General features: G+C 64.4%; 110 protein-coding genes (2 of these 110 cut by a window edge). 52 read left to right on the forward strand and 58 right to left on the reverse strand.

The genetic code is table 11. The annotated features are described in order from the left end of the window. On the forward strand, positions 1–75 hold the 3' end of the coding sequence (locus IE071_RS08490) for a TonB family protein (protein WP_189440653.1). It extends 1164 nt beyond the left edge of the window; the window shows 75 of its 1239 coding nt (coding positions 1165–1239); its start codon lies beyond the left edge, outside the window; the stop codon is at positions 73–75. Positions 76–141: 66 nt separating this feature from the next. Next, entirely contained in the window at positions 142–711 is a 570-nt protein-coding gene (locus IE071_RS08495; RefSeq protein ID WP_189440960.1) for a C40 family peptidase, read from the forward strand. Positions 712–787: 76 nt separating this feature from the next. Here the strand turns inward: IE071_RS08495 and IE071_RS08500 are convergent, their stop codons facing one another. Further along, on the reverse strand, positions 788–1273 hold the full coding sequence (locus IE071_RS08500; RefSeq protein WP_189440654.1) for an FKBP-type peptidyl-prolyl cis-trans isomerase: 486 nt from the start codon (positions 1271–1273) through the stop codon (positions 788–790). 67 nt (positions 1274–1340) lie between these two features. Continuing rightward, positions 1341–2573 (reverse strand): MFS transporter, encoded by a 1233-nt coding sequence (locus IE071_RS08505; RefSeq protein WP_189440655.1) that lies wholly within the window; start codon positions 2571–2573, stop codon positions 1341–1343. A gap of 127 nt (positions 2574–2700) precedes the next feature. On the opposite strand from IE071_RS08505, the gene IE071_RS08510 reads away from it, so the two are divergent. Continuing rightward, positions 2701–3357: a class I SAM-dependent methyltransferase gene (locus tag IE071_RS08510; RefSeq protein ID WP_189440656.1), complete on the forward strand. Its 657-nt coding sequence runs from the start codon at positions 2701–2703 to the stop codon at positions 3355–3357. A 165-nt stretch (positions 3358–3522) separates the two neighbouring features. Then, positions 3523–4860 (forward strand): DEAD/DEAH box helicase, encoded by a 1338-nt coding sequence (locus IE071_RS08515; protein WP_189440657.1) that lies wholly within the window; start codon positions 3523–3525, stop codon positions 4858–4860. A gap of 114 nt (positions 4861–4974) precedes the next feature. On the opposite strand, the gene fghA is transcribed toward IE071_RS08515, so the two are convergent. After that, positions 4975–5823 carry an S-formylglutathione hydrolase gene (gene fghA, locus IE071_RS08520; protein ID WP_189440658.1) on the reverse strand — a complete coding sequence of 283 codons (849 nt, stop codon included), beginning with the start codon at positions 5821–5823 and terminating at the stop codon, positions 4975–4977. Positions 5824–5970: 147 nt separating this feature from the next. Here fghA and IE071_RS08525 point away from each other — a divergent pair, with 147 nt between their 5' ends. The 3 genes from IE071_RS08525 to IE071_RS08535 all read left to right on the forward strand — a co-directional run bounded on the left by IE071_RS08525 (position 5971) and on the right by IE071_RS08535 (position 10618). Next, positions 5971–7905, forward strand: a complete 1935-nt coding sequence (locus IE071_RS08525; RefSeq protein ID WP_189440659.1) for a DEAD/DEAH box helicase — start codon at positions 5971–5973, stop codon at positions 7903–7905. Between the two features lie 164 nt (positions 7906–8069). Continuing rightward, positions 8070–9683 (forward strand): sulfotransferase, encoded by a 1614-nt coding sequence (locus tag IE071_RS08530; protein WP_189440660.1) that lies wholly within the window; start codon positions 8070–8072, stop codon positions 9681–9683. A gap of 110 nt (positions 9684–9793) precedes the next feature. Then, positions 9794–10618 carry a dioxygenase family protein gene (locus IE071_RS08535; protein ID WP_189440661.1) on the forward strand — a complete coding sequence of 275 codons (825 nt, stop codon included), beginning with the start codon at positions 9794–9796 and terminating at the stop codon, positions 10616–10618. Here IE071_RS08535 and IE071_RS08540 read toward each other — a convergent pair. Then, positions 10605–10907, reverse strand: coding sequence for a cupredoxin domain-containing protein (locus IE071_RS08540; RefSeq protein ID WP_189440662.1), 303 nt, complete (start codon positions 10905–10907; stop codon positions 10605–10607). The two genes, IE071_RS08535 and IE071_RS08540, sit on opposite strands and share 14 nt — an antisense overlap. An 89-nt stretch (positions 10908–10996) precedes the next feature. Further along, positions 10997–11941, reverse strand: a complete 945-nt coding sequence (locus IE071_RS08545) for a metallophosphoesterase family protein (RefSeq protein ID WP_189440663.1) — start codon at positions 11939–11941, stop codon at positions 10997–10999. Between the two features lie 163 nt (positions 11942–12104). Here IE071_RS08545 and IE071_RS08550 point away from each other — a divergent pair, with 163 nt between their 5' ends. Both IE071_RS08550 and IE071_RS08555 read left to right on the forward strand, forming a co-directional pair. After that, positions 12105–12674: a sigma-70 family RNA polymerase sigma factor gene (locus IE071_RS08550; protein WP_189440664.1), complete on the forward strand. Its 570-nt coding sequence runs from the start codon at positions 12105–12107 to the stop codon at positions 12672–12674. Then, entirely contained in the window at positions 12664–13458 is a 795-nt protein-coding gene (locus IE071_RS08555; protein ID WP_189440665.1) for an anti-sigma factor family protein, read from the forward strand. Before IE071_RS08550 ends, IE071_RS08555 begins: the two co-directional genes overlap by 11 nt. Positions 13459–13461: 3 nt before the next feature. Here the strand turns inward: IE071_RS08555 and IE071_RS08560 are convergent, their stop codons facing one another. Beyond that, positions 13462–13848, reverse strand: a complete 387-nt coding sequence (locus IE071_RS08560) for a YkgJ family cysteine cluster protein (RefSeq protein WP_189440666.1) — start codon at positions 13846–13848, stop codon at positions 13462–13464. 102 nt (positions 13849–13950) lie between these two features. Next, on the reverse strand, positions 13951–14826 hold the full coding sequence (gene ypfJ, locus IE071_RS08565) for a KPN_02809 family neutral zinc metallopeptidase (RefSeq protein ID WP_189440667.1): 876 nt from the start codon (positions 14824–14826) through the stop codon (positions 13951–13953). Between the two features lie 119 nt (positions 14827–14945). Between ypfJ and IE071_RS08570 the strand changes: the two genes are divergently transcribed. Then, positions 14946–15338: an MAPEG family protein gene (locus tag IE071_RS08570; RefSeq protein ID WP_189440668.1), complete on the forward strand. Its 393-nt coding sequence runs from the start codon at positions 14946–14948 to the stop codon at positions 15336–15338. A gap of 48 nt (positions 15339–15386) precedes the next feature. Next, complete coding sequence (locus IE071_RS08575) at positions 15387–16217, forward strand: CPBP family intramembrane glutamic endopeptidase (protein WP_189440669.1); 831 nt, start codon at positions 15387–15389, stop codon at positions 16215–16217. Positions 16218–16223: 6 nt separating this feature from the next. Here IE071_RS08575 and IE071_RS08580 read toward each other — a convergent pair whose 3' ends face one another. From IE071_RS08580 to IE071_RS08615, 8 genes are all read right to left on the reverse strand, one after another. After that, on the reverse strand, positions 16224–16796 hold the full coding sequence (locus tag IE071_RS08580) for a Maf family protein (protein WP_308427767.1): 573 nt from the start codon (positions 16794–16796) through the stop codon (positions 16224–16226). Positions 16797–16835: 39 nt separating this feature from the next. After that, on the reverse strand, positions 16836–17285 hold the full coding sequence (locus IE071_RS08585; RefSeq protein WP_189440670.1) for a GNAT family N-acetyltransferase: 450 nt from the start codon (positions 17283–17285) through the stop codon (positions 16836–16838). Positions 17286–17311: 26 nt separating this feature from the next. Continuing rightward, positions 17312–17782, reverse strand: coding sequence for a 23S rRNA (pseudouridine(1915)-N(3))-methyltransferase RlmH (gene rlmH, locus IE071_RS08590; protein ID WP_189440671.1), 471 nt, complete (start codon positions 17780–17782; stop codon positions 17312–17314). A gap of 112 nt (positions 17783–17894) precedes the next feature. Then, the gene (gene rsfS, locus IE071_RS08595; RefSeq protein ID WP_189440672.1) at positions 17895–18281 is read right to left on the reverse strand and encodes a ribosome silencing factor; all 387 of its coding nucleotides are present in this window, start codon (positions 18279–18281) and stop codon (positions 17895–17897) included. 85 nt (positions 18282–18366) lie between these two features. Beyond that, positions 18367–19449, reverse strand: a complete 1083-nt coding sequence (locus IE071_RS08600; protein ID WP_189440673.1) for an NAD(P)H-dependent flavin oxidoreductase — start codon at positions 19447–19449, stop codon at positions 18367–18369. A gap of 107 nt (positions 19450–19556) precedes the next feature. Then, positions 19557–19844: a pentapeptide MXKDX repeat protein gene (locus IE071_RS08605; protein ID WP_189440674.1), complete on the reverse strand. Its 288-nt coding sequence runs from the start codon at positions 19842–19844 to the stop codon at positions 19557–19559. 104 nt (positions 19845–19948) lie between these two features. Continuing rightward, positions 19949–20554, reverse strand: coding sequence for a DUF1345 domain-containing protein (locus tag IE071_RS08610; RefSeq protein ID WP_229792804.1), 606 nt, complete (start codon positions 20552–20554; stop codon positions 19949–19951). Between the two features lie 140 nt (positions 20555–20694). Next, entirely contained in the window at positions 20695–20970 is a 276-nt protein-coding gene (locus IE071_RS08615) for a GNAT family N-acetyltransferase (RefSeq protein ID WP_189440676.1), read from the reverse strand. 149 nt (positions 20971–21119) lie between these two features. On the opposite strand from IE071_RS08615, the gene IE071_RS08620 reads away from it, so the two are divergent. The 5 genes from IE071_RS08620 to IE071_RS08640 all read left to right on the forward strand — a co-directional run bounded on the left by IE071_RS08620 (position 21120) and on the right by IE071_RS08640 (position 26342). Continuing rightward, positions 21120–21545, forward strand: coding sequence for an OsmC family protein (locus IE071_RS08620; protein WP_189440677.1), 426 nt, complete (start codon positions 21120–21122; stop codon positions 21543–21545). Between the two features lie 46 nt (positions 21546–21591). Further along, the gene (locus tag IE071_RS08625; protein WP_189440678.1) at positions 21592–22536 is read left to right on the forward strand and encodes an oxygenase MpaB family protein; all 945 of its coding nucleotides are present in this window, start codon (positions 21592–21594) and stop codon (positions 22534–22536) included. A 78-nt stretch (positions 22537–22614) separates the two neighbouring features. Continuing rightward, positions 22615–24486, forward strand: a complete 1872-nt coding sequence (locus IE071_RS08630) for a 3'-5' exonuclease (protein WP_229792805.1) — start codon at positions 22615–22617, stop codon at positions 24484–24486. A gap of 13 nt (positions 24487–24499) precedes the next feature. Next, entirely contained in the window at positions 24500–24724 is a 225-nt protein-coding gene (locus IE071_RS08635; RefSeq protein WP_189440679.1) for a hypothetical protein, read from the forward strand. A 40-nt stretch (positions 24725–24764) separates the two neighbouring features. After that, positions 24765–26342 (forward strand): FAD-dependent monooxygenase, encoded by a 1578-nt coding sequence (locus tag IE071_RS08640; RefSeq protein WP_189440680.1) that lies wholly within the window; start codon positions 24765–24767, stop codon positions 26340–26342. On the opposite strand, the gene nadD is transcribed toward IE071_RS08640, so the two are convergent. The 8 genes from nadD to IE071_RS08680 all read right to left on the reverse strand — a co-directional run bounded on the left by nadD (position 26276) and on the right by IE071_RS08680 (position 34839). Further along, entirely contained in the window at positions 26276–26914 is a 639-nt protein-coding gene (gene nadD / locus IE071_RS08645) for a nicotinate-nucleotide adenylyltransferase (protein ID WP_189440681.1), read from the reverse strand. The two genes, IE071_RS08640 and nadD, sit on opposite strands and share 67 nt — an antisense overlap. After that, entirely contained in the window at positions 26911–27951 is a 1041-nt protein-coding gene (holA, locus tag IE071_RS08650) for a DNA polymerase III subunit delta (protein WP_189440682.1), read from the reverse strand. Before holA ends, nadD begins: the two co-directional genes overlap by 4 nt. Continuing rightward, positions 27951–28499 (reverse strand): LPS-assembly lipoprotein LptE, encoded by a 549-nt coding sequence (locus tag IE071_RS08655; protein WP_189440683.1) that lies wholly within the window; start codon positions 28497–28499, stop codon positions 27951–27953. Before IE071_RS08655 ends, holA begins: the two co-directional genes overlap by 1 nt. Positions 28500–28504: 5 nt before the next feature. Next, positions 28505–31183 carry a leucine--tRNA ligase gene (gene leuS, locus IE071_RS08660; RefSeq protein WP_229792806.1) on the reverse strand — a complete coding sequence of 893 codons (2679 nt, stop codon included), beginning with the start codon at positions 31181–31183 and terminating at the stop codon, positions 28505–28507. 102 nt (positions 31184–31285) lie between these two features. Next, entirely contained in the window at positions 31286–31900 is a 615-nt protein-coding gene (locus IE071_RS08665; RefSeq protein WP_189440684.1) for a PqiC family protein, read from the reverse strand. Further along, on the reverse strand, positions 31897–33591 hold the full coding sequence (locus tag IE071_RS08670) for a PqiB family protein (protein ID WP_189440685.1): 1695 nt from the start codon (positions 33589–33591) through the stop codon (positions 31897–31899). Before IE071_RS08670 ends, IE071_RS08665 begins: the two co-directional genes overlap by 4 nt. Then, positions 33584–34225, reverse strand: coding sequence for a paraquat-inducible protein A (locus tag IE071_RS08675; RefSeq protein ID WP_189440686.1), 642 nt, complete (start codon positions 34223–34225; stop codon positions 33584–33586). Before IE071_RS08675 ends, IE071_RS08670 begins: the two co-directional genes overlap by 8 nt. Further along, complete coding sequence (locus IE071_RS08680; RefSeq protein WP_189440687.1) at positions 34222–34839, reverse strand: paraquat-inducible protein A; 618 nt, start codon at positions 34837–34839, stop codon at positions 34222–34224. The genes IE071_RS08675 and IE071_RS08680 overlap by 4 nt, the downstream gene beginning before the upstream one ends. Positions 34840–34980: 141 nt before the next feature. Between IE071_RS08680 and trxA the strand changes: the two genes are divergently transcribed. Then, positions 34981–35850: a thioredoxin gene (gene trxA, locus IE071_RS08685; RefSeq protein ID WP_189440688.1), complete on the forward strand. Its 870-nt coding sequence runs from the start codon at positions 34981–34983 to the stop codon at positions 35848–35850. 13 nt (positions 35851–35863) lie between these two features. Further along, on the forward strand, positions 35864–36316 hold the full coding sequence (locus tag IE071_RS08690) for a DUF4442 domain-containing protein (protein WP_189440689.1): 453 nt from the start codon (positions 35864–35866) through the stop codon (positions 36314–36316). Positions 36317–36322: 6 nt separating this feature from the next. Here the strand turns inward: IE071_RS08690 and IE071_RS08695 are convergent, their stop codons facing one another. After that, positions 36323–36988 carry a hypothetical protein gene (locus IE071_RS08695; protein ID WP_189440690.1) on the reverse strand — a complete coding sequence of 222 codons (666 nt, stop codon included), beginning with the start codon at positions 36986–36988 and terminating at the stop codon, positions 36323–36325. Positions 36989–36990: 2 nt separating this feature from the next. Then, a complete protein-coding gene (locus tag IE071_RS08700; RefSeq protein WP_189440691.1) occupies positions 36991–37515 on the reverse strand; it encodes an RNA polymerase sigma factor in 525 nt (174 codons plus the stop codon). A 196-nt stretch (positions 37516–37711) separates the two neighbouring features. Between IE071_RS08700 and IE071_RS08705 the strand changes: the two genes are divergently transcribed. The 6 genes from IE071_RS08705 to rapA all read left to right on the forward strand — a co-directional run bounded on the left by IE071_RS08705 (position 37712) and on the right by rapA (position 48888). Then, positions 37712–38389, forward strand: coding sequence for a DUF502 domain-containing protein (locus IE071_RS08705; protein ID WP_189440692.1), 678 nt, complete (start codon positions 37712–37714; stop codon positions 38387–38389). After that, positions 38386–40218 carry a M14 family metallopeptidase gene (locus IE071_RS08710; protein WP_229792807.1) on the forward strand — a complete coding sequence of 611 codons (1833 nt, stop codon included), beginning with the start codon at positions 38386–38388 and terminating at the stop codon, positions 40216–40218. The genes IE071_RS08705 and IE071_RS08710 overlap by 4 nt, the downstream gene beginning before the upstream one ends. Positions 40219–40357: 139 nt before the next feature. After that, positions 40358–42487, forward strand: coding sequence for a M13 family metallopeptidase (locus IE071_RS08715; RefSeq protein WP_189440693.1), 2130 nt, complete (start codon positions 40358–40360; stop codon positions 42485–42487). A gap of 386 nt (positions 42488–42873) precedes the next feature. After that, entirely contained in the window at positions 42874–45213 is a 2340-nt protein-coding gene (locus IE071_RS08720) for a catecholate siderophore receptor Fiu (RefSeq protein WP_189440694.1), read from the forward strand. Between the two features lie 53 nt (positions 45214–45266). Further along, positions 45267–45947, forward strand: coding sequence for a Fe2+-dependent dioxygenase (locus tag IE071_RS08725; RefSeq protein ID WP_189440695.1), 681 nt, complete (start codon positions 45267–45269; stop codon positions 45945–45947). 100 nt (positions 45948–46047) lie between these two features. Further along, positions 46048–48888, forward strand: a complete 2841-nt coding sequence (gene rapA / locus IE071_RS08730; protein WP_189440696.1) for an RNA polymerase-associated protein RapA — start codon at positions 46048–46050, stop codon at positions 48886–48888. A gap of 60 nt (positions 48889–48948) precedes the next feature. Here the strand turns inward: rapA and IE071_RS08735 are convergent, their stop codons facing one another. The 5 genes from IE071_RS08735 to IE071_RS08755 form a co-directional block, all read right to left on the reverse strand. Beyond that, positions 48949–50319 (reverse strand): amino acid permease, encoded by a 1371-nt coding sequence (locus IE071_RS08735; protein WP_189440697.1) that lies wholly within the window; start codon positions 50317–50319, stop codon positions 48949–48951. A 25-nt stretch (positions 50320–50344) separates the two neighbouring features. After that, positions 50345–51010 carry a rhomboid family intramembrane serine protease gene (locus IE071_RS08740; protein ID WP_189440698.1) on the reverse strand — a complete coding sequence of 222 codons (666 nt, stop codon included), beginning with the start codon at positions 51008–51010 and terminating at the stop codon, positions 50345–50347. Positions 51011–51199: 189 nt separating this feature from the next. After that, complete coding sequence (locus tag IE071_RS08745) at positions 51200–51862, reverse strand: C40 family peptidase (protein WP_189440965.1); 663 nt, start codon at positions 51860–51862, stop codon at positions 51200–51202. Positions 51863–52378: 516 nt separating this feature from the next. Then, positions 52379–53116, reverse strand: a complete 738-nt coding sequence (locus IE071_RS08750; RefSeq protein WP_189440699.1) for a YggS family pyridoxal phosphate-dependent enzyme — start codon at positions 53114–53116, stop codon at positions 52379–52381. A gap of 14 nt (positions 53117–53130) precedes the next feature. Further along, a complete protein-coding gene (locus IE071_RS08755) occupies positions 53131–54555 on the reverse strand; it encodes a M20 family metallopeptidase (protein WP_189440700.1) in 1425 nt (474 codons plus the stop codon). A 223-nt stretch (positions 54556–54778) separates the two neighbouring features. On the opposite strand from IE071_RS08755, the gene IE071_RS08760 reads away from it, so the two are divergent. From IE071_RS08760 to IE071_RS08770, 3 genes are all read left to right on the forward strand, one after another. Beyond that, positions 54779–55141 carry a ComEA family DNA-binding protein gene (locus IE071_RS08760; protein ID WP_189440701.1) on the forward strand — a complete coding sequence of 121 codons (363 nt, stop codon included), beginning with the start codon at positions 54779–54781 and terminating at the stop codon, positions 55139–55141. Positions 55142–55243: 102 nt separating this feature from the next. Then, entirely contained in the window at positions 55244–55717 is a 474-nt protein-coding gene (locus tag IE071_RS08765) for an SET domain-containing protein-lysine N-methyltransferase (protein ID WP_189440702.1), read from the forward strand. 5 nt (positions 55718–55722) lie between these two features. Beyond that, the gene (locus tag IE071_RS08770) at positions 55723–56262 is read left to right on the forward strand and encodes a GNAT family N-acetyltransferase (RefSeq protein ID WP_189440703.1); all 540 of its coding nucleotides are present in this window, start codon (positions 55723–55725) and stop codon (positions 56260–56262) included. A 53-nt stretch (positions 56263–56315) separates the two neighbouring features. Here IE071_RS08770 and IE071_RS08775 read toward each other — a convergent pair whose 3' ends face one another. Both IE071_RS08775 and IE071_RS08780 read right to left on the reverse strand, forming a co-directional pair. Beyond that, positions 56316–57191, reverse strand: coding sequence for a hypothetical protein (locus IE071_RS08775; protein WP_308427768.1), 876 nt, complete (start codon positions 57189–57191; stop codon positions 56316–56318). Between the two features lie 44 nt (positions 57192–57235). Beyond that, on the reverse strand, positions 57236–59449 hold the full coding sequence (locus IE071_RS08780) for a M1 family metallopeptidase (RefSeq protein WP_229792808.1): 2214 nt from the start codon (positions 59447–59449) through the stop codon (positions 57236–57238). Between the two features lie 345 nt (positions 59450–59794). Between IE071_RS08780 and IE071_RS08785 the strand changes: the two genes are divergently transcribed. From IE071_RS08785 to IE071_RS08830, 10 genes are all read left to right on the forward strand, one after another. Then, the gene (locus tag IE071_RS08785; protein ID WP_189440966.1) at positions 59795–60484 is read left to right on the forward strand and encodes a response regulator; all 690 of its coding nucleotides are present in this window, start codon (positions 59795–59797) and stop codon (positions 60482–60484) included. Further along, positions 60481–61896 carry a sensor histidine kinase gene (locus IE071_RS08790; RefSeq protein ID WP_189440706.1) on the forward strand — a complete coding sequence of 472 codons (1416 nt, stop codon included), beginning with the start codon at positions 60481–60483 and terminating at the stop codon, positions 61894–61896. The genes IE071_RS08785 and IE071_RS08790 overlap by 4 nt, the downstream gene beginning before the upstream one ends. Positions 61897–62074: 178 nt before the next feature. Next, complete coding sequence (locus IE071_RS08795) at positions 62075–63520, forward strand: TolC family protein (protein ID WP_229792809.1); 1446 nt, start codon at positions 62075–62077, stop codon at positions 63518–63520. Next, entirely contained in the window at positions 63520–64650 is a 1131-nt protein-coding gene (locus IE071_RS08800; RefSeq protein WP_189440707.1) for an ABC transporter permease, read from the forward strand. The genes IE071_RS08795 and IE071_RS08800 overlap by 1 nt, the downstream gene beginning before the upstream one ends. Positions 64651–64682: 32 nt before the next feature. Next, positions 64683–65408, forward strand: a complete 726-nt coding sequence (locus IE071_RS08805; RefSeq protein ID WP_189440708.1) for an ABC transporter ATP-binding protein — start codon at positions 64683–64685, stop codon at positions 65406–65408. After that, positions 65405–66391: an efflux RND transporter periplasmic adaptor subunit gene (locus IE071_RS08810; RefSeq protein ID WP_229792810.1), complete on the forward strand. Its 987-nt coding sequence runs from the start codon at positions 65405–65407 to the stop codon at positions 66389–66391. Before IE071_RS08805 ends, IE071_RS08810 begins: the two co-directional genes overlap by 4 nt. Before the next feature lie 82 nt (positions 66392–66473). After that, positions 66474–67310, forward strand: coding sequence for an alpha/beta hydrolase (locus IE071_RS08815; protein ID WP_189440709.1), 837 nt, complete (start codon positions 66474–66476; stop codon positions 67308–67310). Continuing rightward, the gene (locus IE071_RS08820) at positions 67310–67690 is read left to right on the forward strand and encodes an EamA family transporter (RefSeq protein WP_189440710.1); all 381 of its coding nucleotides are present in this window, start codon (positions 67310–67312) and stop codon (positions 67688–67690) included. The genes IE071_RS08815 and IE071_RS08820 overlap by 1 nt, the downstream gene beginning before the upstream one ends. Beyond that, on the forward strand, positions 67687–68082 hold the full coding sequence (locus tag IE071_RS08825) for a DMT family transporter (protein WP_189440711.1): 396 nt from the start codon (positions 67687–67689) through the stop codon (positions 68080–68082). Before IE071_RS08820 ends, IE071_RS08825 begins: the two co-directional genes overlap by 4 nt. Before the next feature lie 20 nt (positions 68083–68102). Beyond that, positions 68103–69314, forward strand: coding sequence for a DegT/DnrJ/EryC1/StrS family aminotransferase (locus tag IE071_RS08830; RefSeq protein WP_189440712.1), 1212 nt, complete (start codon positions 68103–68105; stop codon positions 69312–69314). Between the two features lies 1 nt (position 69315). Here IE071_RS08830 and IE071_RS08835 read toward each other — a convergent pair whose 3' ends face one another. Beyond that, on the reverse strand, positions 69316–70197 hold the full coding sequence (locus IE071_RS08835) for an arginase family protein (protein WP_189440713.1): 882 nt from the start codon (positions 70195–70197) through the stop codon (positions 69316–69318). After that, positions 70190–71260: a GNAT family N-acetyltransferase gene (locus IE071_RS08840; RefSeq protein WP_189440714.1), complete on the reverse strand. Its 1071-nt coding sequence runs from the start codon at positions 71258–71260 to the stop codon at positions 70190–70192. Before IE071_RS08840 ends, IE071_RS08835 begins: the two co-directional genes overlap by 8 nt. A 68-nt stretch (positions 71261–71328) precedes the next feature. Between IE071_RS08840 and IE071_RS08845 the strand changes: the two genes are divergently transcribed. Together IE071_RS08845 and IE071_RS08850 are read left to right on the forward strand one after the other, a co-directional pair. Then, a complete protein-coding gene (locus IE071_RS08845) occupies positions 71329–71601 on the forward strand; it encodes an acyl carrier protein (protein ID WP_189440715.1) in 273 nt (90 codons plus the stop codon). Continuing rightward, positions 71601–72833, forward strand: coding sequence for a beta-ketoacyl-[acyl-carrier-protein] synthase family protein (locus tag IE071_RS08850; protein ID WP_189440716.1), 1233 nt, complete (start codon positions 71601–71603; stop codon positions 72831–72833). Before IE071_RS08845 ends, IE071_RS08850 begins: the two co-directional genes overlap by 1 nt. Positions 72834–72934: 101 nt before the next feature. On the opposite strand, the gene IE071_RS08855 is transcribed toward IE071_RS08850, so the two are convergent. Continuing rightward, a complete protein-coding gene (locus IE071_RS08855) occupies positions 72935–74335 on the reverse strand; it encodes an aspartate aminotransferase family protein (protein WP_189440717.1) in 1401 nt (466 codons plus the stop codon). Positions 74336–74390: 55 nt separating this feature from the next. Next, complete coding sequence (locus IE071_RS08860) at positions 74391–75092, reverse strand: MtnX-like HAD-IB family phosphatase (RefSeq protein WP_189440718.1); 702 nt, start codon at positions 75090–75092, stop codon at positions 74391–74393. 190 nt (positions 75093–75282) lie between these two features. On the opposite strand from IE071_RS08860, the gene IE071_RS08865 reads away from it, so the two are divergent. From IE071_RS08865 to IE071_RS08885, 5 genes are all read left to right on the forward strand, one after another. Then, complete coding sequence (locus IE071_RS08865; protein WP_189440719.1) at positions 75283–75909, forward strand: phosphatase PAP2 family protein; 627 nt, start codon at positions 75283–75285, stop codon at positions 75907–75909. Between the two features lie 260 nt (positions 75910–76169). Then, the gene (locus IE071_RS08870) at positions 76170–77438 is read left to right on the forward strand and encodes a TolC family protein (RefSeq protein WP_308427772.1); all 1269 of its coding nucleotides are present in this window, start codon (positions 76170–76172) and stop codon (positions 77436–77438) included. Then, positions 77435–78499: an efflux RND transporter periplasmic adaptor subunit gene (locus tag IE071_RS08875; RefSeq protein ID WP_189440721.1), complete on the forward strand. Its 1065-nt coding sequence runs from the start codon at positions 77435–77437 to the stop codon at positions 78497–78499. Before IE071_RS08870 ends, IE071_RS08875 begins: the two co-directional genes overlap by 4 nt. Further along, the gene (locus IE071_RS08880) at positions 78496–81546 is read left to right on the forward strand and encodes an efflux RND transporter permease subunit (RefSeq protein ID WP_189440722.1); all 3051 of its coding nucleotides are present in this window, start codon (positions 78496–78498) and stop codon (positions 81544–81546) included. The genes IE071_RS08875 and IE071_RS08880 overlap by 4 nt, the downstream gene beginning before the upstream one ends. A 68-nt stretch (positions 81547–81614) precedes the next feature. Further along, entirely contained in the window at positions 81615–82649 is a 1035-nt protein-coding gene (locus IE071_RS08885) for a YncE family protein (protein WP_189440723.1), read from the forward strand. 47 nt (positions 82650–82696) lie between these two features. On the opposite strand, the gene IE071_RS08890 is transcribed toward IE071_RS08885, so the two are convergent. Beyond that, on the reverse strand, positions 82697–84094 hold the full coding sequence (locus IE071_RS08890) for a sensor histidine kinase (protein ID WP_189440724.1): 1398 nt from the start codon (positions 84092–84094) through the stop codon (positions 82697–82699). After that, a complete protein-coding gene (locus tag IE071_RS08895; protein WP_189440725.1) occupies positions 84091–84756 on the reverse strand; it encodes a response regulator in 666 nt (221 codons plus the stop codon). The genes IE071_RS08890 and IE071_RS08895 overlap by 4 nt, the downstream gene beginning before the upstream one ends. Positions 84757–84924: 168 nt before the next feature. Between IE071_RS08895 and IE071_RS08900 the strand changes: the two genes are divergently transcribed. Beyond that, positions 84925–85539, forward strand: coding sequence for a hypothetical protein (locus IE071_RS08900; RefSeq protein ID WP_189440726.1), 615 nt, complete (start codon positions 84925–84927; stop codon positions 85537–85539). Beyond that, positions 85518–86063, forward strand: coding sequence for a hypothetical protein (locus IE071_RS08905; RefSeq protein ID WP_189440727.1), 546 nt, complete (start codon positions 85518–85520; stop codon positions 86061–86063). Before IE071_RS08900 ends, IE071_RS08905 begins: the two co-directional genes overlap by 22 nt. 31 nt (positions 86064–86094) lie before the next feature. Here IE071_RS08905 and IE071_RS08910 read toward each other — a convergent pair whose 3' ends face one another. Both IE071_RS08910 and IE071_RS08915 read right to left on the reverse strand, forming a co-directional pair. Then, positions 86095–86409 (reverse strand): non-heme iron oxygenase ferredoxin subunit, encoded by a 315-nt coding sequence (locus IE071_RS08910; RefSeq protein ID WP_189440728.1) that lies wholly within the window; start codon positions 86407–86409, stop codon positions 86095–86097. Further along, positions 86406–86954, reverse strand: a complete 549-nt coding sequence (locus IE071_RS08915; protein ID WP_189440729.1) for a GNAT family N-acetyltransferase — start codon at positions 86952–86954, stop codon at positions 86406–86408. Before IE071_RS08915 ends, IE071_RS08910 begins: the two co-directional genes overlap by 4 nt. A gap of 173 nt (positions 86955–87127) precedes the next feature. Here IE071_RS08915 and IE071_RS08920 point away from each other — a divergent pair, with 173 nt between their 5' ends. Further along, the gene (locus IE071_RS08920) at positions 87128–89164 is read left to right on the forward strand and encodes a M13 family metallopeptidase (RefSeq protein WP_189440730.1); all 2037 of its coding nucleotides are present in this window, start codon (positions 87128–87130) and stop codon (positions 89162–89164) included. A gap of 92 nt (positions 89165–89256) precedes the next feature. Here the strand turns inward: IE071_RS08920 and panE are convergent, their stop codons facing one another. From panE to IE071_RS08965, 9 genes are all read right to left on the reverse strand, one after another. After that, positions 89257–90192, reverse strand: coding sequence for a 2-dehydropantoate 2-reductase (panE, locus tag IE071_RS08925; RefSeq protein WP_189440731.1), 936 nt, complete (start codon positions 90190–90192; stop codon positions 89257–89259). Between the two features lie 3 nt (positions 90193–90195). Continuing rightward, positions 90196–91110 (reverse strand): acyltransferase, encoded by a 915-nt coding sequence (locus IE071_RS08930; protein ID WP_189440732.1) that lies wholly within the window; start codon positions 91108–91110, stop codon positions 90196–90198. A gap of 116 nt (positions 91111–91226) precedes the next feature. Next, the gene (locus IE071_RS08935; RefSeq protein ID WP_189440733.1) at positions 91227–92438 is read right to left on the reverse strand and encodes a PDZ domain-containing protein; all 1212 of its coding nucleotides are present in this window, start codon (positions 92436–92438) and stop codon (positions 91227–91229) included. A 74-nt stretch (positions 92439–92512) separates the two neighbouring features. Then, positions 92513–93757: a cysteine desulfurase gene (locus tag IE071_RS08940; RefSeq protein WP_189440734.1), complete on the reverse strand. Its 1245-nt coding sequence runs from the start codon at positions 93755–93757 to the stop codon at positions 92513–92515. A 131-nt stretch (positions 93758–93888) separates the two neighbouring features. Continuing rightward, positions 93889–95208 carry a Fe-S cluster assembly protein SufD gene (gene sufD, locus IE071_RS08945; RefSeq protein ID WP_189440735.1) on the reverse strand — a complete coding sequence of 440 codons (1320 nt, stop codon included), beginning with the start codon at positions 95206–95208 and terminating at the stop codon, positions 93889–93891. Next, positions 95205–95957 carry a Fe-S cluster assembly ATPase SufC gene (sufC, locus tag IE071_RS08950; protein ID WP_189440969.1) on the reverse strand — a complete coding sequence of 251 codons (753 nt, stop codon included), beginning with the start codon at positions 95955–95957 and terminating at the stop codon, positions 95205–95207. The genes sufD and sufC overlap by 4 nt, the downstream gene beginning before the upstream one ends. Positions 95958–95959: 2 nt before the next feature. Next, entirely contained in the window at positions 95960–96433 is a 474-nt protein-coding gene (locus IE071_RS08955; protein ID WP_189440736.1) for a transthyretin-like family protein, read from the reverse strand. A 29-nt stretch (positions 96434–96462) separates the two neighbouring features. Then, positions 96463–97929, reverse strand: a complete 1467-nt coding sequence (gene sufB / locus IE071_RS08960) for a Fe-S cluster assembly protein SufB (RefSeq protein ID WP_189440737.1) — start codon at positions 97927–97929, stop codon at positions 96463–96465. Positions 97930–97937: 8 nt separating this feature from the next. Then, complete coding sequence (locus tag IE071_RS08965) at positions 97938–98411, reverse strand: SUF system Fe-S cluster assembly regulator (RefSeq protein ID WP_189440738.1); 474 nt, start codon at positions 98409–98411, stop codon at positions 97938–97940. A gap of 241 nt (positions 98412–98652) precedes the next feature. On the opposite strand from IE071_RS08965, the gene IE071_RS08970 reads away from it, so the two are divergent. The 4 genes from IE071_RS08970 (at position 98653) to murU (ending at position 102107) form a co-directional block, all read left to right on the forward strand. Beyond that, complete coding sequence (locus tag IE071_RS08970; RefSeq protein ID WP_077445118.1) at positions 98653–98991, forward strand: P-II family nitrogen regulator; 339 nt, start codon at positions 98653–98655, stop codon at positions 98989–98991. Beyond that, positions 98981–100306 (forward strand): ammonium transporter, encoded by a 1326-nt coding sequence (locus IE071_RS08975; protein ID WP_229792812.1) that lies wholly within the window; start codon positions 98981–98983, stop codon positions 100304–100306. Before IE071_RS08970 ends, IE071_RS08975 begins: the two co-directional genes overlap by 11 nt. Positions 100307–100392: 86 nt before the next feature. Next, on the forward strand, positions 100393–101406 hold the full coding sequence (locus tag IE071_RS08980) for an aminoglycoside phosphotransferase family protein (RefSeq protein WP_189440740.1): 1014 nt from the start codon (positions 100393–100395) through the stop codon (positions 101404–101406). Next, complete coding sequence (gene murU / locus IE071_RS08985; RefSeq protein ID WP_189440741.1) at positions 101403–102107, forward strand: N-acetylmuramate alpha-1-phosphate uridylyltransferase MurU; 705 nt, start codon at positions 101403–101405, stop codon at positions 102105–102107. The genes IE071_RS08980 and murU overlap by 4 nt, the downstream gene beginning before the upstream one ends. A gap of 70 nt (positions 102108–102177) precedes the next feature. Here the strand turns inward: murU and secF are convergent, their stop codons facing one another. The 9 genes from secF to IE071_RS09030 all read right to left on the reverse strand — a co-directional run bounded on the left by secF (position 102178) and on the right by IE071_RS09030 (position 111605). Continuing rightward, positions 102178–103140: a protein translocase subunit SecF gene (secF, locus tag IE071_RS08990; protein ID WP_189440742.1), complete on the reverse strand. Its 963-nt coding sequence runs from the start codon at positions 103138–103140 to the stop codon at positions 102178–102180. Between the two features lie 9 nt (positions 103141–103149). Then, a complete protein-coding gene (secD, locus tag IE071_RS08995; RefSeq protein WP_189440743.1) occupies positions 103150–105033 on the reverse strand; it encodes a protein translocase subunit SecD in 1884 nt (627 codons plus the stop codon). 103 nt (positions 105034–105136) lie between these two features. Then, the gene (gene yajC / locus IE071_RS09000; protein WP_189440744.1) at positions 105137–105472 is read right to left on the reverse strand and encodes a preprotein translocase subunit YajC; all 336 of its coding nucleotides are present in this window, start codon (positions 105470–105472) and stop codon (positions 105137–105139) included. Between the two features lie 209 nt (positions 105473–105681). Beyond that, complete coding sequence (gene tgt / locus IE071_RS09005; RefSeq protein ID WP_189440745.1) at positions 105682–106809, reverse strand: tRNA guanosine(34) transglycosylase Tgt; 1128 nt, start codon at positions 106807–106809, stop codon at positions 105682–105684. 26 nt (positions 106810–106835) lie between these two features. Beyond that, the gene (gene queA / locus IE071_RS09010; protein WP_189440746.1) at positions 106836–107900 is read right to left on the reverse strand and encodes a tRNA preQ1(34) S-adenosylmethionine ribosyltransferase-isomerase QueA; all 1065 of its coding nucleotides are present in this window, start codon (positions 107898–107900) and stop codon (positions 106836–106838) included. A 33-nt stretch (positions 107901–107933) separates the two neighbouring features. Next, positions 107934–108536, reverse strand: a complete 603-nt coding sequence (locus IE071_RS09015; protein ID WP_189440747.1) for a response regulator transcription factor — start codon at positions 108534–108536, stop codon at positions 107934–107936. A gap of 75 nt (positions 108537–108611) precedes the next feature. Next, positions 108612–109841: a sensor histidine kinase gene (locus IE071_RS09020; protein WP_189440748.1), complete on the reverse strand. Its 1230-nt coding sequence runs from the start codon at positions 109839–109841 to the stop codon at positions 108612–108614. 44 nt (positions 109842–109885) lie between these two features. Continuing rightward, positions 109886–110674 carry an ABC transporter permease gene (locus IE071_RS09025; RefSeq protein ID WP_189440749.1) on the reverse strand — a complete coding sequence of 263 codons (789 nt, stop codon included), beginning with the start codon at positions 110672–110674 and terminating at the stop codon, positions 109886–109888. Between the two features lies 1 nt (position 110675). After that, positions 110676–111605, reverse strand: coding sequence for an ABC transporter ATP-binding protein (locus IE071_RS09030; RefSeq protein ID WP_189440750.1), 930 nt, complete (start codon positions 111603–111605; stop codon positions 110676–110678). 289 nt (positions 111606–111894) lie between these two features. Here IE071_RS09030 and IE071_RS09035 point away from each other — a divergent pair, with 289 nt between their 5' ends. Further along, positions 111895–113106: the 5' portion of an aminotransferase class III-fold pyridoxal phosphate-dependent enzyme gene (locus tag IE071_RS09035; RefSeq protein WP_189440751.1), read on the forward strand. It continues 285 nt past the right edge of the window; only the first 1212 of its 1497 coding nucleotides appear in the window; it begins with the start codon at positions 111895–111897; its stop codon lies off the right edge, out of view.

Below are 113106 nucleotides of genomic sequence, written 5' to 3' on the forward strand. Positions count from 1 at the left end.
AGCCTGGATCCGATGCCTGTGGCGCCGTCTCCCGCAGTTGCGCCCGCCTCGCCTTCAAATTCGACCAGTTCCTGAGAACTTCCTTCCAAGTCATTGATTTGATAACCTCGGCTCGACTCAAGCCGAGGTTGTTTCATGCGTATGGACCCTGCCGCCCGATCGACGTCCACGTCATGGTCAGCGCACGCTGCACGCCAGCTATTGCTCGGTACGCTGATTCTGCTGCTGGCCGCCTGCGCCAGCGGTCCGCATCGACGGCAGCCCACCTTCAAGACCTCGCACTCGGCCCTGGCTGATCTGCCACCACTCGCACCCTCAGCCGCCAGCGCTGGTGCCGCGAACGACATCCTGTTTCGCGCGATCGGCTTGGTCGGCACCCCGTACCGCTGGGGTGGCAACACGCCGGCGGGCGGCTTCGACTGCAGCGGACTGGTCGACTACATCTATCGCACCGCCGCCCGCATCAAGCTGCCACGCACGTCGCACGACATGGCAGCGATGGACGGCCGCAAGGTGCGCCAGATGACCCAACTGGCCAGTGGCGACCTGGTGTTCTTCGACATCGACGGCGCGATCAGCCATGTCGGCGTGTATGTCGGCAAGGGGCGTTTCGTGCATGCACCGAACAGTGGTGGCACGGTGCGGCTGGACGACATCGACGGGCCGTACTGGGGCGGCCATTTTGCCTACGGCAAGCGTGTGCTGGACTGATACGCCGGATTGGCAGGTCGCATTAAAAACAACGGCGCCGAAGGGCGCCGTTGTCGTCTAAAGGATGCCGCCAGGCTCAGTGTGCGTCAGCACCCGGCGCATGCGCGTGGCCGTGCTGGATCTCTTCCTCTGTGGCATCGCGCACTTCGTTGATGGCCACGTCGAAATGCAGGGCCTTGCCGGCCATCGGGTGGTTAAGATCCACATCGATCGCGCTCATGCCGACCTTGTGCACGGTCACGGCGCGTTGGCCGCCATCTTTCAGTTTCAGTACGGTGACCATGCCTGGCTTGAGTCGGTTGGCCTGCGGGAAATACTTCTTCGACATGCGCTGGATCTGGTCTTCCTGGCGTTCGCCGTAACCGTCGGCTGCAGCCACGTCCACCGACAGCGTATCGCCGGCCTCATGGCCCTCGATCGCCGTCTCCAGACCCGGAATCAGCTGGCCATGGCCGAGCAGGATCCACAGTTGCTCGTTGTGATCGTGCGAGCTCTCAACCTTTTCACCGTCCACTGTTAGCGTGTAGTGGATCGCGATGACCTTGTCCTTGCCAGCCTTCATTGCCTGTCTCGTCGATGGGATCAAACGACGGATTCTAGCAGCAGCCGGCCAGCGGCCAGCATCGACATCACGACTCCGCTCGACCGAAACCCACCCCGCGCGCCTCCGGCCCCAGCCACAACAGCACAGCCAGCAACAAGGCCACCAACACCATCCACAACGACATCGCGAACGCGAAATCACCGCCATGCCGCTGGGCCAACCAGGTTTGCGCGGTAGCAGTGACCGCCGCCAGCAGGTTGCCCATCTGATAGGCAAACCCCGGCAAGGTGCCGCGCACCGCCGCAGGCGACAACTCGTTCAGATGGGTCGGCACCACGCCCCAGGCGCCCTGCACCATCATCTGGATCAAGAACGCGCCGATGCCCAGCAGGATCAGCGAGCCGCCATACATCCACAGTGGAATCACCGGTATCGCCAGCAAGGCGGCGATCATCATCGCCTTGCGCCGACCGATGCGTTCTGAGAGCGCACCGAAATACAGGCCGCCAACCAAGGCCCCGAGATTCAACAACGCCACCAGCACGAAGGCCATCGCCGAGCCGGTGGGTAGATGCAGGTTGGTTTCTTCGAAGGTGTGATACATGTCCTGCGAGCCGTGGCTGAACATGTTGAACGCCATCATCAGCAGCATCAGGTAGATCGCCAACTTCCAATGACCACGCATCGCTTCCAGCAAGCCGGGGCGTTTCGAGGCCTGCTGCCCCGCTTGCCATACCGCCGACTCCGGCACCTTGCGCCGGATGTACAGCACCAGCAGGGCCGGGATCGCACCGACCACGAACAACCCGCGCCAGCCGATATGGTCGACCAGTAGCCAGTTCGCCAATGCCGCCAGAAAGAAGCCGCACGGATAGCCGCTCTGCAGCAGACCGGACACCGCGCCGCGCGCCTTCGCCGGGATCGATTCCATCGCCAGCGACGCACCGATGCCCCACTCGCCACCCATCGCCACGCCGAACAGGAAGCGCAGCACCAGCAGCATGGTGAGCGACGTCGAGAACGCGGTGGCCAGTTCGAACACCGAAAACAGGATCACATCGAGCATCAGGATCGGCCGCCGCCCGAAACGATCGGCCAGCCGTCCGAACAGCAATGCGCCCAGCGGCCGCGCGGCGAGGGTCAGGAACAGCGCGTAGGTGATTTGCGCCGTGCCCACCTCGAACTCCTTTGCCACCGTGACGATGACGAAGGTCAGCAGGAAGTAATCGAACGCATCCAGCGTCCAGCCGAGGAAACTTGCCAGCACGGTATGCCGCTGGCTGGAATCGAGTTCACGCAGGGGCGCAAGCAGCGACATCAGACTTCTCTCGGATCGGCAGATGGCCGCTATCGTATGCCCGGGATGGCCGAAAACGCGACGTCGACATGGCACACGTGCACGCGATGACCTAGATTGAGGCAATCGACGCAAGGACTGGACACGCATGGATCGTCGCACCCGGCATCGCATCGCCAGTCTGTATGACTCCCATCTGCAACGCTGTTACGTCAGGAGCAAACTGGCCAGCGATCCGGTCTATGCCGCCACCGCGGCGCTGATTACCGGCAGCCCGCTGCCCCTGCTCGACATCGGCTGTGGCATCGGCCTGCTTGGGCAGTATCTGCACGCGCAAGGGCACCGACAGCCGTATCTCGGACTCGATCATGATCTGCGCAAGATCGCTGCGGGACGGATTGCCGCGCAGCGCGCCGGACTCGACACCATGATGAGCCTGCAACATGCCGACGTGGCCGAACTTCCGCCGATGCATGGCCACGTCGCCCTGCTCGACGTGCTGCACTATCTGCCTGCCGAACGTCAGCCCGCGCTGTTGCAAGCGGCCATCCGGCATCTGGCACCGCAAGGCTGCCTGATCATCCGCAATGTGCTGCGCGAACCGAACTGGCGTTTCCACGCTACCCGGATCGAGGAGTTTTTTCTGCGTGCGTCCGGCTGGATTCCCGGTGGGGCGCAACACTATCCGACCGCCGATGAACTGCGTGCCCCGCTGGAAAACGCCGGGCTCGATGTGCGTATCGAACCACTGCGCGGACATACTCCGTTCAACAGCTACTTGATCGTGGCACGGCCGCACTACTGAGGCCGTCTCGCCGTTCCATTCAGTTTGGCGGCCACCGCGCAAGCACGGTGCTGATGAATCAGCTATACTTGGCGGCGCAGTCACTCTGACTGCTGCGGCAATGCCGCCCTCTTCCCCCAAGTCTGCAACACGGTATGAACACTCCGGGTTGCTCAGGAGTGTTACATGTCCTTCGATTCGCTGGGCCTTGCGCCCGCGTTGTTGCGTGCGCTTGCCGATTACGGCTACACCCAGGCCACCCCGATCCAGACCGCCGCGATTCCGCCGGCACTGGCAGGCCATGACCTGCTCGCCGCTGCCCAGACCGGCACCGGCAAGACTGCTGCGTTCGCGCTGCCGCTGCTGCAGAAACTGTCGACCAGCGGTCAGACCATGACCCGTCGCCCGCGCGCACTGATACTCACCCCGACTCGCGAACTGGCCGCCCAGGTGCATGAAAACCTGCGCGACTACAGCAAGCACATGCAGGTCAGCGCCACCACCATCTTCGGCGGCGTCAGCATGGGCCCGCAGATCAATGCACTGCGTCGCGGCGTCGACATCGTCATCGCCACCCCGGGTCGATTGATCGACCACATGCAGCAGCGCACGCTCGATCTGTCGGCCGTGGAAACGCTGATCCTCGATGAAGCGGACCGCATGCTGGACATGGGCTTCCTGCCGGCACTGAAGCGCATCCTGCAGTCGGTGCCGAAGAAGCGCCAGACGCTGCTGTTCTCCGCCACGTTTGCGCCGGCGATCAAGACGCTGGCGATGGAGTTCATGCACAACCCGAAAGAGATCTCGGTTTCGGCGCCGAACACCGTCACCACCCTGGTCAGCCATCAGGTGCACCCGGTCGATGCCTCACGCAAGCGCGACCTGCTGCTGCACCTGCTGTCGGCGGACAGCCGCCGGCAGTCGCTGGTGTTCAGCCGCACCAAGCACGGCGCCGACAAGCTGGTGACGTTCCTCAACGCCTCCGGCCTGCGCAGCGCCGCGATCCACGGCAACAAGAGCCAGAATGCCCGTACCCGCGCGCTCAGCGACTTCAAGAGCGGCCGCATCACCGTGATGGTGGCTACCGATATCGCCGCGCGAGGCATCGACATCGAGCAGCTGCCGATCGTGATCAATTTCGACCTGCCCTCGGTCGCCGAAGACTATGTGCATCGCATCGGTCGTACTGGTCGTGCCGGCATGGAAGGCCTGGCAGTGTCGCTGGTCAGCCACGACGAGTCCGGTCTGTTGCACGACATCCGCAAGCTGCTGAAGCAGGACATTGCGATCACGCCGATCGTTGGTTACGAGCCTTCCGCGCCGCTGCGGCTGGATGCCGGTGCACCGCGCCCGAAACAGGGTGGCGGCGGTGGTGGTGGTGGACAACGTCAATCGCGCGCGCCACGCCAGGGCAAGCCCGCTGGCTCGGCCCGCCCGAACGGCTATGCGCCGCAGGGTCGTGGCGATCACGCCGCCGGCAACCAGCGCCGTCGTTCGAACTCGCGCCCGGCCGCCAAGGCCTGAGCGATCGCTTGAATGACACCGAATGTGGCGGCCTGAGGGCCGCCACATTCGTATGCGGAACCCGGAATCCTTCGTCGCGTTGCACTCAAACGCCGTGATGGATCGCCGCGATGCTCAGAGCAGCCCTAATGCCACAGCATGATGACGTATGTGATCGTCGATAAAGCTGGTGATGAACCAGTAACTGTGGTCGTAACCGGGGTGCCGGCGCAACAGCAAGCTCTGCCCAGCTTCCGCACAGGCCTGGTCGAACAGTTCGGGTTTCAGCTGGGCTTCGAGGAACTGGTCGGCCTCGCCCTGATCGATCAGGATCGTGCCGGGAATGGTCTGCCGCCGCACCAGCTCGCAGGCGTCGTAGTCGGCCCAGGTTTTCGGGTCGACGCCGAGATAACGCGGCAAGGCCTTCCTGCCCCACGGCACTTGGCTGGGCGCCACGATCGGCGCGAAGGCCGACACCGAGCGGTAGCGCGTCGGATGCGTCAAGGCGATGGTCAACGCGCCATGGCCACCCATCGAATGACCACAGATGCCGCTGCGCTCGACGTCCACCGGAAAGTGTGCGGCGATAAGCGCCGGCAGCTCATCGGCCACGTAGCTGCGCATGCGGAAATGCGCCGACCATGGCGCCACGCTGGCATCGACGTAGAAACCCGCGCCTTCGCCGAACTCCCAGTCGCCGGTGGCGCCGTCGATGCCGGTGTTGCGCGGGCTGGTATCGGGCATGACCAATACCAGCCCTAGTTCGGCCGCCAGCCGTTGCGCGCCTGCCTTGATCGTCGCCGTCTCTTCGGTGCAGGTGAGCCCGGCCAGGAAGTACAGCACCGGACACGGTTGCTGTGCGGCTTGTGGCGGCTGATATACGGCAAAGCGCATCGGTCCGGCACAAGCTTCCGATTGATGCCGGTAAAAGCCTTGCACACCGCCGTGCAGGCGTTGTTCGGAGATCGTTTCGAGCATGCCCATCGTCGTCCTCATCGGCCCCGAAGCATAACCGCGCGCCACCTCAGCATCGCGTTCAGCCAGACCGGCGACGCGCAAGCCCGGAGACTGGTAGAATGCACGACTTGCGCGCCGCATTCCCGGCGCCGCTCTCTGTTTTGAGGTACCCCCATGTCATCCCCCGTTTCCGACAACGCCCCGGTCCCGTCCGGCTTTGGCGCACTCGCGCTGCACCCTGACGTTCTGCGCGTACTCGCCGACGTCGGCTATGAATCGCCTTCGCCGATCCAGGCCGCCACCATTCCGCCGCTGCTTGAAGGCCGCGACGTGCTCGGCCAGGCGCAGACCGGCACCGGCAAGACCGCCGCGTTCGCGCTGCCAATCCTGTCGAAGATCAGTCCACGCGCCGGCAAGCCGCAGGCACTGGTGCTGGCGCCCACGCGCGAACTGGCGATCCAGGTCGCCGAGGCGTTCCAGCGCTACGCCGCGCACATCCCCGGCTTCCAGGTATTGCCGATCTACGGCGGCCAGAGCTACGGCCCGCAGCTGCACTCGCTGAAGCGCGGCGTGCACGTCGTGGTCGGTACGCCCGGCCGCGTGATCGATCACATGGACAAGGGCACGCTGGACCTGTCCGAGCTGAAGTATCTGGTGCTCGACGAAGCCGACGAAATGCTTCGCATGGGCTTCATCGACGACGTCGAGAAAGTGCTGCAGGCGACACCGCCCGAGCGCCAGGTCGCGCTGTTCTCGGCGACCATGCCAAGCGTCATCCGCAAGATCGCGCAGCGCCACCTGAAGGATCCGGTCGAAGTCACGATCAAGTCCTCCACCAGCACCGCGCCGAACATCCGCCAGCGCTACTGGTTCGTCAGCGGCATGCACAAGCTCGATGCGCTGACCCGCATCCTGGAAGCCGAGCCGTTCGACGCGATGATCATCTTCGCGCGTACCAAGCAGGCGACCGAGGAACTCGCCGGCAAGCTGCAGGCACGCGGCCTGGCTGCTGCCGCGATCAACGGCGACATCGCTCAGCCGCAACGCGAACGGGTGATCCAGCAGCTGAAGGACGGCAAGCTCGACATCCTGGTCGCCACTGACGTGGCCGCACGTGGCCTCGACGTGGAGCGCATCAGCCACGTGTTCAATTACGACATTCCGTACGACACCGAAAGCTACGTGCATCGCATCGGCCGCACTGGTCGCGCCGGTCGTGCCGGTGACGCGATCCTGTTCGTCAGCCCGCGCGAGCGCGGCATGCTGAACGCGATCGAGCGTGCCACCCGCCAGCCGATCGAGCAGATGCAGCTGCCGTCGGTCGACGTGGTCAACGACGTGCGCATCGGCAAGTTCAAGCAGCGCATCAGCGACATGCTGGCGCAGGGCAACCTCGGCCAGTTCCAGCAGCTGATCGAGCAGTACGAGCAGGAGCACAACGTGCCGGCGCTCGAGATTGCCGCCGCACTGGCGCGTATCGCGCAGGGTGATCAGCCGCTGCTGCTGGCACCGCCGCCGAAGCGCGAAAAGTACGAACCCGCCTCGCGTGAGCGGGTCGAACGCGCGGCACCACGCGAGCGCACAAGCAGCGAACGCCGTCCGCCGAGTGCGCCGCGTGAAACTTCTGCTGCCAGCCATCCGCCGCGCGAGTCCAGGCCACATGAATCACGGCCACGCGAACATGCCCCACACCAGCATGGCGCGCACGAGAATGCGCCGCCGCGCGACTTCGGCCATCGTCCGGTGCGCGCGCATGCCACCGAAGAAGGCAAGCGCACGTATCGTGTCGAGGTTGGTCACGAGCATGGCGTGAAGCCGGGCAACATCGTCGGCGCGATCGCCAACGAGGCCGGTCTGGAAAGCCAGTTCATCGGCCGCCTCAGCATCCGCGACCACTACAGCCTGATCGATCTGCCCGACGGCATGCCGGCAGAAGTGTTCGAGCACCTCAAGAAAGTGTGGGTGGTGCAGCAGCAGCTGCGCATCCACGAGTGGGACGGCACCGACACTGGCACCAGTGCACCGCCATCGCACAAGCCAGGCGGCTTCAAGAAGCCCGGCAGCTTCAAGCCGCGGCCCAGCGGCGGCAAGCCACCGCGTCGCAAGTAACCGTTTCGGAGCGCGCTGCTCGCCCCTGGGTCGGCGGCGCGCTGAAGCGCATCAGCTTGTCGTTCGATTGATGCACACAGAAACAGGATGGCGACAGGCTGCTCGATAAGCACCCTCGCGACGACGTACCATCGGCCGGATCATCGCCGCTGCGAAACCGCCGCATGTCCAGCCCTTCCGCCGAACAGCGCCAGCTCAACCGTGCCGAACCGTGTCTTGCCGGTCTCGCACCTGCAGCCGTACGGCAGCTGCAGGTTGCGGCACATGCCATCCGTGATGGTGCCGAAAGTACTGCACGACAGGCGCTGGATACTGTTCTTGCGATGACGCCGGAGCATCCGGAAGCGCTGCGGCTGTACGGCATCCTGCACACCCGCGCGCAACGCCATGCCGAAGCGCAGACCATCCTGCAGAGAGCCCTCGCGCAATGGCCGGACTACGCGCTGGCCTATTCCGATCTGGGCAATGCACAACAGGCAGCCGGTGAACTGGACGCTGCGTTCGCCAGCTGGCGGCAAGCCTGTGCGCTGGCGCCGAAGGCCGCGATGCCGTGGTTCAACCTCGGCCGCAACCTGCAGCAACATGGCGATACCGATGCGGCGATCGACGCGCTGCAGCAGGCCCATGCACTGGCGCCGGATTTCTTGCCCGCGCTGATCCTGCTTGGCGATGCACTGGTGCATGCAGGCCGTTTCGACGATGCCGATGCGCGCTATCGCGCAGCACTCACCTTGCATCCTGCCTGCGGCGACGCCTGGCGTGGGCTGGCGAACATGAAGACGCGACCCTTGTCCGAGACCAATCGCGAGCAGCTGGCAACGGCACTGCGCCGTACCGACATCAATCCGCCTGACCGTATAGCGATGGGCTTTGCCTTGGGCAAGGTATGCGAGGACCAAGGCCACTACGAGCAGGCGTTTGCCGTACTGAACGCAGCCAACGCGCAACTGCGCGCGCTGTCTACATGGCAGGCGGGAGCGTTCCATACGCACGTCGACGCGATGCTCGCTGCCTCAGCCAGACTGCCGACACCGACGGACGCCACGCTCGGCCATGAGGTGATCTTCATCGTCGGGTTGCCGCGTTCCGGCTCCACCCTGTTCGAGCAGATCCTCGCCGCCCATCCCGACGTCGAAGGCGCCAGCGAGCTGCCCGATCTGGAACAGGTACTCAGCGAGGAATCCGCACGCCGCCGCCAGCCATTGCTGCAATGGATCGGTGCCGCCAGCGCCGACGACTGGCAGCGACTGGGCCGGCGCTACCTGGAACGCACCGCGCGCTGGCGCCGGACCAAGCCGCGCCACACCGACAAGCTGCCGTCGAACTGGCTGCTCGGCGGCGTGCTCGCCGCGATGTTGCCCGGCGCGCGCATCGTGGACGCCCGCCGCGATGCGCTGGAGGCGGGCTGGTCCTGCTACAAGCAGCAGTTCTACCGGCTGCCGCATTTCGCCTGCACGCTGACCGACATCGCCGCCTATATCCACGATTACGAGCGCGCGATGGCGTTGTGGCAGGCCGCCGCTCCACAGCGCATCCGCATCCAGCGTTACGAGGCGCTGCTGGCCGAACCGGAGTGCGAGATCCGCGCGTTGCTGGCGTTCTGCGGGCTGCCGTTCGATCCGGTCTGCCTCGACTACCACCAGGCAACCCGCAGCGTGCGCACCGCCAGCGCGGCGCAGGTACGGCAGCCGCTGCAACGCGATACCGCGCGCGCGGCCCATTACGGTGCGCTGCTCGATCCGCTGCGTTTCGGCCTCGGCATCCCCACCATCAAGTGATGCATGGCGATCGTGCGCTGACGGCGACACATCGTTTCCGTCAACGGGCTCGGCAAATCGTCGATGTGCCCCCACCATGACGGCATGGATTCCCGTGGAGCAAACCTCGAATGACCACCCTGCCCAGCCTGTACATCTCGCACGGTTCGCCGATGACTGCACTGCAACCGGGCCTGACCGGCGAACGACTGGCCGAACTGGCTGCTGTGCTGCCACGGCCGAAGGCGATCGTGATGGCCAGCGCGCACTGGCTGTCGCGACGGCCGCAGGTCGGCAGTGCAGCCATGCCCGAAACCATCCACGATTTCGGTGGTTTTCCCGCCGCACTTTACCAGCTGCGCTATCCGGCGCCAGGCGATCCTGTGCTGGCCGATCGCGTCATGCAGTTGCTGGATCATGCGGGCCTGGCGCCCATCGCCGATCCCAAGCGCGGACTGGATCATGGCGCCTGGGTGCCATTGCGCTTGCTGTATCCGGACGCCGACATTCCGGTAGTACCGGTCTCGATCCAGCCCGAACTTGGCCCCGCGCATCAGTACGCGCTGGGTCAGGCGCTGGCGCCGTTGCGCGACGAAGGCGTGCTGGTGATCGGCTCGGGCAGCATCACCCACAATCTGCACGATCTGCGCGCCGGCTACAGCGACGAGCGGCAGGCGCCGTACGTAAAGCCGTTCATCGACTGGATCGAGCAGAAGCTCGCCGCCGGCGATATCGACGCCTTGCTCGACTATCGCCGCCAGGCACCGTTCGCCGAACGCGCGCATCCCACCGACGAGCACCTGCTGCCGTTGTTCGTGGCGTTGGGTGCCGCCGGCGCAAAGGCCCATGCGCAACGGATCGACGCGGGCATCGACATGGGCCTGCTGGCGATGGATATCTACCGCTTCGACGGCCCGACCGTCGACGACTCGCGCACCCCGCTCACTGCACGATGATCGTGCCGACCATCATCGGGTGGATCGAGCAGTAATAGGCATAGGTACCCGGTTTGGAAAACGTCACCGCGTAGGAGTCGCTGGTATCCAGTCCCTTCGAGGAAGCGAACTGCGAACCGGCGCTGGTGATCACGTGCGGCTCCTCGTCCTGGTTGGTCCACACCACGCGGGTACCCGCCGGCACGGTCAGCGTCGCGGGCGCGAAGGCGAAGTTGCGTATCTCGATCTGCTGCGTGTGCATCGCCTTCGAGGCCGCTGCACTTGCTGCCATAGCGGCAGGCGATGCCATGCTGACACAGCAAAGCACGCCCAACGCCAGCAGCACAGTTGGATGCCAACGCAGCGCGTGTGGTCGTGCAAATCCACGGGCAATCGCTTTCACGACAGCACCTCCTCGGTCACGGCGAGGGCTTGCCTGCCCTGCACGTGGCGTACATCGCGAATGCCGAGATAGCGATGCAGCGCGCCCGGCGCCACCTCCTTCATCGGTCCGGGCCCAGGCCCGACGCCGGGCGCAGGTTGCGGATAGGCCGTCGAGCGCGCCGTGTAGAACGTGATGTTGCCTTCCACCTTCTGCTGGATCTGGTGGATATGGCCATTGAGTACGCTGACCGAGCCGAACCGTCGCAGAAGGGACATCGCCTCGGCACTATCGTCCGTGCCCCAGCCCCACGGCGGGTACAGCGGCCATAGCGGCATGTGGGCGAACACCACCAGCGGCGTTTCGGCGGATAGCCCGGCGAGATCCTTTTTCAGCCAGGCCAGCTGCTCCATGCCCAGCGAACCCAGCCCACCGGCCTTGAGGTCGAGCACGTTGATCAAACCGACGAAGTGCACGCCGCGATGGTCGAAGCTGTACCAGCCGCCCGTCTGCTGGCGTTCGCCGAAGCGGCGAAAGAATTCGGCACCGTTGTCGCCGATCACGTCGTGCTCGCCCGGCACGTAGAACACCTTGCGCGCGTGCGACTCCTGCATCACGCCGGTCAGCGTGTCGAACTCCTCGGGCTTCGACAGATGCGTGAGATCGCCGGTATGCAACAGAAAATCCGGACGCGCGGCCTGCGCATTGACCAGCGCCACCGAAGCACGCAGCGTGCCCACCACGTCCATGTTCGGCGCCTTGTGGAAGCCGATATGGGAATCGCTGATCTGCGCAAAGCTGAAGCTGGCATCCGCCATGGATGCCGTCGCCGCGCCATCACCCAACGGCTGGGCGCGCAGCACGCCGCCCTTCATCAGCCAGAGCGTGCCGGCCCCGGCCCAGGCCATACATTTGAGGAACTGGCGGCGGCCGCCAGCTTCGTTGTCGTGATTGTCTTGCATGATGAACACTCCGCAGGGGTGAATGGTCGAACGGCCACGGCCGGGAATCGGGTGGCCGTAGATGCCTGGGCTTCCCTCTCCCTGCATTACCGATCGCCTGGCTCGCCTATTCCCGCTTTTGCGCGGCGGGAATAAAGTCGAGCCAGCCGAGGTAATCCCTTTCATGCCCGTCGATTTGCACGTCATCCCGCCAAGCCCGGACAGCGTCCGCAGCGCGCGCTTCGAGGCGCTCGTGCTGCCGTGCCTCGACGCGGCCTACAACCTCGCGCGCTGGCTCGCGCGCAACGATGCGGATGCGCAGGATGTGGTGCAGGAAGCGATGCTGCGGGCGCTGCGCTATTTCGACAGCTTCCACGGCAACGACGCCCGCGTCTGGCTGCTCGCCATCGTGCGCAACACCTACTACACGCTGTGCATGAAAACCCCGCCCGACAACCTGCGCGAGTCGCTGGACGAGGACGCCCATCCGCTGATCGATCAGGGCCCTTCACCGGAAGCCCTGACCCTGCTGGCGGTGGACGTCGGCACGCTGCAGCTCGCACTGGAACGCCTGCCACCTCCGCTGCGCGAAGTGCTCGTGCTGCGCGAGCTGGAAGAGTGTTCCTACAAGGAAATCGCCGCGATCACCGAACAGAAAATCGGCACCGTCATGTCCCGGCTCGCCCGTGCGCGGGAACGCCTGAAGACCGAGCTGACCTGCCGCCCCAAGGAGGTACGTCGTCATGACCTGTGATGACACCAGGCTGCTGATGCACGCCTATCTCGATGACGAGCTGGACGCTGCGCAAAGCGCGGTCATGGCCCGGCACCTGCAGGAGTGCACCTCTTGCACAGCCAACTACGGCGTATACAGCCGACTGCGCAAGGCGCTGGCGCAACCCGGGCTGTACCATCGCGCGCCGGACGCGTTGCGCGAACGCTGGAGCCCCGCGCCATCCGCGGCGCAGGCCACCCTGCCCGCTTCTTCCCAGCCCCGTCGCGCACCGCTCGCCTACGCGATGGCCGCCGGTTTCGCCGGTGCGTTGCTGCTCACCAGTCCGGCATGGATCACCGCCTTGCAGCAGCGCGGCGCGGACAGCAATCCGGTCGTGGCCGAGGCCATCTCCAGCCACATCCGCTCGCTGCAGGCACAACACCTGATGGACGTGGTGTCGACCGACCAGCACACGGTGAAACCATGGTTCGAGGGCAAGCTCGATTTCTCGCCGCGTGTGAAGGATTTAGTCAGCGAAGGGTTCCCGCTGATCGGTGGCCGTCTCGATGCGATCGACGGGCGCAGTGTTGCCGCCCTGATCTACAAGCGGCACCTGCATGTAATCAACCTCTACCAGTGGCCAGCGGATTCGGCGGCGACGGCGCAAGCGGAAGTGCAGCGTCACGGTTACACCGTCATCCGCTGGACCGCCGAAGGCATGCGCTATGTCGCCATCTCCGACGTCAGCGCGGGCGATCTGAAACAGTTCGTGCTCGCCTTCCAGAACGATGCTGGAACACCAGCCGTGAACCCGTCGCGATAACGCTCAGGCGCTTTGCGGTATCGGTGGTTCGCTGGCATCGAACGGATCGAGCCAGTCCTCGGGCGTCAGCACTGGTAATCCATGCGCGAGTCGGGCCTTGTCGCATTGCGGACTGATCGCACCGAACTCCCACGACGGCTGCACCTCGCGGCATACCGACGGCCGCTGCGCGTAGATGCCGCAATGCGCCGCTACACCCACCGTGCCCTGCAACGCCACGCAACGCGGCTGCGCGGCGTTGGTGCCGCGCATCGCCAGTCGGTGTGGATCGAGCTTCTCGGTGAGTTCCGGCGGCACACCTCCGCCGAGGAAGGCTTCCGCCTCTGACCAGTGAAACGCCACGCGAAAGTGCGCACAACAAGCACCACAGCGCAGACAGGGATGTTGCATGGGATCGACCAGGGCGCACCCCGAGGCGCGCAGCCTGCAGATTCTAGAACGTGAAAGGCCTGCCGTGCGGCAGGCCTTTCACGGCATCACGCAAACCCGCGCTCAGGGTTCGCCGGCAAACGTATCGCACTGGTCCATGTCGCCGCCGCTGAAACCGGTCTTGAACCATTTCACCCGCTGCGCCGAAGTGCCATGGGTGAACGTGTCCGGGCGCACCCGACCTTGCGCCTGCTGTTGCAGGGTGTCGTCGCCGATATGGCTGGCGGCGTTGAGCGCCGACTCGATGTCGCCCGGCTGCAGCCAGTTCAGATCCTTCTGGCTGTGGTTGGCCCACACGCCGGCGTAGCAATCCGCCTGCAGTTCCTGCCGCACGGACAAGCCGTCCGCACCGTCCATCGGTGTGCCATTACGACGTGCCGCGTCGACCTTGTCGAACACGCCGGTCAGCTTCTGCACGTGGTGGCCCACCTCGTGCGCGATCACGTAGGCGCGGGCAAAATCGCCGGAGGATTGCAGTTGATCCTGCAGTTGCTGGAAGAACGCCACATCCAGATAGACTTTTTGGTCGCCCGGACAATAGAACGGACCCACCGCGGTAGTCGCACCGCCGCAAGCCGTCCTCACTCCACCGCTGAACAGGTGCAGTTTGGGATCGACGTAGGTAGCACCCTTGGCCTGGAAAATCTCACCCCAGGTCTGCTCGGTCGAATGCAGGATCGCACTGACGAAGGCCTTCTGCTGCGGGTCGACCTGCGCCGGCACGCCCGTCGTCTGCGTCGGCGCATTCAGCTGGGCGCCACCGCCCTGATCGAGCAAGGCCAGCGGATTCTTGAAGAACACCCAGCCCAGGATGGCCAGCACGATCAGACCGCCAATCCCCATGCGACCGCCGCCGAAACCCGGACCACCGCCGCCCCCCCCGCCGCTGCCGCTGTCGACTTCGACGTTGTCACTGCTGCCGCCCTTCTGCCAATCCATACGCCCCTCGCTGACTGATGCACCGCCCCCGATGCTGCATGGCGACGATAGCGCCTTGTCTGGCATCACGCCACGCACGCGCTGCGGCTAGAGTAGGCAACCCTTCATGAGGATCCACCATGACCCATCTGCCTGCCCTGGTTACCCTGCTCACCGTCCTGCTGCTGTTCGGCACCATGTGGGCCGTGGGCCGCGCCCGTGACAAGTACGGCATCAAGGCGCCGGCCATCAGTGGCGATCCGGCCTTCGAGCGCGCCTACCGGGTGCAGATGAATACGCTGGAGAGCACCGTGATGTTCCTGCCCACGCTGTGGCTGGCGGCCAATTACGGTTTCAGTGGCTGGGCCGGCGTGGCGGGGCTGATCTGGCTGGTTGGTCGGGTGTGGTATGCGCTGGCCTACCTGAAAGAGGCGGGCAAACGAGGTCCCGGCTTCACGGTCGGCATGATCGGCTGGGGGGCCACGCTGGTGATGGCCTGCATCGGCGTCGGCCGCGTGCTGTTGCTCGGCTGACGGCAACTGCATCCGTTCCACCCACAGCCCGTCAGGCATAGTTTCCGCATGGAAGTCATCTGTACCGAAGCTGCTCCGCTGCCTCCGGCACTACCGCCTTCACCGGCGCCACTGGTCCATGCGCAGGTACCCGGCTTGTGGGCTGCTGCGGGATTGATCGCCACCTATTTTTTGCTGCAGATCATGACCAGCACCTTGCTCGCGCTGATCATCGGCGTGATAGCGGCGCTCAGTCATGCCGGGCCAAATCTCGACTTGGCGATTCCGGCAGCCGTCGAACAACCAGCCATGCAGGCGCTGCTGGTCATGCTCTCGCTCGCCGTCTCCGCACCCGTGACGCTATGGCTGGCATATCGGAAATGGCCGCAACTGTGGTCACTGGCGCAGCCACCGGGCTTCGGTTTCGCGTTGCCGCGCAACCTGCAGTTCCTGGCCCTGGCCATGGTGGCGGGACTGGCCGTACCGCTGCTGGGCACATGGCTGACCCAGTTGCTGGCACACGGTCATGCGGTGACCCAGGACATCCAGCAACTTGGCGGCAGCACCCCGCTGGGGTTGCGCCTTCCGCTGGTACTCGTGGTGGTGAGCGTGGGTCCGCTGGTGGAGGAGCTGTTGTTTCGCGGCGTGCTGTTGTCGGCCTTGCTGCAGCGCCGGCATGCGGGTTGGGCGGCGGCGATCAGCTCGCTGGCGTTTGCGCTGGTCCATCTGCCGGGCCTGCAATACCAGTGGTACGCGTTGCCTGAGCTGGCCCTGCTGGCGCTGGTGCTGGCCTGGTTGCGACTGCGCTCGGGCTCGATCTGGCCGGCCGTGGTGGCGCACGGCGTGAACAACCTGCTCGCCGTGGCGGGATGGTTCGTGGCGCTCAACCTGCCTGGCTGAGCACGCTTACTTCGACGGAGTGGCGAGGTCGTGCAGCAGTCGTGCCGTCTCGAACACCGGCAAACCCATCACACCGGAATAGCTGCCCTGCAGATGTTCAACCAGCACGGCGCCGCGGCCCTGGATCGCGTATGCGCCGGCCTTGCCGAACGGTTCGCCAGTGGCGACGTAAGCGGCGATGGTCGGCTCGTCCAGCGTGGCAAAACGCACCTGCGACACGCACTCGACCGATTGCTCGCGTACCGCGCTGACCAGCCACACCACCGAGATCACTGCATGCGTGCGCCCCGACAGCCGGCGCAGCATTGCGGCGGCATCGTCCGCATTCTGCGGTTTGCCGAATACTTCATCGTCCAGCACCACTTCGGTATCTGCGCCCAGCACGAACGCATCCTGCATGCTGCCGAGGCTGGCCAGTCCCGCGCGTGCCTTGTCGCGTGCCACTCGGCTCACGTATGCCTGCGGCGACTCACCCGACGCACGCTGCTCGGCCACGTCGACATCGAGCGCGACGAAGTCCACGCCGATCTGTTCCAGCAACTGGCGACGGCGCGGCGACTGCGAAGCGAGGTGAAGCATCTGAATTCCGATCTGTGGTGAAACCACCAGCGTAACGGTTCACAGCGCGAGGCTGTACTCGCAGAACTGCCGGTCACGCTGCCAGCCCAGCGATTCGTACAGCGCCTGCGCTGGTGCATTGTCCAGTGCGGTCGACAGCGACAGGCTGGCTGCACCCAGCGCACGGGCCTGTTCCGCCGCGGCAACCAGCAAGCCCGCCGCTACGCCTTGCCGACGTGCCGAAGGCACCACAAACAAATCGTTGAGCAGCCAAGTACGGACCGTGCGAACCGAGGAGAACAGCGGATACAGCTGAGTAAAACCCAGGCCATCGCCGTGTTCGTCCTTCGCCAGCAGGATCAGCGACTCGTGCTGATGGACGCGCTCGGCCAGAAAATCATGCGCCCGCGCCAGGTCGGCCGGCTGGCCGTAGAACTGGCGATAGCCGTCGAACAGCGGCGCCAGCGTGTCGAGATCGAGGATGGTGGCTTGCCGGATCTGGAAGGACATGGCGATTCCGTAGACAGGGCTGACGATCAGGCCCGATGGTAAGGGTGTCCGGCCATGATCGTGTTGGCACGATACAACTGTTCGGCCAGCACCAGCCGCACCAGCATGTGCGGCAGGGTCAACGGACCGAGCGACCAGCGCTGGTCGGCACGCGCCAACACCTCGGGTGCGTGACCATCCGGGCCGCCGATCAGGAACGCCAGATCACGTCCGGCCATGCGCCACTTCGCCAGCTGCTCGGCCAACTCTTCGCTGGACCACGTCTTGCCGCGGCCATCGAGCGCAACCACATGGATGTCGTGTGGCAGGGCGGCAAGTATCGCCGCGCCTTCGTCCTGGATCGCCCGCGCATCATCGCGGCCCTTGCCGCGAATGCCGGGTTTCAGTTCGATCAGTTCCAGCGGCAGCTCGTGCGAGAGCCGCTTGCGGTATTCGGCAAAGCCTTCGGCCACCCAGCCGGGCATGCGTTCACCGACGGCGATCAGGCGTGCACGCATGATTGTCGTCGATCAAATGAAAGCCGGCGCGCAGCGCCACGATCGCCTCCTCTCCCCGGAGGGGAGAGGATTGAGGAGAGGGGCCAATCTTGCAGCGAACCCCACACAGGTATCAGCTGGCATGCGCTGCGTCGACTTCGTGCCCGTGGTCGCCCACCGTCCACAGCCGCTCCAGGCCGTAGAACTCGCGGATGCGCGGCAGCATCACATGGACGATCACGTCGCCCAGGTCGACCAGCACCCATTCGCCTTCCTGTTCGCCTTCCACACCCAGCGGCATCACGCCCGCCTTCTTGGCGAACTTGCTGACTTCGTCGGCGATGGATTTGACGTGACGTGCTGAGGTGCCGGAGGCGATGACCAGCAGGTCGGCGATGGAGGTCTTGCCACGAACGTCGATCTCGCGAACGTCCTTGGCTTTCAATTCTTCCAGCGCGTCGATGACTGACTTGCGCAGGGTGGCCGTGGTGACGGACTTGTTCGTACGGGCAGTACTCAAGAGGAGGAGCCTCAGGTGTGATCGCAGCGCGAAATGGCGCGGGCGCAGTATAACCGCCTGCCGTCAAGGCTGCTCTGGGCACCGCTCAGGGTGCCTGCAGCCGTCTGGCCAGCCGGTATTCGTGCATCAGGCGCGCTACCAGCTCGGCCGCCGGCTGCGGCCGCACCAGGCCGGCGGCCTGCCCGCACCATTCGGACAGCAGATCACCGCGCCCGGCCGCCGCCGCAGCCCGGCGCAACGGCGCGGTGAGCGCGTTCAGGACCGGATACGGCAACCCCTCCAGCGCTTCCGGCATCGCCTCGACGAAACGGTTGCGCAGGCCGCGGGCCGCGCGGCCGGAGAAACCCCGGATCGTGGTGACCTGATCGGCCTCGACATGCGGCAGATCCCGCTTCCATGTCTCGGCCGCCGAACACTCCGGGCAGGTGAGAAAGGCGGTGCCCAGTTGGCTGGCCGCCGCGCCAAGGACTTCCGCCGCCAGCATGCCGCGACCGTCCATGATGCCGCCGGCGGCGATCACCGGCACCTCACTTGAGGACTCCGCCAGCGCACGCACGGTGAGCGGCAGCAACGCGAACAGGCCGATCATGGCGTCCTCGGCCTCGTGCAGGAAGGTGCCGCGATGCCCGCCGGCCTCGGCGCCCTGCACGCATACCGCGTCCGCACCGGCGGCGGCCCAGGCCCGGGCTTCGGTAACGGTGGTGGCGGTACCGATCACGTAGATGTCGCGCTGCTGCAGCTCGCGCAGCTGCGCCGGATTGATCAGGCCAAACGCAAAACTCGCCACCGCCGGGCGCGCCTCGCACAGCGCGGCAAACTGCTCAGAGAAGCGCGGCGCCCAGCGCGTCGGCAAGCTGGTACGCACATCGAGACCTTCACGCGCCATCAGGGCATCGAGTTGTTCGCGTGCCTTCGCCACCGCGGACATGTCCGCATCGAATTCATCGGGCAACACGAACAGACCGATCGCGTAAGGCCGATCGCCGAGTGCGCGGACCTGCGCCGCCTGCTCGAGAATCGCCTGCGGCTCCAGGTAACCGGCGCCGAGCGAGCCCAGGCCGCCCGCATTGGATACGGCCGCCACCAGGGCCGGCGGCGACGAGCCGGACATCGGCGCCTGGATCAGCGGATGCTCGAGCCCAAGTCGGCTGGCGAATGGTGAGCTCATGTCGGGTGGCCTGCAGCGTTGGAAGATTCAAGTATCCACCGCTGCCGCACCCAGCAGAAGCCGCCGACAGGTAGCGCCGCAACAGCGCTCCTGTCAGCGGCCGTGAATCAGCCGCCGGAGTTCATCGCGTCGCTTTTCATGGCGTCGCCCTTCATCGCGTCCTTTTTCATCGAGCTCTTTTTCATGGCGCCGTGCTTCATGCCGCCCATCTTCATCGAATCATGCTTCATGGAGTCGGCCTTCATGGCATCGTGCTTCATCGAGTCCTTCGACATCGCGTCGTGCGACATCGCGGTGCTGGAGCTGGCGGCCATCGCGTCCTGCGCGAATACCGACGTAGTGGCGAGGCCGCAGCACATGGCGGCGACAAGAAGTGTGGCGAGGCGTGCGTTCATCGGGAAAGTCCTGATAAAGAAAGGGATGGAGACAGTCATGCCGTCTCCATCCCTCCATTCGCCTCCGGCCAATCCACGGTTACATCGTTCGGACAAGCGCTGGCCTAGCCACCCTGCCCGGCCACGATATTCACCGTGATCGCGATGATGAACACGTTGAAGAAAAACGAGATCACGCTGTGCAACAAGGCCACGCGTCGCAGATAACGACTGGTGATCTGCACGTCAGAGACCTGAAAGGTCATGCCGATCACGATCGCGAAATAGGCGAAGTCCCAGTAGTCCGGTTCGGGCGTATCGGGAAACTCCAGTCCCGCGTGCTTCTCGCCAAGGTCGCCGTAGAAACCATGCGCATAATGGATCGCGAACATGGTGTTGAGGAATAGCCAGCTCAGCACCACGCTGAGCGTTCCCACGCCCAGTGCCAGCAGCCCCCCGCCCTTGGCCGCATGCAGCTCGCTGCTCAGCGCCACCAGCACCACCGTCGACAACACGATGCCGCTCCACAGGATGCCCCAGCGTCCGGTGTCCTGCGCCCGCGCCTGACTGCGCATGTGCGACGCAGAGCAACGATTGAACATGCGCGCAAGCATGCTCAGAAACACCACGGCGGCCAGATCGAACGCCAGCAGGATGGCGGTGGCCACGCGCAGCTTCATTTCCACCAGCACGACGCTGGCCACCAGAAAAATGATCAGCGACACGATCATCCGCGGCCGCGCTTTCACATAATGGAAAGGCCGCCAGCGGCGTTTCTTCCGAGGGACCGTCACGCCTGATTCGTCGCTACTCACGCAAGCCTCCATGGCGCAACCATCGGCGCCGGCACGCAGCGATCATAACGGGAGTTTCAGGCGCACAGCGCGCGATATTCCGGGTGCCGCCCGATCCACACGGCGGCGTACGAGCACGCGGGCACGACCTTCCAGCCTTCGCTGCGCGCCGCTTCGAACGCGGCCTGCACCAGCGCCGACGCGATGCCACGTCCACCCACCTCGGCAGGCACGCCGGTGTGGGTGATCGTCATCACGTCAGCAGTCAAGGTGTAATCGAGTTCGCATTCAACGCCATCCACCTGCGTCTCGAAACGATGGGCGGCGCGATCGTGCTGGATGGCAAACGGCATGTGGGCTCCGCGCATGAAGACAAACCACAAGCATACGGCGTACCTGGGGCAACCGCGCGTGAAGCCTTATCGCCGATACGTTCGCGCCAGCTGCATGAACCGTCCGGCACAGTCGTAGTTTGTTTGCCATCGCTCAACAGGAGCATTCCATGAAAAAATCCGCATCCGCCCACTGGTCCGGCGGTATCAAGGATGGCCAGGGCACGATCTCGACGGATACCAAGGTGCTGCGCGAGGCGCCGTACGGTTTCAAATCCCGCTTCGAGGACGGCCCCGGCACCAATCCGGAGGAGCTGATTGCCGCGGCGCATGCCGCCTGTTACTCGATGGCGCTGTCGCTCGGATTGGGCAACGCCGGCCTCACCGCCGACAGTATCGACACCCAGGCCACTGTAACGCTGGAGAAGGACGGCGACGGTTTCTCGATCACTGCCGTGCAACTCGACTGCAAGGCCAAGGTGCCCGGCGCCGATGCGGCCACCTTCGACCAGATCGCGCAAGCCACCAAACTCGGCTGCCCGGTCTCCAAGGTACTCAAGGCCACCATCACGCTGAATGCCTCGCTGGATACCTGAAACATCTCTCGGCGGCTTGTGCACGGCACCACGCTAGACTTGCAGGATGCCCTCGCCGCCGAATTTCCTCAGCCGTATCGCCCGCGAACCGATTCGCCCGGTGCGCGCCGCGATCCGCCATTGGGTGCTCAGTGCCTTCCCGCGCGCCGATACCGGCAGCATCGATTACGACCATCCACACGGCGACCCTGGCCTGTTCGGGCCGGATAGCGCGACCTGGCGCGTGCACTCGGACTTTCCCGGCATGCTGGCCGGCGGCCTGGCTGCACTAACGCTACAGACGCTTCACCCACTGGCGCTGGCCGGTGTATGGGATCACTCCAATTTCCGCGGTGACCTGCTCGGGCGCTTGCGCCGCACTACCGCGTTTGTCGGCGGCACCACCTATGCCCCGCGCGCGCAGACCGAGGCACTGATCGAACACGTGCGACAGATCCACACGCATATCACTGGACATGGCGAGGATGGCCGTCCGTATGCCGCGAATGATCCCGCGCTGCTGACCTGGGTGCATGTCACCGAGGCGTACAGCTTTCTGCAGGGTTATCGCCGCTATAGCCATGTGACCCTTCCGGCAGATGCGGCTGATCGCTACTACGACGAGGTGCGGCGGATTGCCGAAGCGCTGGGCGCCCACGCGGTACCCGCCTCGGAACAGGCCGTCAACGACTACTTCCAGCACATCCAGCCCGAACTGGCTTATACCGAACGCTCGCGCGTGGTGCTCGAACTGTTGTCGCAAGTGCGCCTGCCGGTACCGGCGGCGGGACTGTCGCGTGACCTGTTCCTGCATGCCGGCGCCGCGCTGCTGCCGGACTGGGCGACCGAACTGCTGGGCCGCACACCACGGCAACAGCGCCAGGCACGACTGGCCGCCCACGCACTATGGACGATCGCGCCAGTCTTTCGCGCCGCACTGAAGGACGGCATCGCCAGCCGCGCCTGCCGGCGCATGGACGTGCCAGCGGAGCAATTGCAGCACTGGGCGTAGATCTGCGGCGACAGGCCTGGCATTGACAGCCCCTCGCTATCGGCTAACGTCCCATGGACATGTCAGTCAGGGGCGCCTGTGGCAATACTCATTCCGACCCGCAACAGCTGCCTGCCGCGCATGACCGGCGGCGAGAAACGCGTTTCCGAACGACTGGAACAGAAGCTCGAGGACGACTACCTGCTGTGGTACGACGTGCCGGTCGGTGTGAAACAGCGTCATCCGGATTTCGTGGTGTTCCACCCGCGCCGTGGCCTGCTGGTGCTGGAAGTGAAGGACTGGAAGGCCGACACCATCCGCCATGCCGACAGCACCCAGTTCACCCTCGTCACCGAACGCGGCTTGACCAAAGAGACCAATCCGCTGCTGCAGGCGCGCGCCTATGCATTGGAAATCGGCGTGGTGCTGGAGCGCGATCCCGCGATGCGCCACCCGGAAGGTTCACGTTACGCCGGCAAGCTGATCATGCCGTGGGCGTGGGGCGTGGTGCTGGCCAATATCACCCGCAAACAATTCGATGAGGGCGCGCTGGGCGAAGTGCTGCCCGAGCATCTGGTGATCTGCCGCGACGAGCTGTACGAGACGGTCGACGCCGAAGCGTTCCAGGAGCGCCTGTGGGCGATGTTCCCGCAGGTGTTCCCGGTGGCGCTCACCCTGCCGCAGATCGATCGCCTGCGTTGGCACCTGTTCCCCGAGCTGCGGGTCGAGCCCGGCAGTGGCCAGTTCGGCCTGTTCGGCCCCACCGCCGCGGCGGTGCGTCCGCTGGAGATTCCCGACCTGGTCAAGGTGATGGACTCGCAGCAGGAACAGCTGGCGCGTTCGCTCGGCGACGAGCACCGGGTTATCCACGGCGTGGCCGGCTCCGGCAAGACGATGATTCTCGGCTTCCGCGCGATGCAACTGGCGCGCGAGATGGGCAAGCCCATCCTGGTGCTCTGCTACAACAAGACGCTGGCTGCGCGGCTCGAGCAGCTGATCGGCGAGCGCGGCCTCAGCGACAAGGTGCAGGTCTACAACTTCCACAAGTGGTGCCGCAAAATGCTGGTGGCCTACCACGTGGATCTGCCCGCGCAGGGCAGCAAGGATTTCTTCGAGCAGATGGTGCAAAACGTCATCGCCGGCGTGGATCGCGGCCAGATCCCGCGCTTCCAGTACGGCGCCGTGCTGGTCGATGAAGGTCACGACTTCGAGCCGGACTGGTACAAGCTGATCGTGCAGATGATCGACCCGGCCACCAATTCGCTGCTGGTGCTGTACGACGACGCGCAGAACATCTACGGCAACGCCGATCGTCGCAAGATCAGCTGGAAGAGCCTCGGTGTGCAGGCGCAGGGCCGTACCACCATCCTCAAGCTCAACTACCGCAACACGCTGGAAATTCTCTCGGTGGCGCGCGCGTTTGCCCAGGACCTGCTCACCTCGCGCGGTGAGGACGATGATGGCGTACCGTTGATCGCGCCGGAAAGCGCCGGCCGCCGCGGTGCCGTACCCGAACTGGTGCGCACCGACACCGCCGGTGCCCAGCTCGACGTACTGATCGCACGACTGCGCGATGAGCACGCCAATGGCCGCCCCTATTCGGACATGGCGGTACTGTTCCGCAACCAGTGGGAAGGCGAAAAACTGCACGAGGCATTGCAGCGCATCGACCTTCCCAGCCGGCTTGCCGACAGCAGCGGCAAGCAGACGCTGTTCGTGGTCGAGGACAGCGTCAAGCTGGTCACCATGCATTCCAGCAAGGGCCTGGAGTTTCCGTTCGTGATCATCCCCGGCCTCGGCTCGCTGCCCAAACCCGGCCAGAGCGAGGCCGACGAAGCGCGCCTGCTCTACGTCGCAATGACCCGCGCCACCGAACATCTGTTGCTGATCCACCATGACGATTCGGTCTTCAGCAAACGCATCCGCGACTCGATCAATGAGGTGCAGGGGCAGTTGGAGCGTGGCGTTTAAAAGGATCGCGCATATGGAAAAGAAGAATATTGAGTCGCGTCAGCTCAACATGGCGTGGTTCTCCGCCTCGTTGACCATCATTGTCATGCTGCTTTGGGGTATCTATGGGAGCAATGCGATCCGTGATGCCAATGGCGAACGTCCGCCCATGTTGGCCGCTTGGTTTTTTGCACTGATCGTTATCGCGTTACTCCGTCCTGCCCTACGTCATCATTTCAAGACACGTCGCCCGAAGTGATATTTGCTTTACCGAGCACGGGAAGGAGCAGACTTGCACCATGCAACCCGTATCGACAGGCACCCATGACACGCAGGTACTGATCGTCGGCGCCGGTCCCACCGGACTGGTACTGGCGCTGTGGCTGACCCGGCTCGGCATCCGCGTGCGCATCATCGACAAGGCCGCCGAAGCGGGCACCACCTCGCGTGCGCTGGCCGTGCAATCGCGCACGCTGGAGTTTTACCGGCAGCTAGGCATCGCCGATGCGGTCGTCGACGGCGGCGTCACGATTGCCGGCATCAACCTTTGGGTCAAAGGCAGCAAGGCCGCGCGGGTGCCTTTCCGGCAGATCGGCGAAGGCCTGAGCCCGTTTCCCTCGGCGCTGGTGTTTCCGCAGGATGCCCACGAGGGACTGCTGATCGAGCGGCTGCAGGCGCTGGGCGTGACCGTGGAGCGCCAGACCGAGCTGCTGCGCTTCGATCAAGACAGTGCCGGTGTTCACGCCACGCTGCGACAACCCGATGGCACTGAAGTGAGTTGCCGCGCGGCCCATCTTGCCGGTTGCGATGGCGCGCGCTCGATCGTGCGCGAGGTTCTTGGCTTCGCCTTTCCCGGCGGAACCTATACGCAGCGCTTCTACGTCGCCGACGTGGATGCGACAGGCCCGGTCACCGATCACGAACTGCATATCGATCTCGATGACGCCGATTTCCTCGCGGTGTTTCCGCTCAAGGGTGCCGGCCGCATACGTCTGGTCGGCACGGTGCGCGAGCCCGCTGACGAAAACAGCGCATTGACGTTCGACGACGTCAGTCCGCGCGCGATCGCGCAACTCCAGCTCGGCATCGCGAAGGTGAACTGGTTCTCGACCTACCACGTGCACCACCGGGTTGCGCCGTCCTTCCGGCAGGAGCGTGCGTTCCTGCTGGGCGACGCCGCGCATATCCATAGCCCGGCCGGCGGCCAGGGCATGAACACCGGCATCGGCGACGCCGTGAACCTGGCGTGGAAGCTCGCCGCCGTGCTGAATCACCAGGCTGCCGACAGCCTGCTCGACACCTACGAAGTCGAACGCATCCGCTTTGCCCGCCGGCTGGTCGCCACCACCGACCGTGGATTCACCCTGGCCACCAGCGAGGGTGCGCTCGCGCGACAAGTGCGCACCCGGCTGATTCCATTGATTGCACCGCTGCTGTTTCGCTTGCCATCACTGCGCCGATTCCTGTTCCGCACGATGTCGCAGATCGGCATCAAGTATCGGTACAGCACGCTGAGCTCTGGCAGCACCGGCAGTGTGCACGGCGGCGATCGCCTGCCATGGGTGCGCACAACCACCGGACACGACAATTTCGATCCGCTCACGTCGCTGGCGTGGCAAGTGCATGTCTACGGCGAGACAAGCGCGGAGCTGACGGCGACCTGTGCCGAATACCAACTTCCATTGCATGTCTTCACATGGAATGCCGACATGCCACGCGCCGGCCTCATGCTCGATGCCATTTATCTCATCAGGCCGGATGGCTACATCGCGCTTGCCGCTGCTGACGGCAAGCCACAACGACTGCGCGACTATCTGCTGACGCGATACGGTGACAACAACCCGGCGTCGTCGAACAACCCTGCCGGCAGCAGATAGCGCGGCTCGCGCCCATCGACGAGCAGCTCGCGAATACGCGTGGCGGAAATTTCCAGCGGAGTCACCGCCAGCTCGATGAGCTTGCCGGCGGGCAGTCCACGCAAGGCAGACACATCAGCCGTGCGGCAGCCAGCTACCTCGCGTTCCAATGCGTCTGGCCACGTGGCGTCCACGCCGGGCCGGCTCAATACGCCGATATGCGCAACATCGAACAGCTCGCGCCAGCGATGCCATGTCGCCAGATTCGCAAACGCATCGGCGCCGATCAGCAGCACCAACGGGCGTGCACCCTGCTCTTCCCGCAACTCGATCAAGGTGTCGATCGTGTACGACGGACCTTCACGTTCCAGCTCGCGAGTATCCAGCGTGAGCCGCGACTGCCCCTGCAAGGCGGCACGCAGCATTGCCACACGCTGCGCGGCCGAAGCGGTCGGTGGCGGTTTATGCGGCGGCACGTTGGCCGGCATAAGGTGTACGTCGGCGTCGAGCAGTTCGGAGGCTTCCCACGCCACGCTCAAATGCCCCAGGTGCACCGGATCGAAGGTGCCCCCGAAAATGGCGAGGGGTTTCACGCCAGTGCCTTGGCCGCGCGCGGTTCGGCAATCGCGGCGATCAGCCGTTCGGCTTCCTGCCAGGGGTTGCCGCTCTCGCGGCCCTTGACCATGCGGTCGATACGCGAAGCGCGCGCGAGACATTGCAGCCAGTGCTCGCGCGGAGCACGGCGCAGCGCCTGACGGAACAGTTGCTCGCGTGCCTGCCACAAGTGTTCGGTACGGATCTGCGCAGCGAGGTCATGCGCGTTGGCCAGGCGCAAGGCCAGTTGCAGTTGATTGACCAGCCAGCCCATCAGCGCCAGCAACTCGTCGCCTTCGGAACGCAAGCCGGCGAGGATGCGCAGCGCGCGTGCACCATCACCGATAAAGGCGGCATCGGTGAGCTTGAACACGTCATAGCGGGCGCTGTCGGCGACCAGGTTTTCCATCTCGGCGGCATCGATGCGGCGCGCATTCGGCTGGGCATCGCCGTCCGGCGCAGAGCCGCGCAGGATGGCGAGCTTGTCGATTTCCTGCGCAGCGGCGAGCAGGTTGCCTTCGACGCGCTCGGCCAGCAGGCCGATCGCGTCAGGCGTGGCAGACAGACCGCGCGAAGCCAGCCGCGCGCCGATCCACGCACCCCACTCGTTCGGCCGTGGCGCGTTGAACACCACCATCGTGCCGCTGGCGTCGAGCTTCTTGCTCCACGCGCCGTCGTGCTTGTTGCTCCACTCCATCGCGGTGATCAGCAAGGTCACGTCCGGCGGCGGGTCGGCACAGAACGCATTGATCGCCTTCGCCCCTTCGGTGCCGGGGCGACCGGTAGGCAGGCGCAGATCGATCAGGCGACGGGTGGCGAACAGCGACATGCCGGCGGCGGAACGCGCCAGGTCGTCCCAGTCGAAATGCTGGGTGACGTCAATCACCTCGCGTTCGCTGTAACCCAGTTTCTTCGCCTGCGCGCGCAGCGCATCGGCGGCTTCCAGCACCAGCAGCTCCTCGCCGGCGAGCAGGTACACCGGCGCCAGACGGTCAGCCGTCAACGCCTTCTGCCACTGACCGAAACTGAGCGGCATCAGTGTGTGCTGGCAGCGCTCGCCGGGGCGACCAGCCCGTGCTTGCCGGCTGCCTGCAGGCGGAACAGGATCGCCTGCACCATGTCGCCGTTGAGGCTGTGCTGGATCTCCTGCACCTGCGAGGCGTTACCGACCGTGTTGGTGGCGTCGTAGCTGTATTCGCGAGACATATTGATGTGCTGCAGCGGGATCAGCAATTTGCCGTCGGGACCGGTCACGTCGAACTGCACCTGATAGTGCACCGAGTATTCGGTGATCCGCACGTAACCGCCATTGGTCAGCGAGTCGGTGCCGAACGTCGCCGTCGGCACACGCAATTCGGCAATGCCGGCACCGCTGTCGTCTTCGACGGTGACGCCGGAAGTCTCCAGCGCACGGGAAAGCATGCGCGGGAATTCGCCGCCACCAGCAACGTTGAGGTGGATACGTTGCAGCGTCGGCGGCAGTGCCGCGCTCTGACGCAGATGGAAACCGCAGGCGGTCACGGCAAGCACCGACATCAGCAGCAGCGAAGCTTGAAACAGGCGGCGCGCTTTTATGAAGCTCATGGATTTCATCCTGCGACGATGTTGACGATCTTGCCGGGAACCACGATGACCTTGCGCACGCTCATGCCTTCCAGGAAATGCACCACCTGCGGCTGCGCACGCGCCGCGGCCTCGGCTTCCTCCTTCGAGGCAGTCGCGGCGAGTTCGATGGTAGCGCGCAACTTGCCGTTGATCTGCACTGCCAGGGTAACCGTGTCACGCACCAGCGCGGCCGGATCGACCTTCGGCCAAGGCTGATCCTCCAGCACAGTCTCGGCGTGGCCAAGCACCTGCCACAGCGCATGGCTGATATGCGGCACCACCGGATTGAGCAGCAGCACCATCGCTTCCAGCGCCTCATGCCGTACCGCGCGACCCTGCTCGCTCTGGTCGCTGAACTTGCTCAACGCGTTGAGCAGCTCCATCAGCGCGGCGATCGCGGTGTTGAACGCATGGCGCCGGCCGAAATCGTCGCTGACCTTCTGGATCGTTTCGTGCAACTGACGCCGCAGGGTCTTCTGGCCCGCATCCAGCGCCGCCGGATCGGTGACCGGATGGTCAGGATTCGCCGCATGCGTGGTCACTTCGCGCCACAACCGCTTGAGGAAGCGCGCCATACCTTCGACGCCGGCCTCGCTCCATTCCAGCGACTGCTCCGGCGGCGCGGCGAACATCGAGAACAGCCGCACGGTGTCGGCGCCGTACTTGCCGACCATGGTCTGCGGGTCGATGCCGTTGTTCTTCGACTTCGACATCTTCTCGGTGCCGCCGATGTGTACCGGCTGGCCATCAGACTTCAGCGTTGCGCCGATCACGCGTGCCTTGTCGTCGCGCTGGATCTCGACCGCGGCGGGATTGATCCAGTCCTTCGAGCCGTCGGCGTTGTCGCGGTAGAACGTCTCGGCGATCACCATGCCCTGGCACAGCAGGTTCTGCGCCGGCTCGTCCGAATGCACCATGCCCGCGTCGCGCAGCAGCTTGTGATAGAAGCGGAAGTACAGCAGATGCATGATCGCGTGTTCGATGCCGCCGACGTACTGGTCGACCGGCAGCCAGTAGTTGGCGCGCTCGTCGATCTGCGCGTTCGCGCCGGGGCTGGTGTAGCGCGCGTAGTACCAGCTCGACTCCATGAAGGTGTCGAAGGTGTCGGTCTCGCGCTCGGCCGGACCACCGCATTGCGGGCACACGCACTTGCGCCATTCCGGGTCGGCCTTGATCGGCGACTGCACGCCGCTGAATGCCACGTCCTCGGGCAGCACCACCGGCAGCTGGTCTTCCGGCACCGGCACCGCTTCGCACTTCGGGCAGTAGATCACCGGGATCGGACAGCCCCAGTAGCGCTGGCGGCTCACGCCCCAGTCGCGCAGGCGCCAGTTGACCCGGCGCAGGCCGTTGCCTTCGGCTTCGAGCCTGCCGGCGAGAAAGTCGAACGCCTCGCGATAATTCTTGCCGTCCAGTTCGCCGGAGTTGACCACGCGCATGTCGGGGCGCGTCTTGTCGGAGTACCAGTCTTTCCAATTCGCCGGATCGTAGGTTTCGTCGCCCGCGGCGATCACCTGCTTGATCGGCAGGTCGTACTTGTGCGCGAATTCGAAGTCACGCTGATCGTGTCCTGGCACCGCCATCACCGCGCCAGTGCCGTATCCCATCAGCACGAAGTTGGCGACCCACACAGGCAACTTCTCGCCGGTGATCGGATGCACGGCGAACAGGCCAGTGGCCATGCCGCGTTTTTCCTGGGTTTCCAGTTCGGCCTCGGAGACACCACCGTGCTTCAGCTCGTCGAGGAAGGCGGCAAGCTTCGCATTGCCCTGCGCCGCCTTCAGCGCCAGCGGATGCTCGCCGGCGATCGAGACGAAGGTCACGCCCATCAGCGTGTCGGGACGCGTGGTGAACACGGTCAGCGGTTCGGCCTCGCCTTCCACCGCGAAGTGGATTTCCAGACCCTCGCTGCGACCCAGCCAGTTGCGCTGCATGGTCTTCACCGCGTCGGGCCAGCCCGGCAGCGTGTCCAGGCCATCCAATAGTTCCTGCGCGTAATCGGTGATCTTCAGGAACCACTGCGGAATCTCGCGCTTTTCAACGATGGCGCCGGAGCGCCAGCCGCGACCGTCGACCACCTGCTCGTTGGCCAGCACGGTCTGGTCGATCGGATCCCAGTTCACCACCGCGTTCTTGCGGTACGCCATGCCCTTCTTCAGCAGGCGGGTGAACATCAGCTGTTCCCAGCGGTAATAGTCCGGCTTGCAGGTAGCGAATTCGCGCGACCAGTCGATCGCATAGCCCAGCGACTTCAGCTGGCTGCGCATGTGGTCGATGTTGGCGTAGGTCCACTTCGCCGGCGCGGTGTGGTTCTTGATCGCGGCGTTCTCGGCGGGCAGACCGAACGCGTCCCAGCCCATCGGCTGCAGCACGTTCTTGCCCTGCATGCGCTGATAGCGGCTGATCACGTCGCCGATGGTGTAGTTGCGCACATGGCCCATGTGCAGCGCACCGGACGGATACGGCAGCATCGACAGGCAGAAGAACTTCGGCCGCGAATTGTCTTCTTGCACCTCGTACGCATGCTGGGCATTCCAGTAACCCTGCGCGGCGGTTTCCACCGCCTGCGGGCGGTAGCCCTGTTCGGCAGCGCCGCCCTCTTCGGGGCCGCCCTGATCAAAGCTGCCCTGATTAAGCGTTTTCGGGTCTTGAATGTCCTGCATGATTCCTGGCGCCATGATGCGATTGTCGCAGCCGGGCAATCGCCGACCGCAGTGAACTGGTCAGACTAGCCCAGCACGGGCCGGGCGCCAAGCCTGAAGCCCTCAGCCGGCCGGACAAACCGGAGTCTGGCCGTTGCCAAGCATGCGTGCCGCCGTGGCGATCTGTCCCGCCAGCGCCCCGAGTGCGCGCTGGTGGCCGGCAACCAGTGCGTCGTAGCCCGGCCCCACCGATTCGTTGATGCGGCTGGTGCAGGCCAGCGCAGCAGCAGGGTGCTCCCCGCGCAACAGGCGCACGCTCCATGCGCCTTCGATCAACGCATAGCTACCGGGCTGCGAGTCGAACCGGCGCAAATCCAGCTTGATCCGCAGCACCGGCTTGTCGTTGCCGGGCATGCCGCTGACGTCCTGGCTGTTCAGCTCGCGCGCCAGATCGGCCGACAACGCACTGCGCACCTCGTCGCTGAGCGGTGCGATCCAGCGTTCGCTGCCGAGCAGGGCCACACCCTGGCCGCCTTCGCGCACCACCAGTTGTGGCTGATCGACCTGCGCCGGCACGCTGACCGGCAACAGTTCGAACGGCAGCGACGGCGTCATCGAACTCGCTGGCGTGTCGCCAGCCGGTGCAACAAGCGTGTAGTAGTGCAGCGGTGCCGACGCGCAGGCAGCCAGTGCCAGCGCGGCTCCCGTGCCCAGCAGGCGCATGGCGATACGGATCATGGCTGGCTCCCTTGCGGCGGTTTGGCCGCCGCTGCCGGCGGCGTGGTGGTGGCTGGCTTGTCATCGGGACCGCGGCCGCGAATCAGCGCCTCTGGATGCACGCCCAGATAATCGGTGAGCACCCGCAGCGAACGCGCCATGCGCTGCACTTGCTCCAGCGTAGCGCCCAGGTTCTGCTGCAACGGCGAGTCACCCGACAGTGCATTGCTGGCCGTGCCCATGGTTTTCTGGACGCCCTTCAAGGTGTCGTTGAATGCCGGCAAGGTCTGGCCATTGACCTGCTTCAACGTGGCATTGAGCCCGGCCAGGGTCTGGTCCAGATTCTTGCCGATGCTGTCGAACGGAATCTTGTCGAGCTTGTCGACGATGTCGGCCATCTGCTCCTGCAGCTTGTCGAAGCTGCCCGGAACGGTCGGGATCAGCAGTGGCTTGGCATTCGGATCGAAATCCACCTTCGGCGTATGCGGCACGAAATCCAGCGCGACATACAGCTGACCGGTCAGCAGGTTGCCGCTGCGTGCCTGCGCGCGCAGGCCGTGCTCGACCATGCGCCCCAGCAGCTGGGTCAGGTCGGGATTCTCGCCACGTGCCTTGGCCAGCGCCTCCAGCTTGTCATAGGCCTTGCCCAGGCGCTGCGGATACGCCACCGCACCCACGATCACCGGGAAGCGCTGAGTCTTTTCGTCGTAATCGAGATTGACCGACACCACCTTGCCGATATTGATGCCGAGGAATTCCACCGGTGCATCCACCGCCAACCCGCGCACCGACTGCTCGAAGCGCATGCGGAAATAATGCGGCTCGCCGTCAGGCGGCGCCATCGCCGTGGCCTGGTCGGCAAACAACTGGTACTGGGTCAGCTCGGGTGCCGGCGTGCTGTCGTGCGGGCCGCGCGGATCGAGAAAGGCAATGCCACCGGCCAGCACCGAAGCCAGCGACTGGGTATTGACCTTGAGGCCACCCGCGCCGAGCGAGAGGTCGACGCCGCTGGCATTCCAGAAACGGGTGGATGCGGTGACGAACTTGTCATTGGGGCCATCCACGAAAATACCTATCGAGATGCCCTTGCCGTCCTTGTCCAGTTCGTAGGACACCACCCGGCCGACCTGGATGCGTCGGTAATAGATCGGCGAACCGATATCCAGCGAACCGAGGTCGTCGGTATGCAGCACGTAGCTGTGGCCCGGCGCGCCGTGATTCACCGACGGCGGGATTTCCAGTCCCTTGAAATCATCCTTTGGCGTCGAGGAGTCACCCGTGTCGGCGCCGATGAAGGAACCGGACAGCAAGGTATCGATGCCGGATACGCCACCCAGCCCGATGCGCGGACGCACCACCCAGTAGCGCGTACCTTCGGTGGCGAAACTTTCGGCGTTCTTCTCCAGCGCCACGCTGACCAGCACGCGCTTGTGATCCGAACTGAGCCGAATCTTGTGCACCCGGCCGATCACCACGTTCTTGTATTTCACCGGCGTCTTGCCGGCATCCAGCCCTTCGGCGCTCTGGAAACTGATGGTGATCTGCGGGCCTGCCTGCAGCCAGTTGTTGACTACCAGCGAGAGGCCGACCAGCGCTGCCAGCGCCGGCACCAGCCAGACCAGCGAGGCATTGAAACGACGATGCCGCACTACCGGTCGCGGCAGTTCGCTGCCGTCCGGACCATCGCGTTCAGTGCGGTTGTCGTCAGTCATCACTATCCCTGCCATCCCAGATCAACCGGGGGTCAAAACTCATCGAGGCCAGCATAGTCAGTACCACGGTCAGGCCGAAAAAGATCACGCCAGGCAGCGGTTCGACCAGGCTCAGCAGCCCGAAACGCACCAAGGCCGTCAACAGCGCCACCACGAAGACATCGAGCATCGACCAGTAGCCGATGAACTCGACCAGCCGATAGAGTTTTGCACGCTGCGGCCGTGCCCAGCCGCTGCCGCGCTGGCTGCTCAGCAACAACGTGCCCAACGAAAGGAATTTCAGCATCGGCACCACGATGCTGGCGGTGAACACGATGATCGCCAGGTCCGGCGAACCCTTGACCCATAACTCCACCACGCCGCTGATGATGGTGTTGTCGTCGATGTCGTTCAAGCTGGCGGTGCGCATGATCGGCAGCACGTTGGCCGGGATGTACAGCAGGAACGCGGCGATCAGCAACGCCCAGGTGCGCATGTAGCTGTACGGCTTGCGCCGGTGCAGCGCCGAACCGCAGCGCGGGCACGCCAGCTCGTCGGCGGCATCATCGGGATCGGGCATGTCCGCGGAAATCACCAGCCCGCACACATGGCAACCGATCAGACCGAGCTCGGCGGCACGCGGAAACGCACTCATGCCCGATCCTCCGGCGTGAGCTCCCACAACTGGCGCAGGTCGACGCCGGCAAAAACGGTGATCAGCAAGGTCAGCACCGCATAGGCATAGATGCCCGGATCCGCCATCACGTCGAAGTAGAGGTGCGCCTTGACGATCGCCACCAGCGCGCCCAGCACGAACACCTCGCTCATCGTCCACGGCTGCAGGTAGTGCAAGGTCACCATCATCGGCACAAAACCCGGTGCGCGCCGGCCGAGGCGACCAAACCACAGCAGCCAGCCGAGCAGAGACATCTTGAGCAGCGGGAAAAAGAACAACGTGCCGGCCGCCAGCACGGCGACCACCTGGGCCTGTTGCTGCCACATCACGATGATCGTGCCCCACAGCGTGGCGCCACTGAGCTGCCCGTTCAGTCCGAGAGTGACGATCGGCCACATGTTCGCCTGCACGAACACAATCATCGCCGTCAGTACCAATGCCAGCATGACATTCACGCTCAGCCCGTGATGCCGCTCCAGCACTGCATAACAGCATGCACAACGCGCCACGTCGCCATGCGCCAGCGGTTGCCGGCGGTAGACCGTGTCGCAGTGCTCGCAGATCAGCAGCGCTTCGGGTGGGGTCGTGCCCATGGATTCGGTGCCTGGCTCCGGCGTGACGATCCGCGGATTCTCGCAAATCTATCGTGAACACGCTGAACAGGGCATCCCTGCCGCTTGATATGCTGGGCGTTGCCCTGATCTGAACCGACATCCGCCGAACTGGAGTTTCCCGTGACTGATGCCGCTGCTGCCCCCGCCCATGTCTTCGACGTGGATCAGCAAAGCTTCGAAGCCGATGTGCTGCAGGCATCACTGACCACCCCGGTGCTGGTGGATTTCTGGGCGACCTGGTGTGAGCCGTGCAAGATCCTCGGGCCGATGCTGGAAAAGCTCGCCGCCGAGTACAACGGCGCGTTCCGGCTGGGCAAGGTCGACGTGGACACGCAGCAGGAACTGGCCGGCATGTTCGGCATCAAGAGCATCCCGACCGTCGTGCTGGTGAAGGACGGCCAGGTGCTCGACGGCTTTGCCGGTGCGCTGCCCGAAGGCCAGCTGCGTGAATTCCTGTCGCGCCATGTGCAGCCACTGGAAGCGGCCGACGAGGCCGTCAAAGAAGAAGCCGTGCAGGAAACACCCGAGCAGGCGATCGACCGGCTGCAGCAGGCGATCGTGGCCGAACCAGACAAGGCCGAACTCAAACTCGAGCTGGCGCTGGCACTGATGCGCGCCGGCCGGACCGACGCCGCCGAAGCAGCCTTGACCGCGCTGCCTGCCAACCTCGCCATCGATGCCCGCGCGTTGCGCCTGCGCAGCGAGCTGGATCTGGCTCATGCGCTGAAAGACGCACCCGGCACCGCCGAATTGCAGCAGCGCGTGCAGGCCGACGCCAACGACTGGACTGCACGCGACCAGCTCGGCGTGCGCCTGCTGCTGGAAGGCGAGCCTGCCGCCGGCCTCAATCAATTCCTGGCGATCCTGCAGCACGCCCGCGACTGGAACGAGGGCCAGGGCAAGAAGCGCCTGCTTGCCGCGTTCGCCACATTGGATGATGCCGAGCTGGTCAGTCGCTACCGCCGCAAGATGGCTTCGTTGCTGTTTTGATCAAGGCAGCCCGATGAAAGCCTCCAGCTTCCGCCGCGTACTCAACCTGTGGCCACCGTTCCTGTTCAGCGGCATTCGCGTGCAGTCGATCAGCGATGACTACGGCGAGGCGAAGGTGGTGCTGCGGCTGCGTCCGTGGAACCGCAATTACGTGCGCAGCCAGTTCGGCGGCAGCCTGTTCGCGATGGTCGATCCGTTCTGGATGCTGCTGGTGATGCACCAACTCGGCAACGACTACTACGTGTGGGACAAGGCTGGCGCGATCGACTTCGTCGCGCCCGGTCGCGAGGATGTCTACGCCCATTTCAAACTGGAAAGCAGCGTCGTCGATGAACTGCGGGCGGCAGCGGCAAGTGGCGAGAAAGTGCTGCGCTGGTTCGAGACTGACGTGGTCACCGCCAACGGCGAAGTGATTGCCCGTGTGCGCAAGCAGATTTACGTGCGGTTGAAGCCGAAGGCGCGCTGAGCGTGCTCATTCGCTCTCGAAACGCTTGAGTTCGGCCAGCACAGATTCCGCCTTCTGCACGCTACGACCGGCAAAGTTGTTCTCCAGCCAGCGCCGATGGCCCGTCCAACGGATCAGGCCATACGCCAATCCGACCACCACGAGCGATACGCCGCCGCAGAGCGCCATCCACGGCACCAGTCCCGGAAACCTGCCCCACCAATCGGCATCACCCATCCGATCCCAGTCGTACTGGATCAGCATGAGCATGACCGGAATCCAGATCAGGCTGCCCAATACAGCGAATACCGGCGCCTCCACCCTGATACGCCATGCGCGCAGCGTCGCCAACCGACGCTGGATCTCCAGCACCGGCGCCGCATAATCGATGCCCTGCACCAGTGACAGCACCCGCGCCGAGAACACCATCGTCAGGATGCCAAACGCCTGCACCGCAATGCCGCAAGCCATCGCCTGCCATATGTGTGTATGCGTGCTCCAGAACGCCACACCCCACAGCATCACACCGATGCCCAGAGCGATCTGCGCTCCCTGCCCCCACACCAATGGCCACAGGCCGCGGCGCAGCCGATCCAGCCGGCTGTCCATGAGTATCTGCACGTTCAGCGCGTGCTGCTGTTCCAGTCGCTGATCGAGTGCCTGCCAGGCCAGTTTCATCTCGTCCAGTTCCATGTTTATGCTCCGGTAGTGGCGGCGACCATTTGCCCGCGCAGTTTCTGTTTGATGCGACTGATCTTGGTCGCCACGTTGGTTTCGCTGATGCCGAGGATCTCGGCGATCTCGGTGTAATTGCGGTCTTCCAGATACAGCAGGATCAGCGCGCGGTTGAGTGGATCGAGCTGGCCGATGAACGCGTACAGCGCAGTCAGCCGTTCGTCCTGTTCGGGTATCGCCTCGCCGCCGCCGACGGTCTCCAGGTGATGCGCTTCCAGTGGTTCGAAACGATCGCCCTCCGACCAGCGCTCGCGCCGCGCCTGCGAGATCGCCACGTTCAGCGCGATGCGATACATCCAGGTGGAAAACTTCGCCCGTGCTTCGTCATAACTGCCGAACGAACGCCACAGCTGCGCACTGATCTCCTGCACCAGGTCGTCGCGATCGGCTGCATTGCGGCTGTACAGGCCAGCCACCTTGAAGACGATCTTCCGATGTTCGTGCAGCAGCGACTCGAAGCGTTGCTGATGTTGTCTGGCAGTCATGGACGTCGATCTTCCCCGCGATTCAACCCATGATTCGCACGACCGCGAAAAAAATCACAGTGGCCCGTTCCGTGCCAGCCATGGCTGATGGTCCGGCGGCACCTTCTCCGCCTCATCGACTGCCATCGCAGCATGGCCGTGACAGGCCAGCGCCGTCCTCTACAATCGGTGACTCCCCTCCCGACCGAAATCACCCATGCGCCCCCTGCGCCTCAAACGCTACCTGCTGACCGGCCTGCTCACCTTCATCCCGTTGTGGGTGACCTGGCTGGTGTTCAAGTTCGTACTCGGCATGCTGGCCGGCATCGGTGCACCGCTGGTCAATGCTCTGCTTGGCGCGCTGGCGCTGATGGCGCCGCATGCGGCCGAGACGCTCAATACGCAATGGCTGACTTTCATCATCGCGCTGGTGATCACCCTGCTGGCGCTGTACCTGCTCGGCTGGCTGGCCACCCGGGTGATCGGCCAGCGCCTCATCAACGCGTTCGATGGCCTGCTCGCACGCATCCCGGTGGTGCAGACGATTTACGGCGGCACCAAGAAGTTGATGGCGGTGCTGCAGAACAAGCCATCCGGCGTGCAGCGGGTGGTGCTGGTGGAGTTTCCGCGCCGCGGCATGAAGGTAGTCGGCTTCGTCACCCGGGTGATGACCGAGGACGGCAGCGGCCGCGAGATGGCGGCGGTGTTCATTCCGACTACGCCCAACCCTACCGGCGGCTATCTCGTCGTGCTGCCGCTGGACGAACTGACTCCGACCGACTGGACGATGGACCAGGCGATGGCCTTCATCATTTCCGGTGGTGCAGTGGCGCCCGATACCTTGCCTGCCTCGCCCGCGACGCTACGCCATGACGCACCCGAGGATCATGCATGAGTCTGCGTCACGTCCTGTTGTCCGCCCTGCTTGGAATTGCCGCGATAACCGCACAGGCTGCTGATTCGAGCACCGACTGGATCACGCCAGCCGAAGCCGCGCAGTTCCGCACTACGCCAAGCTATGCCGATACGCTGGCCTATCTGCAACGCCTGCAGCAGGCTGCACCGGGCGTGATCCATCTGGCCACGTTCGGCGCCACGCCGGAAGGCCGGCCGATGACGGTGGTGATCGCCAGCGGCGACGACACGTTCGATCCCGCCGCCGCACGCAAGGCGGGCAAGCCGGTGGTGTTGGTGCAGGCCGGTATCCATCCCGGCGAGATCGAGGGCAAGGACGCCGGGCTGATGCTGTTGCGCGATATCGCGATCACCCACAAATACCCGCATGTGCTCGATCATCTGGTGCTGGTCTACATCCCGGTGTTCAGTGTGGACGGCCACGAGAACTCGTCGCCGTACCACCGTATCAACCAGAACGGCCCGGAAAGCATGGGTTTCCGCGGCCAGTCGCAGTACCTCAACCTCAACCGCGACTACGTCAAGGCCGATGCGCCGGAGATGCTGGCGTGGCTGAAGCTGTGGCAACAGTGGCTGCCGGACTTCCTGATCGACGTGCACACCACCGACGGCGCCGACTATCAATACGACCTGACCTGGTACACCGAGGATCCGCACAAGCTCGATCCGGCGGTGAGCGCGTGGCAGCACGACGCAATTGTCAACCACGCGATACCGGCTTACGAAAAGCGCGGCCATCTCGCCTCGATCTATCTGGAGTTCAAGGACAGCCGCGACCCGCGCAAGGGCCTCGAGAATTTCGGTTCCGGCCCGCGCTTCTCCACCGGCTACGCCGCGCTGCAGAACCGGCCAGCGCTGCTGATCGAGACGCACATGCTGAAGCCGTACGAGAACCGCGTGCGCGCCACCTACGATCTGGTCGAGCTGATGCTGGAGCAGATCAACCAGCATCCGGCCGCACTACTCGCCACCACCGCCAAGGCCGACGCCGACACCATCGGCCGCGTCCACGATGTCCAGGCGCGCGTGCCGCTGACGTTCAAGCCAGACCCGCAATCGACGAAGTTCGATCTCAAGGGCTACGCCTTCAAGGTCAGCCACAGCAACATTTCCAACAGCGACTGGATCCAGTACGACCCGAGCCAGCCGAAGAACTACAGCATCGACAACTGGAACGGCCTGCTGCCGGATCTGTCGATCACTCCTCCGGCCGCCTATGCAGTGCCCGCCCAGTGGACGGCGATCATCGACAAGCTCGACGCGCACGGCATCCGCTACAACCGCATCGACCACCCGCTGACGATCCACGCCGAGGGTTACCAGCTGGATGATCCGAAGTGGGCGACCAAACCGTTCGAAGGTCACCTGATGCTGCGCGACTTCACCCTGCATGCGCTGCCGCGCGAAGTCACCCTGCCGACCGGTTCGGTGATCGTACCGCTGGACCAGCGCGCCGCCAACGTGGCGATCCAATTGCTCGAACCACAGGCGCCCGACTCGCTGTTGCACTGGGGCTACCTCGACGCGACGTTCGAGGCCAAGGAATACGGCGAACCGCGCGTGGTCGAGAAACTGGCGCGCGAGCTGCTGGCGAAGGATCCGACACTGCACGCCGAGTTCGAGCGCAGGCTGCATGACGATCCGGCCTTCGCTGCCAGCAGCAACGCTCGCCTGCAGTTTTTCTTCGAGCACTCGCCGTGGTACGCGGCACAGCACGTCGGCGCCTACCCCGTATTGCGACTGGATGCCACCCAGCTGGACCATTTGTCGGCGGATCACAGCTCGACCGGCGGCAGCCACACCCCCTGACCTTTGACACTGTCTGACCCATGACGTTTGACCTAGCGTGAACAGGTATGGCCGCGTTTTGAGGGGGAATCCGACAGCGCGGTCCGTCCACCACCACCGTAACCGCCCGATGGGCAACATCACTCACAGAGGGATATCCATGACCAAGCAGTATCTGAAGCCCCTGGCGCTGGCCCTGGCCGTAAGCCTGGGCCTGTCGCTGACCGCCTGCGGCAAGCAGGAGCCGGCCGCCAATGCGCCAGCACCGACCAGCACCGCACCGGCGCCTGCTAGCACCACCGCTGCGGCCGATCTCGGCAAGAGCATCTTCGATGTCAGCGAGCTCGACCCGACCATCAACGCCTGCCAGGACTTCAACGGCTTCGTCAACGCCAAGTGGGTTGCCGCCAACCCGATCCCGAACGATCAGACCAGCTGGGGTGCCTTCAACATGCTCAACGAGAGCAGCTTGAAGACCCAGCACGACATCGTCGACGACGCCAGCAAGAACGCCGACAGCGCCAAGGCCGGCTCGATCGAGCAGAAGATCGGCTGGCTGTACCACTCCGGCATGGACGAGGCGACCATCGAGAAGAACGGCTTCGATCCGCTCAAGCCGAAGCTCGACGCGATCGCCGGTCTGAAGAGCGGCGACGACGTGGCCAACTTCATCACCCAGCGTTACGCCGAGGGCGACGGTCAGGTGTTCGAGTTCGGCTCCGGCGCCGACTTCCAGCATGCCGACATGCAGATCGCATACGCGAATGAGTCGGGCCTGGGCCTGCCGACCAAGGACTACTACACCAGTCCGGAGCACAAGGAACAGCGCGACGCGTACGTCGCCTATATCGCCAAGTCGCTTGAGTTGACCGGCGTCACTGAGGCCGATGCGAAGCAGCAGGCCGACGACGTGCTGAAGTTCGAGACCCAGCTCGCCGCCGCCTCGCTGGCGCCGGTGGAAGAACGCGACCCGAAGAACCAGTACCACTTCGTCAGCGTCAAGGACGCCGACAAGGTCACCCCGCATTTCAACTGGGAAAAGTTCTTCACCGCCCAGGGCGTGACTGTCGACAAGGGCTTCTCGCTGTCGCAGCCGAAGTTCTTCGCGCAGTTCGACAAGATGCTGGCAAGCACCCCGGTCAGCCAGTGGCAGGCCTATCTGCGCTTCCACGCGATCGACGACGCCTCGCCGTATCTCAGCAAGAATTTCCAGGACAACAAGTTCGCGTTCTACGGCACCACGCTGTCCGGCCAGCCGCAGCAGAAGCCCCGCTGGAAGCGTGTGCTCAGCGCCGTCAACCAGGGCATGGGCCAGGCGCTTGGCCAGTTGTACGTGGCCAAGGAGTTCACTCCCGAGGCCAAGCAGCGTGCCGAGGAACTGGTCACCAACGTGCGCAATGCCCTGAAGGCACGCATCGAGAACCTCGACTGGATGAGCGCCGACACCAAGACCAAGGCGATCGACAAGTGGAACAAGTTCCTGCCGAAGATCGGCTACCCGGACAAGTGGCGCGACTGGTCCGGCCTGGATATCAAGCCGGATAACTACTACGCCAACGTCAAGGCTGCCGGCAAGTTCAACTACGAGTACGACATCGCCAAGATCGGCAAGCCGACCGACCGCAAGGAATGGGGCATGACCCCGCAGACGGTCAACGCGTACTACAACCCGACCGACAACACGATCAACTTCCCGGCCGCGATCCTGCAGCCGCCGTTCTTCGACGCCAAGGCCGACGACGCGATCAACTACGGTGGTATCGGCGCAGTAATCGGCCATGAGGCCAGCCACGGCTTCGACGACGAAGGCAGCCAGTTCGATGGCGACGGCAACCAGAAAGACTGGTGGACCAAGGCCGACAAGACCCAGTTCGAGGCCCGCACCGGCAAGCTGGTGGATCAGTTCAACGCCTATGCTCCGATCAAGAGCAAGCCTGACCTGCACGTCAACGGCAAGCTGACCCTCGGCGAGAACATCGGCGACCTGGGTGGCCTGAACGCGGCTTACGACGCGCTGCAGATGGCGTTGAAGTCCAACCCGGAAGAGGCTTCGAAGCAGATCGACGGCTACAGCCAGGATCAGCGCTTCTTCCTCAACTGGGCTCGCGTGTGGCGTGGTTCCATGCGCGACAAGACCGCCGAGCTGCTGATCAACACCAACCCGCACGCCCCGGAATCGCTGCGTGCGATCGGTGCACCGTCCAACATGCCGGCCTTCGCCACCGCGTTCCAGTGCAAGCCGGGCGACGCGATGGTGCGCGCGGACGACAAGCAGGTGAAGATCTGGTAATCCGCTGCCCCTGAGTGCCGCAGGCCATCGCGGCACGAAGACCGAGGCCCCGCATGCAAATGCGGGGCCTTTTTGTTGGCGCCGTATCACCAGCGTTCGATGGTTTTGCCTCGCAGGCACGCACCAGCAATATTTAGGTATTGCAAATCATTCTCATTAAAAATATCGTATGCACATGCCCTGGTCCATTCGCGCAGCGATAGGCACCGGCACGTTTCACGAATTCAGATCCCTGCCACGGCAGCACACCGATGCCCACACAGCTACCCGCTGTGCGTGTTTTCGGCTGGCCCGAAATCCTGCATCCAGCCACTGCGACATTCCCGCATTCGCCAGACCCGCCAGGCCCTGTCGACACGCAGCACCCATTCATTACTGGACCCTTCATGGCCTTCATCAACAGCCGCAAGCACCCGACTATCCATCGCAAGTCCGCTTCGACGTCCGGTATGGTGACCGCAGCCACTCTGCTCACTGGCCTGGCACTGGCCTTTCCGGCGACTGCCACGGACACACCTGCGTCGTTCACTGATGCCCAGGTCACCAACGCGAAGAACCTGCCGGGTGTGAAAGTGGAAGCCACCACCAACGACTATCGCGTCGATCAGCTGTCCTCACCGAAATTCACCCAGCCGCTGCTTGACACCACGCAGACCATCAGCGTGATCAGCAAGGAGCTGATCCAGCAGCAAGGCGCCACCACGCTGACCGAGGCGCTGCGCAACAGCCCCGGCGTGGGGACGTTCTACGCTGGCGAGAACGGCACGACATCGACTGGCGATGCGATCACCATGCGCGGCTTCGATACGTCGAACAGCATCTTCGTCGACGGCGTGCGCGACCTCGGCTCGATCTCGCGCGACGTGTTCAACATCGAACAGATCGAAGTGACCAAGGGCCCGGCCAGCACCGACAACGGGCGCACCGCGCCGACCGGCTCGATCAACATGGTCAGCAAGCAGCCGAACCTGCGTGACAGCATCGCGGCCTCGGTTTCCTACGGCAGTGGCGATCACAAGCGCAGCACCGCGGACTGGAACCAGCGCATCGGCAGCAACGCCGCCTTCCGCCTCAACGTGATGGGCCAGGACAGCGGCGTACCAGGCCGCGACAAGGTCGAGAACAACCGCTGGGGCGTGGCGCCGTCGCTGGCGTTCGGCCTCGGCACGGCAACCCGTGTGTATCTCGATTACCTGCACGTCAAGCAGAACAACCTACCTGACGGTGGCGTGCCCACCATCGGCCTGCCCGGCTACAGCAGCCCGGATCCGGCGCGCCCGCAGATCGGCAGCGCGCCGATGGTCGATTCCAGCAACTTCTACGGCACCGACGCCGACCACGACCACGTCAACGCCGACATGTTCACCGCGCGCATCGAGCATGACTTCTCGCCCGACGTGGCGCTACACAACACCCTGCGCTGGGGACGCACGCACGAGGATTACCTGCTCACCTCGTTCATGGCCAGCGCGGCCAACCTGCTGACGCCGAACATCAACGACCCATCCACCTGGACGCTCGCGCGCAGCAACCCAACGTTCAAGGATCAGACCAACCGCATCCTGACCAACCAGACCAATCTGACGGTCAACTTCGATACCGGCGCGATCACCCACAACCTGAGTGCCGGCATCGAGCTGACCCAGGAGAAGCTGACCACCATCGGCATGGCCACCACCCCACTTGGCGCGTTGTGGCCGGCTGCGAATCTGTACGACCCCAATCCGAACGTGGCAAACCCCGCCTACGGCCCGAACGGAACCTACAGCGCAGGCAAGACCGATACCGCGGCAGCCTATCTGTTCGACACCTTGAAGTTCGGCGAGCACTGGCAGGTCAATGCCGGCGTGCGGCTGGACAACTACACCACCGACTTCACCAGCGTGGTGACCTGCGGCACGTCCAAGACCGCCCCGGCCTGCGGCAGCCTGCCGACCGGCAGCCCGGTGTCTGGCGTCAACACCAGCCAGTCCGACAACCTGTTCAACTACAAGCTCGGCGTGCTCTACAAGCCAGTCGCCAACGGCAGCATCTACGCCAACTTTGCCGTGTCCGCGCAACCACCGGGTGGCAGCAGCCTGTCGCTCAGTTCGGCCGCCAACAGCGCCGACAACCCGATCTTCGCCCCGCAAAAGGCCCGCACCACCGAAGTCGGCACCAAGTGGGATCTGCTCGGCGAGCGACTACTGCTGACCGGGGCGCTTTATCGCACCGTCGTCAGCAATGACGTGGTGCAGGATCCGGTCGATCTGCAGTATTACCAGGTCGGCAAAAAGCGCGTGCAAGGCATCGAGCTGAGCGCGGTCGGCAAGCTCACCGACACCTGGGCGGTGAGCGCCGGCTACACCACGATGAACGCCAACGTGGCGAATGGTCCGAATGTCTCCCAGGACGGTTCCAGCGATCTGGCCTATACGCCCAAGAGCGCGTTTACAGCATGGACCACCTGGCGCCTGCCGTTCGACCTGACGATCGGTGGCGGCGCCCGCTATTCGGGCGAGATGAAGCGCGGCACCGACGGCGCGATCGGCACGCCAGCGTTCACCGAGGCGTATTGGGTGTTCGACGCGATGGCCAGCTACGCGGTCAACAAACACTTCGACCTGCAATTGAACCTGTACAACCTGTTCGACAAGAGCTACGTCGCGGCGATCAACAAGAGCGGTTACCGTTACACCCCGGGCGCGCCGCGTTCGGCCATGCTCACCGCCAACTTCCGCTTCTGACGTTTGCGTTGCAGCCCTTCTCCTTCCGGAGAAGGGCCACTCAGGAACCCGCCATGCTGCTGCACATCCCCGACGTCCTCAGCCGCGAACAGGTCATTCAGGTGCGTGCCGCGCTTGACGGCGCCGATTGGACCGACGGTCGCGAAACTGTCGGCGCGCAGGGCGCACAAGTGAAACGCAACCAGCAGTTGCCGGACGCATCGCCGTTGCGACAGCATCTGGGCCAAATTGTGTCGTCGGCGCTGGCGAAACACCCGCTCTATCACGCGGCGACACTGCCGCTGCGCACGCTGCCGCCGCGCTTCAACCGCTACGAGGGTGGCGGTCATTACGGTTTCCATGTCGATGGTGCAGTGATGGCGCTTCCCGTCGACGCCGGCCAGCTGCGCAGCGACATCTCCTGCACGCTGTTCCTCAGCGAACCGGGCGATTACGACGGCGGCGAGTTGATCGTCAGCGACACCTACGGCGAGCACGAGGTGAAATTGTCGGCCGGCGACCTGATCGTCTATCCCTCCAGCAGCCTGCACCGGGTACAGCCGGTCACGCGCGGCGCCAGGCTGGCGGCGTTCTTCTGGGTGCAAAGCCTGATCCGCGACGACAGCCGACGCCGCCTGCTGTTCGAGCTGGACACCTCGATCCAGACCCTGACCCAATCCGGCGCCGATGCCGACGCGCTGCTGCAGCTGACCGGCATCTATCACAACCTGCTGCGCCAGTGGGCGGAAACCTGAGCAGCAACGACGTCCGCAGCGGCTGATTGCATCATCAGCTGTTCCCACCACGCGTCGCGGGGCGGATAATCGTCGGCCCTTGATGCAACGCGGCTGAATAATGTTCGTACCTGGTCAACGCTGGATCTCCTCTGCCGAACCCGAGCTCGGCCTCGGCACCGTATTGCGCGTCGAAGGGCGCGGAGTGCAGGTGCTGTTCGCCAAGGCCGGGGTGCTGCGCCCCTACGCGATGGACTCCGCGCCGCTGCTGCGCGCCGAGTTCCGCGCCGGCCAGCGCGTGGCCGGCAAGGGCATCGCGTTTCTGGTCGAGCGTGTCGAAATTCGCGACGAGTTGCTGATCTACCGCGGCGAAGGCCGTGAACTGGAAGAAGGCCAGCTCGACGACGAGCAGAGCGTGAGCCAGGCTGACGATCGCCTGATCGGCGGCCGCACCGATGCGGTCGCACAGTTCGAGCTGCGCCTGGAAGGTCTCAAGCGGCGTGCCGAAGCACGCCGTTCGCCGATGTGGGGCCTCGGTGCCGCGCGAATCGGGTTGGTGCCGCACCAGCTGCGCGTGGCGGGCATTGCTTCCGCGCGTCGACCGCCGCGAGTGCTGCTGGCCGATGAAGTCGGCCTCGGCAAGACCATCGAGGCGGGCATGATCATCGCGCGCCAGCTCGCCACCGGCCGCGCTTCGCGTGTGCTGCTGCTGCTGCCCGATACGTTGGTATACCAGTGGTTCGTCGAACTGCTGCGCCGCTTCAATCTCAGCTTCGCGATCTACGACGAGGAGCGCTGCGAGGCGCTGGAGCAGTCCGGCGACGACAGCAATCCGTTCGAGGACGAGCAGCTGGTGATCGCCGACTTCGGCTTTCTCGAAAATTCGCCGAAACACGCGCAGCAATTGCTGGATGCGCCGTGGGATCTACTGGTGGTCGATGAGGCGCACCATCTGGCCTGGTCGCCGGAGGCCGCCAGCCCGCGCTACACGATGGTGGAACGACTGGCTGCCGCGATTCCCGGCGTGATCCTGCTCACCGCCACCCCGGAACAGCTCGGCCGCAGTGGCCACTTCGCCCGTCTGCGCCTGCTCGATCCACAGCGTTATCACGACCTGGACGGCTATCTGGCCGAGGCCGATACCTATCAGGGGCTGTCGAAGATTGCCGACCAGTTGCTCGACGGCAAGGCGCTCGACGATGCCCAGCGTGCCACGCTCGCCGAGGCCTTCCACGGCGACGCGGCACTCACCGCGCAACTGGCCGAATCGACCAAGCCGGCCAACGCGCGCGAACTGCTCGCCGCACTGATCGACCGCCACGGCACCGGCCGCGCAATGTTCCGCAACAACCGCGCCGGCGTTGGCGGCTTTCCCAAGCGCCTGCCCGAATGGCATCTGCTGGATGCCGACACGCTGGAGGAGAACACCCGCCAGTCGCTGCTGGCCGAATTCCATGCCGATATCCAGCAACCGCCGGCCTTGATCGAAGTCGACTACAGCGCCGATCCGCGCATCGACACCCTGATCGCCCTGCTCGATAAACACCCGCAGGACAAGTTCCTGCTGATCTGCCGCAGCCAGGCCAAGGTGCTGGCGCTGGAAGACGTGCTGCGCACGCGCAGCGGCGTCGGCGTGGCGCGTTTCCACGAAGGCCTCGGCATCGTGCAGCGCGACCGCAATGCCGCGTACTTCGCCCAGCCCGATGGCGCGCGCCTGTTGCTGTGCTCGGAGATCGGCTCGGAGGGTCGCAACTTCCAGTTCGCGCACCGCTTGATCCTGTGGGATCTGCCACTGGATCCGGATTTGCTCGAACAGCGCATCGGCCGACTCGACCGGATCGGCCAGAAGCACGACATCAACATCCACATCCTGGCCGTCGCCGACAGCGCGCAGCATGTGCTGGCGCGCTGGTACGACGAAGGCGTCAATGCGTTCCGCATGAGTCCGGCCGACGGCCGCGAACTGCTGCGCCGTTATGGCGAGCCGCTGGCCCGGCTGGCCGACGAACACGCGCGCGGCGACGACAACCGCGACCAGGAACTCGACGTGCTGCTGGCCGAGACCGCCGCCAGTCACGAGCAGATGGCAGAGTTGATCCGCGGCGGTCGCGATCATCTGCTGGAACTGGCGGCCAGCCGCGACCTGCACGCCGACGAACTGCAGCAGGCGTTTGCGCGCGAGGATTTCGATCCGGGCCGCGATGCGTTCGTGCAGCGCCTGCTGGAAGCGTTCGGCATCCACGCCGAGGAGCTCGGCGGCCAGGTGCTGCTGCTCGATCCGCAATACCTGTCCACCGATGCCCTGCCCGGCTTTGCCGAGGGTCCGCAGTCGGTGACGTTCGCGCGCGAGGTGGCCTTGTCGCGCGAAGAGCTGCCGCTGCTGCGGCTGGATCACCCGCTGGTCGCCGGCGCGATGGATCTGGCACTGTCGGGCGAACAAGGCAACGCGGCCTTCATGGTCGACGATGTGCTGCCACCGCGTACCGCCTTGCTGCAAGCGGTCTATGTGCTCGAGTGTGTGGCCGACCGCCGACTGGATGCCGAGCGCTTCCTGCCGACCCTGCCGATCGTGGTCACCGTCGATACTCGATTGGCCGAGCGTGCCGATTTCGCGCCCAGCGAGGTCGCCCTGCGCAAGGCCGGCGACCGCAATATCGAAGTGGTGCGTTATCGCAAGTTCCTCGGCAAGCTGGTGCCACCGATGCTGGAGCGCGCCGAAGTCCTCGCCACCACGCGCGGACAGACCAGCATCGATGAGGCACTGAACCTCGCTACTGAGACGCTGGATGCGGAACTGTCGCGCCTGCTTGCGCTGCGCGCGGTGAACCCGTCGATCAGCGAAACGGAAATCACCGCCGTGGCTGACGAACGCACCCAGCTACTGGCTGCGTTGCCACAATCCCGTCTGCGGCTAGATGCGGTGCGCTTCGTAGTCAGCGCGGACTTCCTCGCGCTGCGCTGATCCACGATCCGTACATGGTGCCGCCATCGACGCACTGAACTGCCGCCGTGGCGGCAGCGGCTATACCGTGGCTGTACTGGGCTCGGCCTCGAGCATGTTGCGATCCACGCCGAAAACCTTGTACGCCACCGTCAGCAACGCGATCCATACCACGCCCACGTACAGCGCCACGCGGGTATCCGGACTGTAGCCGAGCATCACCAGCACGAAGGCGAGGAAGGCCAGGCACACCACGCTGCTCAACGGAAAGCAGCGCAACCGGAACGGTAACGGCGCAGGCAGCTGTCGACGGAAGCGCCAATGCGCCACCAGCACCATGCCCCAGGTCCACACTGTGTTGAACGCTAGGATCGACATCATCATGCCGAAGATGCGCCCCGGCACCAGGTAGTTCAGCAGCACGCCCACCATCAGGAACACCAGCGTCACCAGCACGCCGCGCACCGGCACGCCCTGCCGGCTCAGACGCTGCATGGCCAGCGGCGCTTGCCCCTTGATCGACAGGCTGTGCAGCATGCGGCTGCCGCTGAACGTGGTGGAGTTGAAGCTGGACAGCGCCGCGGTGATCACCACGAAGTTGATCAGCCCCGCCGCCTTGGGAATGCCCAACTTGGCGAACGTGCTGACGAATGGGCTGCCCTGCGTACCCAGTTCGTTCCACGGATAGATCGCCATGATCACGAACAGCGCGCCCACGTAGAAAATCAGGATGCGCCAGATCACCGAGTTGACCGCGCGTGGGATCGTGCGCTCGGGCTGTGCCGCCTCGGCCGCTGCCATGCCGATCGTCTCGATGCCGCCGAAGGAGAACACCAGCACCGGCAACGCCAGCACCATGCCGGTCACCCCGTTCGGGAACCAGCCACCGTGCGACCACAGGTTCGACACGCCCAGCGGACGGCCGCCGTTGCCCCAGCCCAGCCAGATGATCGCGGCGCCGCCGGCGATCATCAGCACCACCGTCAGCACCTTGATCAGCGCAAACCAGAATTCCATCTCGCCGTACACCTTCACCGCCAGCAGGTTCAGGCCACCGATCATCGCCACGCTGCCGAACGCCCATATCCATTGCGGCCAGTCGGGAAACCACGCCTTCATGTAGATGCCCACCGCCGTACTCTCGGCAATGCCCACACCCATCATCAGGATCCAGTAGTTCCAGCCGGTGAGATAACCGGCGAACGGGCCGAGGTAGCGATGCGCATAGGTGCTGAACGAACCGGCCACCGGGTCGTGCACGGCCATCTCGCCCAGCGCGCGCATGATGATGAAGATCATCGCGCCGCCGAACAGATAGGCGAACAGCACCGACGGCCCAGCCAGCTTGATCGTGCTGGCCGAGCCGAGAAACAGGCCCGCGCCGATGCACATGCCTAGCGCCATGAAGGTGATATGGCGCGGGTTGAGGTTGCGCTGCAGGTGTTGGGTCATACGGGATACCGGTGGAAGTAAAGAGTCAGCGCAACAGGCGCCGTTTCGGTTTGATCGGCAGCCGTCCGCGCCAGTACTGGATCATCACGATGCCGCCCAGCATGCCACCGAGATGAGCGAAATGCGCGATACCGGCCTGAGTGCCGGTAACACCCTGTACCAGCTCGACCACGGCATAACCGGTCACGAACAACCACGCCGGCATCGGCACCGGCAGGAAGATCAGCATCATCTTTTCCTGCGGATACAGCATGCCGAACGCCAGCAGTATGCCGAAGAGCGCACCCGATGCACCGATCGTGGGATAGAAGCCGTGGGTGAACCATTGCACCACGATCAGCTGGGCAATCGCCGCCACGATCGCGCAGACGAAGTAGTAGATGAGGAAATGGCGCGCGCCGAAGGTGCGTTCGATCGTCCCGCCAAACATGTACAGGCCGAACATGTTGAACAGGATGTGGGTGAATCCGCCATGCATGAAGGCGTAGGTGACCAGCTGCCAGATGCGGAAACCGGCCGTGACGACGTTGCCGTCGGGCGTCTCGCCAGTGACATCCGGACCAAGCGGCCATAGCGCGAAATGCTGGGTCAACGCCAGGCTTGTCTGATCGTGCAGCAGCAGTTGCAGCAGGAACACCAGGACATTGGCGATCAGCAGATTGCGTGTGACGGGAGGCAGATCAAGAGGCATCAGATGATTTCCGGGAGCTCGGTGGGGCAGGATGGGTGCAGCGCCGGCATCAACGCAACTGCGGCATGGCTACGCTGACCTGGACGGCGCCCAATCGTTCATCCGCCGACTGCACCAGGACGCTGCCGCAGCACACGAAAAAGCCGCCTCGCGGCGGCTTTTTGATGCATGGCGATGACAACAACCGGATCAACCGTTGTGCGCCACCTGTGCGATCGCCTCGGGACGCTTGGCACCGGCGAAACGCTTGGCCCAGTAGCTCTCGCTGAGGCTGGAAATTTCCACCGACTTGCCGGCGCTGGGCGAATGGATGAAGCGGCCATTCGAAATATAGATGCCCACGTGCGAAATGTTTCGCTTGCCATGGGTGCGGAAGAACACCAGATCACCCGGCTTCATGTCGGCCCGATTGACCTTGAGGCCCGCCACGAATTGCGAGGCCGAGTTGTTCGGCAACTGGATGCCGGTCGCATGGGCAAACACATAACGGACGAAGCCGCTGCAATCGAAGCCGGTGGACGGATCATGACCACCGCGCACGTAACGGATATCGCGCATTTTCATCGCCAACGCGATCAGCGCCTTGCGCAGATCGGTGGCGCTTTCGGTACCGTCAACGGCCGTCGCCGGCTCGTCAGCATCAATCTGGGCCTTGGCGGTGTCACCATTCGCCGCCACGTCACTGCCGCCACCCAGCAGGGCTTGGGCATTGGCGGGAACGATGGACTGGCTCAACGTCGGCACCGGATTGAAGATCGGCAGCTGGTTCAGCAGTTGCGGCGTGACGCTGGCGGCGGCCTGGAAGCCGTCGAGCGCGACGGAGTTGGCCTGCAACGAACCGGACGTCGGCATCTCGACGGTGGCTACGTCGTCCGTCGAGGCTGCGGTGGTTTCAGCAACGCTGGCGACGGCTGCCGTCGACTTGGAGTGAGACTTGGCGTGAGTGGACCTGTGCGTCGCCGCTGCGAGCTTGCCGTGCTTGGTCTGGGTCGACTTGTGGTGAGCCACTTTGCCGTGGGCGGGTTTCACATGCTGCGCATGTTTCGCCGGGGCCGACTTGCCGTGGGTCTTGCTGGTCGTTGCCTGTACGGGTGCCATCACGAACAAAGCTGCAGCGAGCACGGAAAAGGCGGTCAATCGGTTGATTGGCATGCGGGGGAAATCCCTTGCGATTCACAGGATTGGCCGCCTGCACAAGCTGACGACGTGACTAAGGAGTGAAGTTAACAAGAAGATGGCGTGTGGATGTTGGATTGAGGTTAATTGAACCCCGTCGTTTTCAAAAACGATGACGGGGCGCACACTTCAATTCAAGCTATTGATTATAAATATAATTTCACGAAACAACTACGACTTGCCCAGGTAATTTCAGGACTCGTTAGTTGCTTCGGGCCAGTAATGAGAGTCCGGATAGGCCCGGTTACCGAAGATCGCGGTGCCAATCCTCAGCTCGCTGGCCCCTTCGGCGATAGCGAGCGGGAAGTCGCCACTCATGCCCATGGAAAGCCTCGGCAAATCATGACCTTGCATGACTGCCCGATCACGCAGATCACGCAGCATGCGGAAACAGCCGCGCACCTCGGCTGGCTCGCTGGAATGGGTCGCCAGGGTCATCAAACCGCGTGTCCGCAACGTGTCATAGCGGCGCAAGCTGTCGAGGAAGGTGGGCAACTGTTCAGGGGGCAGCCCGTATTTGCTGGGCTCGTGCGAGGTCTTCACTTGCACCAGCACGTCGATCGCACGACCTTCCTGCTGCAAACGCCGATCCAGTGCCTCGGCCAGCTCCAGCCGGTCCAGCGACTGCACTTCGCTGGCCAGCCGTGCCACGTCCCTGGCCTTGTTGGTCTGCAGGTGGCCGATCATCACCCAGTCGATGCCGCAGTCGGCCAGCGGCTCCGCCTTGTCGCGGATCTCCTGCACCTTGTTCTCGCCGAAGCGGCGCAGACCCAGTCCGACCGCCGCCCGAATCAGCTCCGGGCCGAAGGTCTTGCTGACCGGCAGGATGTTCACCGATGCCGGATCGCGCCCGGCTTCGTGGCAGGCATCATCGACGCGCCGGCGGATTTGCGCCCAGTTGGCGGCCAGCTCGGCGGTGTCCGTGCTCATGCACCGACCATGGGTCAGGCCTTGCTGCTCTGTTCGTGATGTCGCGCCACCACCTCGGCCACCACCATGCTGACTTTCTTGCCAGTGGGGATGTGCAGGAACTCGTTCGGGCCATGCGCGTTGGAATGCGGGCCGAGCACACCGGTGATCAGGAACTGCGCCTTGGGGAATTTTTCGCCCAGCATGCCCATGAACGGAATGCTGCCGCCCTCACCCATATAGGTCGTCGGCGCGCCGAAGTAATGCTGCGAGGCATCGGCGACCGCCTGCTCCAGCCACGGCGACAGCTGCGGCGCGTTCCAGCCGCTGCCGTCCTTCTCCAGCGCAAAAGTGACCTTGGCGCCGTACGGCGGATCTTTTTCCAGCAATTGCTTGAGGAATTCGCCGGCCTTGGCGCCATTCAGCGTCGGCGGCACGCGCAGGCTCAGCTTCACCGAGGTCTGCGGGCGCAACACGTTGCCGGCGCTGTCCAGCGGCGGCATGCCGCCGATGCCGGTCACCGCCAACTGCGGGCGCCAGGTCCGGTTGAGCACCAGTTCGGCCAGATCGTGGGTGACTGGCTGCATGCCATCGACCCACGGAAATTTGTCGTAGATATCGTCGCCCAGCACTTCGGCCGAGAGCTTGGCCTGTTCGACCCGCTGCACCGGGATCTCGACGTACAGTTCCTTCGGCTTGATCTGGCCAGTGACTGGATCCTCCAGCCGCGACAGCAGCTCGCGCAGGATGCGGAAGCTCGACGGCACCACGCCGGAAGCGTCGCCCGAATGCACGCCCTCTTCCAGCACCTGCACGGTGAGGTTGCCGCCGGTCATGCCGCGCAGCGAGGTGGTCAGCCACAGCTGGTCGTAATTGCCGCAGCCGGAATCCAGACACACCACCAGCGACGGGCTGCCGATGCGCGCAGCCAGATGGTCGACATAATAAGGAAGGTCGTAGCTGCCCGATTCCTCGCAGGCCTCGATCATCACCACGCAGCGCGCGTGCGGGATGCCCTGTTCGTGCAGCGCCAGCAACGCGGCCAGCGAGCCGAAGATCGCATAACCATCGTCCGCGCCGCCGCGACCGTACAACTTGTCACCCTTGATCACTGGCGTCCACGGACCGAGGCCCTCGGCCCAGCCAGTCATCTCCGGCTGCTTGTCCAAGTGGCCGTACAGCATCACGGTGTCGTCGCCCTGGCCCGGCACGTCGATATAGATGAGCGGCGTGCGACCTTCCAGCCGCACCACTTCCAGCGTGGCGCCCGGCAAAGCCGCCAACTTGGAGCGTGCCCAAGTCTCCATCAGCTTGACCGCGGCGTCCATGTAGCCATGTTCGACCCACTTCGCGTCGAACATCGGCGACTTGTTCGGAATACGGATGTACTCGACCAACTGCGGCACGATTTCGTCATCCCACAGGCCACTGACAAAGCGGGAAAGGCGGGCAGTATCCATGGTCAAACTCCGGCAGGCGGTCAATTTCACATTGTAGCAGCGCGTCCTGTCGGCACTGACACAACCTCAGGAAGTCCTCACAGGCGCCGACGCGCATCACGCACGCCGCCATGACGGCCTATCCGACTGCGCGCTTCGCCATGGCCACGCACAGTGCAGTCGCGGTATCTCGCTGCTTCGCCTGTTTACCGCTCAACCTATTACCACCCAAGGAGAAAGGCCCATGTTCAACAAGCTTGTCGCACTCGCCTTTGCGCTGACCCTTGCCCTGCCCGGCCTGACGTTTGCCGCCACCCCCGTCAACGTCAACAAGGCCGATGCGGCCACTATCGCCAGTTCGCTCGACGGCATCGGCCAGTCCAAGGCAGAGGCAATCGTCGCCTGGCGCGATGCCCACGGACCGTTCAAGAGTGCCGACGATCTGGCCCAGGTCAAGGGCATCGGCCCGGCGACGCTGGAGCGTAATCGCGCCGCCATCCTGCTCACCGACACCACGGCCAACGCCGCCAGCAAGGTGGAGAAGCCTGCCAAGAGCCGGAGTCGGAGCAAAAGGGCCGCTGTCGAGGACGCCGCTGCTGCCGAATGAGCCTGGAGGATCCTCCCACGGACAGGAGCCTGGCGGCGCGATCCATGGCGGGTCGCGCCGCTTGCGCTACACTCGCGCGCCCTTCCTGATCGCCTCACCGCCATGATCCTGCCGCGTTACCACATTGCCGATTCCGCCATCCATGGCGCCGGCAAGGGTTTGTTTCTCGATGAAACCGTGGCGGCGGGACGCATCATTACCGCGCCGGACGGCATCGAGCAGACTTTTCGACACGCGGACATCACCGCGTCGCCCGAGCTCAGTGCGCAGTTCCATGCCAGTGCGCGCTGGTTCGAGGACCGCTACACACTGTCGCCCGATTGGCCGGACGAGTGCTACATCAACCACAGCTTCACGCCAAACGGGCTGTGGCATCTGGGCTTCGTGTTTGCGCTGACCGAGCTGCCGCCCGGCACCGAGATCACGGTGGACTATCGGCACCTGCTGCCGCCGGATCAGGCCGAGGATTTTGTCGATTCGGTCACAGGTGAGATAATCACCGGCTTGTCCTGGCAGGAAAGTCTCGCCAGCAGCACTCATGCACTGGCCGAACTGCTGGCTGCCACTCACCGCTGAATGTGATGTTTGATATTCCAACTCTTGAAACGGCGCGCCTGCGCCTGACTGCGCTGACCGAAAAGCACTTCAACGACTACGCCACCATGCTGGCCGATCCGGAAAGCACGCGCTGGATCGGCGACGGCCAGCCGTTGGATCGCACCAACGCCTGGCGCTCGCTGGCGATGTTGCTGGGCCACTGGCAATTGCGCGGCTGTGGCATGTGGGCGCTGGAACTGAAGTCAACCGGCGAGTTCATCGGCCGCGCCGGTCTGATGTACCCCGATGGCTGGCCCGACCTGGAAATGGGCTGGATGCTCAAGCCGGAACATCGCCACCAGGGCTACGCCACCGAAGCGGGCAATGCCGTGCTCGAGTTCGCCTGGAGCCAGTTGCAGGCACCGCGGGTGATCAGCCTGGTGCGGATCGGCAACGAGGCCTCCGACCGGGTGGCCGAGCGCCTCGGTGGCGAGCATATCGACGACATGGATTTCTACGGCAGCCACAGCCACGTGTTCGCCTACTACCCGCCGCACCGCGAGCACCGCCGCGCCTACGGCTAGACGTACGAGCTAGGCACACATGCTGCCGGCTTGCGCCGGCAGGGATGGCATCATCACAGGGCCTGCGGCAGCCCGCCGCCACGACGCGCGGACGACAGCGAACGCGCTACTTCAGCCAGTGCAAACAACCGGGCCACACGAACCCAGCCGAGCACCAGCACTACCAGTTGCGCCAGCAGCACGGCCAGTATCAAGCCGCCCACGCCAATCGCCGTGGTATGCATACGGCCCACACCGAGTGCCAAAGCGATCGCGTAACCAACCAGGCTGATCAGCAGGTAGCACAGCAAGGTGCTGAACGGTCGGCGCAGCAGCTGCATGAAGCCGCGACCGAAGGCGCGCGTGGCCGAACGCAAACCGCTGTCGGCGATGAACGCGGCCCGCCCCGATTCCACGATCGCCTGTGCCAGCACGAACAGCAGCGCGGCTATCCCCATGGCGATATGCGATGCGCTGTCCACCTGCGACTCCAACACCGCCTTGCTGTCGATCCCATCCACCGCGTGGAACGCGAAACCGATCAGCGCCGCCATCGCGGCATACGGCAGGATCGACCACAGCATCAGGCGGAACATGCGGCCATATTCGACGATGCCGCACTGAAGCAGATGGCTGAAACCCAGCACACGCCCGGCACGCCCGCTGCCGATCACCATGCCGTTGAGAAATGGCGACAACAGCACGGTAATCAGCAGACCAAGCAGCGCCACGCCATTGAACCAACCGGTGCTGTCGCTCAGTGCCGACACGGTGTCGCCGAACATCAACGGGCTGAACTGTGCAGCCCACGCTTGCGCATGCACCGAGTGGTCGAGCAGGCCGCTCAGCGCGCGCCACAGCGGCAGGCTGACCACGGCCGTCGGCAACAGCAGAAACAGCACCCACAGCAGCAGCAGTCGCCATTGCATGGCTACCAGCGGCGCGCGCATGGCTGCACCAAGATTCACTCGACGGGAAGCATGTTTACTGATCATCAGAGTGACCCCACCAAGGCGTAGAAAGCTTGCAGCAAAGAGGCGACATCCGCGCTCCAGCGACGCGAAGCGGAGCCGTCGGCCTTGGTGGTCAGACTGTCGTTGAGCTTGTTCGCATCCAGATAGATCTTCTGTTCCGGATCGAGGGTGGCCAAGACCACCTTGGACGGCCGGGTGAAGTCGAAGCGGGCCCAGCGCCGATCGTCATTCCACTTCACGTCCTCGCTGCTGCCGTCGGCAAATTTCACCCGCAGCAGCTGCGGCACCTGGGCGCCATCGCGTGACACGGTCACCGTGCTGCTCCACGGAAATGGCCCACTGCCCGGCTTCGCTTTCGGATGGGCCTTGGCCCAATCTTCGCGCTGCTTGTCGATCTGCTTGTCGAGTTCACCGCTGTCGAGTTCGGCACGCTTGCCGTCCTTCAACACGCTACCGACCTGCGGCAGCACTTCAATGCTGTCGATGCTGGCAACGCGGTCATCAATGTGCGCGGTGCCATACACATACTGGTCGAAGATCTCGTTGACCGCCTTCGCGTTGCCCGAGACATCGATCAATGTGGCGCGCAGGTCAGCCGCGGACGGATGACGGAAGCGCCAGCGTTTGTAGTACTCGTGGAAGGCGCGCTCGGTGACCTCTTTGCCCAAGCGCTCTTCCAGATCGTGCATCGCAGTGGCGGTCCGCGAATACACGGTGCCGTAACTGCTGCTGGAAAAACGATCCCATGAATTCTCGCCGAGCGGATCAAACGGCTGCTTCAGGCCCGAAGCCAGGCGCTCTATCGCGAAACCGGTGAACGACGGCGCAAATCCCAGCCGGCGCAGCATCGGCGTGGTTAAATCGAGGTTCTGCCCGCGCTCGCGCAGCATGCGCTGGTCCCAGTATTCATTGAGACCCTCATCGAGCATCGGCTCCTCGAATTCGTTCGAGGCGAGAATGCCGTAGAAGTACCCGTGGCCGAATTCATGGATAGTGACGAAGTCGGAGCTGTACTGGCTGCCCGTGCCCGGTTCCACCTTGGTGAAGCCATCGGTGGTGTAGAACGTCGGATATTCCATGCCGCCCGCCTCGCTGGCGTTGTACGGCGGCACCACCACGGTGAGTGTGCGGTACGGATACGCGCCCAGCGTGTCGGAGAAATAGCTCAGCGAATCGATGCTCGCCTTCAACTGGGTCTGTGCGCTACCGACGTACTCGGGCGGATACAGCACCTTCAACGCCACCTTCGGACTGCCCGGCCCCTGCCAGCTGCCGTCCAGCACCTTGTAGCCCTTCGCCGCGACCCAGGCGAAGTCGTGCACGTCACCCTGCACGTAGTGATAGGTAGTCTTGCCGTTCGCCGTCTGCGGCTCACCCTGCTGCTCGCCGACGGCGCCGACCGTGTAGTCGCTGGGCACGGTCAGGTTCACGTCGTACAGGCCGAAGTCGGCATAGAACTCGCTGTTGAAATGGAACTCGTGCACGTTCCAGCGCGGTGCGGTCGCGCCGCGCTCGCCGGCCAGCTCCAGCACGCCGATCTTCGGAAACCACTGACCGACCAGGTTGAAGTCGCCGAACCAGCCGGTGCGCTCGACCACCCGCGGCAACTGGCTGAGAAAATCGATATCCAACGTCAAGGTCGCGCCCGCTGCGACCGGCTCGGCCAGATCGATGCGCACCACGGTCTGGTCGGTGGCTGGGCCGCCGTCGGGCTGCACGAAGGTCCACTTCAGTGCAGCATCACCCTGCTTGACCTGCTGCAGGTCGATCCAGCCCCATTCGCCCTTCTTCAACGCGGCCGCGCCGCGCGAACGACCATGCGCAGTCAGCACCTTGCGCTCGGTGAACCAGGTGCTGCCTTCGTTCTGGAAGCCGTTGAGGTACAGATGGAAATAGACGCGACTGACCGCGCGATCGCTGCGGTTGCGCCAGGTCATGCGCTCCTTGCCGGTCACCGCATGCTTCGCGGCATCCAGCTCGGCGTTGATCTGGTAGCTCACCACACGATCGGACAAGGTCGCCTGGTTGCCAGTGCGCTCGCCACCCCAGGCATCCGCGGCGCTGGGCATCTGCGGCGCGGCCGCGCTGGCGGCGGCAAACGGAATGTCGGGGAGCATCGCCGTACTCGCGCTGGCTGGCGCCAGTGCCGTACTGGACGGCATGCCGGCAGCGCTGGTCGCGACGGCCAGCTGCGCCATCGCCGTCAACGGACAGACCGCAACCGACAAGGTCATGGCACACAGGTATCCCCACTTGCGTACAACTGGCCGCATGCTTGCTACTCCCCCGGGCAATCCACGCAGAGTGCACGCAACCGGTGCATGCAGCATAGGCCAGAGGTCATGCCAGCCCAGGACGGGTACGTATCGACAGCTCATGCCAAAGCCCGCTCATGACACATCGCACAGTGCCGCAGCGCGGGAACTGCGACGCGCGTGAGCGGTCTGGAGATGCGCAGGGCTCGGAGATTCCGACTACGCTGACTGCACTCATCACGCCACCCACTAGAATCCATCCCGGCCAGAAGCCGTTGTCGGCTTGCAGCGACAACCACATTCACGCGAAGCCCGGAATTCATGATGCGCATCTTGCTGGCCGAAGACGACCCTTCCATCGCTGACGGCATCTGTGCGTCGCTGCGGCAAGGCGGTCACGCGGTGGACCACGTAGCCAGCGGCAATCTGGCTGACGCGGCTCTGCGCGATCACGACTACGACCTGCTGGTGCTGGACCTTGGCCTGCCCTCGCTCGACGGCAGCGAAGTACTGCGCCGCCTGCGCAGTCGCGGCACAGTCATGCCAGTGCTGGTGGTGACCGCCCGCGACGGATTGCCCGAGCGTATCCGCGTGTTGGATCTGGGCGCCGACGATTATCTGGTGAAGCCGTTCGCACTGACCGAGTTCGAGGCGCGGGTGCGTGCACTGCTGCGCCGGGCCAGCAGCCAGGGCAAGCCGGAGCTGGAGCTGGGTCGGTTGCGGCTGGATCTGCCCGGGCACCGCGCGTGGATCGATCGGTCGCCACTGGAGCTGACCGCGCGCGAATTCAGCCTGCTGGAAGCACTCGCACTGCGGGCCGACCGTGTCACCAGCCGCGCCCAGTTGATCGAGGCACTGTGCGACTGGGATCAGGAGTTGACCGACAACGGCCTGGACATCGCGATCCACCGCCTGCGCCGCAAGCTGCATGGCAGCGGCACCGGTGTGCGCACGATCCGCGGCCTCGGCTATCTGTTGGAAGAAATGGCGGAATCCACGAGCGATCCCGAATGAGCCTGCCGCACACACGCCGCCAGCGCCCCAGCCTGCGCCGCCGTCTGCTGGTTTTCCTGGTGATTCCGATGGCTGCCCTGCTGCTGCTGGACGCGTTGCTGACCTATGGCGTGGCGCTGACCTATGCCAATCGGGTGCACGACCGCGACCTCAGCGACGACGCGGTGACCCTGGCGAAGATGCTCGGCAACGATCAGCTCGGCAGCCAGCTGACGCCGCAGGCGCGGTTCCTGCTCGAATACGATCCGGATGGCCGCAGTTACTTCAGCATCACCAGCGCCCGACGCGGCCTGTTGGGCGGCAACGGGCAGCTGCCGCAACTGGGATACACGCCGGCTCTCGGCGCCGTACCGACGCTGTATGACACCCAACTCGACAAGCACAGCTTGCGTGCGGCATCGATCCACATCGCAGCGCGCCACGATCCGGGCGACAGTCTGGTCATCACCGTCGCCGAAACCCTGCGCGATCGACACGTGCAGGCGCGGGAAATCCTGTTGCTGGCGACCTTGATGCAGACCTTGCTGATCCTCAGTCTGCTGTCACTGGTCTGGTTCGGGGTCAGTCGCGGCCTGCGTGTACTCGATCCGTTGACGGCCCGACTGGCGGCCCGCTCGCATGAACTGACCCCGATCGACGGTCCCGACGTGCCACAGGAAATCCAGCCGTTGACGCGCACCATCGACGCGCTGTTCGGTCGCCTGCGCAGCATGCTGGCCCTGCATGACCGTTTCATCGCCGATGCCGCACATCAGCTGCGCACGCCGCTGACCGGACTGAGCCTGCATGTCGATCGCGCCTTGGCCGACCCGCGGCCGGAAACGGTGACCGATGCGCTCGCCCATATCCAGCGCCTGACCCAACGCGCCGCGCGCACATCTTCGCAACTGCTGGCGCTGACCCGGGCGCAAGCAGCACCACTGGACAACGTGGAGCGCGGCCCGCTCGATCTGGGTCGGATGATTCCCGAAGCGGTAGCGCAGCGCATCCATGAGGCGATCCGCGCCGGGGTCGACCTGGGCTACGAAGGACTCAGGCAACCGTTGTACATCGATGGCGACGCGGCCAGCGTGCTGGACCTGCTCGACAACCTGATCGACAACGCCATGCGCTACGCCGGCCGCGGCAGCACGGTCACCGTCAACCTGCAGGCGCATGCCGATGGGGGCGCGGTCCTCAGCGTCGAGGACAACGGCCCCGGTGTGCCACCCGAACTGCTGCCACGGCTGCGCGAGCGGTTTTTCCGCGCCGCCGACAGCGGCGAGGAAGGCAGCGGGCTGGGGCTGGCGATCGTCCAGCGGATTGCCGAGCGGCATCACGCCGAGGTGATCTATCGGCTCGGCGAGGAACATGGCTTGAGCGTGGAAGTGCGCTTTCCGCCGGCAATCTCGCCTGCAACCGGTCCGGGATGAACGCCGCCGACACAGGCTTTGCTGCACTCTGCCTGTACGCTCGACCAGCCCGGCTTTGCGATCCCGCCTGATGCCCTCAGAATAAGCAAAGATCCGGCTGCGATAATGACGTGTGGGAACCGCCACCGAGAACCGGCGGATACCGACGTCGAAGCATCACCATGGAAAATTGCACACCGTGCCACTTCGACTGAGCAAGCCAACTCCCAACCCGCTGCGCACATGCCTGCTTGGCGCCATGTTGTGCGGGTTGGCTGCTTGCGCCGCACCGCTGCCCAAGCTGGCACCCTCGGTACCTGCGCAATGGCAGCATGCGATCGCCTCTGATCCGGCCAAGCCGAGCGACCTGCATGGCTGGTGGCACGCCTTCGCCGACCCCGAACTCGACACCGTGGTCGACCGTGCGCTGGCCAACAATCTCGATGTGGCACAGGCCGTCGAACGACTGCGTGCCGTGCGCGCGCTGCACAGTACTGCCCAGGCACACTACCTGCCGTCGCTGCGCGCAAGCACCAACGATGTAGTCGAACCGAGCGCAAATGCCTCCTACCTGCTGGTCGGCTTCGATGCCAACTGGGAATTGGGTCTGTTCGGCCGGGCCGAAGGCACCCGCCGCGAGGCGCGAGGCGCGCTGGATGCAGGCATCGCCGATCTGCGCATCGCGCGGGTTTCGCTGGTCGCCGAAGTCGTGCGCGAATGGATCGAGTTGCGCACCGCGCAGCAGCAGGAGCAGCTGCTGTCGCGGATCAACCAGAGTCGCGAGCACGAATGGCAGCAGCAGCAGGTGCGCCAGCATCTGCACTTGGTGGCATCCAGTGCGGTGGATCAGGCCCAAGCCGCACTCGCGCAATCCACCGCTGCCCTGGCGGCACCCCGGCAGGCCGTCACGGCCAGTGCCCAGCGACTGGCCATGTTGCTCGGCCAGAACCAGCCCGATGCCGCATGGCTGCAACCGGGCACACCGCCCGAGCTGGGCGCATGGAAGCTCGACAGCACACCGGCCGATCTGGTGCGCACGCGCCCGGAGATTGCGCGTGCCGAAGCGGACGTGCTTCAGGCCGCCGGTGCGCTGGCGCTGGCTCATGCCGATATGTTTCCCACTATCGGCCTCGGCGGCTCGATCGATTGGTCGACCGACATCGACAACAACCGCAAATATGCCACCACCCCCAATTCGATCGTCTCGCTGGGGCCGGAGCTCAATATTCCCCTGTTCGACTGGGGCATCCGACTGGCCGCCAAGCACGCCAAGGATCACGAGTTGAAGGCCAGCGTGCTGGCTTACCGGCAAGCCGTGCTGCAGGGCGTGACCGAAGTGGAAACCGCACTGGGCGGCGTGCAACAGCAGCAGCAGCGCGAACAGCACAGTCTGCTTGCATGGCAGGCGCTGCAACGCGTCGACCAGTCCGTGCAAACCCGGGTAAGTCTGCAGCTGGGCAGTCCGCTCGAACGTGTCGAAAGCCGCATTGCCGCCGATCAGGCCGCGCTCGAACTGGCCGACGCCCGTGCCGGGCACAGCCTGGCCTACGTGGCCCTGTTCAAGGCACTCGGCGGTGCGCCGCTGCCAACGGCGGCCGAGGTGGACACGCCACCGGCAGCCCGCTCCGATCAGGTGCAGCGCTGATGGTGGCCCTCGCGCGCAAGACCCTGATTTACGAGTGGCGGCGTTTTCTGCCGGCGATGCTCGCGGTGGGTTTCGCCGGCCTGCTTCAACTGCTGCAGATTGCGCTGGTGCTGGGCATCTTCGGCAGCACCAGCCTTTACATCACCGGCTCGTCGGCCGATGTCTGGATCGGTTATCCAGGCACCCAGAGCGTGGGCTCGGGTCGCACGATCGATGCCGACGTGGAATCACACGTGCTGATGGATCCGGCGGTACAGCGGGTCGAGCCGTACATCTGGATCGACGGTGACTGGCGCGGTCCCACCGAAACCGGTGGCGTCTCGGTGTTTGTTTCCGGCATCGATCCACGCCCCGATGGCCTGATGTTCTCCAAGGCGCTGGCGCCCGATCTGCGTACGCGATTGGCGGAACCGGGCGCGGTCGTCGTCGATCGTTCGGTGCTGGACCAGCTCGGCGTCGACATCGGTCACACCGCCACCATCAATGGTCATCAAGTACGCGTGGTCGGCATCAGCAGCGGCCTGCGCGCGCTCGGCGGTGTCAACGTGCTGTGCTCGCTGGATACCGCGCGACAACTGAACGACGATCCGACTGACAGCGGCCCGACCTATCTGGTCGCCAAACTGCGCGACCCGACTCAGGCGGATGCCGTAGCTGCGCGTCTGCGCGGCGATACCGCATTCGGTCCTTACACGACCTGGAGCGCCAGTGATTTCGCCAGCATCTCGGTGCGCTACTGGTTGTTCGATACCGGTGCCGGCGCCGGCGTGCTGTTTCTCGCCGGCATCGTGTTTCTGGTCGGCGCGGTGATCACCAGCCAGACCCTGATCGCCGCGGTCAACGGCTCGGTGCGCGAATACGCCACCCTCAATGCACTCGGCGTGGGCGTAGGCGCCTTGCGCAAGGTGGTGCTGGAGCAGGCGTTCTGGGTCGGTGCGCTGGGCCTGCTCGGCGCCAGCGCGCTCGGCATCCTGCTGATGATGCTGGCGCGCAGCCAGGACGTGCCCGTGGTGCTGAACCTGCCGGCGGCACTGGCCTGCATCATCCTGGTGATGGGGCTCGCCGCCGTCTCCGGGCTGGCCGCGATGCGCGCCCTGCGTCGCGCCGATCCCGCCACGTTGCTGAGGTAGTCGTGATACATCCCGTCACTGCCACCGAGCCCATGCGTACGCCTGCCCTGCAGGCCGATGGCATCTGCAAGGCATTCGTTTCCGGCCATCAGCGTACGCAGGTGCTGGATGGTCTGACGCTGAACATCGACGCCGGCGAACTGACCCTGATCTCGGGCCCTTCCGGCTGCGGCAAGAGCACCTTGCTGGCCGTACTCAGCGGCCTGCAGAAGGTCGACAGCGGCCGCGTGCAGGCACTCGGCAGTGAGCTCGGCCAGCTCGATCTGCGAGCGCTGGAGCGCTTCCGCCTGCAGCACACCGGTTTCGTGTTCCAGGGTTTCAACCTGTTCCCCGCGCTGAGCGCGTTCGAGCAGGTCGAGTTGCCACTGAACCACATGGGCCTGTCACGCGATGAAGCGCGCCGACGCGCCCGCAGCTCGCTGGAAGAAGTCGGCCTGGCCCATCGCATGCGGCTACGGCCGTCCGAATTGTCCGGTGGCGAGAAGCAGCGCGTGGCGATCGCCCGTGCACTGGCCAAGGAGCCGGAGCTGTTGTTCGCCGACGAACCGACCAGCGCGCTGGACGCCGCCAACGGCCAGATGATCATCGACATCCTGCACCGGATCGCGCGCACCCACGGCACCACGGTGCTTTGCGTCAGCCACGATCCGCGCCTGGTCGTCCACGCCGACCGCGTCCTGGCGATGGAAGATGGCCGCATTCTGAGCGACCAGCGCCCCCACGCGTCGCTCATCGACAACAAGGAAATTCCGTCATGAAGCTGTCCGTCATGAAGCCGCCCGCCACCCATCCGCCAGGACACTTGCCCGGCATGCGACTGCTTCAGTGCGGCGCTCTGGCGCTGACGCTGGCTTGTCTGCTGGCTGCCTGCTCCCGCTCCACCGATGCGCCGACCAACGCCGCCGCACAACCGGCTGCCACCTACGCCGCCGTGGCACGCGGCAAGGTCGACATCGAAGGTGGCCTGCTGACGCTGTCGATGCCGCGCGAAGGCACGCTTGCCAAGGTCGCCGCGCATGAAGGTGACCACGTCAAGCAAGGTCAGTTGCTCGCCCAACTGGACATTCAACCGGCCACGCTGGCCGTCGATGCCGCGCAGGCGCAACTGGAACAGGCACAGGCGCAGCTGAAATTGCTCGCCGTCAAACAGGCCGCGGCGAAGCAGCGTGCCGAGCGACTGGTCGCTGCAGCCAGCGCCGGCGCCGGTGACGGCCAGAGTGCCGACGACGCGCGCGAAGCGGCCGCCCAACTGGAGGCCGAACAGCTGAGCGCCCACGCGGCGCTGAGCATGGCCAGCCAGAAGCTGGACGAGGCCCGCTACGAGCTGAAGCAGCGCAGCCTGCTCGCCCCATTCGACGCCGAAGTGGTGCAGGCATCGGCCCAACCCGGCGCCAACGTATCGCCCACATCCGGTCCGATGTTCACCCTGCTGCCGCAAAAGCCACGGATCGTTCGTGCTGAGCTCAACGACAGTTTCGTCAGGATGATCCAGCCGGGCATGTCGGCCGAAGTGGTGGCCGACAACGGTCGCGCCGACGCTCACTGGAGCGCGCACGTGCTGCGCATCGGTCAGGTGTATGGCCCGGCCACGCTGGAAAACGACCCGCAGGTGCGCGCCAACGCGCGCACGGTGGAATGCGTGCTGGCCTTCGACGAGCCGCAGAATTTGCGCATCGGCCAGCGTGTGATGGTGCGTTTTGGCGCCGCTTCGACGCCAGCCCCTGCCGCCTCGAAAGGCTGAGGAAACCGCACTCTGCGAACCTCATGCCCTATGAAGAACCGCGGCCAGCGAACCGCCGCAGTTCACCGCACAGGGCTATCGCGTGATCCAGCAAACTGATTTTTTCTTCGAAGGCGGGCGCAGCGGCGTACTGCTGATCCACGGCCTGACCGGCACACCCATGGAAATGCGGCTGCTCGGCAAGGGCCTGAACCGTGCCGGCTTCACCGTGCACGGCATGCAGCTGGCCGGCCATTGCGGCAATGCCGAGGACCTGCTCGCCACCGGCTGGCACGACTGGTATGCCAGCGTGGAAAAGGCGGCCGACGAGCTGCTTGGCAAGGTCGATCACCTGTTCGTCGGCGGCCTGTCGATGGGCGCGCTGCTGGCGCTGAAACTGGCCGCGGACCGGCCGCAGCAGGTTGCCGGCGTCGGCGTCTACGGCGCCACCTTCCGCTATGACGGCTGGAGCATTCCGTGGGCGGCGAAACTGTCGTTCATGCTGCCGCTGCTGAAGAAGCTCGGCATCGGCCGCAATCGCAGCTTCATGGAACAACCGCCCTACGGCATCCGTGACGAGCGCCTGCGCGCGCAGGTCAGCAGCGCGATGCTCAGCGGCGACAGCGCCGCCGCCGGTCTGCCCGGCAATCCGTGGTATTCGCTGGCCGAGATGTATGGCCTCGCCGCCGAAGTGCGCAGCCAGTTGCCGCAGGTGATCGCACCGTGCCTGGTCGCGCATGCCAGCGAGGACGACGTCGCCAGCCTGAAGAATGCCGAGCTGGTGATGCGCGAAGTCAGCGCGCCGGCCGAGCTGCTGCTGCTCAAGGACAGCTACCACATGATCACCATCGACAAGGAACGCCGTACCCTGATCGATCGTTCGGCTGCATTCTTCGACGACATCGCCGCGTCGAACAGCACGCAGCGCGTCGCCGCCTGATGATGTCGGTGGCCGGTTCCATCTCTCCGCTGGTGGCGGGCCTGTGGCTGCTCAACATCGTGCTCGACACCGGCGGCCAGCTGGCGTTCAAGGCCGCGGCCGGTGACGAGACCGCCGGCGACGGCCTGGCGCGCTGGAAACACATGGCATCGCGACCATGGCTGTGGCTCGGCGTCGCCAGCTACGTGATCGAATTCCTGGTGTGGATCGCGTTCCTGTCGCTGATCCCGCTGTCCGAAGGCGTGCTGCTGGGTTCGATCAACATCGTCGCGATCATGGTCGCCGGACGCTTCCTGTTCGGCGAGAAACTGACCCGGCTGCGCGTTGCCGGCATCCTGCTGGTAACGCTCGGCGTGGTGATCGTGGGAGTCGGCGGATGAAGCGCTTCTATCTGATCGGCTTCCTGCTGCTGATGGGTTTCGACACCCTCGCGCAGGTCAGTTTCAAATACGCCGGCAACCACGCGATACCCTTCGCAGTCAGCCTCGAATGGGTGTTGAGCGTATTCAGCCAGCCGTGGGTCTACGGCGCGGTGATCGGTTACGTCGGCGCGTTCTTCACCTGGATGGCCCTGCTCAAGCACGCGCCGATCGGCCCCGCCTTTGCCGCCTCGCATCTGGAAGTGGTGTCGGTGATGCTGTTGTCGATCTGGCTGTTCGACGAACACCTCAACACCGCACGCGTGCTCGGGGCGATCGCGATCATCGCCGGCATCGTCTGCCTGGGCATGGCCGAAAGCCGCGAGCACGTGCCCGAGCCAGCCGAAGCCTGAGCACCGGCTAAGCTGCGCGCATGCTGCCCCGCCGCCCTCATGAACTGCCACCGACCGCCGGCTTGCCGCTGCGGCTGGCCGACCTGCGTCCGGGCGCGGCAACCCTGGCCGACGACATCGCAGCGCAACTGGGCACGCCGCCACTGCAACTGGAATGCTCCGGCACCGCCTCGCTGCTGATCGCTCTGACGGCACTGCATGAACTGCAGCCGCAACGGCGTCGCGTCGTGGTGCCCGCCTACACCTGTCCGCTGGTGGCGATCGCCGTGCAGCAGGCCGGGCTCGAACTGCAGTTGTGCGACCTGCGTGCCGGTCACTACGACATGGATCCGGCCGCACTGCGTGCCGCCTGTGACGAACGCACGCTGGCGATCATTCCCACCCATCTGGCCGGCCGCGTCGCCGATGCCGACGATGCGCTTGCCGTGGCGCGCAGCGTCGGCGCCTATGTGATCGAGGATGCGGCGCAGGCGCTGGGCGCGCGCGACAAAGGCGTCAGCGTGGGCCTCGCTGGCGACATCGGCTTTTTCAGCCTGGCCGCCGGCAAGGGACTGTCGATCTACGAAGGCGGCCTGCTGCTGGCACGCGATCCGAAACTTCAGGAACAGCTCGCACGCACCGCCGCGCGCATCGTGCCGCACAGTCTCGGTTGGGAATGGAAGCGCAGCATCGAACTGCTCGGCTACGCTGCGCTGTACCAGCCACGCGGCCTGCGATTGGCCTATGGCAATCCGCTTCGGCATGCCTTGCGTCGTGGCGATCCGGTTGCCGCGGTAGGCGATGACTTCCCGTTGACGATACCGCTGCACCGCGTCGGGCGCTGGCGTCAGGTCGTCGGTACGCATGCCGCCACCCGCCTGCCGGCGTTTCTCGATCAGTTGTCTGCGCAGGCACAACGCCGCCTGCCGCGGCTGCGCCGGATCGACGGCATCGAGGCACTCGATGATCCCGCCGGCGCACAAGGTACTTGGCCGTTTCTGTTATTGCTGCTGCCCGATCAACGGCGCCGCGATGCGGCGCTGGCGCAGCTGTGGTCCTCCGGCTTGGGCGTCAGCCGTCTGTTCATCCACGCCCTGCCCGACTATGCCTATCTCGCCGGCGTGGTGCCACCGCAGGACGTACCGAACGCGCGCGATTTCGCCGCACGCAGCCTGAGCATCAGCAACAGTCCATGGGTGACTGACGACGACTTCGAGACGATCTGCCGCACGCTGGAATCCGTGCTGGCCTGAATCAACCGGACCTTGTGGCAATCGCGGCGAGCAATTGCAGATTCAACGCATGCTGCTGCGCCTGCCAGCCGGCCAGCTGCGCCGGATCGATGTCGGGCTGCTCGTCCATCGCCGACAGTCGGCGTTTCCACCAGCTCCGGTAGCGGTAATGCGAAACCTCGCCATTGATATCGCTGCCGACCAGACCATGGCGCAGGCTCTCGATCAACGCCAACGCATGCTCCGTCAACAACTGGCCCTGATCCCAGTTGGTATGCGCTACCTCGGGTGAGAACGCGTCCTTGTCGATCGACAGATAGCTCGGCGGCGTCTGCGTGCGTTGCGCCTCGACAAACGCATCGACCATTGCTGCCGGTGTGTCGAAACTGCGGAACGCATGCGCCAGACCGAGCCGGCGCGACCAACCGGTGTCCACGCCAATGCTCCAGTAGCTCAGCTTGCCGCGCCGCAGCGGGGTCAGATAGTTCTCCCACGCATGGCCACCACCGATATCGGCCGAGGTGATGCCGAGCACATGCACATGACTGACCTGCGGCAGCATTGCCACTTTGCGCACCCACGAACCGCAATGCACGCCGAACGGAAAACGCATGTTGTCCGGATGGTTGTCGAGTACGACCACCTGGAATGGTGTCTGCGATGGCAAGCGCGCGATCAGCGGCCAGCTCAGATGATGGAAGTCGCCACTACCCATGAACACGGTGCCGTACTCGGCCGGCAGCAACTCGTCCAGCATCGTGCCGAAGCGCTGCATGGTCGACAGTGAGCAGCCGAAGCGGATCGATTCCTGCCAATGCTCCAGCGGCAGCACCAGCCGATCGGGCAACGGCCCGACCGAGCGGTCAATGTCGAGCACCACCGGCCGGTTCGCCAGATTATTCATCGCTAGCCTCCGTGGCCGCCTGCCAGCTGCGATCACTTTCGAAATGGCTGCCGAGTCGACGCAGCAACGCGCGCAGCAGCGGATTGCGGGCATATACCGCATGCCGGGTGAAGGTCATGCTGGCACCGAGGAAGGATTTGACTTCGGGATCGGTCCAGCCGGCCACGTAATGGCTCAGGCCACACTGCCGCGCGTAGTCGAGATTGTGCATCCAGCTGACGAAGTACAGGTTGTGCTCGCGCGCCTGCGGATAGGCGAAGCCCACGTACTTGTCGATCAGCTTGCCGCCATGTTCGTAGCAGAGGTTCCAACCAATCATCTGCCCCGCATGCCGATAGACGAACACCACGCCGCCGCTGCCGGCATCCTGCAGCACCTCACGGAAAAACGCTGCGCTCAGCCGGTCGAAGTGGATATCGCTTTGCGCGTACACGTTGTCGAACAGCGCATAGAACTCGGCCAGCGTTGCTGCGTCGTCGAAGCGTGCGTCACCAGTGCGCACCGCCTCGATCTCCAGATCGGCACGCGAACGCAACTTGCGCCGAATATTCTTCCTGCGCCCAGACGACAGTCGCGAGAGATACTCGTCGTCCGAGGCGAAATCGATCGGCACCCACGCCAGCGCCTGGCCTTCCAGCAATACATAGCCTTCACGTTCACAGGCATTGGCGAATTCACGCGCATATGCATTGTCGGCGTCGCTGAGCAGCGGCGAATCCTGCGCGATGTCCTTGACGATCATCAGCTTGCATTCACGCCCATAGGCCACCTTCAGCCCTTGCGCAAGCACGGCGGGCGTCACGCTTGAGGGCAGCGGCGCGTACTCGGACACGGTGGTGCCGGCAAAGCGCGTGCGCCAGCGCAGCAGGCGCCCCCACCAGCGATACAGCGGTAACTGCGTCACCCGGCGGCGCAGCGCATCGTCCGCCGTGGTCAGCAGATCGAACGGCGCCACGAAGCTCGGCATGCCTTGCGGCGACAGCTGAACGGTAAAGCCGATTGGCGGCTGCGCCATGAAATGCGCCAGCAGTGCATCCGGTTCCAGTTGTGAAATGAAAGGCATGAGTAAGCCAATTTGCCTAGACTGGTGAGTATGTAAAACTGCGCTTTGCAGCCAGGAGCCTACTCGTCATGACCGATACGACCCAGCAACAGGTTTTCGACATCATCGCCAAGCAGGCCAAGATCGACGTGGCCATCATCAAGCCCGAGTCCACCCTGAAGGACTTGGGCATCGCTTCGCTGGAGGCGATCGAGCTGATCTTCGACATCGAGGAACACTTCAACATCACCTTCCCCGACCAGCAAGGCGCGAACTTCGACACCGACACGACGCAGAGTCTGGTCGATGCGGTGCAGAAGGCGCTGGATGAAAAAGCCGCTGCGGGCGAAGGATCGAAGTAATGTCGACTGTCTCCATGCGCCGCGTGGTGATCACCGGCATGGGCGCGATCAGCCCGCTCGGCGTCGGCGCGGAGGCGCTGTGGCAAGGCCTGCGCGAAGGTCGCAGTGCGATCGGCCCGCTGCGTCATCCGGATGCTGAGCGCCTGCGCGTGAAGGTTGCCGCGCAGGTGCCGGACAGTTTCGACCCGACCGCGAATATCGAAGAACGCACTCTGATCATGCTCGACCGCACCTCCGAATTCGCGCTGCATGCCGCACGTGAGGCGATCGCGCAATCCGGGCTGGACTTCAGCCGGAACGGGCTCGGCGTGCGCACGGCGGTGGTGGTCGGCACCGGCGTCGGTGGCGAAAACACCCAGGACGAACAGAGCAAGCGGCTGTACGGCGAGAATTCTCCGCGCGCGCATCCGCTCACCATCGTGCGGGTGATGACGAACGCCTCGGCCAGCCAGATCAGCATTGCCTATGGCCTGCGCGGCCCGACCTTTGCCGTCGCCAGCGCCTGCGCCTCGGCGAACCACGCCATCATCCAGGCGGCGCAACTGATCCGCTACGGCATGGCCGACGCCGCCATTACCGGCGGCACTGAAGCCTGTCTGACCTACGGCGCCCTGCGCGCATGGGAAGCGATGCGCGTGCTGGCCGACGATACTTGCCGCCCTTTCAGCATCAACCGCCGCGGCCTGGTACTCGGCGAAGGCGCCGGTATCTTCGTGCTGGAATCGCTGGAACACGCGCAGGCACGCGGCGCCACCATCCTGGCCGAACTGGCCGGCGTCGGCATGACCGCGGATGCCACCGATATCGTGATGCCTAGCGCGGAAGGCTCCTCCGCAGCGATGAGCCAGGCGCTGGCCGACGCCGGCCTTAATGCCGACGATGTCGACTACATCAACGCCCACGGCACCGGCACGCAAGCCAACGATGTCACCGAGACCAAGGCGATCCGCCTCGCGTTCGGCACGCATGCCGATCGCCTCGCGGTGTCGTCGACCAAGTCGATGCATGGCCATGCACTGGGCGCTTCCGGCGCGCTGGAGCTGGTGGCCGTGGTCGGCGCCTTGCGCGACAGCGTGGTGCCGCCCACCGCGAACATGGACAAGGTCGACCCGGCCTGCGATCTGGACTACGTGCCGAACGTCGCCCGTGAGATGCCGGTGCGCGCGGCGCTGAGCAACTCGTTCGCGTTCGGTGGACTCAACGCAGTCTTGGCGCTCAAGCGCGCGCCGTAACGACCCGCTCCGCAACGGCATTTCGCCCGGCAACAAACAAAAGAACCCGGCGAGCGATCGCCGGGTTCTTTTTGCGCGTGATGATCCACGCGCGGCCAAGCTCAGCCCTTCTTGGCTTTGGTCAGCAGCTGATCGAGCAGCGACATCGCCAGATCGATTTCTTCGTGCGTGATGTCCAGCGACGGCGCGAACGTGATCACGTTTTTGTACCAGCCGCCCACGTCCAGCACGAGGCCGATCTTCTTGCCGTTGTGCTCGAGGTCACCGGCCAGGCCGATGTCGACCATCTTGTCGAGCAGTTCCTTGTTCGGCGTGAAGCCGTCGTCGGTGCAGATCTCGGCGCGCAGCGCGAGGCCGAGGCCGTCGACGTCGCCGATTTCCTTGTGCTTCTTCTGCAGGTCGCGCAGGCCGTCGAGGAAATGCGCGCCCTTCTTCGGCACCGTGGTCTCGTAGTCCAGCTCGTAACCCATCTTGATCACTTCCAGACCCAGCGCGGTGCCGAGCGGGTTGGAATTGAACGTGGAATGGGTCGAGCCCGGCGGGAACACGGTCGGGTTGATCAGCTCTTCGCGCGCCCACAGGCCGGACAGCGGATTCAGGCCGTTGGTCAGCGCCTTGCCGAACACCACGATATCCGGCGTCACGCCGAAATTCTCGATCGACCACAGCTTGCCGGTGCGCCAGAAACCCATCTGGATTTCGTCGGACACCATCAGGATGCCGTACTTGTCCAGCACCTTCTTCAAGCCCTTGAAGAAGCCCGGCGGCGGGATCACGTAACCGCCGGTGCCCTGGATCGGCTCGACGTAGAACGCGGCGTATTCGCACTGGTTCGTCTTCGGGTCCCACACGCCGTTGTATTCGGTCTCGAACAGGCGCTCGAACTGGCGCACGCAGCTGTCGGAATACTCTTCCGGCGTCATGCCCTTGGGGCGACGGAACGGATACGGGAACGGCAGGAACATCGCGCGTTCGCCGAAATGGCCGAAACGGCGGCGATAGCGATAGCTCGACGTGATCGACGACGCGCCCAGCGTGCGGCCGTGGTAGCCGCCCTCGAACGCGAACATCAGGCTCTTGCCGTTGCTGGCGTTGCGCACGATCTTCAGCGAATCCTCGATCGCCTGCGCACCACCGACGTTGAAGTGCACGCGGCCATCAAGGCCGAATTTCTTCTTCGCATCCAGCGCCACCGTCTTGGCCAGCTCGATGCGGGTCTGGTGCAGGTACTGGCTGGCGACCTGTGGCAAGCGATCGATCTGATCCTTCAGCACGTTGTTGAGGCGCTTGTTGCCGTAGCCGAAGTTGACCGCCGAGTACCACATCTGCAGATCGAGAAACGGCGTGCCGGCGGTGTCGAACATGTAGCTGCCTTCGCCGTGACGGAAGATCTTCGGCGGGTCCACGTAATGTACGGTGTCACCGAACGAGCTGTACTTCGCCTCGTCGGCGAGCAGCTGCGCGTCGTCGATGAAGCCGGCGGCGGTCTTGTCGATTTTCATGGGGAATGATCCGGAATGATTCGGGGGTGTCAGAAGAAAACAGCGTGCGACGCGATCAGGAAATCGCGCGCGCCGGCTCATGATGCCAATGGCTGGCCAGGCTGCCATCGAGCAGCTTGGGCAGGAACTCCAGCGCATCCTCGAAACCGGTGATCGGCACGTAGTCGATGCCGGTGGCCCGGCAATGCTCGATCAGGCGATGCTTGGCGAACACGAAGTCGACGCGGTCGGCGGCGCAGAAATCCGAGGCGCCGTCGCCGATCAGCAAGGTCTTCGCGCCGGTCGTGCGGGCCTGCGCCACGCAGGCGCACTTGCAGGTACCGCTGCGGCAACCGTCCGCCTGGAACGGCGAGGTCAGCTGCCACTGCTTCGGCGGCTCGGCCGGTGACAGGTGGTTCGCTGCCAGCGGCAGCGTGTCCAGACCGTAGCGGCCGAGAATCTTGTGGATCGCGTAATCGAGACCGTCGCTGACCACGCGGATCGGCACGTTCAGTTCGCGCGCCTTCGCCACGAAGCCGGGAAACGCATGGTCGATCCACAGCTCGCCCAGATGCGCGTCGAGTTCCGCGCGGGTCATCTGCAGCAGATCGACCTGGCCGGACATGCACTCGCGCGAACCGATGCGGCCGGCGCGCCAGTCCTGCTCCAGCACTTCCCAGCCGGGGCGGCCGAAACGGTCGAGCAGGGAGTCGATCACGTCTTCGACGGAAATGGTGCCGTCGAAATCACACAGGATGGTCCAGCCAGACTCGGACATCGGTAACTCACGCTAATAACGATACTGCACAGGGTAGAAACGCTGCCTTTCGGTGTCCTTTCCCCCACCCGGCATGCACACCCTTCCGTACAGCTGACTGCCGCCACCGTTGATAAGCAAACCGAAAGCTGAACCGGGTAACTTTCGAACTCCGAAGACAGGCCCGCGCCTGCCATGTGGGAGACATGACATGCCCGCATTGCGATCCTGGCTGTTCAGCGCCGCCATGCTTCTGGCTTCAGGGAGCGCCTGTGCCGCTGGCGGCCCACTGGGCATCGACCACCGCCTCCATTACGACAACAGCGGCATCTGGAAGCGCACAAACCAGAACGTGCTGATGTACGGCACTATCCTCACGGTCGCCGGTGGCGCCTTCGCCTTCGGCGATCAGGACAAGCTGGGTGACACGTTTTGGCGCTCCGTGGATGCACTGGTCATCACCAGTATCGGCACTGAGGCGCTGAAGTTCACTTTCCAGCGCGAGCGGCCTACGCAAACCAGCAATCCCGATCGCTTCTTCGCCGGATCGCATGCGCAGAGTTTCCCGAGTGGCGAAGTGGCAGCCATCTCGGCGGCGGTCACGCCGTTCATTGCCAACTACGGTGAAGATCATCCCGCGGTCTATGCACTGGCCCTGCTGCCGGTCTACGACGCAGTGGCGCGCATGAAAGTTCGCGCCCACTGGCAGAGCGACGTGCTGGTCGGTGCCGCGATCGGCACCGGGGTCGGACTATGGGCAGCCCACCGCAACTCGCCGCTGATCATCGGCTGGCTGCCCGGCGGCTTCCAGGTCGGCTTCATCCATCATTTCAAGTGATGCTTTCGCACATCACGCGGGACATGCAGCGCTGATCGGTATCCTGTAAGAGAAAACTAAGCAGGTCGCCATGAAAATGGCTCATGCACCAAACCCGACAGCAGCGACACCTCCGTGCCATGCCGCCTCATCCTCTCTTGCGTTGGTGCCCCCCCTCCGCAGCTCTCTTGATGCTGGGCATCAGTGTGGGGCTGACCTTGACCGGCTGTGCCACATACGCACCCCTTCCACTCGGGGGCGGTCAAGGCGCGCCCAGCGTGATGCAACTGACCGCGCCGGTGGCGTCGATGCCGGCGCTGGCGCTACCGGATCATCGTTTCGATCCCTCGGACGGACTCGATGTCACCGAGGTGGCTATGCTGGCGGTGATCAACAGTCCGGCCCTGAAGGTCAAGCGTGACGAGCTCGGCATCGCCCGCGCGCAAGCGTTCGCTGCAGGTCTGCTGCCCGATCCGCAGCTGAGTTTCAGCGAGGATTTCCCCGGTCACACCGGCGCCGGCACGAGTACTGCGTACAGCCTCGGCCTCAGCGAGGACATCACCGCCTTGCTGACACGTTCGTCACGCCGCGCAGCCGCACGCAGCCAGGCCGAACAGGTGAATCTCGACCTGCTGTGGGCGGAATGGCAGAGCGTGGCACAGGCACGGCTGCTGTTCGATCAGGTACAGACCCTGCGCGCGCAGCAGGCACGGCTGACGGTCGAGCAGACTGCGCTGGCCCCGCTCGAACCCTCCATCAATGCGGCCCTGCGTGCCGGTAATCTCACTTACGACAGTGCCAGCGCCGGCTTCAATGCCGGTGCGGATATGCGCAAGCGTCTGGCCGACTCGGCGATCGCGCTGCATCAGGCGGAAACGGATCTGCATGTCCTGCTCGGACTGGCACCGCGCGCGCCGCTCGATCTGGTCGGCGCGCCGTATCAGACCAGTCCGACGCCGGAACAGACACAACAGGCGCTGGCTGACCTGCCACGGCGACGGCCCGATCTGCTCGCGCTGCAGGCCGGCTATCAGTCGCAGGAGGAAAAATTGCGTGCGGCTGTGCTCGCCCAGTTTCCCGCATTGAGCGTCGGCTTCAACACCGCGCGCGATACCAGCAACGTAACCACCCACGGCTTCAGCATCGGCATCACCCTGCCGCTGTTCGACCGCAACCGCGGCAATATCGCGATCGAGAAAGCCACCCGGCTGCAGCTGAAGGATGACTACGAGGCGCGCATGCTGGATACCCGCAGCGACATGCAGCGGCTGGTTGCCGATCTCGCCACGCTGGCGCAGCAGCGCGTGACACTCACCGCTCATGCGCAACAGCTGGACGCGGCGCGTCGTGCCGCCGAAACGGCGTGGCAGCAACGCCTGCTGGACTGGCCGACGTATCTGGCCATCCGCGGCAACGCGCTGAGTGCCGACCTCGATCTGCTCGACCTGCAACAGCAGCAAGCGACCCAGGCGATTGCACTGGAAGCCCTGCTCGGTAACACCGACCTTGCCACCGCCCAACCCGTCTCCGTCAAAGCAGCCACGCCATGAACCGTTCCGTCCTTTTGCCCAATCTGTGCGCGCTGTTGCTGGTCGGCCTGCTGGCCGGTTGCAGCCATGGCGCGGCGGATGACGAAGACGCCGCCGCGCCGGCGGGCCAGGTCGCGGTGACCACGGCGATGCCGGTGCAGCAGACCTTCCACGACACCGTCGAAGCCTGGGGCAGCGCGACCGGCGATCCGCAGCACGCACGCACGATCAGCCTCGCGCATGGCGGCCAGGTGATTGCCATGAACGTGGCCGCCGGCCAGACCGTCAAACGCGGACAGCCGCTGTTGACGGTCACACCCGACCCGGCGGAACGCAACACTTACCTGCAGTCACAGAGTGCGCTGACCCTGGCCAGCGGCGAGCTCAAGCGCACCGAACAACTGGCCGCGCAGCGGCTGGCCACGGAGTCGCAATTGGCCACCGCACGCAAGGCGCTGGCCGACGCCCAGACGGCGCTCGACGCACAGCACGCGCTCGGTGGCGGTGCGGCCGAGGAGGTCGTCACGGCACCCGCCGACGGTGTGGTCACCACGCTCAGCGTGGGACTGGGTGATCGCTTTGCGGCGAACGCGCCGTTGTTCGGCTTCACGCCGGCGCATGCGCTGGTCGCCCAGCTCGGCGTGCAGCCGGAGGATGCGGCAAAGCTGCATGCGGGCATGCCGGTGCAACTGCGCAATGTGTATGGCACGACCGGATTTGCCGGCACGCTGCGCATGATCGGGCAGTCGGTGGACCCGCAGAGTCATCTGCTGAGCGCCCAGGTCGAGCTTCCCGCTGAAGCCAGTGCGACGCTGGTCGCCGGCACCGCCCTCGACGCGCAGATCCGCACGGCCGATTTCAGCGCATGGGCCGTCCCGCGCGCCGCGGTGCTGCATGACGAACACGGTGATTATCTGTTCCAAGTCGAGCACAGCCACGCCAAACGCGTTGGCGTGACGCTGCGCAGCCCGGACGGCGATACCGTCGGCGTACAGGGTGCGCTCGATGCGCAGGCCAAAGTGATCGTGCTGGGCGCCTACGAGCTCAGCGACGGGGATGCGGTGCGGGAGTCTGCCAAGTGAGCATCACTGCATGGATGCAGCGCCATCGTCGCTCGCTGCTGTTTCTCGCCTTGATGCTGACCATCGGCGGTATCGCCAGTGCGCTGCTTATGCCGGTGGCGCTGTTCCCGAACGTGGCGTTCCCGCGCGTGCAGGTCACCCTGGATGCGGGCGACCGCCCGGCCGACCAGATGGCGATCGAAGTGACCACGCCGGTGGAGGAAGCGATCCGGCGCGTGCGTGGCGTGCGCGACGTGCGTTCCACCACCGGTCGCGGCAGCGCCGATGTGGCGGTGACGTTCGACTGGGGCGCAGACATGAGCGCGGCGCTGCAGGAGGTCAATGCCGCGGCCGGACAGATCCTGCCGCAGCTGCCTGCCGGCACCCAGCTGTCCACTCGGCGAATGGACCCGACCACCTTTCCGGTGCTGGCCTACAGCCTGCGCTCGCATGCGTTGTCGCCGAGTGCCTTGCATGATCTGGCCGAGTATCAGCTGCGCCCGCTGCTGAGTGGTATCAGCGGTGTCGCGCAGGTCCAGGTACAGGGCGGCGAGGTGGCCGAGTTCCATGCCGATGTCGATCCCGGCAAGTTGCGCGCGCTGAATCTGAGCCTGAGCGACGTCGCTGGCGCGGTCAGCCACGCCGCGACGATCCAGGCGATGGGCCGCGTTTCAGACCACTACAAGCTGTACCTGCTGCTGGCTAACAACCAGCCGGCCACTGTCGCGGCGTTGCGCGACATTGTGGTGCGTGCCGGCCCCGCCGGAGTGGTGCGGCTGGCTGATGTGGCGGAGGTCAGTCTCGACCATGTGCCGCAATGGATCCGTGTCAACGCGGATGGCCAGAATGCCGTGTTGCTGCAGGTCTATCAGCAGCCCGACGGCAACAGCGTGCAGATCGCCAACGAGGTGAAGCAGCGTCTGGCCGACTACGCACCGCAAATGCCGGCCGGCGTACAGATCGCCAACTGGTACGACCAGACCCAGCTGGTAACCGGCGCGGCCGCCAGCGTGCGTGACGCGATCCTGATCGGCATCGTGCTGGCTGGGCTGGTGCTGTTCGTGTTCCTGCGCAATACGCGGGTGATCCTGGTCGCGCTGATCGTGGTGCCGGCGGTGCTGGCGATCACCGTGCTGCTGCTGTCCGTGCTCGGCATGAGCTTCAACATGATGACGCTCGGTGGCATGGCCGCGGCGGTCGGCCTGATCATCGACGACGTCATCGTGATGCTCGAACACATCATGCGTCGGCTCAATCAGGGCGAAGGTGAAGTGCACGAGCGCATCGCCGGCGCGGCGTGGGAGTTCACCCGCCCATTGACCGGTTCCAGCGCCGCCACCGTGGTGATCTTCCTGCCGCTGGCCTTCCTGACCGGCGTCACCGGCGCATTCTTCAAGGCGCTGTCGCTGACCATGGCCAGTGCGCTGATCATTTCCTATCTGCTGACCTGGATCGCGGTGCCGCTGCTGGCCGAACGCTTCCTGGACAAGCGTCATCTGGTCGAACATCCGCAAGGTCGTTTTACAAAGGGCATGATGGAGCGCTATCAGAGCGTGCTGCAGCGCTGGCTGAAGCGGCCGTTGCTGGTGCTGCTGCTGGTCGTGCCGCTGCTGGTGCTGGGTGGCGTGGCGTATACGCAGGTTGGCACCGGTTTCATGCCGAAAATGGATGAAGGTGGTTTCATCCTCGATTACCTGTCCAAGCCCGGTACCTCGCTGGAGGAAACCGACCGCTTGCTGCGGCAGGTCGAGACGATCATCCGCGCGAACCCGAATGTCGACACCTACTCGCGGCGCACGGGTCTGCAGCTGGGCGGCGGTCTCACCGAGGCGAATCAGGGCGACTTCTTCGTACGCCTGAAAAACGGTTCGCGCCCCTCGACCGAAGAGGTGATGACGGAAGTGCGCACCGAGGTCGAGCAGAAAGTGCCGGGACTGGACATCGAATTGTCGCAGTTGATGGAGGATCTGATCGGCGATCTGGTAGCGGTACCCCAACCGATCGAGATCCAGCTGTACAGCGATGATCCGGTGGAGTTGAATGCCGCCGCCAGCAAGGTTGCCGACGCAATCAGCAAGATCACCGGCGTCGTCGGCGTGCGCAACGGCATCAATCCCGCCGGCGATGCGCTGACCGTGCAGGTCGATCCGGCCAGGGCGGCACTGGAAGGGCTCGATCCGACCAGCGTCACCGATCAGGTAACGGCGGCGATCGATGGCACGGTCGCCGCCCAGTTGCCGGAAGGCAGCAAGGTGGTTGGCGTGCGCGTGCGTCTGCCGGAGAATTCGCATCAGCGGCTGGAGCAGGTCGCCGCATTGCCGATACGCGCGGCCGACGGCCACCTGCTGCCGCTGTCGCGGGTGGCCACGCTGCAGCAGGTGCAGGGCCAGCCGGAGATCACCCGCGACAATCTCAAGCGGATGGTCGCGGTGATCGGCCTCATCAGTGGGCGCAGCCTCGGTTCCACCATCGGCGACGTCAAGAAAGTACTGGCCCAGCCCGGTCTGCTGCCGAAAGGCATGTTCGTTCAGCTCGGCGGCCTGTACCAGCAACAGCAGCAGGCGTTCCGCGGACTGACCATCGTGATGCTGGCGGCGATCGCGCTGGTGTTCACCTTGTTGCTGTTCCTGTACGAGAGTTTCCGCGTGGCGCTGGTGATCCTGGCGATGCCGTTGTTGGCGATCCCGGCGGTGTTCACCGGGCTGTGGCTGACCGGCATCGAGCTCAACATCTCGGCGATGATGGGCATGACGATGATCGTCGGCATCGTCACCGAAGTGGCGATCTTCTATTTCTCCGAGCTGGAGGAGGCTGCTGCCGAAGCGCCGTTGCACGAGGCGCTGCACGAAGCCGGCAAGCACCGCACGCGCCCGATCCTGATGTCCACGCTGGCGGCGATCCTCACCCTGCTGCCGCTGGCGCTCGCGCTCGGCCAGGGCTCGCAGATGCAGCAGCCGCTGGCAGTGGCGATCATCGCCGGCCTGCTGGTGCAGGTGCCGCTGGTGCTGCTGGTGATGCCGGTGCTGTATTCGCTGTTGCGGCGGCGTGATACGGCAAGGGCCGGCTAAGGCGCGCATAAGCCTGTGCCGGCATCCTGCAACTGTAATACCCCTTCCCTCTCCTTCGAGGTGCCACCATGCAACTACGGCTTAGCAGTTTCATTCCGGCGCTGCTCGCGCTTGCCTTTCTTCCGCAAGCGGCCACGGCGACGACGCCGAGCGCGACGACTTACCAGGTGCTTTCCAAGCTGCAACTGGGTGGACCCGGCGGCTGGGATTACCTGAGTTTCGACGCGCAACGACATCATCTCTTCGTCAGTCGTGGTGACCACGTGCTGGTGATCGACGTCGATCAGAACAAGCAGGTCGGCAGCATCGCGGATACCCAGGGTGTGCACGGTATCGCCGTGGCGCAGGATCTCCACCGTGGCTTCACCAGCAACGGCAAGAACGCCTCGGTGACAGTGTTCGATCTGGATACGCTGAAGACCGTCGCCACCATCACCGGCACCGGCGAAAAACCCGACGCGATCCTTTACGACGGTGCCTCGCATCACGTGCTGACCTTCAACGGCAAGAGCAGCACCGCCAGCGTGATCGATCCGGCCAAGAACGCGGTGATTGCCACGATTGCGCTGCCCGGCAAGCCGGAATTCGCGGTATCCGACGGCGCTGGTCACGTCTACGTGAACCTCGAGGACAAGTCCGAGCTGGTGCAGATCGACTCGACCAGCAACAAGCTGCTCAACACCTGGTCGCTGGCACCGTGCGAATCGCCGAGCGGACTGGCCATCGACGCGAAGCATCACCGCCTGTTCTCGGTATGCGACAACCAGAAGATGGCAGTCGTCGACGCGGGCAATGGCCACCTCGTGACCACGGTGGCGATCGGCGACGGTCCCGATGCGGTGGTGTTCGACGATGCCACCTCGATGGTCTACAGCTCGAACGGCGAAAGCGGCACGATCACCGCCGTGCACGAAGACGCACCGGATCACTACAGCTTGACTGCGAACATTCCCACCCAACCCAGCGCGCGCACGCTGGCACTCGACCCACGCACGCACCGGCTATATCTCTCTGCGGCACAGTTGGGTACCACCAAACAGGCGAATGGCCGTCCCTCCATGGTGCCGGACAGCTTCAGCATCCTCACGGTGGGGCAACACTGAGCACGGATTGACGAACGCCACCGGCATTCACCGAATGCCGGTGGCTCTCACGCTTGTCGCAACGGAATCACCACGCGCACCCGCAGCCCGTTGCCGAACGGTGAGTCGAGCAGCTCGATCGTTGCGCGATGCAATTCCGCCGCCCGCTGCACGATGGAAAGTCCCAGTCCGTAGCCTTCGCCACGACTGCTGGCTTCACGATGAAAGCGCGTGAAGACCTGTGCGCGGTGTTCCGGCGGAATACCGGGGCCATCATCGATCACATCCAGCACCACGTCCTGCACGCCCTGCTCGATCGACAACTGCACCTGCCCACCGGCCGGCACATGCCGCATCGCGTTCTCGACCAGGTTGCGCAGCAAGGCCGCCAGAGCTGCCTCGTAACCTTGCACGATCACCTGCTCGCTGGATCGCACGAAGCTGAGTTCCACACCGCCTTCCGCAATCACCGGTGCCAGTTCCTCGATCACGTCGACCGCGATCGCGACCAGATCGACCGCGGCATACTGGCCCGACGCCGCGCCAGACTCCAGCCGGGCCAGCGCCAGCAATTGCTCGATCCGCCGGGCTAGCGCGGCCACCACATGCTGGGCGCTGGTCAGGCTGGCGGCGGCTTCGGTCGGGTCGGTCGTGGCCTGTGCACTTTCGAGATTGATCATCGTCGACGCCAGTGGCGTGCGCAGCTCGTGCGCCACGTCGGCACTGAAGCGCTGCTCGCGCTCCAGCGCATCGGCCAGACGTTGCAGCCGGTCGTTCAACGCGCCGAGCACCGGTTGCAGCTCCAGTGGCGTGCGCTCAAGCACGATCGGCGCGCGGCTACCCAGCTCGCGCGAGGCCAGTGCGCGGGTCAGCGCTTCCAGCGGGCGCAGTCCGCGCTTCACCGCCCAGCCCACCAGCAGCGCCAGCAACGGCAGGCCGAGCAACAACGACAGACCGTGATCAAACCACAGCGCTTGCGTGATTTCCTGGCGGCTGTCGTAACGCTCACCCGTCCGGATCACTACCCCATCGACCTGATCGGCCAGCGTGAAAACACGCCAGTTGTACCCTCCCTGTCGCACATCCCGGAAATCCGCATCGCCCGGCTGTGGTGGCGGCAAGACGGCGAGATTGGTGGTCGCCAGTACCACGCGTCCCGCCTTGTCGAAAACCTGAAAGCCCACCTCGGGTTCGTGGGTATAGCCGTGCCGTTTCATCGCCGATGCATGCGCAGGCTCGCTCGGCACCCGTATGCCCGGCCCGGCGTCGCCGCGCAGCGAATCGATGCCGGCATGCTCGATGAGCACCTGCAGCGTCCGCGCGGACTGCGCCAGACGACCGTCCAGCAGCTCGTCCACTTCGCGGATGGTTCGTTGAAAACTCAGCAGCCCAAGCGGCAACAACACCGCAACCAGCACCAGCACGATCAGCCAGCGCAGCCTGGCGCGCAGGCTCGACAGCATCATTTCGGCTCCCGCGGAATCATGTAGCCGAAACCACGCACGGTATGGATCGTCTCGAAACTCAGCTTTCGACGCAGCGTATGCACCAGCACCTCCAGCGCGCTGTTCCCCACGATGGTATCGAGGCCGTACAACGAGTTGATCAGGCTCTCGCGGCGCACCAACCGGCCGGCGCGTTCGATCAGTATCTGCAACAGCGAAAACTCGCGCCGGGTCAGCTCGACATGCTCGCCGCGGAACATCACCTGCGACGTGCCCAGATCGAGGATCAGCGCGCCGGCCTCGATACGGTTCACGGCGAGGCCCTGCGCACGCCGGCTCAGCGAACGGATCCGCGCGCCCAGCTCGTCCAGATGAAACGGCTTGATCAGATAATCGTCCGCGCCGGCGTCCAGGCCATGCACGCGCGCCTCCAGCCCGTCCCGCGCGGTCATCACGATCACCGGTGTCTTGACATGGGCGTTGCGCGCCTCGGTCAGCACATCGATCCCGTCCATGCCCGGCAGTCCGAGATCGAGCAGCACCAGATCCGCCGTCTGGTCGCGCAAGGCCATCAGCGCCTCGCGGCCGTTGCGCAGCCAGCTGACGGTGTAGCCAAGGCGCTCCAGCGCACGCTGGATGGCGGCGCCGAGTTGCTGGTCGTCTTCCACCAGGATGATGTGCACGGATAACTCCTTCGCTGGGTGCTGCCGCCGATGATGCGGGAACGGCAACCGCCTTTCGGCAATTATCTGGCAGATCGCTTACAAAGCGCTTAAGTGCCGTCACGACGGCCCGCATCCAGCGGCGATACACTCGCCCATCGTTCAAGTTCTGCCTGGCAAGGAGTCGATATGACGAAGTCGCTCGCCGCACTGGTCGCTGTCTTGGCCTTCACCCTGCCGATGCCCGCTGCCCACGCCGATCAGACGATCGTGTTCCTGCGTCACGGCGAAAAGCCGCCACTGGGACTGGGCCAACTCAGCTGCCAGGGCCTGAACCGCGCGCTGGCGCTGCCGCAGGTGCTGCAGGCGAAGTTCGGCACACCCACCGCGATCTACGCGCCCGATCCGGGAATGACCGCGAAAGACAAGGGTGTCGAATACAACTACGTCCGCCCACTGACCACCATCGAGCCGACCGCGATTCGCCTCGGCCTGCCGGTCAACACCTCGTTTGGACTCCGGCAGATCCAGCAGCTGGAGCAGGAGCTGCTCAAACCCGTCTACAGTTCGGCGACGATCTATGTGGCGTGGGAGCACAACCTGGCGTGGCAAGCAGTACAGCAGCTAGTTGCCGCTGCCGGTGGCAAGGCGCAACAGGTGCCCGCATGGGCCGACGATGACTACGACTCTCTCTACGTCCTGCGCGTGAAGTGGCAGAACGGCAAGCCGGTTTCTGTAAGCTTCGAGAAAGATGCGGAAGGGTTGAACCATCAGTCGGCTGAATGTCCCGCCGCGCGTTCCTAGGCGAAGGACAGCAACATATTTCGGGACCAGGAGGAATTATGTTCAGGGACTCATTGCTTGCAATGGCTGTTGCACTGTTCTGCCTATCAACAACAGCCGTCTGCCAGGAAGCAGCCACGCAGGCTCCGGGCTGGGACCCATCAGAATTTCAGCTTGATAAGGATGGCCCTTGCAGTTTTGAGCTAGGCGCAGCTTCTTCTTTGATAAAAATACGTGATTCCGGTCAAAGTAGAGAAAAAGTCATCAGTACTCTCCCACCCAGGGGGCAATCTGATAGCAACCCTTCCGTATCGACCATGTATTCCGTATTGGATGATATCTATGGGAATCCAACTGTCGCGAGATTTCCCTATTTTGCCTATCGAAATATCACATGCATGCGTCGCCATATGGGAAAGCCGATACCACCAAATTTTTCTTCAGTCGCGCCTCAAGTGATGGCGTGTCAGAGCAAGTTTGGTATGGAGGCATCCGACCATCTGATCAGTTGCATCCAAGCCGCTGTTGAAGGCAAAGCACCATAAGTGCTGGGGTCATGTCGAGTTCCGCACCACCTCACCGATCATCCTGCGTCCAGATCGTCCCCTCCTCCTCGCGCACCGGAAAACTGGCGATCGGCTCGTACGCCGGCGGCTTCGTCACCGCACCAGTACGCAGATCAAAACGCGCCCCATGCCGCGGACACTCCACTTCGAATCCATGTACCTCGCCGCCGGCCAGATCGCCGCCGTCATGCGTGCAGGTGTCCTCGACCGCGTACAGCGCGCCGTCGATGTTGTAGACCGCGATCGGCGTGTCGCCGTCCCACACCACCTTGAATTCGCCCGGAAGAAGCTCGCTGCGTGTGCCGACTTTCACCCAGCCGTTCATGTCGACGGCTCGGCGAGGTCCTTGACCAATACTTCGAAGCGCAGGTCGTCGCGGCGGGGAATGCCGAAGCGTTCGTCGCCATAAGGAAACGGCTTGGTGATGCCGGTGCGCTGATAACCGCGGCGCTCGTACCACGCGATCAGCTCGGCGCGGACATCGATCACCGTCATCCGCATGACCGGAAGTTTCCATTCGTCGCGCACGATGCGTTCGGCTTCGGCCAGCACGGCCTTGCCAAGGCCGGCGCTCTGCAGGTCGGGACGCACCGTGAACATGCCGAAATAGCCGCCACCGTCCTGTTCGCAGATGTGCGCACAAGCCAGCCATTGGCCATCGCGCTCGGCGATGACGACACGGCTGCGCGGCCGTTCGATATCCTGACGCAACACCTCCGGATCGATACGGTTGCCGTCGAGTATGTCGGCTTCGGTGGTCCAGCCTTTGCGGCTGGAATCGCCGCGATACGCGGAGGTGACCAGTTCGACCAGGGCCGGAATGTCGTCGATGGTGGCGGCGCGATAGTGCAAAGGCAGTAGTGTGTTCATGCCGCGATGATAATGCCCATGCGCCCCGCGTCACCATGATCTGCAGCAACCCCCGGCAACGGCCACCCGTGACCTTCGACACTGTCTGGCACCCTGCTCCACTGCCTACGGTGCAGGATCTGTCTGCCCATGACGGGCAACACATGCGCGATTGCGCGAACCAGGGAGAACCCATGAAACATCGACTCGTGAAACCGCTGGCGTTTGCCGTAGGCATGGCCTTGTGCACCGGCGCGCTCGCCGCGCCCTCCAGCGTGTTCAACGTGCAGGAGATCGACAGCACGATCAACGCCTGCAGCGACTTCAACGGCTTCGTCAACGCGAAGTGGGTAGCGGCGAATCCGATCCCCGCCGACCGCACGCGCTGGGGCTCGTTCGACGAACTGCGCGAGGCCAGCCTCAACGTGCAGCACAAGATCGTCGACGATGCCGCCAGCCGCGCTGCCAAGGCCGCGCCCGGCTCGATCGAGCAGAAGATCGGTTACCTGTACGCCTCCGGCATGGACGAGGCCGCCATCAACAAGGCCGGCTTCGATCCGATCAAGCCGCAGCTGGCACGCATCGATGGCCTGAAGAACAGCGCCGACGTGGTCGGCTACATCCGCGACAGCTATGCGCAGGGCGAGCCGGTGCTGTTCCGTTTCGGCGGCAATGCCGACTACAAGAATTCGAACAACGAGATCGCCTACGCCGGCCAGGGTGGACTCGGCCTGCCGACCACCGACTACTACAGCAAGCCGGAATTCGAAAAGATCCGTACCGCCTACGTGGCGCATATTGCCAAGCTGCTCGAGCTCGCCGGCGTCAGCGCGACCGCTGCACGGCAGCAGGCCAAATCGGTGCTGGCCTTCGAGACACGCCTCGCAGCAGCTTCGCTGGCACGGGTGGAGATGCGCAAGCCGGAGAACAACTACCATTTCGTCAGCATTGCCGATGCCGACAAGGTGACGCCGAGCTTCGACTGGGCTGCGTTCTTCAAGGCACAGGGCGCCGACGTGAAGGACGGCTTCTCGCTGTCGCAGCCGAAGTTCTTCGCCGAAGTGCAGAAGATGCTCGGCGATGTACCGCTTGCCGAATGGCAGGCCTATTTCCGCTACCACGCGATCGACGGGGCGGCGCCTTACCTGTCGACGCCGTTCCAGCAGGAAGACTTCGCGTTCGGCGAGCGCACCCTCAACGGCCAGAAGGAAATGCAGCCGCGCTGGAAGCGTGTGCTGGGCACCACCAATGGCGGAATGGGCATGGCGCTGGGTCAGCTGTACGTGGCCCACAATTTCTCGCCGGACTCCAAGCAGCGCGCCCAGGAACTGGTCGACAACCTGCGCGCCGCGTACAAGACGCGCATCGAGAACCTGCCGTGGATGAGCGATGCCACCAAAAAGAAGGCACTCGAGAAGTGGGCCACCTTCGTGCCGAAGATCGGCTACCCGGACAAGTGGCGCGACTGGTCGGGTCTCACGCTGACACCGGACAACTACTACGCCAACGTGCAGGCAGCGGCCAAATTCAACTACGACTACCGGATCGCGAAAATCGGCAAGCCGGTGGACCGCAGTGAATGGGGCATGACGCCGCAGACGGTGAACGCCTATTACAGCCCGCAGCAGAACGAGATCGTGTTTCCCGCGGCGATCCTGCAGCCGCCGTTCTTCGACGCCAAGGCGGATGACGCGATCAACTACGGCGGCATCGGTGCGGTGATCGGCCACGAGATGGGCCACGGCTACGACGACCAGGGCAGCAAGTTCGACGCCCAGGGCAACAACGTCAACTGGTGGACCGAGGCCGACCGCAAGGCATTCGAGGAGCGCACCACGAAGCTCGCTGCCCAGTTCGACGGCTACGAGCCGCTGCCCGGCAAGCACGTCAACGGCCAGCTCACCATGGGCGAGAACATCGGCGATCTCGGTGGCCTGAATGCGGCGTACACCGCGCTGCAGATGGCACTGTCGAAAAACCCGGCCGAGGCGAACAGGAAGATCGACGGCTACACCCAGGACCAGCGCTTCTTCCTCAACTGGGCGCGCGTGTGGCGCGGCAGTATCCGACCCGAGGCGCAGCTCACCCTGCTCAACACCGATCCGCACGCACCGGCGCAGTTCCGCGCGATCGGTGCGCCGTCGAACATGCCGGAGTTCGCTCAGGCGTTTCAGTGCAAGCCCGGCAATGCGATGGTGCGTTCGCCCGAGACGCAAGTGAAGATCTGGTAAGTCACAGCCACTGAGTCACCCCCGAAAAGCCGCGGCCATCGAGCCGCGGCTTTTCTACAGGGATCGGCGGTATCGAGAAGTACTTGCCGTCGTCAGACCGATGACGCGTGCGCCCTGCCCGCCTCGTACACCTTCAGATGTGCGTAGACCACGGCGAGCAGCGAGTGTTCGTCGTGTCGCCGATCGGCGCGCGCCAGCATGTCGCCGATCACATGATCGGCCTCGATCGCGTGGCCGTGCTGCAAGTCGCGCAGCATCGACGCGGTCAGGCTCGAGCCGGCTTCGGTCAGCACGCTGCGGGCGCGCTGCATGGTCGCCTCGCCCGGCGCATGGCCGGAGCGTTCCGCCACGACCCGGCATTCCTCCAGCAGGGTGAGCGCAGCGGCGCGACCGCCGGGTGCAGCGACGATATCGCCGACCGATCCGCGCATCAGACAGGTGATGCCAGCCAGCGACGCGAGGAACACCCATTTGTCCCACATGTCCTGCAGGATTGTGGCACTCGGACGCGCGTCGAAACCCGCATCCGCCAGACTCCGCGTGATCCGCTGCATGCGCTTGGACGCGCTGCCGTCGCGCTCGCCGAAGCTGAGGCTGTGCGACTGGTTGAGGTGCTGCACGCCACCTTGCGCATCCAGCGTGGCGGCGATCACGCACTGCCCGCCAAGCACATGTTGCGCGCCAAATCGCGCATCCAGCAGATCCAGCTGACGCATGCCGTTGAGCAGCGGCAGGATCGCCGTATCCGGGCCGACCGCCGGCGCGATGTCGGCCATCGCCTGTTCGAGACCGTACGCCTTGCAGCTCAGCAGGATCAGATCGTATGGCGCTTGCAGATTGGCGGCCAGCACGGTCGGTGGCGCCGGCAGATCCGCATCACCGGTCGCGCTGCGAATGGTCAGGCCGTGCTGCGCCAGCTGCGCCGCGCGTCGCTCGCGCACCAAAAATGTCACGTCGCGCCCATGTTGCAGCAAGCGCCCACCGAAATAACCACCAGTAGCGCCAGCGCCAACGATCAGGATACGCATGGATCAATCTCCTTTCGGCGCGGGGTTTGCCGTCGTGTGCAGGCGTGCCGCCTGGGCGTCCTTCTCGCTCCACAGCGTGTTCACCCAGAACTTGATGCGCCCACGAAACGCCGCGTCTTCATCGTAATTGCCGGTCAACCCGGCCTCGATCGGAAGCTCGCGCACGTGCACACGGATATCGTGCACACGCCCGGCGATCAGATCCATCATCGTGCACGGGCCTTCCGGATAGACGATGGTGACATCGAGAATCGCATGCAGCGCATCGCCCATCGCGTCGAGCACGAACGCCACACCGCCAGCCTTGGGCCGCAGCAAATACCGATAAGGCGAAGACTGCGCATCGTGCTTGGCCGGCGTGAAGCGGGTGCCCTCGGCAAAGTTCATCACCGACACCGGCATGTGGCGGAATTTCTCGCAGGCAAGCCGGGTCGCTTCCCGGTCCTTGCCCTGCAACTCAGGATGTCTGAGCAGGGTTTCCCGCGAATAGCGTTTCATGAACGGGAAATCCAGCGCCCACCATGCCGGCCCCAGCAACGGCACCCAGATCAGCTGACTCTTGAGGAAGAAACGCAGGAACGGGATGCGCCGATTGAAGATCTTCTGCAACACCGGGATATCCACCCAGCTCTGGTGATTGCACAGCACCAGGTAATTGCCGTCGCGACGAAGGCCGTCGAGCCCATCGACCTGCCAGCGTATGCGAGTGAAGACATCGAACAACGTGCTGTTGACGGCGATCCAGCTCTCCGCAATGACGATCAGCACGCGCGAGCACGCGAGTCTGATCGCGCGTATCGGCAGCACCAGCTTGACCAGCGTGAAGGCGAACAGCGGCAACACATGCAGCACGATGTTGATCGTGAGCAACAGCATCGCCAGTGGTATGCGGATGAATCCGGGGAGTGAGGTGAACATCAGGGTCGGCAATGATCAGGGAATGCCCAGGAATGGCCGGTCAATCATCGCATGCGTACGGTAACCGGCAGTACTGCCATGCCGCAGCTTGCGCGCAGGCAGGCGCCGGACAGCCATCACAGCTGATCGCACAGATGCACCGACATTTCTGATACGCCATCTGCGCGTTGCACCTGGAAGCGTACATTTTCGACATCGGGATCGCGCAATCGGTCGCGCAGCTGCCACAGCCGCCACTGCTTCACACTCTTGCCGTCGACAGCGATCAAGTGGTCGCCCGGATGCAGGCCTGCCTCGGCAGCGGGTGAGCCAGCCACCACCTCGCGCACGTCAATGCCTTGCAGATCGCTGCCCGCGCTCACCAGGAACAGGCCGCTGCGATCAAAGCCCTGCGTCGGCGCATCGGCGAAGGGTTCGAGGATCATCTGCTGGTGCGCGTAGTCGAAGGTGACGCGATAGCGGGTCAGGAAGGCCGCACCCAGCAAGCCATCATGCCAGCTGGATCGCAACGTACCCTTCACTGATAGCCCGATCACTGGTCGATCCAGTCCGATCGACGGCGATGCCGCCAGCGCGATACGCGTGCCACGTGCAAACGCATAGTGCGTATCGCCACCCATGCCGGCACCAAGCCCCATGGTCACCGTGTGCGGAAACACCTGACGCAATTGATATCGATCGATGAAGGGCTCCGGTATCAGGAAAGTCGATTTCGCGCCGAGATCGAGCGCGGCGTGCGCCGCGATGTGCCGTCCATCCGGCAGCGTCAAGCTCACCTCGGCCATCGGCACGCCATACTTGAAGGTGATGGGAATCCGCACACCCTTGCCGGCATAGCGCCAGGTGGCCGGATCATGCAGCGTGATGCGTCGCTGCTCGACATCGATCGTGACGACATGCTCAATGAAGAACTGCGAGCCGATGATGCCGTCGACCCTGCGACCGCTGGTGGCCGCGAGCAGTGCGTCGTAGGGCGAAACATTCAAGCTGGCGACGTTGAGCGCGGCGGCACCGACATGCAGGGACAACGGGCCAGTCGAACCGACGCGCGTCGCTCCGGCGCCAGCACCGCTCGCCATGCCGGCCCCGCTCACAGCGAAGCCGCGCTTGCGGGCAAGTGCATCATCGATACCCGTCGGCACCGCGCCGGTATCGAGAATGAACGTATACGTCGACGGATCGTTGCCTATTGTCACCGGCACATAGAGGCGCGCGTCGGTGTAGTCGAACGGCAGCGTGATCGCATCCACCGCCCCCGACACACCGGCATGCGCGTGACCGGCGAACAGGCACAAAACAAACACTAGCGAACCGGCAAGACCCCGCATGCTGTTGCCTCCACTCGCCGCATGCTCACGGCACCACCGGCATTCTGCACCTGTGCAAACGCAGTCGTGCACCGTTACATCAGCAGCTTGCGCACCTTGAGCAAGGCGACGATGAACGCATCGATCTCCTCGCGCGTGTTGTAGAACGCCAGCGAGGCGCGCAGCGTGGCGGGTACGCCGTAGAACTGCATCAACGGATGCGCGCAATGGTGGCCTGAGCGCACGGCGATGCCCTGCAGGTCGAGCAGGGTCGCCATGTCGGTGGCCTGCGCGCCCTCGATCAGAAACGAGATCACCGGCTCCTTCTCCTTCGCCTCGCCGAAGATGCGCAGGCCGGGAATCTCGCGCAGGCGGTCGGTGGCGTAGGCGAGCAGGTTCTGTTCCCATGCGTGGATTGCCTCAAAACCCACCGATTCGTAATAGTCGATCGCCGCCGCCAGGCCGACGAAGCCGGCGATGTTCGGCGTGCCGGCCTCGAACTTGTGTGGTGGCGCGGCGAACGTGGTGCCGCTGAAACGCACCTCGCGGATCATCTCGCCGCCGCCGAAGAACGGCGGCATCGCCTCCAGATGCTCACGCTTCGCCCACAACGCGCCGGTACCGGTCGGTCCAAGCATCTTGTGCCCGGTGATCGCGTAGAAATCGCAGCCCAGCGCCTGCACGTCGACCGGCCGATGCGGCATCGCCTGCGAGCCGTCGACCAGCAGCGCGATGCCGCGCTTTTTGCATTCGCGTGCGATTTCGCGCACCGGGTTGACCGTGCCCAGCACGTTGGAGACATGGGTGACGCAGGCCAGCTTCACTTCCGGCGTCAGCATCTCGAGGTACTTCTCCACGATCAGCTCGCCGCGCTCGTCGATCGGCGCGGCCTTGACCGTGGCGCCGCTGCGCGCCGCGACCAGCTGCCACGGCACGATGTTGGCGTGATGCTCCATCACCGTGGTGAGGATCGCGTCGCCGGGCTGCAGTCGCGGCAAGGCATAACTGTAGGCGACCAGGTTGATCGCCTGGGTGGTGCCGGAGGTGAGGATCAGTTCGTTGCGCGACGTCGCGTTGATGAAACGCGCCAGCTTGTCGCGCGAGCCTTCGTAGACCGCGGTGGCTTCCTCGCCGAGCTGATGCACCGCGCGCGACACGTTTGCATTGTGCTCGCGGTAGTGCGTGTTCACCGCCTCGATCACCGACGCCGGCTTCTGGCTGGTGTTGGCATTGTCGAGATACACCAGCGGCTTGCCATGCACGCTGCGTGCAAGCAGCGGGAAATCCGCGCGGATGCGCTGGACGTCGAAGACGGTGGGAGTGCTGGTTTGTGCATTCATCTTCGACGTTTCCGGATTTTTGCTCCCTCCCCTGTTTGCAGGGGAGGGTCGGGGAGGGGTTCGCTCTTGATCTGAAAATCAAAAGCCTCACCCCCTCCTAGCCTCCCCCTGCAAGCAGGGGGAGGAAAAGGTCAAGCTGGCAATTGCGCGACCAACAGTCCCGACAGGTGCTCGCGCAACGCCTCGTTCGGCAGATCATCCAGCACCGCGCGGCAGAACGCAGCCGTCAGCAGCGCACGTGCTTCCGCCAGCGGGATACCGCGCGAGCGCAGGTAGAACAGCGAGCGCTCGTCGAGCTGGCCGACGGTAGCGCCGTGCGCGGCCTTCACCTCGTCGGCATAGATCTCCAGCTCAGGTTTGGTATCGATTTCGGCACTGGGCGACAACAGCAGATTCTTGTTGCTGAGGCTCGCGTCACTGCCGTCGGCGCCGGGCGCCACCACGATCGCACCGCGGAACACGCCGCGCGCGCGATCATTCGCCACTCCGCGCCAGGTCGAGGTGGACGTGGTGTTCAACGCCTGGTGACGGATCGCCAGCTGGGTATCGATATGCTGGCGACCGTGCGGCATGAACACGCCGCGGGTATCGAAGCGTGCGCCGTCACCGACCAACTCGGCGCGCAAGTCGTGACGCACCAGGGCACCGCCAAGCTCCAGCGCATGCAGCATCGCGTGAGCACGCGCGTGCAGACGCACGCTGCTGCGACGCATCAGGCTGGTAGCAATCGCGACGTTCTGCAGTACGGTATGGTGCAGTTGGGCGCCTTCGCGCAGTTCGATGTCGCTGACCACGGTGGCCAGCTGCGCCGGCTCAGCGTCGGAAACATGCTGCTCGATCAGGCTCAGCTTGGCACCTTTGCCCAGCTCGATCACGTTGCGCAGGTGCCAGGCGAGTTCGACGTCGGCAACCGCACCGACGAACACCAGCTGCACCGGTGCAGCGACCTTCACGCCGGCGGCAACGCGCAGCATCACACCCTCGGCAGCACTGGCGGCGTTGATCCGGGTAAACACGTCGCCCACTTCTCGGGTATCACCGATCAAAGCCGGCCGCGACAACACGAAGCGCAACGGCTCCGCGTCATCGTGCAACACCTGCGACAACGGCTGCAGGGTCAATCCGGCCGGCAGCGCATCCAGTGCCGACAGATCGGCCCGGAACACGCCGTTGACGAATACCAGCCGCGGTCCGTCGACACCGGGCAACGCGAACGTCGACGCCGCCACCACACGCGATGTCGCACCATCATCGCCACGGGCAAAGCGGCGCTGGCCGAGCGCACGCAGCGCGGTGTATTTCCACGCCTCCACCCGTGTATCGGGCAGCCCGCCGGCGGCGAACGCCGCGCGATTCTCATGCCGTGCCGCATCCAGCCAGGCGATGCCGCTGGCCGGCAGCGGCGCATCGAACAGGGACTCGACCAACGGCAGTGGCGCCGGCTGGCTCATGCCGCAGCTCCCTCGCCGAGGCCGGCATAGCCGTGTTCTTCCAGCTTCAGCGCCAGCGACTTGTCGCCGCTCTCGACGATGCGGCCATCGGCCAGCACATGCACGAAATCCGGCACCACGTAGTCGAGCAGGCGCTGGTAGTGGGTGATCATCAGGAACGCGCGATCGGGTGAGCGTAGTGCGTTGACGCCATCGGCGACATGCTTGAGCGCGTCGATGTCCAGGCCCGAATCGGTCTCGTCGAGGATCGCCAGCTGCGGTTCGAGCACCGCCATCTGGAAGATCTCGTTGCGCTTCTTCTCGCCGCCGGAGAAGCCTTCGTTGACCGCGCGGTGCAGCAGCTCGTCGGAGATCTGCATCACCTTCAGCTTCTCGCGCACCAGCTTGAGAAACTGCATGGAATCGAATTCCTTTTCGCCACGCGCCTTGCGCTGCGCATTGAAGGCTGCGCGCAGGAAATAGGTGTTGTTGACGCCGGGAATCTCCACCGGATACTGGAATGCCAGGAACACGCCGGCGGCGGCGCGCGCTTCCGGCTCCAGTGCCAGCAAGTCGACGCCGTTGTAAGTCACCGAACCGGCGGTCACTTCATAACCGTCGCGGCCGGACAGCACGTTGCCCAGGGTCGACTTGCCGGCACCGTTCGGCCCCATGATCGCGTGCACTTCGCCCGCGTTCACGCTGAGGCTGAGCCCCTTGAGGATTTCCTTGCCCTCGACGCGAGCGTGCAGGTTTTCGATTTTCAGCATGTTCATTTCTTCGATTCCGCCGCCAGCGTGCACGGCCCGTTGCCTACCAGAAATTTGTAACCCTCGATGACACTGGATTTGCTTGCTGCATTCAAATCGCACGTGGCAACGATGGGGACGCTCAATACTTCACCGAACAGCGTGGGATCCGACAGCCAGCCGGCCCGAAAGGACTGGCCATCCGTCGACAGCCGCAGTCCCCACGGCACGGTGTTTTGCGTGACGGTCAGCACCGGTACGTGGGCGCTCCATGCGAACCGGCGAATCGGCCCCACCGTGAAATGCCCTTGCGCGTCAGTGACGACTTCCTGTTTCCTCGCGCTGGACGCCATCTCGCCGGATGCATCCATCACGTCGGCCAGTTGTATGTGCGCACCCGCCACCGGCTGGCCAGCCTTGACGACCGTGCCGGTAATCCGCGGCGCGGTCAGATAGCGATGCGGCCAGGGCACGCAGCCGGCGAGTCCCGCGAACATGCTGCACAGCAAAAGTCGATGGAACGGCCTCATCCCACTGCGCCTTCCAGCGACACCTCAAGCAGCTTCTTCGCCTCCACCGCGAACTCCATCGGCAGTTCGCGGAACACCTGCTTGCAGAAGCCGTCGACGATCATCGATACGGCGTCTTCCTCGCTGATGCCGCGCGAGCGGCAGTAGAACATCTGGTCGTCGGAGATTTTCGAGGTGGTCGCCTCGTGCTCGACGATCGCAGTCGGGTTCTTCACTTCCATATACGGGAAGGTGTGTGCGCCGCACTTCTTGCCGATCAGCAGCGAATCGCACTGGGTGTAGTTGCGCGCGCCCTCGGCGCCCTTCTCCATCTTGACCAGACCGCGGTAGCTGTTGGAACTGCGTCCGGCGCTGATGCCCTTGGCGACGATCTTCGACTTGGTGTACTTGCCAAGGTGGATCATCTTGGTGCCGGTGTCGGCCTGCTGGTAATGATGCGTCAGCGCCACCGAATAGAACTCGCCCACCGAGCGGTCCCCGCGCAGCACCACGCTGGGGTATTTCCAGGTGATCGCCGAGCCGGTTTCGACCTGGGTCCAGCTGATCTTCGAATCGTCGCCGCGGCAGTCGCCGCGCTTGGTAACGAAGTTGTAGATGCCACCCACGCCGTTCTCGTCGCCGGGATACCAGTTCTGCACGGTGGAGTATTTGATCTGCGCCTTCTCCAGCGCCACGAGTTCCACCACCGCCGCATGCAGCTGGTTCTCGTCGCGCTTCGGCGCGGTACAGCCCTCCAGATAGGAGACGTGGCTGCCTTCCTCGGCCACGATCAAGGTGCGTTCGAACTGGCCAGTGTTCTGCGCGTTGATGCGGAAGTAAGTGCTCAACTCCATCGGGCAACGCACACCCTTCGGAATGAACACGAAGCTGCCGTCGGAGAACACCGCCGAATTCAGCGCGGCGAAGAAGTTGTCGCCGGTCGGCACCACGCTGCCCAGGTATTGCCGCACGATTTCCGGGTATTCGCGGATCGCCTCGCTCATCGAGCAGAACAGCACGCCGGCCTCGGCCAGCTGCTTGCGGAAGGTGGTGCCGACCGAGACCGAGTCGAACACCGCATCCACCGCCACGCCCGCCAGCGCCGCGCGTTCGTGCAGCGGGATGCCCAGTTTCTCGTAGGTTTCCAGCAACGCCGGGTCGACTTCGGCCAGCGACTTCGGACCAGCCTTGGGCGCGGCGTAGTAGCTGATCGCCTGATAGTCGATCGGTTCGATGTTGAGCTTGGCCCAATCCGGTTTCGGCATGGTCAGCCAGTGACGATAGGCTTCGAGCCGCCACTCGGTCATCCACGCCGGTTCCTGCTTGATCGCGGAAATCTGGCGGACAGTTTCCTCATTCAGACCCGGCGGCAAGCCGGTCATCTCGATCTCGGTGACGAAGCCGGCGGTGTAGCTGCGGCCCAACGCCTCGGCGACCTCAGCGTTGTCGCGAAGCGTGGTGGTGGCGCTGCTCTCGTTGATCATGCTGCTGTTCATTCGGTGGTGGCCTCGCCGGTTTTCACGGTGACCGCAATCTTTCGGCCGTGACTCGATACTGCGGGTGGCAACGGCTTGAGCATTTCGGCCAGGCTGACCGCACGCAGGGTTTGGTCCAACACGCTGTTGATCCGCTGCCAGCTACCGCGCACGCCGCACTGCGATTCGCGATCGCACTGGCCTTCGCCGGCGCTGCACTCGGTCATGCCGATCGGGCCTTCCAGCGCCTCGACGATCTCGGCCAGCGAAATCTCGCTGGCCGGCCGGGCCAGCCGGTAACCACCGTTGACGCCGCGGAACGACTCGACCAGCGCGGCGTGACCGAGCGCCTTCAGCAGCTTGCTCACCGTCGGCAATTCCAGGTGCGTCTCGTCGGCGATCTGCACCGTGCTGAGTACGTCATCCGGGTGCGCGGCGATGCAGGTCATCACCACGGTGGCGTAATCGGTGAGTCGGCTGACGCGGAGCATGGATGCGCTCGGGCCTGGGTGGCTTGAATCGGGACTAAAATGGTACTGATTTGACGCGACGCGGTCAATTCAACTGAACGCACCAAGATCGGGCAATGCTCTTTGAGCATCGCCCGCTTATCGTGCATCACACCCGATCGGCACGATGCAAGCCGCTGAAATCATGAGCCATGCCCGACCCTGACGCGATGGCACGCATCATGCTGCATCGCAATAAGACACCATCATCGGGGAGCACGCCATGAAGTGGATCACGGCCATCATCAAGCCGTTCACGCTGGACGACGTGCGCGAGGCACTGGCCGAAGCTGGTGTCCAAGGCATGACGGTGACCGAGGTGAAGGGCTTCGGTCGCCAGCACGGCCATACCGAGCTGTACCGCGGCGCCGAATACGTGGTCGATTTCCTGCCCAAGCTCAAGATCGAGGTGGCGGTAGCCGACGATCGCCTCGACCACGCGATCGAGGCGATCAGCAACGCGGCCCGCACCGGCAAGATCGGCGACGGCAAGATCTTCGTCGGCGAACTCGACCAGGTGATCCGCATCCGCACGCAGGAGGTCGATGCCGATGCGCTCTAGATCCTTGCTCATCGCCGGCGCCAGTCTGGCCATCCTGCCGTTGTCCGCCGCCGCACAAACCGCTGCTCCTGCCGTGCTCGACCACGGCGACACCGCCTGGATGATTGTCGCCAGCATGCTGGTGCTGATGATGACGATCCCCGGCGCCGCACTGTTCTACGGCGGCATGGTGCGCGCCAAGAACCTGCTCTCGGTGATGATGCAGTGCTTCGCGATCACCGCCCTGGTCACCGTGCTGTGGATGCTCTACGGCTACTCGCTGGCCTTCAGCACCGAGGGCATGCATGCCGGCGTGACGAACTGGCATTCGTTCATCGGCGGCCTCGACCGCGTCATGCTCGCCGGGCTGAAACCCGACACGCTGTACCAGACCGTGCCGGAAAGCGTGTTCGTGATGTTCCAGCTGACCTTCGCGATCATCACTCCGGTGCTGATCATCGGCGCCTATGCCGAACGCATGAAATTCAGCGCGATGCTGTGGTTCAGCGCGCTGTGGCTGACCTTCGTCTACCTGCCGGTGGCGCACATGGTGTGGAGCGGCCCCGGCTCGCTGCTCGGTGATCTGGGCGTGCTCGATTTCGCCGGTGGCACCGTGGTGCATATCAATGCCGGCATCGCCGGCCTGGTCGCCTGCCTGGTGATCGGCAAGCGCCGCGGCTGGCCGCAGACGCACATGCCGCCGCACAACCTCGGCTACACCGTGATCGGCGCCAGCCTGCTGTGGCTGGGCTGGTTCGGCTTCAACGCGGGTTCGGCGGTGGCAGCGAACGGGAGCGCCGGCATGGCCATGCTGGTGACCCAGATCGCCACCGCCGCCGCGGCGATAGGCTGGGTGGCGGTGGAATGGGCCATCCATCGGCGCGCCAGCGTGCTCGGCATCGCTTCGGGCGCGGTCGCCGGCCTCGTGGCAATCACTCCGGCGGCGGGAACCGCCGGGCCTGCGGGTGCCTTGCTGATCGGCTTCGTCGCCGGCACGACGTGCTTCTTCACCGCCACGCGGCTCAAGCACAAGCTGGGCTATGACGATTCGCTGGACGTGTTCGGCGTGCACGCCATCGCCGGCATCATCGGTGCCCTGCTCACCGGCCCGTTCGCCGCGCCGAAGCTGGGCGGCTTCGGGGCGGTGACCTCGCCGCTGCTGCAGTTGTGGATCCAGGCCAAGGGCGTGGGCTTCACCATCGTCTGGAGCGCCGTGCTCAGCTGGGGCATCCTGAAACTGCTCGACCGCACCATCGGCCTGCGCGTCGATGCCGAACAGGAACAGATGGGCCTGGACATCGCCGAGCACGAGGAGCGCGCTTACAACCTGACGTGAGCGCGGTGCGCGATCCATGTCCGCAGCCGCCAGGGCGCTTCCCGGCGCCCTGCTAAGCTGTTCGCGTTTTGTCAGCGAACGATTTCATGGACAGCATTACCGACCGCGCCGCCGCCCGCCTCGCCTGGACCCGCCATATCCTCGGCGATCCCGCACTGACGCTGGCATCCGCCTCGGCCGATGCCAGTTTCCGCAGTTACTGGCGCACGCAGCACCAGGGCCGCAGCTGGGTCGTGATGGACTCGCCGCCGGCCCAGGAAGATCCACACCCGTGGCTGGCGATCGGTGCGCAACTGTCCGCAGCCGGTCTGCATGTACCGGCCGTGTATGCGCACGACCTGGAACAGGGTTTCCTGCTGATCGAAGACCTGGGTACGCGGCTGTACCTGCCGGCATTGAACGAAGACAGCGCGGATGCCCTCTACGGCGATGCGATGGATGCGTTGTTGCGCATGCAGGCCCGAATGGACTACAGCGACTTGCCACCGTTCGACCATGACGTGCTGGTTCGCGGACTGGAAGTCATGCCGGAATGGTTTCTCGGCCGGCATCTGGGTCACACCCCGGATTGCGGTGAATGGGACGTGCTGGAAGCAGCCTTCGGCGTGATCGTTCGCAATGCGCTGGAGCAACCGCGCTGCTTCGTGCACCGTGATTTCCATAGCCGGAATCTGCTGATCGTCGACGACAACAGCCCGGGCATCATCGACTTCCAGGGCGCCCTCGCCGGCCCGATCACCTACGACCTGGCCTCGTTGCTGCGCGATGCCTACATCGTCTGGCCGCGCGAACGCGTGGAGACATGGGTGGAATCCTATCGGCAACGGCTGATCAGCGCCGGCCTGATTGGAAGCGAAATCAACCGCAAACACTTTCTGCGCTGGTTCGACCTGACCGGCCTGCATCGCCATATCCGCGTGCTCGGCCAGTTCTATCGGCTGTGGTATCGCGACGGCAAGCCCGGTTATCTCGCAGACGTGCCGCGCGTCTACCACTACGTGATCTCGGTGGCACTGAGCTATCCCGAACTGGCCGATTTCGTTGCGCTGCTGGAGCGTCACACGCAGGGTCGCGACCTGACCCATGTGGCGGCCGCATGAAACATGCACTGATCTTCGCCGCCGGCCTCGGCGAGCGCATGCGTCCGCTGACCGATCACACGCCCAAACCGCTGCTGACCGTGGCTGGCCAGTCGCTGATCGTATGGCACCTGGAAAAGCTCGCGGCGGCCGGCGTGCATTACGTGGTGATCAACACCTCGCATCTGGCCGAGCAGTTTCCCGATACGCTGGGCGACGGTTCGCGCTGGGGGCTGCGCATCCGCTATGCCTACGAAGGCCCGACGCCGCTGGAAACCGGCGGCGGCATGTTGAACGCAATGCCATTGCTCGGCCCCGAACCGTTCCTCGTGGTGAGCGGCGACGTGTGGTGCGACGTGGATTTCGCCATGCTGCCCACCGAGCCCCGAGGCCTCGCGCATCTGCTGATGGCGAACAACCCCGTGCATCATCTGCACGGTGATTTCCGGCTGGACGCACAGAATCGTCTGCACGACGATGGTGAACCCAAGCTCACCTACAGCGGCATCGGCGTGTTCCGCCGCGAGCTCCTGGATGGCTGGCTCGAGGCTGTCGGTGATGCGCCAGGCGCCGATGCGAAACCGCCACGCTTCAAGCTGCGGCCGCTACTGGAAACGGCGATCGCGCATGGAATGGTCGATGGCTCGCACCATCGCGGCGCATGGACCGACGTCGGGACACCGGCGCGGCTGGCACAGCTGGAATCCGAACTGCGCGAATAACGCGACGCTCGCACCAATGAAAAACGGCCCGGTACAAACCGGGCCGTTTTTTTTGACAGAACCTGTGCGCTTACGGACGCCGCGCGAGTTCCGAATTTTCCTTGGTCACCGGCATCAGGTCCTTCTTGGACACACCCAGCCACAACAGGATCGGGCTGGCGACGAAGATCGACGACAGCGTGCCGACCACGATGCCGATCAGCATCGTCACGGCGAAGCCGTGCACGGCAGAACCACCGAAGAAATACAGGGCACCCATGGTGATCGCCGTGAACAGCGAGGTGATGATGGTTCGCGACAGTGTGTTGTTGATCGAGCGGTTGAGGATCTCCTCCGGCTCGGCTTTGCGCGCCAGGCGGAACAACTCGCGGATACGATCGAACACCACCACCTTGTCGTTGATCGAGTAGCCGATCACCGCCAGCACCGAGGCCAGCACGGTCATGTCGAACTCGCGCTGGGTCAGCGCCAGGATGCCCAGCGTCACCAGCACGTCGTGGATTTCGGTCGCTACCGCGGCAATCGCGAAGCGGCGTTCGAAGCGGATCCACAGGTAGGCCATGATGCCGAGGATCACGAACACGGCCGCCACAGTGCCATCGCTCTTCAGCTCGGCACCGACTTCAGCGGTAACCAGTTCGCGACTCTTCAGCTTGGCGTCCGGACGCGAAACTTGCAATGTCTTGAGAACATCCGAAGCAATCAGATCGAGGTTGACCTTGCCGTTGGCGTCGACCGCCTTCTGGTCATCCTTCGGTTGCATGCGGATCGACACCTCGCGGGTGCCGCCCAGGCTTTGCACCAGGGCATGGTCGAAACCACCCTTCTCCAACGCCGCGCGCACGTCGGAGATTTCCACCGACTGATCGTAGTCCATCACCATCGAGACGCCGCCGGTGAAATCCAGCGCGTAGTTCAGCGGCTTGACCACCAACATCACAATCGAGGCGATCATCAGGAACAAGGCGATGGCGATGCTGTACTTGCGCATGCCAAGGAACGGGATGTTGCTGTCGTGATTGAAAATTTCCATGGTGGTTCCTTAGACCGACAGCGTCTTGAGCTTGCGGTGGCCGTGGATCAGCGCGGTGAACGCGTGAGTCAGCGTCACCGAGGTGAACAGCGAGGTCAGGATGCCGATCATCAGCGTCACGCCGAAGCCCTTGATCGCGCCGGTACCCATCGTGGTCAGCGCCAGTGCGGCGATCAAGTGGGTGACGTTGGCGTCCAGAATGGTCGACCACGCCTTCTCGTAACCGGCACGAATCGCCGCATGCGGCGTCGAGCCGTTGCGCAGTTCCTCACGCACGCGTTCGCAGATCAGCACGTTCGCGTCGATCGCCATGCCGAGGGTCAGCACGATACCGGCCACACCCGGCATGGTCAGGGTCACGCCGATCAGCGACATCACCGCCAGCAGGATCACCAGGTTGAAGAACAGCGCGATATCCGCGACCAGGCCGAACAGCTTGTAGTAGACCGCCGCCGCCAGCAGTACCAGCGCCAGACCCAGCATCACCGCCTTGAAGCCCTTGTCGATGTTGTCCTGACCAAGGCTGGCGCCGATCACGCCTTCCTCGACGATATCCATCGGTGCGGCCAGTGCACCGCCCTTGAGCAGCAGCGCCAGGTCGGAGGCTTCCTTCGGGCTGCCCAGGCCGGTGGTCTGGAACTGTTTGCTGAAGGGGCTGGCGATCGAGGCATCGTTGATCACCGTCTCGGTGACCTTCGGAACGCGCACTTCCTTGCCGTCGACGACCTTGGTCTCGTAGACCTGCTCCACATACACCACCGCCATCGGCTTGCCGACATTGGCATTGGTGAAGTCGCCCATCTTCTTGGCGCCGGCGGCGTTCAAGGTGACGTCGACCTTCGGCGTGCCGCTCTGCTGGTCGATGCCCGACGAGGCATCCACCAGCTGGTTGCCGGTCACGATGATCTGCTTGCTCACCAGCACCGGCAGATTGCTGCCGCGCATGCGATAGAGGTTGGCGTCCGGCGGGATGCTGCCGGTGCGCGCGGCTTCCTGTGCCTGCGCGTCACCAGCCTGGCCGATACCGGGGCGATATTGCAGCGTAGCCACCGCGCCGATCAGTTTCTTCGCCTCGGTCGGATCCTGCACGCCGGCCAGCTCGACCACGATGCGGCTGTCGCCCTGCTGCTGGATCAGCGGCTCGGACACGCCCAGCGCATTGATACGGTTGCGCAGCGTGCCCAAGTTCTGGGTGATCGCACTGCGTGACAGCTCGCGCAGCTTCTCCGGCTTGATCACCACATTCAGCACGAAGCGATCGCCGGTGTTGGCACCGTTCGCCACGTTGAGATCGGTGTATTCGTTGGCGATCGCGTCGGCGGCGGTGGAGCGGTCCTCGGGGGAACGCAGAATCACCGCGATGCCCTGCTCACGCACGGTGTTGCGGGTCACCGACTCGTAACGGATGTTCTTCTGCCGCAGCAGGGTGCGGATATCGTCGGCGTAGCTGTTTTCCTGCTTGTCGATCGCATCGTTCTGATCGACCTGCATCAGGAAGTGCACGCCGCCCTGCAGATCCAGGCCCAGCGGCATCGAACGCGCACCGATCGCGCGCAACCAGGCGGGTACATTCGACTGCAACTTGAACGCCACCGTGTAGCCATCGCCCAGCGCCGCTTTGATCACGTCGGCGCCGCTCTTCTGCACGTCCGAATTGGTAAAGGTGGCCAGCAGATGATCACCTTCCACCGCCACAGCACTGGCAGCGATGTTCTTGCTGGTCAGCGCGGCCTGCACTTTCTGTTGCAGGGACTGATCGATCGGCGGGGCGTCGCGGTTGGCAGTGACCTGCACCGCCAGCAGTGGGCGAAATGCATTCGGCAATGCGTAGATGACGCCGAACAGCATCACCAGCGCGACCAGCGCGTACTTCCAGCGGGGAAAATCACTCATGCCCTGAATCCATCAAAGCCGCGGCAACAACCCGCGGCGGTAGCAACAATCGAGGAATAATCGCGTGACAGGCAGCCGCCGGGCGGCGCCTCGAAGCCGTCGCTCAGACGGACTTCAGCGAGCCCTTGGGCAGCACCTGCGAAACCGCACCCTTCTGCACCTTGACCTTCACGTTGGCCGCGATCTCAACCGTGATGAAGGTCTCGCCCACTTCTTCCACACGCCCGGCGATGCCGCCGTTGGTGACCACTTCGTCGCCCTTGGCCAGGCCGGAGATCAGCGCGCGATGCTCTTTCTGACGCTTCATCTGCGGGCGAATCATCATGAAATACATCAGGCCAAACAGCACCACCATCATGATGATCATTTGCATGCCGCCACCCTGGGCGCCGGCAGCCGGTGCCGCCTGGGCGAGCACGGGGGAGATCGGAAAACTCATCAGTTTGTCTCGCAAGTTATGGCGCAGCCAAGGATTTCAGCTGAACGCCTGATAAAAGATCGTTGATTATGCCATGCACCCCCAAGCCGTGCACGACACCGTATGGCGCCGCTGACGAGGCTGCGGATTAACTACTGAGGGCAGTGGCTGCCGGTTGCAAGCCTGGCTGCGATATGACGCGGAATGCGCCGGCCACCACGCCGTGCGCGTTAAGCGACCACCCCACCCTGCCTTTGCGCATAGAACCCGGCAATGAAGGCTTCCAGCGCGCGGCCGGCAATCGCCTCGCGCAGACCGGCCATCAGGCGCTGGTAATAGCGCAGGTTGTGGATGGTGGCGAGCTGGCTGCCGAGGATCTCGTTGCAGCGATCGAGGTGACGCAGGTAGGCGCGGCTGAAGCCGTTGCTGCAGGCGTAGCAGTCACAGCCTTCCTCGATCACCCGCGTATCGGTGGCGAACTTCGCGTTGCGGATACGCAGCGTGCCTTCGGCGGTGAACAGGAAACCGTTGCGCGCGTTGCGCGTCGGCATCACGCAGTCGAACATGTCGATACCGCGGCGCACCGCCTCGACGATGTCTTCCGGCCGGCCCACACCCATCAGGTAGCGCGGCTTGTCGACCGGCAGCAGCGGCACGGTGAAATCCAGCGCGTGGTTGCGCTCGGCCTCCGGCTCGCCGACGGCCAGACCGCCGATCGCATAGCCATCGAAGCCGATGTTCACCAGCCCCGCCGCGGAGCGCTGACGCAAATTCTCGTACACGCTGCCCTGCACGATGCCGAACAGCGCATTGGGGTTCTTCAGATCATCGAACGCCCGGCGCGAACGCTCGGCCCAGCGCAACGAGAGCTCCATCGAATCGCTGGCCACCTTCTCGGTCGCCGGGTACGGCGTGCATTCGTCGAAGATCATCGCGATGTCCGAATCCAGCGTGGTCTGGATCTGCATCGACACTTCCGGCGACAGGAACACCTTCGAACCATCGACCGGCGAAGCGAACGTCACGCCCTCCTCGGTGATCTTGCGCTTGTGCGCCAGCGAGAACACCTGGAAGCCACCTGAATCTGTAAGGATCGGCTTGTCCCAGCCGATGAACTTGTGCAGACCGCCAAACTTCTCGACGATTTCCAGCCCCGGACGCAGGAACAGGTGAAACGTATTGCCGAGAATGATCTCGGCACCGATCTCGGTGACATCGCGCGGCGTCATCGCCTTGACCGAGCCATACGTGCCCACCGGCATGAACGCCGGCGTTTCCACCGTGCCGCGGGCAAAGGTCAAACGACCGCGGCGGGCCGCGCCGTCGGTGGCGAAGAGATCGAAATTCATGGCAGTCATCCGCCCAGTTTAACCGCTGGCACCGCTCAGCTGCCCTGCGGCAGGATCAACATCGCGTCGCCATACGAGAAAAACCGGTAACCCTGCTCGACCGCATGCCGATACGCATCCAGCATGAACTCACGCCCGGCCAGTGCCGACACCAGCATCAGCAAGGTCGACTGCGGCAGATGGAAGTTGGTCAGCAGGCCGTCGATGCTGCTGAAGCGGTAACCGGGGAAGATGAAGATCTGCGTCTCGCCGGCGAACGGATGCAGCTCGCCGTCCTTGCTGGCGCTTTCCAGCGCGCGCACTACCGTGGTGCCCACCGCGATGACACGACCACCGTTGGCGCGCGTGCGACGAATCTGGCCGATCAGATGGGCACCGACGTTGAGCCACTCGCGATGCATCTGATGATCCTTCAGATCGTCCGCCCGCACCGGCTGAAACGTGCCGGCGCCGACATGCAGCGTGATGTAGCCGAACTCGACACCGCGCTCGCGCAGCGTCGCCAGCATCGTCTCGTCGAAATGCAGACCTGCAGTGGGCGCAGCCACCGCGCCAGGCTCACGTGCGAATACGGTCTGGTAGCGCTCCAAGTCGCTGGCGTCGGCATGTCGCTCGATGTAAGGCGGCAGCGGCATCTCGCCGAGCTTGAGCAACAGCTTTTCCAGCGGCTCGGGCGCCTCGAAGTGCAGCCGGAAGAACCCTTCGTCGCGGCCCAGCACCACCGCATGAGTGCCGTCGGCCAGTTCGATCCGGCCGCCTTCCTTCGGCTTCTTGCTGACACCGAGCTGCACGGTCGCTTCATGCGCACCGGTGACCCGCTCGATCAGGATCTCCACCGCGCCGCCGCTTTCCTTGCGTCCGTACAACCGCGCCGGCAACACACGGGTGTCGTTGAACACCAGCAGGTCGCCCGGCCGCAGGAAGTCCGGCAGCTCGCGGAACATGCGGTCCTGCCGCGACTGCGCCGACACATCCAGCAGCAGCATCCGGCTGGCCGAACGCTCGGCCAGCGGCGCCTGCGCGATCAGCTCGGGCGGCAGTTCAAAATCGAAATCGGACTTCTTCAAGGGAAACAGGGCCCGCAGGTGAAAACGGGACATTATCCCGCACTGAGCCAACCCTTGCGCGACGACCTACAGCCAGCCCTTCTGCCGCGCCAGCCGATACGCCTCGATGCGATTGGCGACACCGAGTTTGCCGATCGCCTCGGACAGGTAATTGCGCACGGTGCCATGCGACAGATTCAATTGCGTGGCGATGTCGCCGGCTGACTGGCCTTCGCCAGCCAACCGCAAGACCTGGCGCTCGCGATCGTTCAGCGGATCGGCTTCGGACCATGCTTCCAGTGCCAGCTGCGGATCGATCGCGCGTCCGCCGCGGTGCACGGTACGCAAGGCCTCAGCCAGATTCTCGGCGGGCGCGTCCTTCAGCAGATAACCGGATACGCCCGCATCCAGTGCGCGACGCAGGAAACCAGGCCGTGCGAAGGTGGTGACGATGACCACCTTGATCGGCAGCTCCTGGCGCTGAATGCGCTGGGCCAGCTCCAGTCCGGTGAGGCCAGGCATCTCGATGTCCGTAACCAGCACGTCGGGCTTCAGTCGCTGCAACTCGCGCCACGCGGCCTCGCCATCGGCGGCCGATCCGAGTACCTCGATGTCCGATTCCAGATTCAGCAATGCCGACAGTGCGCCACGCACCATCGCCTGATCTTCGGCCAAAAGAACTCGGATCATGTGATGGCTTCCTGGTGTCCACAGCGGCGAAAGGATGGTGTCATGACTTGTGCGGACATGGGCGCGCGATGAGCCTCACGCGACAGGTTGACCCGGAATCGTGTGCGTCAACGGCTCGGCAGGTACCGGATCCAGCGATGCTCGGGATGTTTCAACCAGTCGCATGAGCGGCAGCGGCACCACCACCCGCAGACGCGATCCCTGACCACGCGGCGATTCGAAGCTCAGCGTACCGCCGAGCGAACGCACCCGCTCGCGCATGCCGCACAGGCCATTGCCGTCAATCTCGATGCCGCCACGACCATTGTCGCTGATCTGCATGCAGACACTGGCCCGCTCGCGCGTCATCTCGATCCGGGCCTGGCTGGCATCGGCATGGCGCGCAATATTGGTCACTGCCTCGCGCAATATCAGTGACAGGCCACGCTCGACGTCGCCCGGCAGGTCGGCGGGCAGCGCGCCGTAATCCAGATGCACCCGCGAGGATTCCAGCAGCAGTCGCGCCGAGGCCAGCTCGGCAGCGAGATCGGTGGCGCGGATACCGGTAACCGCGCTGCGCACTTCGGCCAACGCATGGCGTGCCACCTTTTCCGCTTCCTCGACCTCGCGTCGGGCAGCGTCGACATCGCGGTCGAACAGCTTGCGCGAGAGTTCGAGCTTGAGCGTGATCAGCGACAAGGTATGGCCGAGCAAATCGTGCAGATCGCGGCCGATCCGTTCGCGCTCCGCCGTGGCGGCGAGCCGACGCACCTCGTCGTGCGAAAGACTGAGGGCGGCATCCTTTTCCTTGTGGATCTGTTCGACCATGACAATGGTGCAGATGACGAAGATCGTGACCGGCATGATCACCAGCAGCGACGGCGGGTAGCCGATCCGCCAGGCCAATGCCACGAAGATGGCGTTGATCAGCAACACCTGGGCCACATACCTGCGGAAGTGTCGCCTGTCGCAATGACTCAGCATCACGCAGGCGTACACGTAATAACTGAGGCCGCTGTAATACCAGGGCAGCAAGCTGAAACACAGTATCGCCATGCCCCATGCGTAGAGATACGCCGTCCGTCGCGAAGCCAGCTGCGTCATGGCGAACAGCAGCAGAAACACCGGATACGAGCCCAGCGTGCACAGCAGCCATGTCAGGGTGTAGCCATGCAGGCCGCGATCGAACAGTGGCGTGATGAAGATCCACAACGACCACAGCAAGTGCACGCTGTCGGCCCATGGCGATTTGCCACGGCGAAGGTCGTCGGCCGCCGCGGAATCCGGCGCCGGCGTGAACCATCGGGCAATGAAGGCTGGAATCATGGCAGGGCTTTCCGCGGGCGACTCAGGCTGGACGACATGCTACTTCAACCGTTCCGCCGCAGGCGTCGCGCCGCCAGCAGCAGAAAGCCGATGGCAAAGGCGAGCAGCACCAGCACATGCGTCAGGATCGCCTCCTTGTTGAGGCCGACGGCAGCCATCGCCACCATGTCGAGGTGATAGCTCGGCCAGATCGGTGCGATCTGCTGCAGGAACTTCGGCAGCATCGGCAGCGGAAACCACAGGCCGGACATGAACGACATCGGCAGATAGATCAGTTGCAACATGCCGGGCGCACCCTGCCCCTTGATCAAGGTGCCAACAAACATGCCCAGCGCGCAGAACGGCAGCACGCCGAGCATGCCGGTGAGCAGCAACGCGCCGGCCTGCAGCGGACTCAACGCTACGTGCCCCAGCGTTACCGCCATGGTCAGCAGCAGCAGAATAACCACCCCAGCCGCCACCATCGCCATCAGCATCTTGCCCAGCAGATAGGCACCCGGCGGCATCGGCAGCGCGCGCTTGAACGTCAGCAGGCCGCCGTCACGCTCCAGCGCCAGCGATACGCCGAAGCCGAACAGGCCCGGACTCATCACGCCGAACACGCCGTAGCTGGCCAGCAGGTAGCGCGCCGCATCGGCACCATTCGACTTCGCCATCAGCACGCCGAACAGCAGGTAGAACATTGCCGGGAACAGCATGATCGGCAGCATGAAACCCGGCGCGCGCATATAGCGCAGGCACTCGCTGCGCGCTTCTTCCAGATAGGCGCCGATGACGCGGCTGCGCGGCATCACGGGTGCGGTCGATTCGTTGACAGACATGACGGTTTCCATTTCAGGCAGCCTCGCGCTGGTCGGTGTCCGCTGCCTCGTCGGCATCGCGGGTGAGTTCGGTGAATGCCTCGGCCAAGCCGGCGCGCTGCACTTCCAGTTCGCGCAGGTGCAGGTCGGCGGCGAGCAGGCGGCGCACCACGACTTCAGCCTCGGCCGTGGTGATGTGCAGGCGTTCGTTTTCCCGACGCACGTCGTTGACCTCGGGCCAGCTGCGCACCGTGTCGATCGACAACGCACTCAGGCAGCGGATGCGCTTGAGTGCCACCCGCGCACGCAGCTCTTCGACCGTGCCTTCATGGATCATCCGGCCGTGCGTCATCACACAGACGCGATCGGCCAGTGCCTCGGCCTCTTCCAGATAATGCGTAGTCAGCAGCACCGAACAGCCCTCGGCGAGCAGCTGGCGGATCGCCGCCCACAGTTTCTGCCGCGCCTCGATATCCATGCCCACGGTCGGCTCGTCCAGGAACAGCAGTTCGGGCCGGCCGCACAATGCCAGCGCGAATTGCACGCGCCGCTGCTGGCCGCCGGAGAGTTTCGCATAGGGGCGCTTGAGCAGATCGCTGACGCCAGCCAGTTCGGCGGTTTCTTCCAGGGTGCGCGGAGTCGGGTAATAACTGGCGGTCAGCCGCAGCAGTTCGCCCACCCGCAGCGTCGGCGGCAGCTCGGCGTTCTGCAGCATCACGCCGATGCGCCGGCGCGCTTCGATCCGCTGCGGATCCTGGCCGAACAGTTCGACCGTGCCGGCATCGGCACGGATCAACCCCAGCAGCAGGGCAATCGCGGTGGTCTTGCCGGCGCCGTTGGGGCCAAGCAGGGCCAGCAGTTCGCCGCGCTGCAACTGCAGATCGGCACCGTCGAGCGCGGTGAGCTGGCCGTAGCGTTTGACGGCACCGCCGAGGCGGGCAATCGGATCATGAGCATGTGGCATGGGTAGTCCTCCAGTGCCGCCCATCCTCCGCCCGACCGGACCTCGCAGGCAGTCGCCGGCGTCAGTCATCGGGGGTGACAGCCGTCACCCGCGGCCGGGGCACGGGGTTACGGCAGCCGGCGCTGCAAGGTATCCTGTGAGGGATAAAGCCGCCCGTAAGCCACTGAAATGGCGGCACGAAACGCCTGAAAACATTGAGGAAGCGCCTTGGCTGCGTTTCCCGCCACGCATTTACTAATGTCCGCCTCCGGCACTGCATGCCGACTGGCGGAGCTACGGAGGATTCATCATGGGTGTGATCAACCAGCTGCGCGAACTGCGCGAATTCGGCGGCAAGCCGCGGACCACCGGTCTGGACGATGCCAGCATCGAGCGCATGGCAGCGAACGACCCCATGCTGGGCCAGGCGATTGCCGCCGCGGTGGCGCGCCATCACGAGTTGCGTGCCGATCTGGCCGATTTCCTGAAGCTGGACGAAGCGGAGCAACTCGCTCAGGTGCAAGCCGGCTTTGTCAATTTCTACCCGGACGACGCGATCAGCCCGTACCTGCCCGCCGCCGCGCGTGGTCCGTGGATCGTCACGCTGAAAGGCGCCGTGGTGCACGACAACGGCGGCTACGGCATGCTCGGTTTCGGCCACAACGACCCGGCGATCCTCGAAGCGCTGAGCCGCCCGCAGGTGATGGCCAACGTGATGGCGCCCAGCGTGTCGCAGCTGCGCTTCACGGCCGCGCTCAACAAGGAGCTCGGCCGCAACCGTGGCGGCAGCCCGTATACGAATTACATGTGCCTGAACTCCGGTTCCGAATCGGTCTCGCTGGCTTGCCGCATCGCCGACGTCAATGCCAAGCTGATGACCGATGCCGGTGGCCGCTATGCCGGCCGCACGATCAAACGACTGGCGGTGAAGGGCGCGTTCCACGGCCGCACCGACAAGCCGGCGCTGTACTCCGATTCCAGCCGCAAAACCTACCAACAGCACCTGGCCAGCTACCGCCACGAAGACAGCGTGATCACCGTTGCGCCGTATGACATCGCGCAGCTGGAAGCGGCATTCGCCGACGCCGACAAGCACGGCTGGTTCATCGAGGCGATGTTCCTGGAGCCAGTGATGGGCGAAGGCGACCCCGGTCGTGCGGTGACACCGGAGTTCTACAAGACCGCGCGCGCGCTGACCGAGGCTCACGGCACCCTGCTGCTGATCGACTCGATCCAGGCCGGCCTGCGCGCGCACGGCGTACTCTCGATCACCGACTATCCAGGCTTCGAGAAGCTGCCGGCGCCGGACATGGAGACCTTCTCCAAGGCGCTCAACGCCGGCCAGTATCCGCTGTCGGTGCTGGCCGTTACCGAGCGTACTGCCGGCTTGTATCGCAAGGGCATCTACGGCAACACCATGACTGCGAACCCGCGCGCGCTGGACGTGGCGCTGGCCACGCTGGGTGAGCTGACCGACGATGTGCGCAACAACATCCGCGAGCGCGGCAAGGAATTCGTCGAC

The sequence above is a fragment of the Rhodanobacter panaciterrae genome (assembly GCF_014651895.1).
GTDB classification, from domain to species: Bacteria; Pseudomonadota; Gammaproteobacteria; order Xanthomonadales; family Rhodanobacteraceae; genus Rhodanobacter; species Rhodanobacter panaciterrae.

What these genes read in the sequence shown, in the direction of transcription:
- IE071_RS08765 (WP_189440702.1), top strand. Translation starts at nt 55,244, where the DNA reads ATGATCCTGCCGCGTTACCACATTGCCGATTCCGCCATCCATGGCGCC.
- IE071_RS08825 (WP_189440711.1), top strand. Translation starts at nt 67,687, where the DNA reads ATGAAGCGCTTCTATCTGATCGGCTTCCTGCTGCTGATGGGTTTCGAC.
- IE071_RS08855 (WP_189440717.1), bottom strand. Translation starts at nt 74,335, where the DNA reads ATGAAAATCGACAAGACCGCCGCCGGCTTCATCGACGACGCGCAGCTG.
- IE071_RS08805 (WP_189440708.1), top strand. Translation starts at nt 64,683, where the DNA reads ATGCGTACGCCTGCCCTGCAGGCCGATGGCATCTGCAAGGCATTCGTT.
- IE071_RS08915 (WP_189440729.1), bottom strand. Translation starts at nt 86,954, where the DNA reads ATGAACACACTACTGCCTTTGCACTATCGCGCCGCCACCATCGACGAC.
- sufC (WP_189440969.1), bottom strand. Translation starts at nt 95,957, where the DNA reads ATGCTGAAAATCGAAAACCTGCACGCTCGCGTCGAGGGCAAGGAAATC.
- IE071_RS08835 (WP_189440713.1), bottom strand. Translation starts at nt 70,197, where the DNA reads ATGAATAATCTGGCGAACCGGCCGGTGGTGCTCGACATTGACCGCTCG.
- IE071_RS08555 (WP_189440665.1), top strand. Translation starts at nt 12,664, where the DNA reads ATGACCTGTGATGACACCAGGCTGCTGATGCACGCCTATCTCGATGAC.
- rapA (WP_189440696.1), top strand. Translation starts at nt 46,048, where the DNA reads ATGTTCGTACCTGGTCAACGCTGGATCTCCTCTGCCGAACCCGAGCTC.
- IE071_RS08695 (WP_189440690.1), bottom strand. Translation starts at nt 36,988, where the DNA reads ATGGAACTGGACGAGATGAAACTGGCCTGGCAGGCACTCGATCAGCGA.
- IE071_RS08545 (WP_189440663.1), bottom strand. Translation starts at nt 11,941, where the DNA reads ATGCAAGACAATCACGACAACGAAGCTGGCGGCCGCCGCCAGTTCCTC.
- IE071_RS08680 (WP_189440687.1), bottom strand. Translation starts at nt 34,839, where the DNA reads ATGGGCACGACCCCACCCGAAGCGCTGCTGATCTGCGAGCACTGCGAC.
- panE (WP_189440731.1), bottom strand. Translation starts at nt 90,192, where the DNA reads ATGCGTATCCTGATCGTTGGCGCTGGCGCTACTGGTGGTTATTTCGGT.
- IE071_RS08670 (WP_189440685.1), bottom strand. Translation starts at nt 33,591, where the DNA reads ATGACTGACGACAACCGCACTGAACGCGATGGTCCGGACGGCAGCGAA.
- holA (WP_189440682.1), bottom strand. Translation starts at nt 27,951, where the DNA reads ATGCCGCTCAGTTTCGGTCAGTGGCAGAAGGCGTTGACGGCTGACCGT.
- IE071_RS08820 (WP_189440710.1), top strand. Translation starts at nt 67,310, where the DNA reads ATGATGTCGGTGGCCGGTTCCATCTCTCCGCTGGTGGCGGGCCTGTGG.
- IE071_RS08605 (WP_189440674.1), bottom strand. Translation starts at nt 19,844, where the DNA reads ATGAACGCACGCCTCGCCACACTTCTTGTCGCCGCCATGTGCTGCGGC.
- IE071_RS08740 (WP_189440698.1), bottom strand. Translation starts at nt 51,010, where the DNA reads ATGCCTCTTGATCTGCCTCCCGTCACACGCAATCTGCTGATCGCCAAT.
- queA (WP_189440746.1), bottom strand. Translation starts at nt 107,900, where the DNA reads ATGTCCCGTTTTCACCTGCGGGCCCTGTTTCCCTTGAAGAAGTCCGAT.
- IE071_RS08845 (WP_189440715.1), top strand. Translation starts at nt 71,329, where the DNA reads ATGACCGATACGACCCAGCAACAGGTTTTCGACATCATCGCCAAGCAG.
- IE071_RS08570 (WP_189440668.1), top strand. Translation starts at nt 14,946, where the DNA reads ATGACCCATCTGCCTGCCCTGGTTACCCTGCTCACCGTCCTGCTGCTG.
- murU (WP_189440741.1), top strand. Translation starts at nt 101,403, where the DNA reads ATGAAACATGCACTGATCTTCGCCGCCGGCCTCGGCGAGCGCATGCGT.
- IE071_RS08935 (WP_189440733.1), bottom strand. Translation starts at nt 92,438, where the DNA reads ATGCGGGGTCTTGCCGGTTCGCTAGTGTTTGTTTTGTGCCTGTTCGCC.
- IE071_RS08550 (WP_189440664.1), top strand. Translation starts at nt 12,105, where the DNA reads ATGCCCGTCGATTTGCACGTCATCCCGCCAAGCCCGGACAGCGTCCGC.
- IE071_RS08580 (WP_308427767.1), bottom strand. Translation starts at nt 16,796, where the DNA reads ATGCTTCACCTCGCTTCGCAGTCGCCGCGCCGTCGCCAGTTGCTGGAA.
- IE071_RS08785 (WP_189440966.1), top strand. Translation starts at nt 59,795, where the DNA reads ATGCGCATCTTGCTGGCCGAAGACGACCCTTCCATCGCTGACGGCATC.
- IE071_RS08625 (WP_189440678.1), top strand. Translation starts at nt 21,592, where the DNA reads ATGCCCTCGCCGCCGAATTTCCTCAGCCGTATCGCCCGCGAACCGATT.
- IE071_RS08775 (WP_308427768.1), bottom strand. Translation starts at nt 57,191, where the DNA reads ATGCGCGCGCCGCTGGTAGCCATGCAATGGCGACTGCTGCTGCTGTGG.
- fghA (WP_189440658.1), bottom strand. Translation starts at nt 5,823, where the DNA reads ATGGGCATGCTCGAAACGATCTCCGAACAACGCCTGCACGGCGGTGTG.
- IE071_RS08585 (WP_189440670.1), bottom strand. Translation starts at nt 17,285, where the DNA reads ATGTCCTTCCAGATCCGGCAAGCCACCATCCTCGATCTCGACACGCTG.
- IE071_RS08975 (WP_229792812.1), top strand. Translation starts at nt 98,981, where the DNA reads ATGCGCTCTAGATCCTTGCTCATCGCCGGCGCCAGTCTGGCCATCCTG.
- IE071_RS08530 (WP_189440660.1), top strand. Translation starts at nt 8,070, where the DNA reads ATGTCCAGCCCTTCCGCCGAACAGCGCCAGCTCAACCGTGCCGAACCG.
- IE071_RS08965 (WP_189440738.1), bottom strand. Translation starts at nt 98,411, where the DNA reads ATGCTCCGCGTCAGCCGACTCACCGATTACGCCACCGTGGTGATGACC.
- IE071_RS08920 (WP_189440730.1), top strand. Translation starts at nt 87,128, where the DNA reads ATGAAACATCGACTCGTGAAACCGCTGGCGTTTGCCGTAGGCATGGCC.
- IE071_RS08870 (WP_308427772.1), top strand. Translation starts at nt 76,170, where the DNA reads ATGCAACTGACCGCGCCGGTGGCGTCGATGCCGGCGCTGGCGCTACCG.
- IE071_RS08495 (WP_189440960.1), top strand. Translation starts at nt 142, where the DNA reads ATGGACCCTGCCGCCCGATCGACGTCCACGTCATGGTCAGCGCACGCT.
- IE071_RS08665 (WP_189440684.1), bottom strand. Translation starts at nt 31,900, where the DNA reads ATGATCCGTATCGCCATGCGCCTGCTGGGCACGGGAGCCGCGCTGGCA.
- IE071_RS08900 (WP_189440726.1), top strand. Translation starts at nt 84,925, where the DNA reads ATGACGAAGTCGCTCGCCGCACTGGTCGCTGTCTTGGCCTTCACCCTG.
- IE071_RS08610 (WP_229792804.1), bottom strand. Translation starts at nt 20,554, where the DNA reads ATGATCGTGTCGCTGATCATTTTTCTGGTGGCCAGCGTCGTGCTGGTG.
- IE071_RS08600 (WP_189440673.1), bottom strand. Translation starts at nt 19,449, where the DNA reads ATGAGCTCACCATTCGCCAGCCGACTTGGGCTCGAGCATCCGCTGATC.
- ypfJ (WP_189440667.1), bottom strand. Translation starts at nt 14,826, where the DNA reads ATGGATTGGCAGAAGGGCGGCAGCAGTGACAACGTCGAAGTCGACAGC.
- IE071_RS08865 (WP_189440719.1), top strand. Translation starts at nt 75,283, where the DNA reads ATGCCCGCATTGCGATCCTGGCTGTTCAGCGCCGCCATGCTTCTGGCT.
- IE071_RS09025 (WP_189440749.1), bottom strand. Translation starts at nt 110,674, where the DNA reads ATGGAAACCGTCATGTCTGTCAACGAATCGACCGCACCCGTGATGCCG.
- secD (WP_189440743.1), bottom strand. Translation starts at nt 105,033, where the DNA reads ATGAGTGATTTTCCCCGCTGGAAGTACGCGCTGGTCGCGCTGGTGATG.
- IE071_RS08755 (WP_189440700.1), bottom strand. Translation starts at nt 54,555, where the DNA reads ATGGATACTGCCCGCCTTTCCCGCTTTGTCAGTGGCCTGTGGGATGAC.
- IE071_RS08940 (WP_189440734.1), bottom strand. Translation starts at nt 93,757, where the DNA reads ATGAATGCACAAACCAGCACTCCCACCGTCTTCGACGTCCAGCGCATC.
- IE071_RS08770 (WP_189440703.1), top strand. Translation starts at nt 55,723, where the DNA reads ATGTTTGATATTCCAACTCTTGAAACGGCGCGCCTGCGCCTGACTGCG.
- IE071_RS08930 (WP_189440732.1), bottom strand. Translation starts at nt 91,110, where the DNA reads ATGTTCACCTCACTCCCCGGATTCATCCGCATACCACTGGCGATGCTG.
- IE071_RS08970 (WP_077445118.1), top strand. Translation starts at nt 98,653, where the DNA reads ATGAAGTGGATCACGGCCATCATCAAGCCGTTCACGCTGGACGACGTG.
- IE071_RS08840 (WP_189440714.1), bottom strand. Translation starts at nt 71,260, where the DNA reads ATGCCTTTCATTTCACAACTGGAACCGGATGCACTGCTGGCGCATTTC.
- IE071_RS08675 (WP_189440686.1), bottom strand. Translation starts at nt 34,225, where the DNA reads ATGAGTGCGTTTCCGCGTGCCGCCGAGCTCGGTCTGATCGGTTGCCAT.
- IE071_RS08875 (WP_189440721.1), top strand. Translation starts at nt 77,435, where the DNA reads ATGAACCGTTCCGTCCTTTTGCCCAATCTGTGCGCGCTGTTGCTGGTC.
- IE071_RS08710 (WP_229792807.1), top strand. Translation starts at nt 38,386, where the DNA reads ATGAGTCTGCGTCACGTCCTGTTGTCCGCCCTGCTTGGAATTGCCGCG.
- IE071_RS08635 (WP_189440679.1), top strand. Translation starts at nt 24,500, where the DNA reads ATGGAAAAGAAGAATATTGAGTCGCGTCAGCTCAACATGGCGTGGTTC.
- IE071_RS08540 (WP_189440662.1), bottom strand. Translation starts at nt 10,907, where the DNA reads ATGGCATCGCCTGCCGCTATGGCAGCAAGTGCAGCGGCCTCGAAGGCG.
- yajC (WP_189440744.1), bottom strand. Translation starts at nt 105,472, where the DNA reads ATGAGTTTTCCGATCTCCCCCGTGCTCGCCCAGGCGGCACCGGCTGCC.
- IE071_RS08700 (WP_189440691.1), bottom strand. Translation starts at nt 37,515, where the DNA reads ATGACTGCCAGACAACATCAGCAACGCTTCGAGTCGCTGCTGCACGAA.
- IE071_RS08705 (WP_189440692.1), top strand. Translation starts at nt 37,712, where the DNA reads ATGCGCCCCCTGCGCCTCAAACGCTACCTGCTGACCGGCCTGCTCACC.
- IE071_RS08515 (WP_189440657.1), top strand. Translation starts at nt 3,523, where the DNA reads ATGTCCTTCGATTCGCTGGGCCTTGCGCCCGCGTTGTTGCGTGCGCTT.
- IE071_RS09020 (WP_189440748.1), bottom strand. Translation starts at nt 109,841, where the DNA reads ATGATTCCAGCCTTCATTGCCCGATGGTTCACGCCGGCGCCGGATTCC.
- IE071_RS08690 (WP_189440689.1), top strand. Translation starts at nt 35,864, where the DNA reads ATGAAAGCCTCCAGCTTCCGCCGCGTACTCAACCTGTGGCCACCGTTC.
- IE071_RS08745 (WP_189440965.1), bottom strand. Translation starts at nt 51,862, where the DNA reads ATGCCGACGTCCGGTTCGTTGCAGGCCAACTCCGTCGCGCTCGACGGC.
- IE071_RS08810 (WP_229792810.1), top strand. Translation starts at nt 65,405, where the DNA reads ATGAAGCTGTCCGTCATGAAGCCGCCCGCCACCCATCCGCCAGGACAC.
- IE071_RS08790 (WP_189440706.1), top strand. Translation starts at nt 60,481, where the DNA reads ATGAGCCTGCCGCACACACGCCGCCAGCGCCCCAGCCTGCGCCGCCGT.
- IE071_RS08575 (WP_189440669.1), top strand. Translation starts at nt 15,387, where the DNA reads ATGGAAGTCATCTGTACCGAAGCTGCTCCGCTGCCTCCGGCACTACCG.
- IE071_RS08615 (WP_189440676.1), bottom strand. Translation starts at nt 20,970, where the DNA reads ATGCCGTTTGCCATCCAGCACGATCGCGCCGCCCATCGTTTCGAGACG.
- IE071_RS08955 (WP_189440736.1), bottom strand. Translation starts at nt 96,433, where the DNA reads ATGTTCGCGGGACTCGCCGGCTGCGTGCCCTGGCCGCATCGCTATCTG.
- sufB (WP_189440737.1), bottom strand. Translation starts at nt 97,929, where the DNA reads ATGATCAACGAGAGCAGCGCCACCACCACGCTTCGCGACAACGCTGAG.
- IE071_RS08830 (WP_189440712.1), top strand. Translation starts at nt 68,103, where the DNA reads ATGCTGCCCCGCCGCCCTCATGAACTGCCACCGACCGCCGGCTTGCCG.
- IE071_RS08510 (WP_189440656.1), top strand. Translation starts at nt 2,701, where the DNA reads ATGGATCGTCGCACCCGGCATCGCATCGCCAGTCTGTATGACTCCCAT.
- IE071_RS08620 (WP_189440677.1), top strand. Translation starts at nt 21,120, where the DNA reads ATGAAAAAATCCGCATCCGCCCACTGGTCCGGCGGTATCAAGGATGGC.
- IE071_RS08560 (WP_189440666.1), bottom strand. Translation starts at nt 13,848, where the DNA reads ATGCAACATCCCTGTCTGCGCTGTGGTGCTTGTTGTGCGCACTTTCGC.
- IE071_RS09015 (WP_189440747.1), bottom strand. Translation starts at nt 108,536, where the DNA reads ATGATCCGAGTTCTTTTGGCCGAAGATCAGGCGATGGTGCGTGGCGCA.
- IE071_RS09030 (WP_189440750.1), bottom strand. Translation starts at nt 111,605, where the DNA reads ATGCCACATGCTCATGATCCGATTGCCCGCCTCGGCGGTGCCGTCAAA.
- rlmH (WP_189440671.1), bottom strand. Translation starts at nt 17,782, where the DNA reads ATGCGTGCACGCCTGATCGCCGTCGGTGAACGCATGCCCGGCTGGGTG.
- IE071_RS08735 (WP_189440697.1), bottom strand. Translation starts at nt 50,319, where the DNA reads ATGACCCAACACCTGCAGCGCAACCTCAACCCGCGCCATATCACCTTC.
- IE071_RS08640 (WP_189440680.1), top strand. Translation starts at nt 24,765, where the DNA reads ATGCAACCCGTATCGACAGGCACCCATGACACGCAGGTACTGATCGTC.
- IE071_RS08980 (WP_189440740.1), top strand. Translation starts at nt 100,393, where the DNA reads ATGGACAGCATTACCGACCGCGCCGCCGCCCGCCTCGCCTGGACCCGC.
- IE071_RS08910 (WP_189440728.1), bottom strand. Translation starts at nt 86,409, where the DNA reads ATGAACGGCTGGGTGAAAGTCGGCACACGCAGCGAGCTTCTTCCGGGC.
- IE071_RS08525 (WP_189440659.1), top strand. Translation starts at nt 5,971, where the DNA reads ATGTCATCCCCCGTTTCCGACAACGCCCCGGTCCCGTCCGGCTTTGGC.
- IE071_RS08535 (WP_189440661.1), top strand. Translation starts at nt 9,794, where the DNA reads ATGACCACCCTGCCCAGCCTGTACATCTCGCACGGTTCGCCGATGACT.
- IE071_RS08655 (WP_189440683.1), bottom strand. Translation starts at nt 28,499, where the DNA reads ATGAGCTTCATAAAAGCGCGCCGCCTGTTTCAAGCTTCGCTGCTGCTG.
- IE071_RS08800 (WP_189440707.1), top strand. Translation starts at nt 63,520, where the DNA reads ATGGTGGCCCTCGCGCGCAAGACCCTGATTTACGAGTGGCGGCGTTTT.
- IE071_RS08750 (WP_189440699.1), bottom strand. Translation starts at nt 53,116, where the DNA reads ATGAGCACGGACACCGCCGAGCTGGCCGCCAACTGGGCGCAAATCCGC.
- leuS (WP_229792806.1), bottom strand. Translation starts at nt 31,183, where the DNA reads ATGCAGGACATTCAAGACCCGAAAACGCTTAATCAGGGCAGCTTTGAT.
- IE071_RS08720 (WP_189440694.1), top strand. Translation starts at nt 42,874, where the DNA reads ATGGCCTTCATCAACAGCCGCAAGCACCCGACTATCCATCGCAAGTCC.
- IE071_RS08760 (WP_189440701.1), top strand. Translation starts at nt 54,779, where the DNA reads ATGTTCAACAAGCTTGTCGCACTCGCCTTTGCGCTGACCCTTGCCCTG.
- IE071_RS08505 (WP_189440655.1), bottom strand. Translation starts at nt 2,573, where the DNA reads ATGTCGCTGCTTGCGCCCCTGCGTGAACTCGATTCCAGCCAGCGGCAT.
- secF (WP_189440742.1), bottom strand. Translation starts at nt 103,140, where the DNA reads ATGGAAATTTTCAATCACGACAGCAACATCCCGTTCCTTGGCATGCGC.
- IE071_RS08860 (WP_189440718.1), bottom strand. Translation starts at nt 75,092, where the DNA reads ATGTCCGAGTCTGGCTGGACCATCCTGTGTGATTTCGACGGCACCATT.
- sufD (WP_189440735.1), bottom strand. Translation starts at nt 95,208, where the DNA reads ATGAGCCAGCCGGCGCCACTGCCGTTGGTCGAGTCCCTGTTCGATGCG.
- IE071_RS08885 (WP_189440723.1), top strand. Translation starts at nt 81,615, where the DNA reads ATGCAACTACGGCTTAGCAGTTTCATTCCGGCGCTGCTCGCGCTTGCC.
- IE071_RS08500 (WP_189440654.1), bottom strand. Translation starts at nt 1,273, where the DNA reads ATGAAGGCTGGCAAGGACAAGGTCATCGCGATCCACTACACGCTAACA.
- IE071_RS08850 (WP_189440716.1), top strand. Translation starts at nt 71,601, where the DNA reads ATGTCGACTGTCTCCATGCGCCGCGTGGTGATCACCGGCATGGGCGCG.
- IE071_RS08780 (WP_229792808.1), bottom strand. Translation starts at nt 59,449, where the DNA reads ATGACCTTGTCGGTTGCGGTCTGTCCGTTGACGGCGATGGCGCAGCTG.
- IE071_RS08905 (WP_189440727.1), top strand. Translation starts at nt 85,518, where the DNA reads ATGTCCCGCCGCGCGTTCCTAGGCGAAGGACAGCAACATATTTCGGGA.
- tgt (WP_189440745.1), bottom strand. Translation starts at nt 106,809, where the DNA reads ATGACTGCCATGAATTTCGATCTCTTCGCCACCGACGGCGCGGCCCGC.
- IE071_RS08890 (WP_189440724.1), bottom strand. Translation starts at nt 84,094, where the DNA reads ATGATGCTGTCGAGCCTGCGCGCCAGGCTGCGCTGGCTGATCGTGCTG.
- IE071_RS08715 (WP_189440693.1), top strand. Translation starts at nt 40,358, where the DNA reads ATGACCAAGCAGTATCTGAAGCCCCTGGCGCTGGCCCTGGCCGTAAGC.
- IE071_RS08725 (WP_189440695.1), top strand. Translation starts at nt 45,267, where the DNA reads ATGCTGCTGCACATCCCCGACGTCCTCAGCCGCGAACAGGTCATTCAG.